The sequence below is a fragment of the Streptomyces sp. NPDC026673 genome (genome assembly GCF_040638135.1).
Classification (GTDB): domain Bacteria; phylum Actinomycetota; class Actinomycetes; order Streptomycetales; family Streptomycetaceae; genus Actinacidiphila.
This window is the reverse complement of record NZ_JBEZXR010000022.1, coordinates 1-110,934: the sequence shown is the minus strand read 5'-3', so window position 1 is coordinate 110,934 and position 110,934 is coordinate 1. Positions and strand designations below refer to the sequence as shown.

105 protein-coding genes and 3 tRNA genes are annotated in these 110,934 nt (G+C 73.1%); 57 read left to right on the top strand and 51 right to left on the bottom strand.

The window, feature by feature from the left end; translation table 11 throughout:
- Positions 1-515 (bottom strand): leucine zipper domain-containing protein (locus AB0F62_RS17800; RefSeq protein ID WP_361799107.1); only part of this gene is annotated, 515 nt, incomplete at its 3' end.
- 221 nt (positions 516-736) lie between these two features.
- Between AB0F62_RS17800 and AB0F62_RS17795 the strand changes: the two genes are divergently transcribed.
- Positions 737-1,525 carry a DUF4429 domain-containing protein gene (locus AB0F62_RS17795; RefSeq protein WP_361799105.1) on the top strand — a complete coding sequence of 263 codons (789 nt, stop codon included), beginning with the start codon at positions 737-739 and terminating at the stop codon, positions 1,523-1,525.
- On the opposite strand, the gene AB0F62_RS17790 is transcribed toward AB0F62_RS17795, so the two are convergent.
- Positions 1,486-2,505, bottom strand: a complete 1,020-nt coding sequence (locus AB0F62_RS17790; protein ID WP_361799131.1) for an aldo/keto reductase — start codon at positions 2,503-2,505, stop codon at positions 1,486-1,488. The genes AB0F62_RS17795 and AB0F62_RS17790 overlap by 40 nt on opposite strands.
- 5 nt (positions 2,506-2,510) lie before the next feature.
- Entirely contained in the window at positions 2,511-2,972 is a 462-nt protein-coding gene (locus AB0F62_RS17785; RefSeq protein WP_361799102.1) for a MerR family transcriptional regulator, read from the bottom strand.
- Between the two features lie 61 nt (positions 2,973-3,033).
- On the opposite strand from AB0F62_RS17785, the gene AB0F62_RS17780 reads away from it, so the two are divergent.
- Entirely contained in the window at positions 3,034-3,852 is an 819-nt protein-coding gene (locus AB0F62_RS17780; protein WP_361799099.1) for a serine hydrolase domain-containing protein, read from the top strand.
- On the opposite strand, the gene AB0F62_RS17775 is transcribed toward AB0F62_RS17780, so the two are convergent.
- Both AB0F62_RS17775 and AB0F62_RS17770 read right to left on the bottom strand, forming a co-directional pair.
- Positions 3,824-4,546, bottom strand: coding sequence for a cache domain-containing protein (locus AB0F62_RS17775; protein ID WP_361799096.1), 723 nt, complete (start codon positions 4,544-4,546; stop codon positions 3,824-3,826). The two genes, AB0F62_RS17780 and AB0F62_RS17775, sit on opposite strands and share 29 nt — an antisense overlap.
- 47 nt (positions 4,547-4,593) lie before the next feature.
- A complete protein-coding gene (locus AB0F62_RS17770; protein ID WP_361799093.1) occupies positions 4,594-5,340 on the bottom strand; it encodes a GntR family transcriptional regulator in 747 nt (248 codons plus the stop codon).
- Between the two features lie 106 nt (positions 5,341-5,446).
- On the opposite strand from AB0F62_RS17770, the gene AB0F62_RS17765 reads away from it, so the two are divergent.
- The 9 genes from AB0F62_RS17765 to fabF all read left to right on the top strand — a co-directional run bounded on the left by AB0F62_RS17765 (position 5,447) and on the right by fabF (position 14,450).
- On the top strand, positions 5,447-6,535 hold the full coding sequence (locus tag AB0F62_RS17765) for an ABC transporter ATP-binding protein (protein ID WP_361799090.1): 1,089 nt from the start codon (positions 5,447-5,449) through the stop codon (positions 6,533-6,535).
- Positions 6,526-7,725 (top strand): ABC transporter substrate-binding protein, encoded by a 1,200-nt coding sequence (locus AB0F62_RS17760; protein WP_361799087.1) that lies wholly within the window; start codon positions 6,526-6,528, stop codon positions 7,723-7,725. Before AB0F62_RS17765 ends, AB0F62_RS17760 begins: the two co-directional genes overlap by 10 nt.
- Before the next feature lie 7 nt (positions 7,726-7,732).
- Positions 7,733-8,632, top strand: a complete 900-nt coding sequence (locus AB0F62_RS17755) for an ABC transporter permease (RefSeq protein ID WP_361799085.1) — start codon at positions 7,733-7,735, stop codon at positions 8,630-8,632.
- Between the two features lie 11 nt (positions 8,633-8,643).
- Positions 8,644-9,459: an ABC transporter permease gene (locus AB0F62_RS17750; protein ID WP_361799128.1), complete on the top strand. Its 816-nt coding sequence runs from the start codon at positions 8,644-8,646 to the stop codon at positions 9,457-9,459.
- Between the two features lie 65 nt (positions 9,460-9,524).
- Entirely contained in the window at positions 9,525-10,724 is a 1,200-nt protein-coding gene (locus AB0F62_RS17745) for a helix-turn-helix domain-containing protein (protein ID WP_361799082.1), read from the top strand.
- A gap of 101 nt (positions 10,725-10,825) precedes the next feature.
- Positions 10,826-11,761 (top strand): ACP S-malonyltransferase, encoded by a 936-nt coding sequence (locus AB0F62_RS17740; RefSeq protein WP_361799079.1) that lies wholly within the window; start codon positions 10,826-10,828, stop codon positions 11,759-11,761.
- 14 nt (positions 11,762-11,775) lie between these two features.
- Entirely contained in the window at positions 11,776-12,807 is a 1,032-nt protein-coding gene (locus AB0F62_RS17735; RefSeq protein ID WP_361799076.1) for a ketoacyl-ACP synthase III, read from the top strand.
- 73 nt (positions 12,808-12,880) lie between these two features.
- Positions 12,881-13,126 carry an acyl carrier protein gene (locus AB0F62_RS17730; RefSeq protein WP_326576364.1) on the top strand — a complete coding sequence of 82 codons (246 nt, stop codon included), beginning with the start codon at positions 12,881-12,883 and terminating at the stop codon, positions 13,124-13,126.
- Positions 13,127-13,190: 64 nt separating this feature from the next.
- Positions 13,191-14,450 (top strand): beta-ketoacyl-ACP synthase II, encoded by a 1,260-nt coding sequence (gene fabF / locus AB0F62_RS17725; RefSeq protein WP_361799072.1) that lies wholly within the window; start codon positions 13,191-13,193, stop codon positions 14,448-14,450.
- 69 nt (positions 14,451-14,519) lie between these two features.
- On the opposite strand, the gene AB0F62_RS17720 is transcribed toward fabF, so the two are convergent.
- Entirely contained in the window at positions 14,520-15,476 is a 957-nt protein-coding gene (locus tag AB0F62_RS17720; protein WP_361799069.1) for a beta-ketoacyl-ACP synthase III, read from the bottom strand.
- A 63-nt stretch (positions 15,477-15,539) separates the two neighbouring features.
- Between AB0F62_RS17720 and AB0F62_RS17715 the strand changes: the two genes are divergently transcribed.
- From AB0F62_RS17715 to AB0F62_RS17705, 3 genes are all read left to right on the top strand, one after another.
- Positions 15,540-16,142: a TetR/AcrR family transcriptional regulator gene (locus AB0F62_RS17715; protein WP_361799066.1), complete on the top strand. Its 603-nt coding sequence runs from the start codon at positions 15,540-15,542 to the stop codon at positions 16,140-16,142.
- A gap of 72 nt (positions 16,143-16,214) precedes the next feature.
- The gene (locus tag AB0F62_RS17710) at positions 16,215-16,877 is read left to right on the top strand and encodes a hypothetical protein (RefSeq protein ID WP_361799063.1); all 663 of its coding nucleotides are present in this window, start codon (positions 16,215-16,217) and stop codon (positions 16,875-16,877) included.
- 3 nt (positions 16,878-16,880) lie between these two features.
- Entirely contained in the window at positions 16,881-17,642 is a 762-nt protein-coding gene (locus tag AB0F62_RS17705; protein WP_361799060.1) for a hypothetical protein, read from the top strand.
- A gap of 1 nt (position 17,643) precedes the next feature.
- Here AB0F62_RS17705 and AB0F62_RS17700 read toward each other — a convergent pair whose 3' ends face one another.
- Positions 17,644-18,519 carry an NAD(P)-dependent oxidoreductase gene (locus AB0F62_RS17700; RefSeq protein ID WP_361799057.1) on the bottom strand — a complete coding sequence of 292 codons (876 nt, stop codon included), beginning with the start codon at positions 18,517-18,519 and terminating at the stop codon, positions 17,644-17,646.
- 97 nt (positions 18,520-18,616) lie between these two features.
- Here AB0F62_RS17700 and AB0F62_RS17695 point away from each other — a divergent pair, with 97 nt between their 5' ends.
- The 3 genes from AB0F62_RS17695 (at position 18,617) to AB0F62_RS17685 (ending at position 21,996) form a co-directional block, all read left to right on the top strand.
- A complete protein-coding gene (locus AB0F62_RS17695; RefSeq protein WP_361799125.1) occupies positions 18,617-19,201 on the top strand; it encodes a sigma-70 family RNA polymerase sigma factor in 585 nt (194 codons plus the stop codon).
- Positions 19,198-19,980, top strand: a complete 783-nt coding sequence (locus tag AB0F62_RS17690) for an anti-sigma factor (RefSeq protein ID WP_361799054.1) — start codon at positions 19,198-19,200, stop codon at positions 19,978-19,980. The genes AB0F62_RS17695 and AB0F62_RS17690 overlap by 4 nt, the downstream gene beginning before the upstream one ends.
- Positions 19,981-20,637: 657 nt before the next feature.
- The gene (locus AB0F62_RS17685; protein ID WP_361799051.1) at positions 20,638-21,996 is read left to right on the top strand and encodes a deoxyribodipyrimidine photo-lyase; all 1,359 of its coding nucleotides are present in this window, start codon (positions 20,638-20,640) and stop codon (positions 21,994-21,996) included.
- Between the two features lie 512 nt (positions 21,997-22,508).
- On the opposite strand, the gene AB0F62_RS17680 is transcribed toward AB0F62_RS17685, so the two are convergent.
- Genes AB0F62_RS17680 through AB0F62_RS17660 form a run of 5 tightly spaced genes read right to left on the bottom strand, consistent with a single transcriptional unit; the run spans position 22,509 to position 27,921 of the window.
- Positions 22,509-23,330: a DUF1295 domain-containing protein gene (locus AB0F62_RS17680; protein ID WP_361799048.1), complete on the bottom strand. Its 822-nt coding sequence runs from the start codon at positions 23,328-23,330 to the stop codon at positions 22,509-22,511.
- A 4-nt stretch (positions 23,331-23,334) separates the two neighbouring features.
- Positions 23,335-24,621, bottom strand: coding sequence for a cyclopropane-fatty-acyl-phospholipid synthase family protein (locus AB0F62_RS17675; protein ID WP_361799045.1), 1,287 nt, complete (start codon positions 24,619-24,621; stop codon positions 23,335-23,337).
- Entirely contained in the window at positions 24,618-25,898 is a 1,281-nt protein-coding gene (locus AB0F62_RS17670) for a cyclopropane-fatty-acyl-phospholipid synthase family protein (RefSeq protein WP_361799042.1), read from the bottom strand. Before AB0F62_RS17670 ends, AB0F62_RS17675 begins: the two co-directional genes overlap by 4 nt.
- Positions 25,899-25,900: 2 nt before the next feature.
- Positions 25,901-26,656, bottom strand: a complete 756-nt coding sequence (locus AB0F62_RS17665; protein ID WP_361799039.1) for a DUF1365 domain-containing protein — start codon at positions 26,654-26,656, stop codon at positions 25,901-25,903.
- Positions 26,650-27,921: an FAD-dependent oxidoreductase gene (locus AB0F62_RS17660; protein ID WP_361799036.1), complete on the bottom strand. Its 1,272-nt coding sequence runs from the start codon at positions 27,919-27,921 to the stop codon at positions 26,650-26,652. Before AB0F62_RS17660 ends, AB0F62_RS17665 begins: the two co-directional genes overlap by 7 nt.
- 180 nt (positions 27,922-28,101) lie before the next feature.
- On the opposite strand from AB0F62_RS17660, the gene AB0F62_RS17655 reads away from it, so the two are divergent.
- The 3 genes from AB0F62_RS17655 to AB0F62_RS17645 are packed head-to-tail and all read left to right on the top strand — an operon-like array spanning position 28,102 to position 30,523.
- Positions 28,102-28,806 (top strand): alpha/beta hydrolase, encoded by a 705-nt coding sequence (locus AB0F62_RS17655; protein ID WP_361799033.1) that lies wholly within the window; start codon positions 28,102-28,104, stop codon positions 28,804-28,806.
- Positions 28,803-29,042, top strand: coding sequence for a hypothetical protein (locus AB0F62_RS17650; RefSeq protein ID WP_361799030.1), 240 nt, complete (start codon positions 28,803-28,805; stop codon positions 29,040-29,042). Before AB0F62_RS17655 ends, AB0F62_RS17650 begins: the two co-directional genes overlap by 4 nt.
- On the top strand, positions 29,039-30,523 hold the full coding sequence (locus tag AB0F62_RS17645; RefSeq protein ID WP_361799027.1) for an SDR family oxidoreductase: 1,485 nt from the start codon (positions 29,039-29,041) through the stop codon (positions 30,521-30,523). Before AB0F62_RS17650 ends, AB0F62_RS17645 begins: the two co-directional genes overlap by 4 nt.
- A gap of 36 nt (positions 30,524-30,559) precedes the next feature.
- Here the strand turns inward: AB0F62_RS17645 and AB0F62_RS17640 are convergent, their stop codons facing one another.
- Positions 30,560-30,976 carry a MarR family transcriptional regulator gene (locus AB0F62_RS17640; RefSeq protein WP_361799122.1) on the bottom strand — a complete coding sequence of 139 codons (417 nt, stop codon included), beginning with the start codon at positions 30,974-30,976 and terminating at the stop codon, positions 30,560-30,562.
- A 163-nt stretch (positions 30,977-31,139) separates the two neighbouring features.
- Here AB0F62_RS17640 and AB0F62_RS17635 point away from each other — a divergent pair, with 163 nt between their 5' ends.
- Complete coding sequence (locus AB0F62_RS17635; protein WP_361799024.1) at positions 31,140-33,275, top strand: MMPL family transporter; 2,136 nt, start codon at positions 31,140-31,142, stop codon at positions 33,273-33,275.
- On the opposite strand, the gene AB0F62_RS17630 is transcribed toward AB0F62_RS17635, so the two are convergent.
- The gene (locus tag AB0F62_RS17630) at positions 33,263-33,757 is read right to left on the bottom strand and encodes a DUF3145 domain-containing protein (protein WP_361799021.1); all 495 of its coding nucleotides are present in this window, start codon (positions 33,755-33,757) and stop codon (positions 33,263-33,265) included. The two genes, AB0F62_RS17635 and AB0F62_RS17630, sit on opposite strands and share 13 nt — an antisense overlap.
- 236 nt (positions 33,758-33,993) lie before the next feature.
- On the opposite strand from AB0F62_RS17630, the gene AB0F62_RS17625 reads away from it, so the two are divergent.
- The 9 genes from AB0F62_RS17625 to AB0F62_RS17585 all read left to right on the top strand — a co-directional run bounded on the left by AB0F62_RS17625 (position 33,994) and on the right by AB0F62_RS17585 (position 44,803).
- Complete coding sequence (locus AB0F62_RS17625; protein WP_361799018.1) at positions 33,994-34,902, top strand: SGNH/GDSL hydrolase family protein; 909 nt, start codon at positions 33,994-33,996, stop codon at positions 34,900-34,902.
- Positions 34,903-35,096: 194 nt separating this feature from the next.
- On the top strand, positions 35,097-36,257 hold the full coding sequence (locus tag AB0F62_RS17620) for a mandelate racemase/muconate lactonizing enzyme family protein (RefSeq protein WP_361799015.1): 1,161 nt from the start codon (positions 35,097-35,099) through the stop codon (positions 36,255-36,257).
- Between the two features lie 8 nt (positions 36,258-36,265).
- On the top strand, positions 36,266-37,279 hold the full coding sequence (locus AB0F62_RS17615; protein WP_361799119.1) for an alcohol dehydrogenase catalytic domain-containing protein: 1,014 nt from the start codon (positions 36,266-36,268) through the stop codon (positions 37,277-37,279).
- Positions 37,280-37,383: 104 nt separating this feature from the next.
- Positions 37,384-38,430, top strand: coding sequence for a hypothetical protein (locus AB0F62_RS17610; RefSeq protein WP_361799012.1), 1,047 nt, complete (start codon positions 37,384-37,386; stop codon positions 38,428-38,430).
- Between the two features lie 6 nt (positions 38,431-38,436).
- The gene (chvE, locus tag AB0F62_RS17605) at positions 38,437-39,561 is read left to right on the top strand and encodes a multiple monosaccharide ABC transporter substrate-binding protein (protein ID WP_361799009.1); all 1,125 of its coding nucleotides are present in this window, start codon (positions 38,437-38,439) and stop codon (positions 39,559-39,561) included.
- An 80-nt stretch (positions 39,562-39,641) separates the two neighbouring features.
- Positions 39,642-41,192 carry a multiple monosaccharide ABC transporter ATP-binding protein gene (gene mmsA, locus AB0F62_RS17600; protein ID WP_361799006.1) on the top strand — a complete coding sequence of 517 codons (1,551 nt, stop codon included), beginning with the start codon at positions 39,642-39,644 and terminating at the stop codon, positions 41,190-41,192.
- A gap of 1 nt (position 41,193) precedes the next feature.
- Positions 41,194-42,453, top strand: coding sequence for a multiple monosaccharide ABC transporter permease (gene mmsB, locus AB0F62_RS17595; protein WP_361799003.1), 1,260 nt, complete (start codon positions 41,194-41,196; stop codon positions 42,451-42,453).
- A gap of 27 nt (positions 42,454-42,480) precedes the next feature.
- Entirely contained in the window at positions 42,481-43,677 is a 1,197-nt protein-coding gene (locus tag AB0F62_RS17590; RefSeq protein WP_361799000.1) for an aldose epimerase family protein, read from the top strand.
- A 214-nt stretch (positions 43,678-43,891) separates the two neighbouring features.
- Positions 43,892-44,803, top strand: a complete 912-nt coding sequence (locus AB0F62_RS17585; protein WP_361798997.1) for a hypothetical protein — start codon at positions 43,892-43,894, stop codon at positions 44,801-44,803.
- Between the two features lie 52 nt (positions 44,804-44,855).
- Here AB0F62_RS17585 and AB0F62_RS17580 read toward each other — a convergent pair whose 3' ends face one another.
- The 5 genes from AB0F62_RS17580 to AB0F62_RS17560 form a co-directional block, all read right to left on the bottom strand.
- Entirely contained in the window at positions 44,856-46,376 is a 1,521-nt protein-coding gene (locus AB0F62_RS17580; RefSeq protein ID WP_361798994.1) for a histidinol-phosphate transaminase, read from the bottom strand.
- Between the two features lie 421 nt (positions 46,377-46,797).
- Complete coding sequence (locus tag AB0F62_RS17575; protein WP_361798991.1) at positions 46,798-47,553, bottom strand: class I SAM-dependent methyltransferase; 756 nt, start codon at positions 47,551-47,553, stop codon at positions 46,798-46,800.
- Positions 47,554-47,639: 86 nt separating this feature from the next.
- A complete protein-coding gene (locus AB0F62_RS17570) occupies positions 47,640-48,443 on the bottom strand; it encodes an EI24 domain-containing protein (protein ID WP_361798989.1) in 804 nt (267 codons plus the stop codon).
- Between the two features lie 102 nt (positions 48,444-48,545).
- Positions 48,546-49,169 carry a hypothetical protein gene (locus AB0F62_RS17565; RefSeq protein ID WP_361798986.1) on the bottom strand — a complete coding sequence of 208 codons (624 nt, stop codon included), beginning with the start codon at positions 49,167-49,169 and terminating at the stop codon, positions 48,546-48,548.
- Positions 49,170-49,405: 236 nt separating this feature from the next.
- Positions 49,406-51,919: a glycoside hydrolase family 3 C-terminal domain-containing protein gene (locus tag AB0F62_RS17560; protein WP_361798983.1), complete on the bottom strand. Its 2,514-nt coding sequence runs from the start codon at positions 51,917-51,919 to the stop codon at positions 49,406-49,408.
- A gap of 152 nt (positions 51,920-52,071) precedes the next feature.
- Between AB0F62_RS17560 and AB0F62_RS17555 the strand changes: the two genes are divergently transcribed.
- On the top strand, positions 52,072-52,671 hold the full coding sequence (locus AB0F62_RS17555; protein WP_361798980.1) for a TetR/AcrR family transcriptional regulator: 600 nt from the start codon (positions 52,072-52,074) through the stop codon (positions 52,669-52,671).
- Between the two features lie 94 nt (positions 52,672-52,765).
- Here AB0F62_RS17555 and AB0F62_RS17550 read toward each other — a convergent pair whose 3' ends face one another.
- The 4 genes from AB0F62_RS17550 to AB0F62_RS17535 all read right to left on the bottom strand — a co-directional run bounded on the left by AB0F62_RS17550 (position 52,766) and on the right by AB0F62_RS17535 (position 56,505).
- The gene (locus AB0F62_RS17550; RefSeq protein ID WP_361798977.1) at positions 52,766-53,773 is read right to left on the bottom strand and encodes an NADP-dependent oxidoreductase; all 1,008 of its coding nucleotides are present in this window, start codon (positions 53,771-53,773) and stop codon (positions 52,766-52,768) included.
- Between the two features lie 246 nt (positions 53,774-54,019).
- The gene (locus AB0F62_RS17545) at positions 54,020-54,646 is read right to left on the bottom strand and encodes a hypothetical protein (RefSeq protein ID WP_361798974.1); all 627 of its coding nucleotides are present in this window, start codon (positions 54,644-54,646) and stop codon (positions 54,020-54,022) included.
- A gap of 222 nt (positions 54,647-54,868) precedes the next feature.
- Positions 54,869-55,732 (bottom strand): SMP-30/gluconolactonase/LRE family protein, encoded by an 864-nt coding sequence (locus tag AB0F62_RS17540; RefSeq protein ID WP_361798971.1) that lies wholly within the window; start codon positions 55,730-55,732, stop codon positions 54,869-54,871.
- Entirely contained in the window at positions 55,729-56,505 is a 777-nt protein-coding gene (locus AB0F62_RS17535) for an IclR family transcriptional regulator (protein WP_361798968.1), read from the bottom strand. The genes AB0F62_RS17540 and AB0F62_RS17535 overlap by 4 nt, the downstream gene beginning before the upstream one ends.
- A 256-nt stretch (positions 56,506-56,761) precedes the next feature.
- Between AB0F62_RS17535 and AB0F62_RS17530 the strand changes: the two genes are divergently transcribed.
- Positions 56,762-58,651: a glycosyltransferase family 2 protein gene (locus tag AB0F62_RS17530; protein WP_361798966.1), complete on the top strand. Its 1,890-nt coding sequence runs from the start codon at positions 56,762-56,764 to the stop codon at positions 58,649-58,651.
- 65 nt (positions 58,652-58,716) lie between these two features.
- Here the strand turns inward: AB0F62_RS17530 and AB0F62_RS17525 are convergent, their stop codons facing one another.
- Positions 58,717-60,045, bottom strand: coding sequence for a glycoside hydrolase family 6 protein (locus AB0F62_RS17525; protein ID WP_361798963.1), 1,329 nt, complete (start codon positions 60,043-60,045; stop codon positions 58,717-58,719).
- 199 nt (positions 60,046-60,244) lie between these two features.
- On the opposite strand from AB0F62_RS17525, the gene AB0F62_RS17520 reads away from it, so the two are divergent.
- Positions 60,245-60,589 carry a chaplin gene (locus AB0F62_RS17520; RefSeq protein ID WP_361798960.1) on the top strand — a complete coding sequence of 115 codons (345 nt, stop codon included), beginning with the start codon at positions 60,245-60,247 and terminating at the stop codon, positions 60,587-60,589.
- Between the two features lie 60 nt (positions 60,590-60,649).
- On the opposite strand, the gene AB0F62_RS17515 is transcribed toward AB0F62_RS17520, so the two are convergent.
- Positions 60,650-62,386: a S8 family serine peptidase gene (locus tag AB0F62_RS17515; protein WP_361798957.1), complete on the bottom strand. Its 1,737-nt coding sequence runs from the start codon at positions 62,384-62,386 to the stop codon at positions 60,650-60,652.
- A 173-nt stretch (positions 62,387-62,559) separates the two neighbouring features.
- Here AB0F62_RS17515 and AB0F62_RS17510 point away from each other — a divergent pair, with 173 nt between their 5' ends.
- Together AB0F62_RS17510 and AB0F62_RS17505 are read left to right on the top strand one after the other, a co-directional pair.
- Positions 62,560-62,835, top strand: coding sequence for a chaplin (locus AB0F62_RS17510; RefSeq protein WP_361798954.1), 276 nt, complete (start codon positions 62,560-62,562; stop codon positions 62,833-62,835).
- 59 nt (positions 62,836-62,894) lie between these two features.
- Complete coding sequence (locus tag AB0F62_RS17505; protein WP_361798951.1) at positions 62,895-63,188, top strand: hypothetical protein; 294 nt, start codon at positions 62,895-62,897, stop codon at positions 63,186-63,188.
- Positions 63,189-63,342: 154 nt separating this feature from the next.
- On the opposite strand, the gene AB0F62_RS17500 is transcribed toward AB0F62_RS17505, so the two are convergent.
- From AB0F62_RS17500 to AB0F62_RS17465, 8 genes are all read right to left on the bottom strand, one after another.
- Positions 63,343-63,630 carry a hypothetical protein gene (locus AB0F62_RS17500; RefSeq protein WP_361798948.1) on the bottom strand — a complete coding sequence of 96 codons (288 nt, stop codon included), beginning with the start codon at positions 63,628-63,630 and terminating at the stop codon, positions 63,343-63,345.
- Positions 63,631-63,763: 133 nt separating this feature from the next.
- Positions 63,764-65,017, bottom strand: a complete 1,254-nt coding sequence (locus tag AB0F62_RS17495) for a beta-ketoacyl synthase N-terminal-like domain-containing protein (protein ID WP_361798945.1) — start codon at positions 65,015-65,017, stop codon at positions 63,764-63,766.
- Positions 65,014-66,312: a beta-ketoacyl-[acyl-carrier-protein] synthase family protein gene (locus AB0F62_RS17490; protein WP_361798942.1), complete on the bottom strand. Its 1,299-nt coding sequence runs from the start codon at positions 66,310-66,312 to the stop codon at positions 65,014-65,016. The genes AB0F62_RS17495 and AB0F62_RS17490 overlap by 4 nt, the downstream gene beginning before the upstream one ends.
- Positions 66,309-67,214: a cupin domain-containing protein gene (locus AB0F62_RS17485; RefSeq protein WP_361798939.1), complete on the bottom strand. Its 906-nt coding sequence runs from the start codon at positions 67,212-67,214 to the stop codon at positions 66,309-66,311. The genes AB0F62_RS17490 and AB0F62_RS17485 overlap by 4 nt, the downstream gene beginning before the upstream one ends.
- A 208-nt stretch (positions 67,215-67,422) precedes the next feature.
- Positions 67,423-67,941: a potassium channel family protein gene (locus tag AB0F62_RS17480; RefSeq protein ID WP_361798936.1), complete on the bottom strand. Its 519-nt coding sequence runs from the start codon at positions 67,939-67,941 to the stop codon at positions 67,423-67,425.
- An 89-nt stretch (positions 67,942-68,030) separates the two neighbouring features.
- A complete protein-coding gene (locus AB0F62_RS17475; protein WP_361798933.1) occupies positions 68,031-68,225 on the bottom strand; it encodes a hypothetical protein in 195 nt (64 codons plus the stop codon).
- 36 nt (positions 68,226-68,261) lie between these two features.
- The gene (locus AB0F62_RS17470) at positions 68,262-69,062 is read right to left on the bottom strand and encodes a family 1 encapsulin nanocompartment shell protein (protein WP_361798930.1); all 801 of its coding nucleotides are present in this window, start codon (positions 69,060-69,062) and stop codon (positions 68,262-68,264) included.
- On the bottom strand, positions 69,059-70,060 hold the full coding sequence (locus AB0F62_RS17465) for a Dyp-type peroxidase (protein ID WP_361798927.1): 1,002 nt from the start codon (positions 70,058-70,060) through the stop codon (positions 69,059-69,061). Before AB0F62_RS17465 ends, AB0F62_RS17470 begins: the two co-directional genes overlap by 4 nt.
- A gap of 125 nt (positions 70,061-70,185) precedes the next feature.
- Between AB0F62_RS17465 and AB0F62_RS17460 the strand changes: the two genes are divergently transcribed.
- Complete coding sequence (locus tag AB0F62_RS17460; protein WP_361798924.1) at positions 70,186-70,845, top strand: YoaK family protein; 660 nt, start codon at positions 70,186-70,188, stop codon at positions 70,843-70,845.
- A 38-nt stretch (positions 70,846-70,883) separates the two neighbouring features.
- On the opposite strand, the gene AB0F62_RS17455 is transcribed toward AB0F62_RS17460, so the two are convergent.
- The 3 genes from AB0F62_RS17455 to AB0F62_RS17445 all read right to left on the bottom strand — a co-directional run bounded on the left by AB0F62_RS17455 (position 70,884) and on the right by AB0F62_RS17445 (position 73,531).
- Positions 70,884-72,101 (bottom strand): cytochrome P450, encoded by a 1,218-nt coding sequence (locus AB0F62_RS17455; protein WP_361798921.1) that lies wholly within the window; start codon positions 72,099-72,101, stop codon positions 70,884-70,886.
- 134 nt (positions 72,102-72,235) lie between these two features.
- The gene (locus AB0F62_RS17450) at positions 72,236-73,150 is read right to left on the bottom strand and encodes an NAD(P)H-binding protein (protein ID WP_361798918.1); all 915 of its coding nucleotides are present in this window, start codon (positions 73,148-73,150) and stop codon (positions 72,236-72,238) included.
- A 15-nt stretch (positions 73,151-73,165) separates the two neighbouring features.
- Positions 73,166-73,531 (bottom strand): hypothetical protein, encoded by a 366-nt coding sequence (locus AB0F62_RS17445; protein WP_361798915.1) that lies wholly within the window; start codon positions 73,529-73,531, stop codon positions 73,166-73,168.
- A 543-nt stretch (positions 73,532-74,074) separates the two neighbouring features.
- On the opposite strand from AB0F62_RS17445, the gene AB0F62_RS17440 reads away from it, so the two are divergent.
- Complete coding sequence (locus AB0F62_RS17440; RefSeq protein WP_361798912.1) at positions 74,075-74,545, top strand: hypothetical protein; 471 nt, start codon at positions 74,075-74,077, stop codon at positions 74,543-74,545.
- A 260-nt stretch (positions 74,546-74,805) separates the two neighbouring features.
- Here the strand turns inward: AB0F62_RS17440 and AB0F62_RS17435 are convergent, their stop codons facing one another.
- From AB0F62_RS17435 to AB0F62_RS17425, 3 genes are all read right to left on the bottom strand, one after another.
- Complete coding sequence (locus AB0F62_RS17435; protein WP_361798905.1) at positions 74,806-75,417, bottom strand: FxLYD domain-containing protein; 612 nt, start codon at positions 75,415-75,417, stop codon at positions 74,806-74,808.
- A gap of 557 nt (positions 75,418-75,974) precedes the next feature.
- Positions 75,975-76,169 (bottom strand): hypothetical protein, encoded by a 195-nt coding sequence (locus AB0F62_RS17430; protein WP_361798902.1) that lies wholly within the window; start codon positions 76,167-76,169, stop codon positions 75,975-75,977.
- A gap of 43 nt (positions 76,170-76,212) precedes the next feature.
- Positions 76,213-76,455 carry a winged helix-turn-helix domain-containing protein gene (locus tag AB0F62_RS17425; protein WP_361798899.1) on the bottom strand — a complete coding sequence of 81 codons (243 nt, stop codon included), beginning with the start codon at positions 76,453-76,455 and terminating at the stop codon, positions 76,213-76,215.
- A gap of 157 nt (positions 76,456-76,612) precedes the next feature.
- Between AB0F62_RS17425 and AB0F62_RS17420 the strand changes: the two genes are divergently transcribed.
- Positions 76,613-76,804, top strand: a complete 192-nt coding sequence (locus tag AB0F62_RS17420; protein WP_361798896.1) for a hypothetical protein — start codon at positions 76,613-76,615, stop codon at positions 76,802-76,804.
- Entirely contained in the window at positions 76,801-76,983 is a 183-nt protein-coding gene (locus AB0F62_RS17415; RefSeq protein ID WP_361798893.1) for a hypothetical protein, read from the top strand. The genes AB0F62_RS17420 and AB0F62_RS17415 overlap by 4 nt, the downstream gene beginning before the upstream one ends.
- 217 nt (positions 76,984-77,200) lie before the next feature.
- On the opposite strand, the gene AB0F62_RS17410 is transcribed toward AB0F62_RS17415, so the two are convergent.
- The 3 genes from AB0F62_RS17410 to AB0F62_RS17400 all read right to left on the bottom strand — a co-directional run bounded on the left by AB0F62_RS17410 (position 77,201) and on the right by AB0F62_RS17400 (position 77,605).
- Positions 77,201-77,277 (bottom strand) — tRNA-Ile (locus tag AB0F62_RS17410).
- A 168-nt stretch (positions 77,278-77,445) separates the two neighbouring features.
- A tRNA-Asn gene (locus AB0F62_RS17405) sits at positions 77,446-77,518 on the bottom strand.
- Between the two features lie 14 nt (positions 77,519-77,532).
- Positions 77,533-77,605, bottom strand: a tRNA-Asn gene (locus tag AB0F62_RS17400).
- 177 nt (positions 77,606-77,782) lie between these two features.
- On the opposite strand from AB0F62_RS17400, the gene AB0F62_RS17395 reads away from it, so the two are divergent.
- The 4 genes from AB0F62_RS17395 (at position 77,783) to AB0F62_RS17380 (ending at position 83,408) form a co-directional block, all read left to right on the top strand.
- A complete protein-coding gene (locus AB0F62_RS17395) occupies positions 77,783-78,082 on the top strand; it encodes a YtxH domain-containing protein (RefSeq protein WP_361798890.1) in 300 nt (99 codons plus the stop codon).
- 81 nt (positions 78,083-78,163) lie between these two features.
- Complete coding sequence (locus AB0F62_RS17390; RefSeq protein ID WP_361798887.1) at positions 78,164-79,618, top strand: FGGY family carbohydrate kinase; 1,455 nt, start codon at positions 78,164-78,166, stop codon at positions 79,616-79,618.
- Positions 79,619-79,707: 89 nt separating this feature from the next.
- Positions 79,708-81,456: an ABC transporter ATP-binding protein gene (locus AB0F62_RS17385; RefSeq protein WP_361798884.1), complete on the top strand. Its 1,749-nt coding sequence runs from the start codon at positions 79,708-79,710 to the stop codon at positions 81,454-81,456.
- Complete coding sequence (locus AB0F62_RS17380; protein ID WP_361798881.1) at positions 81,453-83,408, top strand: ABC transporter ATP-binding protein; 1,956 nt, start codon at positions 81,453-81,455, stop codon at positions 83,406-83,408. The genes AB0F62_RS17385 and AB0F62_RS17380 overlap by 4 nt, the downstream gene beginning before the upstream one ends.
- Before the next feature lie 60 nt (positions 83,409-83,468).
- Here the strand turns inward: AB0F62_RS17380 and AB0F62_RS17375 are convergent, their stop codons facing one another.
- The 7 genes from AB0F62_RS17375 to AB0F62_RS17345 all read right to left on the bottom strand — a co-directional run bounded on the left by AB0F62_RS17375 (position 83,469) and on the right by AB0F62_RS17345 (position 91,490).
- Positions 83,469-84,761 (bottom strand): RNA polymerase sigma factor, encoded by a 1,293-nt coding sequence (locus tag AB0F62_RS17375; protein ID WP_361798878.1) that lies wholly within the window; start codon positions 84,759-84,761, stop codon positions 83,469-83,471.
- A gap of 141 nt (positions 84,762-84,902) precedes the next feature.
- Positions 84,903-86,810 (bottom strand): DNA primase, encoded by a 1,908-nt coding sequence (dnaG, locus tag AB0F62_RS17370; protein ID WP_361798875.1) that lies wholly within the window; start codon positions 86,808-86,810, stop codon positions 84,903-84,905.
- 31 nt (positions 86,811-86,841) lie between these two features.
- Positions 86,842-87,291, bottom strand: coding sequence for a GNAT family N-acetyltransferase (locus tag AB0F62_RS17365; protein ID WP_361798872.1), 450 nt, complete (start codon positions 87,289-87,291; stop codon positions 86,842-86,844).
- Positions 87,292-87,321: 30 nt separating this feature from the next.
- Positions 87,322-88,584 (bottom strand): FAD-dependent oxidoreductase, encoded by a 1,263-nt coding sequence (locus AB0F62_RS17360; protein ID WP_361798869.1) that lies wholly within the window; start codon positions 88,582-88,584, stop codon positions 87,322-87,324.
- A gap of 160 nt (positions 88,585-88,744) precedes the next feature.
- Positions 88,745-90,052, bottom strand: a complete 1,308-nt coding sequence (locus AB0F62_RS17355) for a deoxyguanosinetriphosphate triphosphohydrolase (protein WP_361798866.1) — start codon at positions 90,050-90,052, stop codon at positions 88,745-88,747.
- A 36-nt stretch (positions 90,053-90,088) separates the two neighbouring features.
- A complete protein-coding gene (locus AB0F62_RS17350; RefSeq protein WP_361798863.1) occupies positions 90,089-90,967 on the bottom strand; it encodes a sirohydrochlorin chelatase in 879 nt (292 codons plus the stop codon).
- Positions 90,968-91,067: 100 nt separating this feature from the next.
- Positions 91,068-91,490, bottom strand: coding sequence for a gamma-glutamylcyclotransferase family protein (locus AB0F62_RS17345; RefSeq protein ID WP_361798860.1), 423 nt, complete (start codon positions 91,488-91,490; stop codon positions 91,068-91,070).
- Between the two features lie 62 nt (positions 91,491-91,552).
- On the opposite strand from AB0F62_RS17345, the gene AB0F62_RS17340 reads away from it, so the two are divergent.
- The 11 genes from AB0F62_RS17340 (at position 91,553) to AB0F62_RS17290 (ending at position 103,776) form a co-directional block, all read left to right on the top strand.
- The gene (locus AB0F62_RS17340; protein WP_361799116.1) at positions 91,553-92,242 is read left to right on the top strand and encodes an ElyC/SanA/YdcF family protein; all 690 of its coding nucleotides are present in this window, start codon (positions 91,553-91,555) and stop codon (positions 92,240-92,242) included.
- A gap of 870 nt (positions 92,243-93,112) precedes the next feature.
- Positions 93,113-95,230 carry a molybdopterin oxidoreductase family protein gene (locus tag AB0F62_RS17335; RefSeq protein WP_361798857.1) on the top strand — a complete coding sequence of 706 codons (2,118 nt, stop codon included), beginning with the start codon at positions 93,113-93,115 and terminating at the stop codon, positions 95,228-95,230.
- 51 nt (positions 95,231-95,281) lie between these two features.
- Positions 95,282-95,500 carry a type II toxin-antitoxin system VapB family antitoxin gene (locus AB0F62_RS17330; protein ID WP_361798854.1) on the top strand — a complete coding sequence of 73 codons (219 nt, stop codon included), beginning with the start codon at positions 95,282-95,284 and terminating at the stop codon, positions 95,498-95,500.
- A 58-nt stretch (positions 95,501-95,558) separates the two neighbouring features.
- Entirely contained in the window at positions 95,559-95,900 is a 342-nt protein-coding gene (locus tag AB0F62_RS17325; RefSeq protein WP_361798851.1) for a PIN domain-containing protein, read from the top strand.
- A 118-nt stretch (positions 95,901-96,018) separates the two neighbouring features.
- Positions 96,019-97,338 (top strand): FAD-dependent oxidoreductase, encoded by a 1,320-nt coding sequence (locus AB0F62_RS17320; protein WP_361799113.1) that lies wholly within the window; start codon positions 96,019-96,021, stop codon positions 97,336-97,338.
- A 1-nt stretch (position 97,339) separates the two neighbouring features.
- Entirely contained in the window at positions 97,340-99,925 is a 2,586-nt protein-coding gene (nirB, locus tag AB0F62_RS17315; RefSeq protein WP_361798848.1) for a nitrite reductase large subunit NirB, read from the top strand.
- Positions 99,922-100,254: a nitrite reductase small subunit NirD gene (gene nirD / locus AB0F62_RS17310; RefSeq protein WP_361798845.1), complete on the top strand. Its 333-nt coding sequence runs from the start codon at positions 99,922-99,924 to the stop codon at positions 100,252-100,254. Before nirB ends, nirD begins: the two co-directional genes overlap by 4 nt.
- A 28-nt stretch (positions 100,255-100,282) precedes the next feature.
- On the top strand, positions 100,283-100,930 hold the full coding sequence (locus AB0F62_RS17305; protein WP_361798842.1) for a PhzF family phenazine biosynthesis protein: 648 nt from the start codon (positions 100,283-100,285) through the stop codon (positions 100,928-100,930).
- Between the two features lie 326 nt (positions 100,931-101,256).
- Entirely contained in the window at positions 101,257-101,454 is a 198-nt protein-coding gene (locus AB0F62_RS17300; RefSeq protein ID WP_361798839.1) for an antitoxin, read from the top strand.
- Between the two features lie 57 nt (positions 101,455-101,511).
- Positions 101,512-102,438 (top strand): oxidoreductase, encoded by a 927-nt coding sequence (locus tag AB0F62_RS17295; RefSeq protein ID WP_361798836.1) that lies wholly within the window; start codon positions 101,512-101,514, stop codon positions 102,436-102,438.
- Positions 102,439-102,618: 180 nt separating this feature from the next.
- Positions 102,619-103,776, top strand: coding sequence for an alkaline phosphatase PhoX (locus tag AB0F62_RS17290; RefSeq protein WP_361798833.1), 1,158 nt, complete (start codon positions 102,619-102,621; stop codon positions 103,774-103,776).
- Positions 103,777-103,920: 144 nt separating this feature from the next.
- Here the strand turns inward: AB0F62_RS17290 and ppdK are convergent, their stop codons facing one another.
- Entirely contained in the window at positions 103,921-106,617 is a 2,697-nt protein-coding gene (gene ppdK, locus AB0F62_RS17285; RefSeq protein ID WP_361799110.1) for a pyruvate, phosphate dikinase, read from the bottom strand.
- Between the two features lie 418 nt (positions 106,618-107,035).
- Complete coding sequence (gene dusB, locus AB0F62_RS17280) at positions 107,036-108,184, bottom strand: tRNA dihydrouridine synthase DusB (RefSeq protein WP_361798830.1); 1,149 nt, start codon at positions 108,182-108,184, stop codon at positions 107,036-107,038.
- A gap of 120 nt (positions 108,185-108,304) precedes the next feature.
- Here dusB and AB0F62_RS17275 point away from each other — a divergent pair, with 120 nt between their 5' ends.
- From AB0F62_RS17275 to AB0F62_RS17265, 3 genes are read left to right on the top strand one after another with little or no spacing between them, the layout of a single operon-like run.
- Positions 108,305-109,717, top strand: a complete 1,413-nt coding sequence (locus AB0F62_RS17275; protein WP_361798827.1) for an MFS transporter — start codon at positions 108,305-108,307, stop codon at positions 109,715-109,717.
- On the top strand, positions 109,714-110,136 hold the full coding sequence (locus AB0F62_RS17270) for a MarR family transcriptional regulator (RefSeq protein WP_361798824.1): 423 nt from the start codon (positions 109,714-109,716) through the stop codon (positions 110,134-110,136). Before AB0F62_RS17275 ends, AB0F62_RS17270 begins: the two co-directional genes overlap by 4 nt.
- A 50-nt stretch (positions 110,137-110,186) precedes the next feature.
- Positions 110,187-110,777, top strand: a complete 591-nt coding sequence (locus AB0F62_RS17265) for an NADAR family protein (protein ID WP_361798821.1) — start codon at positions 110,187-110,189, stop codon at positions 110,775-110,777.
- Positions 110,778-110,934: the final 157 nt, after the last annotated feature.

Here is a 110,934-nt window from a genome sequence, read left to right as displayed (position 1 = left end):
CTGTAACCGGCTGCGGAGCGGTTCTTGCGGCCGGTCTGCCGGCCGAGCATCTTGTGCCCGCCGCCGTCGGGGATGTTGCCGAGTTTCTTGATGTCGACGTGGACCAGCTCGCCGGGCTTGTCGCGTTCGTAGCGGCGGATCGGGTGGCCTGTGGCGCGGTCCAGGTGGGTCAGGCGGGCCAGGCCGAAGCGGGTCAGCACGCGGTGCACGGTGGAGGGCACCAGGTTCAACAGGTGTGCGATGCGGGCTGGTCCCCAGCGGCGGGCGAGGCGGACCTTGATGATCCGGCGTTCGGTGCGGGTCGGGGTCCGGCGCGGGCTGTGGTGCGGGCGTGAGGAGCGGTCGGTCATGCCCGCTTCGCCGAGCGTGCGATACCGGTCGGCCCAGCGTTGAGCCGTGGTCGGCGAGACCTGGAAGCGTTCGGCGGCCCGGCGCAGCGGCCAGCCGTCGTCCACGACGCAGCGCGCCAGGCGCAGCCGTCCGGTCTCGGTCAGGGGTGCATTACGGTGTGGCATGAGGGCCTTTCGGGCCGGTGGGACGTCGCAATCCACACCGAACCCGGAAGGCCCTCACCCGTTCAAGAGCCCCCAACGGTGATCGTCACCACTGTCCACAACCTCCCCGGACAGAACAGCTAGTCCCGGCCCCGCCCCGGCCCACTCCTCATCCCGTCCTGGCCTAGTCCGGTCGTTCCCGGCCGGTTCCAGAAACGGCCGGGCCGCCTACGATGACCCGTATGGGTGACGTATTGGCCGGATCCAACGCCGTATGGGAGTTCGACGCCGATGCGGTGCTCATCCGTTACGAGCGCGGGATGCGCAACTCGAAACTGCTGCAGGTCCTCGGGCAGCGGCGCGTCCCGTACGAGGCCCTCGCGGGCGTCGAGCTGGCCCCGGGGCGACGCGGCACGATCGTGCTGCGGGCGATCCCGAGGCGGGGCGCAGATCCGCTGATGGAGGCCGCGAAGGGCCAGCTCAAGGAGAGCGCGGACCCCTACCGGCTGGTCCTGCCGGCCGAACGCGAGCTGCTGGCCGAGTACTACGCCGAGGAGCTGCTGTCCGCCACCGGGGCGGCCGGCGGCGGCGCCGACGCCGATCCGGCCCCGCGCCACCTCGTGGACGTCCCCGACGCGCCGCTGTCCTTCAAGGCGTACGACGGCAAGGCGACCTTCGACGGCGACGCGGTGTCCTTCCGCTGGTTCTGGACGGGCGCCTCGACGGCCAAGTGGAAGGCCGGTGACCAGCACTTCCCGATCCGCGAGCTGACCGGGGTCGACTGGCGCTCCCCCGAGATGCTCGGCGGTCACCTCAGGCTGCTGCCGCGGGACGGCGACGGCCGCCGCCCCGGCAGCCCCGACGACGATCCGGCGACCGTGGTGTTCGGGCTGGGCTACGGCCTCGTCCACGAGTCGCTGCCGCTGGCGGCGGCGGTGCTGGCGGCGGTCCAGCGGGCCGCGCGGACGCGGCCCGCCCCGGACCGGGAGGACTACTCGCGCGCCGCCGACGTGGACGACATGTCCGGGTAGCGGTCGCCGGCCACCTGTCCGGCGATCGGTTCCAGCCACCCCAGCTCGGTCTCGTCCAGCACGATCCGGGTGGCGGCGGCGTTCTCCCGTACGCGCTCCGCCTTGCGGGTGCCGGGTATCGGCACGACGGTCAGCCCGTGCGCCTGCGCGCGCTGCTGCACCCAGGCCAGGGCGATCTGGCCGGGCGTCGCGCCGTGGGCCTCGGCGACCCTGCGGACCGGCTCCAGCAGATCCGCGTTGCGCTTGGCGTTCTCGCCGGTGAAGCGGGGCTGGTGCCGGCGGAAGTCGTCCGCGGACAGCTCGGAGGCGTTCTGGAAGGAGCCGGTCAGGAAGCCCCGCCCGAGCGGCGAGTACGGCACGACGGCCACGCCGAGCTCGGCGGCGGCGCCGGTCAGCGACGTCTCCACGTCCCGGCTGAACAGCGACCACTCGGACTGCACGGCCGTGATCGGGTGCACGGAGTGGGCCTCGCGCAGTTCGGCGCCGGTCACCTCGGACAGACCGAGGTACGCGACCTTGCCCGCCCGCACCAGCTCGGCCATCGCGCCGACGGACTCGGCCAGCGGCACGGCGGGGTCGCGGCGGTGCATGTAGTACAGGTCGATGACGTCCACGCCGAGGCGGCGCAGGCTGGCGTCGACGGCCCGGCGGATGTAGGCGGGGTCGTTGCCGACGGCGCGGTAGTGCGGGTCGTCGGCCTTGCGTACGATGCCGAACTTCGTGGCGAGGGTGATCTCGTCCCGGTGCGCCCGCACGAACGGGGCGAGGAACTCCTCGTTGGCGCCGAGGCCGTAGACGTCGGCGGTGTCGAAGAGCGTGACCCCCAGGTCCAGCGCCGCGTCGAGGGCGGCGTGCGCGGCGGCCTCGTCGGTGGGGCCGTAGAACTCGCTCATGCCCATGCAGCCCAGGCCCTGGACGCCGACCAGGGGGCCGCCGGTGCCCAGCGTGACCCGGGCGATCTGCTCGTTGCTGTCGCTCATGCGCTTCATGCCCTCTCCGACGCCCGGCGGGCGTCAGCGTAGGTGTCGATCTTGTGGTCGAGGACCGCGAGGGTGCCCTGCAGCTCGGCGATCCGCCGCAGCACGTCGCGCCGGGTCGACTCCAGCAGCTCCTGGCGCTCGGGGAAGGTGTGCTCGCCCAGCCGCACCAGCTCGGCGTAGCGGACCATGTCCGCGACCGGCATCCCGGTCAGCCGCAGCTTGCCGACGAAGGCCAGCCAGTCGAGATCACGGTTGGTGAAGCGGCGCTGCCCGGTGTGGGAGCGGTCGACGTGCGGCATCAGCCCGATCCGCTCGTACCAGCGCAGGGTGTGCGCGCTGAGGCCGCTGAAGGCCACCACCTCGCTGATCGTGTACCGGTCCCGGCCGTCCGGGAGGGGGTGCCGGGGCTGGTCGGAGCAGCTGAGGGCGCTGCCGGACTTGTTCTTGGCCACCTGCGTCACGGTCATGGGTTCCACGCTAAAACCCTGGAGTGCACTCCAGGCAAGGCCATTCGTTAGGCTCACGCTCATGCGGAGCCTGAGCAGCCTGAGCGCGATCGAGAACTGGCCTGTCCCGACGGCCGCGGCGGCGGTCGTCCGCCGTGACGGCACGGTCGCGGGAGCGTACGGGGAGACCGGCCGGCGCTTCCGCCTCGCGTCGGTGACCAAGCCGCTGACCGCCTACGCCGCGCTGGTCGCGATCGAGGAGGGCGCGGTCGAGCTGGACGAGCCGGCCGGGCCGGAGGGCTCGACCGTACGGCACCTGCTCGCGCACACCTCCGGGCTCGCCTTCGACGAGCACCGCGTGATGGCCGCCCCCGGCGCGCGGCGGATCTACTCCAACGCGGGCTTCGAGGTGCTCGCCGACCACATCGCCAAGGCGACCGAGATCCCCTTCGCCGAGTATCTGCGGCAGGCGGTGCTGGAGCCGCTCGGTATGCACGCCACCGACTGCCCGGGCTCGGCGGGCGCCGGCGCGGTCTCGACCGTCGACGACCTGGTGCGCTTCGCCGCCGAGCTGCAGGCACCGCGGCTGCTGGCCGCGGAGACCGTCACCGCGGCGACCTCGGTGGCCTTCCCCGGCCTCAAGGGCGTGCTGCCCGGCTACGGCGGCCAGAACCCCAACGACTGGGGCCTGGGCTTCGAGATCCGGGGCCACAAGTCCCCGCACTGGACGGGTGCTTCGTCGTCACCGCGCACCTTCGGGCACTTCGGCCAGTCCGGCACCTTCCTGTGGGTCGACCCGGACGCCGGGGCGGCCTGCGTCGTCCTGACGGACCGTGACTTCGGCGAGTGGGCGCTGCCGTTGTGGCCGGCGCTCACGGACGCGGTGCTGGCAGGCTTGTGACGAGGGTCAGCGGGATCGGGCCGCAGGGCTGACCGCCGAAGCTCCTCAGGAGCGAACCGGCCAGATGCCGCGGGTCCGTGGAGGCGGCGACCCGGCCGCGGGCGTTGACCAGGGCGGCCGGGGTCGGCAGGCGGCGCAGCAGCGGGAGCACGGCGGCCTCGAAGTGGCGCAGGTACACGTCGGCGGCTGCCACGCCGAGGAAGCGGCCGCCGTGCTGGACCGGCACCGACAGGGTGAGGCTGTACTCGTCGGAGCACAGGTAGTCCACGTACGGTCCGGCCACGGCGCGCTCGCCGGTGGCGCGGGGCAGGGCGAACCAGTCCCAGTGGGTGTAGTCGGAGTAGGCCGAGGTGCCCGGGTCGAGGTCGGGCAGGAGCGGTCGCAGCCCGTCCTCCCCGTGGTTCTGCCACCACTCCAGCCAGGCCGGTACGTCGCCGAGCAGCCCGGGTTCGGCGATGAAGCCGATGCCGGAGATCAGGTCCTGACGGCGCAGCAGCCGGTCGTGCAGCAGCGGCCGCAGCGCGGCGAGGTCGGCGGTGGTGGGGGCCCGGCCGGCGGCCCGCACGGCGGCGATGGCGGTGGTGCGCTCGGCCACCTGGGCGACGGCGGTGAAGACGTCCTCGAGGGTGGCGCGGACCCGGTCCACGACGCCGGCGGCGACGTCCTCGACGACGGGGGTTGAACGGACGGCCACGGCGGCTGCCTCCGGTGCGGGAGGGCGGGAGGTGCGGACGCCCGGGGTCAGCCGGCGACGGTCAGACGCAGTCCGATCAGGCGCTCCATCGCGTCCTGCACCCGTCGTTCGGCCAGGGACCGGGCCAGCTCCGCGTCGCCGTCGCGCACGGCGCGGAGCAGCGCGCGGTGCAGTCCGACGACCGCCGCGCGGGCGTCGTCCTCCCCGAGTGCGAGACAGATTAGCGCTCCGATCTCCGCCTGGATACGGATCTCCTCCTTGGTGAGACGGGCCGACTGGGCGGCCGCGGCGAGTTCCACATGCAGCCGGCCGTAGACCCGGCCCCGGGCGGCGAGGTCGTCCGCGGCCTCGAACTCCTCCAGGGAGCGTTCCAGCGGAGCGAGGTCCTCCGGCTCGGTGCGCTCGGCGGCGAGCCGGGCGGCGGCTCCCGCGACGGCGGACCAGTGGTCGGCCAGGTCGCGCAGTTCCTCGGTGCTCCAGTCGGCAAGCCGCAGGCCGAGGCGGGTGGTGCGTGGCTGGTCGGGGGCGGTGACGAAGCTGCCGCCGCCGCGGCCGCGGCGGGTGGTGACCAGTCCCTGCTGGCGCAGGGCCATGAGCGCCTCCCGCAGGGTCACGGTGGAGACGCCGAGCCGGGTGGCGAGTTCGGTCTCGCCGGGGAGCTGCTCTCCGTCGGCGAGCAGGCCCAGTTCGATGGCGTCCGCGAGGCGCCGCACGACCGCGTCGACCCGGGCGAGGTTGCCGACCGGTGCGAAGACGGCGTGCAGCGCGCCATTCGAAAGTTTGCTCACCCGCACACCTTCTCACTTGGGCAAAGTTTTACCCCGGCCGGGCCTTGTCCTCTGAAATATAACTTCATAGGTTTTCGGTCAACGACCCGGCGAAGAGAAAGGTTCCCCACCGATGGAGGGAACGGCCAAGGAAACGGACTCCGGGACCCCCGCCATACGCCTGCGGGGCCTGCGCAAGTCCTTCGGCCAGGTGCACGCGGTCGCCGGGGTCGATCTGGAGATCGGCGACGGGGAGTTCTTCTCGATGCTGGGCCCTTCCGGCTCCGGCAAGACCACGGTGCTGCGGATGATCGCGGGCTTCGAGGCCCCCACCACCGGCACCGTGGAGCTGGCCGGCCGGGACGTCACCCGGCTCGCCCCCTTCGAACGCGACGTCAACACCGTCTTCCAGGACTACGCGCTCTTCCCGCACATGACCGTGGAGCAGAACGTCGCGTACGGGCTGAAGATCCGCAAGGTGCCCAAGGCCGAGCGGATCGAGCGCGCCCGCGCCGCGCTCGACTCGGTACGGCTGGAGGGACTCGGCCGGCGCCGCCCGTCACAGCTCTCCGGCGGCCAGCGCCAGCGGGTCGCGCTGGCCCGCGCCCTGGTCAACCGGCCCAGGGTGCTGCTGCTCGACGAGCCGCTGGGGGCGCTCGACCTCAAGCTGCGCGAGCAGATGCAGGTCGAGCTCAAGGCGATCCAGCGCGAGGTCGGCATCACCTTCGTCTTCGTCACCCACGACCAGCAGGAGGCGCTGACCCTCAGCGACCGGATCGCGGTCTTCAACGGAGGCCGGATCGAGCAGGTCGGCACCCCCGCGCAGGTGTACGAGCGGCCGGCCACGCCCTTCGTCGCCGGCTTCGTGGGCACGTCCAACCTGTTCGGCGACGACACCGGGACCTACAGCGTCCGCCCGGAGAAGATCCGCCTGCTGGGCCCCGGCGATCCCGCGGGCGGTGCGGACGCCGAGGACGGCGCGGACGGCGAGCTGCGCACCGTCGCCGGCACCGTCGCGGAGGTCGTCTACCTCGGCGACACCACCCGCTTCCTGGTCGACCTCGACGAGGGCGGCCGGCTCACCGCCCTCCAGCAGAACCAGGAGACCTCCTCGGCCGACGTCGCCGCCTACCGGGGAGTCCGCGTCCGCCTCCAGTGGCACCGCCGACACAACGTCACCGTCCAGTCCGCCCACCCGGAAACGGAGTCCACGTGCGTCTGACCCGTACCCTCGCCGCCTGCACCCTCCTGGCCCTGGCCACCGCCTGCGGCGGGTCCCCCTCCTCAGGCAAGGGCTCCGGCGGCGGAGGCGGCGCCTTCACCCCGCCCAAGTTCAGCGCGCAGAAGACGCTGGGCAAGACCGAGGGCGCCGTCAACCTCATCGCCTGGGCCGGCTACGCGGAGGACGGCTCGAACGACAAGTCCGTCGACTGGGTCACCCCGTTCGAGAAGGAGACCGGCTGCCAGGTCAACACCAAGGTGGCGGGCACCTCCGACGAGATGGTCAGCCTGATGAAGACCGGCCAGTACGACGCCGTGTCGGCCTCCGGAGACGCCTCGCTGCGCCTCATCGCCTCGGGCGACGCGGCGCCGGTCAACACCGACCTGGTGCCCAACTACAAGGACGTCTTCGCCAGCCTGAAGATGCAGAAGTGGAACTCGGTGGACGGGGTCGCCTACGGCATCCCGCACGGCCGTGGCGCCAACCTGCTGATGTACCGCACCGACAAGGTCTCCCCGGCCCCCACCTCCTGGTCGGCGGTCTTCGACAAGGCCTCCGCCTACAAGGGCCACGTCACCGCCTACGACTCCGCCATCTACATCGCGGACGCCGCGCTCTACCTGATGAAGACCAAGCCCGAGCTGGGCATCAAGGACCCGTACGCGCTGGACCAGAAGCAGTTCGACGCCTCCGTGGCCCTGCTGAAGGAGCAGAACGCCGACGTCGGCGAGTACTGGAGCGACTACCTGAAGGAGATCTCCGCCTTCAAGAGCGGCGACTCGGTCATCGGCACCAGCTGGCAGGTCATCGCCAACCTCGCCAAGGCCGAGAAGGCACCGGTCGAGGCGGTCCTGCCGAGCGAGGGCGCCACCGGCTGGTCCGACACCTGGATGGTCTCCGCCAAGGCCGAGCACCCCAACTGCGCCTACAAGTGGCTGGACTGGATCGTCTCCCCCAAGGTCAACGCCCAGGTCGCCGAGTGGTTCGGCGAGGCCCCGGCGAACGAGAAGTCCTGCGCCCTGACCGCGGACAAGAACCACTGCACCGTCTTCCACGCGGCCGACGAGCCCTACTGGAAGCAGGTCCACTTCTGGAACACGCCCATCCCGCAGTGCCTGGACGGCCGCACCGACGTTCGTTGCGTGCCCTACGCCAAGTGGGTCCAGGCCTGGACCGAGATCAAGGGCTGAGCCGTCCGTGACCACCCCGTCCACCCCGTCCACCACGACGAGCGGCACCCTCGGGCGGCGGCTGGCAGGTTCCCTGCACCGCCGCCCGCGGCTGCGGCTGTCGCTGCTGCTGTCCGCCCCGCTGCTGTGGCTGGTGCTGGCCTACCTGGGCTCGCTCGCCGCGCTCTTCCTCTCCGCGTTCTGGACGACCGACCCCTTCACCTCCGACGTGGTCAAGGTCTGGAACACCGACAACTTCCGCACCGTCCTCACCACGGGCGTCTACCGGGACGTCGCCCTGCGCAGCCTCGGCGTCGCGGTCGCGGTGACGGCGATCGACGTCGTCATCGCCTTCCCGATCGCCTTCTACACCGCCCGGGTGGCCGCCCCGAGGTACCGGCACCTGCTGGTCGTCGCCGTGCTCACGCCGCTGTGGGCCAGCTATCTGGTCAAGGCGTACGCCTGGCGGATCATGCTCTCCGAGAACGGGCCGCTGGACTGGGCGCTGAGGCCGCTCGGGCTGGACGGCCCCGGCTACGGGCTGCCCGCGGCGATCATGGTGCTGGCCTATCTGTGGCTGCCGTACATGATCCTGCCGATCCACGCCGGGCTGGAGCAGCTGCCCGCCGGCCTGCTGGACGCCTCCGCGGACCTCGGCGCCCGCACCTGGCGCACCTTCCGGTCCGTGGTGGTGCCGATGGTGCTGCCCTCGGTCGCGGCCGGCTCGGTCTTCACCTTCTCGCTCAGCCTCGGCGACTACATCGCCGTCCAGATCGTCGGCGGCAAGACCCAGCTGATCGGCAACGTCGTGTACGCCAACATCACCCTCGACCCGCCGCTCGCCGCCGCGCTGGGCACGGCGCCGGTCGCGATCATCGTCGTCTACCTGCTGGCCATGCGGCGCACCGGCGCGCTCCGGAGTCTGTGAGGGCCGTGACCATGCAACTCTCCCGTACCGCCCGCATCGCGCTGCGCGTCGCCGCCGCGCTCGGCTTCGCCGTCATCTACGTACCGCTGCTGCTCGTCCTGCTCAACTCCTTCAACGCCGACCGCGGCTTCGGCTGGCCCCCCTCGGGCCTGACCCTGCGCTGGTGGGCCGACGCCTGGCACAGCTCCGGCGCCCGTTCCGCGCTGTGGACCTCGGTCAAGGCCGGTCTCGGCGCCACCGCGGTCTCCCTCGTCCTGGGCACGCTGATCGCCTTCGCGGTCTCCCGGTACCGCTTCTTCGGGCGGGAGGCGCTCTCCTTCGTGGTGGTGCTGCCGATCGCGCTGCCCGGCATCGTCACCGGGATCGCCCTCAACACCGCCTTCCGCACGGTGCTGGAACCGCTGGGCGTCGGGCTGGGCCTGTTCACGGTCGTCGTCGGCCACGCCACCTTCTGCATCGTGGTGGTCTTCAACAACGTCCTGGCCCGGCTGCGGCGCACCTCCGGCTCCTACGAGGAGGCGGCGATGGACCTGGGGGCCGACACCTTCCAGGTCTTCCGTGACATCACCTTCCCGCTGGTGCGCACCGCGCTGCTGGCCGGCGGGCTGCTCGCCTTCGCCCTCTCCTTCGACGAGATCGTCGTCACCACCTTCACCGCGGGGCCGGGCGTCCAGACCCTGCCCGTGTGGATCTTCGGCAACATGGCCCGCCCGCAGCAGGCGCCCGTGGTCAACGTCGTGGCGGCCGTCCTCGTCCTCCTCTCGGTGATCCCGATCTACCTCGCCCAGCGGCTGTCCGCCGACTCCGCGTCGGGAGGCCGCATCTGACCCAGGCGGGCGGGGAGGCCAGGGGTCCGTGCCATGCATCCGCCCGGATAAGGCAGGCTTGTACCGTGCCAGAACCCGCGCAGAACGCATTCGACCCCGCCCGCGAGCACTCCCACACCGCCACGCTGAAAAGGCTGGAGAAGTCCTCGGGGCGCCTGGCGGCAGCCGCGATCGCGCGGATGGACGCGCAGCTTCCCTGGTACCGGGCCATGCCGCCGGAGAACCGCTCCTGGATCGGGCTGGTGGCGCAGGCGGGCATCGCGGCCTTCACCGAGTGGTTCCGGCACCCGGAGACGCCGCAGGCGATCAGCACCGATGTCTTCGGCACCGCGCCCAGGGAGCTGACCCGGGCGATCTCGCTGCGCCAGACGGTGGAGATGGTGCGCACCACCATCGAGGTCATGGAGGCGGCGATCGACGAGGTCGCGGCCCCCGGCGACGAGTCGGTGCTGCGCGAGGCGCTGCTGGTGTACGCCCGGGAGATCGCCTTCGCCACGGCCCAGGTCTACGCGCAGGCCGCCGAGGCACGCGGCGCCTGGGACGCGCGGCTGGAGTCGCTGGTGGTCAACGCGGTGCTGTCCGGGGAGGCGGACGAGGGTGTGCTGTCGCGGGCGGCGGCGCTCGGCTGGAGTTCCCCGGACAAGATCGCGGTGGTGCTGGGCACGGCACCCAACGGAGACAGCGAGCTGACGGTCGAGGCGATCCGCCGGGCGGCGCGGCACGCGAAGCTGCAGGTGCTCACCGGAGTGCTGGGCGACCGGCTGATCGTCGTGGCGGGCGGCGACGACGAACCGCTGCGGGTGGCCAAGGCGCTGATCGGGCCGTTCGCCGCGGGACCGGTCGTGGCCGGGCCCGTGGTGGGCGACCTCCTGGCGGCGTCGAAGTCCGCGCAGGCGGCGGCCGCGGGCCTGCGGGCCTGCGCGGCCTGGCCGGACGCGCCCCGGCCGGTCCTCGCCGACGACCTGCTGCCGGAGCGGGCGATGGCGGGCGACCGACACGCCCGCGACCAGTTGGTGGAGGAGATCTACAGGCCACTGGAGGAAGCTGGTTCGGCACTGCTCGAGACTCTGTCCGTGTACCTGGAACAGGCATCGTCGCTGGAAGGGGCCGCCCGGATGTTGTTCGTTCACCCCAACACCGTTCGCTACCGCCTCCGACGTGTGACGGACGTCACCGGCTGGTCGCCGTCGGATGTGCGTTCCGCCTTCACCCTCCGCATCGCGCTCATCCTGGGCCGGCTCTCCGCGTCCGGCCAGACACCGTAGATGCGCTCAGGGCCTTTGTGGGACACCAACAAATCGCCCGTCGGTTCTTGGTCCCTGTCCCCACGGGCGGGGATCACCCCGCTCAAGAGAGAGTTGAAAGCGTGCTCGTACTCGTCGCTCCCGGCCAGGGTGCCCAGGCCCCCGGCTTTCTGAACCCCTGGCTCGAACTCCCCGGTGTCGCCGACCGCCTCGCCGGTCTGTCCTCGACCGCCGGGCTCGACCTCGCCCACTACGGCACCAAGGCGGAGGCGGAGGAGATCCGCGACACCGCCGTCGCCCAGCCGCTGCTGGTCGCCGCCGGTCTGGTCGCCGCGGAGCAGCTGTTCGCCGACCCGGCCGCCGCGCGTTCCGCGCTGGGCGCCGTGGCCGGTCACAGCGTCGGCGAGATCACGGCGGCGGCCGTCGGCGGCGTGCTGAGCCCCGACGCGGCGATGACCTTCGTCCGCACCCGCAGTACCGCGATGGCCCAGGCCGCGGCCGTCACCGAGACCGGCATGTCGGCCGTGCTCGGCGGCGACCCGGAGGTGGTCGTCGCCCACCTGGAGAACCTCGGCCTCACCCCGGCGAACATCAACGGCGCCGGTCAGATCGTGGCGGCCGGCACGGCGAAGCAGCTCGCGGAGCTGACCTCGGACAAGCCGGAGAAGGCACGGGTCATCCCGCTGAAGGTGGCGGGCGCGTTCCACACCCACCACATGTCCCCCGCCGTGGCCGTGCTGGACGAGCTGGCGCAGACGCTGCGGGTCTCCGACCCGGCGCTGCCGTACGTGTCCAACACCGACGGCGCGGTCGTGTCCTCCGGCGCCGAGATCGTCTCCCGTCTGGTGTCGCAGGTGTCCAACCCGGTGCGCTGGGACCTGTGCATGGAGACCTTCAAGGAACTCGGCGTCACCGCGATCATCGAGCTGGTTCCGGGTGGCACTCTGGTGGGCCTGGCCAAGCGCGCGCTGCCCGGCGTCGCGACCCTGGCCCTGAAGACCCCGGACGACCTCGACGCCGCCCGCGCGATCGTGGCCGAGCACGGCACCCAGGAATAGGAGTCCCCGCAGACATGGCGAAGATCAGGCCCAGCAAGGGCTCCCCGTACGCGCGCATCATGGGCGTCGGCGGCTACCGGCCGACCCGGGTGGTGCCCAACGATGTGATCCTGGAGAGCATCGACTCCAGCGACGAGTGGATCCGCTCGCGCTCCGGCATCGCCTCCCGGCACTGGGCCGGCCCGGACGAGACGGTCGCCGAGATGTCGGTCATCGCGGCGGGCAAGGCCATCGCCGACGCCGGGATCTCGGCCGAGGACATCGGGGGCGTCATCGTCGCCACCGTCTCCCACTTCAAGCAGACCCCGGCCGTCGCGACCGAGATCGCGCACCGGATCGGCGCGGGCAAGCCGGCCGCGTTCGACATCTCGGCGGGCTGCGCCGGCTTCACCTACGCCGTGACCCTCGCCAAGGGCATGGTCACCGAGGGCAGCGCCAAGCACGTCCTGGTGATCGGTGTCGAGCGGCTGAGCGACCTGACCGACAAGACGGACCGCGCCACCGCCTTCCTCTTCGGCGACGGCGCCGGCGCCGTGATCATCGGCCCGGCCGACGAGCCCGAGATCGGCCCGACCGTGTGGGGCTCGGAGGGCGACAAGTCCGCCATCATCACCCAGACCGTGGCGTGGGACCGCTTCCATGTGGGCGACGTCTCGCAGCTGCCGGTGGACGAGAACGGCGAGCTGAAGTTCCCCGCGATCACCCAGGAGGGCCAGACCGTCTTCCGCTGGGCGGTCTTCGAGATGGCCAAGGTGGCCCAGGAGGCGCTGGACGCCGCCGGGATCACCGCGGACGACCTGGACGTGTTCATCCCGCACCAGGCCAACATGCGGATCATCGACTCGATGATCAAGGCGCTCAAGCTGCCGGAGCACGTCGCGGTCGCCCGTGACATCGAGACCACCGGCAACACCTCCGCCGCGTCGATCCCGCTCGCGATGGAGCGCCTGCTCGCCACCGGACAGGCGAAGAGCGGCGACACGGCCCTGATCATCGGTTTCGGGGCGGGGCTGGTCTACGCCGCCACGGTCGTTACCCTCCCCTAGTCAACACCCACGCGGCGCGCACTCCCGCCCGCCGCAGCCCGTAGTAACCAGCACGAAGAAGGAGAGCGCCGCCATGGCCACCCAGGAAGAGATCGTCGAGGGTCTCGCCGAGATCGTGAACGAGATCGCCGGCATCCCGACCGAGGACGTCCAGCTGGACAAGTCCTTCACCGACGACCTGGACGTCGACTCGCTGTCCATGGTCGAGGTCGTCGTCGCCGCCGAGGAGCGCTTCGAGGTCAAGATCCCGGACGACGACGTCAAGCAGCTCAAGACCGTCGGCGACGCCGTCGACTACATCCTCAAGGCCCAGGGCTGATCCTGAGCCACCCCTGGACGACGTGTCTGTCGCCCGCCCTTCTAGACGTGGAGAGACAATCCCTGTGAGCCCGACCAATCACACCGTGGTCGTCACCGGTATCGGCGCAACCACTCCGCTGGGCGGGGACAGCGCGTCGACCTGGGAGGGACTGATCGCCGGACGTTCCGGCGTCACCCCCCTCAAGCAGGACTGGGCCGCCGAGCTGTCGGTGCGCATCGCGGCGCAGATCGCCGTGGAACCGCTGGAGGTCCTGCCCCGCCCGGTCGCCCGCAAGCTCGACCGCTCGGCCCAGTTCGCGCTGATCGCCACCCGCGAGGCGTGGGCCGACGCCGGCTTCACCACCAGGGCCGGCGAGGACAGCTCGGTCGACCCCGACCGCCTGGGCGCGGTCATCGCCTCCGGCATCGGCGGCGTCACCACGCTGCTCGACCAGTACGACAACCTCAAGACGTCCGGCCCGCGCAAGGTGTCCCCGCACACCGTGCCGATGCTGATGCCCAACAGCCCCTCGGCCAACGTCGGCCTGGAGGTCAACGCCCGCGCCGGTGTGCACACCCCGGTCAGCGCCTGCGCCTCCGGCGCCGAGGCCGTCGGCTACGCGTACGAGATGATCCGCTCCGGCCGTGCCGATGTGGTCATCGCCGGCGGCACGGAAGCGGCCATCCACCCGCTGCCGATCGCGGCCTTCGCCAACATGATGGCGATGTCGAAGAACAACGACGACCCGGAGGGCGCCTCCCGCCCGTACGACAAGGGCCGCGACGGCTTCGTCCTCGGCGAGGGCGCGGGTGTCGTCGTCCTGGAGTCGGCCGAGCACGCCGCCAAGCGCGGTGCCCGGGTCTACGCCGAGGTGCTGGGCCAGGGCCTGTCGGCCGACGCCCACCACATCGCGCAGCCGGAGCCCACCGGCCGCGGCATCGCCGCCGCGCTGGAGCAGCTGATCGCCGCTACCGGCCTGGACCTGGCGCAGATCGCCCACCTCAACGCGCACGCGACGTCCACCCCGCAGGGTGACGTCGCCGAGGTCAAGGCGCTCCGCAAGGTGCTCGGCGACCACCTCGACCACGTGGCCATCTCCGCCACCAAGTCGATGACCGGTCACCTGCTGGGCGGCGCGGGCGGCATCGAGACGGTCGCCACCGTCCTCGCCCTGCACCACCGGATCGCCCCGCCGACGATCAACATCACGGAGCTGGACGACGAGATCGACCCCGGTCTGGTCTCCGGCGAGGCGCGGAAGCTGCCGGACGGCCCGATCGTGGCCGTCAACAACTCCTTCGGCTTCGGCGGCCACAACGTCGTCCTGGCCCTCAAGGCCTGAGCCGTACCGCACCCCTGAGGGCCGGTCAGCCGCGCGAGCGGCGACCGGCCCTCGGTCGTTGTTCCCGGATCAGGGGCAGCCGACGACCTGCCCGGCCCAGGACAGGCCGCCGCCGAAGCCCAGCAGGAGCACCGGGGCGCCGGAGGCCACTTCGCCGCGCTCGACGAGCTTGGAGAAGGCGAGCGGCACGGAGGCCGCCGAGGTGTTGCCGGAGTCCACGACGTCGCGGGCCACCACCGCCTGCGGGGCGCCCAACTGGCGGACGACGGCCTCGATGATCCGCAGATTGGCCTGGTGGGTCACGATGCCGCCGAGGTCGCCGACGGCGACACCGGCGCGCCGGCAGGCCTCCTCGGCGATCGGGGCGAGGGTCGTGGTGGCCCAGCGGAAGACCGTCTGGCCGTCCTGGGCGAAGCGGGGCTGCCAGGCGCCGGCCAGCCGTACGGCGTCGGCGCGGGTGGGGTCGGAGCCCCACACGACCGGGCCGACGCCGGGGAGCGCCCCGGGGGCGCCGTCGGTGGCGCTGACGACGGCCGCACCGGCTCCGTCGCCGAGCAGCACGCAGGTGCTGCGGTCGGTCCAGTCGGTGAGGTCGGACATCTTCTCGGCGCCGATGACCAGGGCGTGCCGTGCGGCACCGGCGCGCACGGAGTGGTCGGCGGCGGCGAGCGCGGTGGTGAAGCCCGCGCAGGCGTTGTTGAGGTCGTAGGAGGCGGGGGCCGTCATGCCGAGCCGGGCGGCGACCTGGGCGGCGGTGCTCGGGGAGCGGTCGACGGCGCTGGAGGTGGCCACCACGACCAGGTCGACGTCGGCGGGGTCCAGGCCCGCGGCGGCGAGCGCCTTGCCCGCCGCGGCGCTCGCCATGTCGGCGACCGTCTCGTCCTCGGCGGCGATGTGCCGGGTCGCGATGCCGGTGCGCTGCCGGATCCAGGCGTCGCTGGTGTCGACCATGGCGGCCAAGTCGTCGTTGGTGAGGACGCGTTGCGGCTGATGGTGGCCGAGGGCGGCGATGCGGGATGCAGTCATGCTCGAAACTATAGCGACCGATCGGTCGGACTCTAAATGGCGAGGGGTGGCTACGATGGCCCCATGAGCCCACGCAAGTCCGCCGCCGAGGCACGCCACACCCGCGAGCGGATCATCGAGCGCAGCGTCGCGGTCGCCTCCGTGGAAGGTCTCGAGGGCCTCACGATCGGCCGGCTCGCGACCGATCTCGGGATCAGCAAGTCCGGGCTGCTGGGTCACTTCGGTACCAAGGAGGCCCTGCAGATCGCCGCCCTGCGGCGGGCCTCCGAGATCTTCACCCGCGCCGTGTGGGTGCCCGCCGCCGGAGCCGCTCCCGGGCTGACCCGGCTGACCGCGATCTGCGAGGCCTGGGTGACCTATCTGGACCGCGAGCGGGAGGCCTTCCCGGGCGGGTGCCTGTTCACCGCCTCCGCCGTGGAGTTCGACGGCCGCGAGGGGCCGGTGCGGGACGCGGTCGCGCGGCTGTACACCGTCTGGCGGCGCCGGCTGACCCGGGACATCAGGGCCGCCGTGGAACTCGGCGAACTGCCGCCCGGCACCGACCCCGAGCAACTGGTCTTCGAGCTGAACGGGATCTACTTCGCCCTCAACCACTCCGTCCAGCTCTTCGGGGACCGGACCGCCCCCGACCGCGCCCGGCGTGCGCTGCGGCGCGTGCTGCGCTGACGGATCAGCCCTTCGGGGGGATTGGCCCGGAGCCCCGGATGGGAGTGCGCGGGGCCGCGCACCATCTTGACCATGAGCATCTGGCTGAGGGGGGCCGGCCTGACGGCGGCCGCGGCGCTGGTGGTGCTGGGGCCGGGAGCGGCCGGGGGGACGGCGTACGCGCATGATCCACCGGGCCCGCCGGGCCCGCCCGTGATCCGGTTCCTGCCGGACGGCAGCGTGCGGGTCGAGACCGGCGGCGGTGCCGTGCGGGTGGAGACCGGCAACGGCGAGACCCGGGCCCGGGTCTCGCACGGCGGGGACACCGTGGACGCGCGTACCGGCGACGGCGGTTCGTCGGCGACCGTCCGGCGGCGGCACTGCCCCGCGTACGAGTCGACGGTGAACGCCCGGACCGGCAGCGGCGGTTCACGGGGCTCGGTGTCCTGGCGGCACCCGTGCGGAGCGCCGCCGCGGCCGACACCCGCCCCCGCCCGCCCGGTACGCCGCGCACCGGCCCCGGCGCCCACCCCCACCCCCACGCCGACTCCCACACCGACCCCGACACCGACTCCCACGCCGACCCCCACCCCGACGCATCGCGCGGAACTCCCGCCGGTCGCCTACCGCAAGGCGAGCCCGCCGCCCGCGCCCGAGGGACCGAGCCTGGTCCATCTCATGCTGCTGGTCACCGCGCCCGCGGTCCTGTCCGCCGCCGCGCTCAAGCCCCGCTCCCAAGCCCGCTCACAGAGGTGATCGATGTCGGACTGGCTCGTCCTGGCCATCGCGATGGCCGCGGCCTGCGCGGTCGTCCTGACCATCGTGGCCATCAACCACCGTCGCCTCGGAGACGACGACGACCCCTCGGAAACCCCCGACGTCATCGAGTACATGACGATGATGATCGGCGTGGTGTACGCCATCGTCCTCGGGCTGGCCATCGCCGGCGTGTGGGAGGCGCGCGGCGGCGCCGAGGACACCCTGCACCGCGAGACCCAGGCCCTGCACGAGGTGCGCCAGCGGGTCCAGGTCTACCCGGCCGACGTCCGCGACCAGGTGCGCGACGACGTGGACGCGTACGTCTCGTACGTCGCGCACACCGAGCTGCCGTACATGCTCGCGCACGGCGAGAACACCCGCCGCGGCTCCGAGCTGCTGGACAAGGTGCGCCGCGACGTGACCGGCTTCGAGCCGCGCACCCCGCTGGCCAACCAGGCGTACCAGCCGATCGTCGACCAGGTCGCGGCCGCCGACGACGCCCGCACCGCGCGCGGCGACAACGCCGGGCCGACCATGCCGGGCGTGGTCTGGTTCGGCCTGGTCGTCGGCGCCCTCGTCGCGGTGGGACTGATCTTCAGCCTGCAGATCCGGCGCTCCCGGCGCGAACTGCTCCTCGCCGGGCTCTACAGCGCCCTGATCGCCTTCCTGCTCTTCCTCATCTGGGACCTCGACGCGCCGTTCGGCCGGGACGCCGCCGAGGCGGCGGCGTCCTTCACCGGCCTCTTCCCGCACCTCGGGTGAGCTACGTGTCGAAGCTCGCGAAGTACGAGGCCGCCATGTCCTCCGCGCCGTGGCCCAGCTCGGACGCGCGGCGGAAGCGCTCGGCGCCGGCGGCGGCCACGTCGAGCCGGACCCCCACGGACTCCCCCGCCTCCACGATCAGGCGGGCGTCCTTCTCCGCGGTGTCCACGGCGAAGCTCGGGCTGAAGTCGCCGCGCAGGATCGCCGCGCCCTTCGCCTGCAGGTAGCCCATGTCCAGGGCGCCCCCGGACACCGCCTGGAGGAAGTCGGAGGCGTCCACGCCGAGGCCCTTGGCGAGCGCCAGGGCCTCGGCGGCGCCGTTGGTGACGGTCAGCACCCAGCTGTTGATCACCAGCTTCAGCCGGCTGGCCGCGCCCTCGGCGGCGTCCTCCCCGACCCACACGGTGCGGCTGCCGATGGCGTCGAAGACCGGCGCCACGGCCCCGCGGGCCTCCTGCGGCCCCGCGGAGAGCACCAGGAGCTGCCCGCTCTCGGCGGGCTGCCGGGTGCCCAGCACGGGCGCGTCGAGGAAGACGATCCCGTGCTCGCGCGCGAACCGTGCGAACGCCCCGAGGGCGCCCACGCCCGCGGTGGTGCACTGCGCCCACACCGCGCCCCGCCGCAGCGACGGCGCCGCCTGCCGCATGGTGTCGAGGACGGAGTCGCCGTCGTGGAGGATGGTCAGCACCACGTCGGCGCCGTCCACCGCCTCCCCGGGGGTGTCGGCGACGCGCGCGCCGTCCTCGCCGAGCGGCTCGGCCTTCTCCTTCGTGCGGTTCCACACGCGGACGTCGAGCCCTGCCCTGACGAGGTTGCGGGCCATCGCGGCACCCATGATCCCGGTGCCCAGAACTGCTGCTGAGGTGGTGTCGGACATGACGCCACCGTACGACGGACCAATCCGAATCGCTCGCGGCGCCGAATGCCGGACGGGACACTTGTCGCGACACACGGAATCGAACGCTGGAGGTGTGGTGAGGGAACCGCTGCGGTTCGGCAGGCCCGCACGGCAGGGGCCGGACCTCTCGGAGCTGCTGCTCGCCGTCGCGCGCGGCGACCAGGAGGCCTTCGCCCGGCTGTACGACGCCGTGAGCGGACCGGTGCTCGGCATGGTGCGCGGCGTGCTCAGGGACCCCGCCCAGTCCGAGGAGGTGACGCAGGAGGTGCTGGTGGAGGTGTGGCGCACCGCCGCCCGTTTCCGGCCGGAGAAGGGCAGCGCGATGACCTGGGTGATGACCCTGGCCCACCGCAGGGCGGTGGACCGCGTTCGGTCGGCCACCGCGGCCGCGGACCGTGAACACAAGGCGGCGCTGCTGGAACGCACCCCCGCCTACGACGACGTCACCGAGCAGGTCGAGGCACGGCTGGAGGCGGAGCAAGTGCGGCGCTGCATGCGCACCCTGACCGAGGTACAGCACCAGTCGGTGACGCTCGCCTACTACCGGGGACTGACGTACCGGGAGGTCGCCGAGCTGCTGTCGCTGCCGCTGGGCACCGTCAAGACGCGGCTCCGGGACGGCCTGATCCGGCTGCGCGACTGCCTGGGGGTGACCGCGTGAGCACCGAGGCCGAGCTGCACACCCTCACCGGCGCCTACTCCGTCGACGCGCTGACGCGGCACGAGCGCGCGGAGTTCGAACGCCACCTCGCGGAGTGCGAGGCCTGCGCGCTGGAAGTGCGCGAACTGGGAGCGACCGCCGCCCGCCTCGGGCTGGCCGCGGCCGAGCCCGTCCCGCCCCGTATGAAGGACGACGTCATGCGGCTCATCGCCAACGTGCGGCAGGAGCCGCCGTCGGTGCCCGAGCCGCCGCGCGCCACCGCCCGCGCGACGCGCCGCCGCGCCGGGCAGCCCGGGCGGCGCCGTGTGCGCTTCGCCCTCGCGGCCTGCCTCGCCGCGGCGGCTGCGCTGGGCGGGGTCACCGTCTGGCAGCAGCAACAACTCGGCGACCTGCGCGAGGAGAACCGGCAAACCCAGGCCCAGGCCGAGCAGATCTCGCGCGTACTGGCGGCTCCGGACGCCGTCACGACCTCCGCGAAACTCTCGGGGGACGCCAGCGGCACGGTCGTCGTCTCCCGCGGCCAGAACCGGGCGGTCTTCTTCGCCCACGGCATGCCGGCGCTCGGCGGGGGCCGGGTCTACCAGCTCTGGTACGCGGACGGCGGCAGGATGCGCTCCGCGGGCCTCATGCCGAAGCCGTCCGGCGGCGACACGACGCAGGCCGTCCTCCTGCAGGGCTCCGTCGACGGCGCCTCCGGCATGGGCATCACCGTCGAGCCGGCGGGCGGCTCCTCGCAGCCGACCTCCGACCCCCTGGCCCTGATGGACTTCCCGGCGTAGGCGCGGCGCGGGCGGCGCCCGAGGGAGTACGGGGGCGGTCGCGGCGGCATGGCACTCCACGCCCCGCACCGTCGCCCCCGCACCGTCGCCCCTGCCCGCGGCCGGGGCGGCACCGGGAGGAGGCATGCCGGCCGAAGCCGGGGAAGTCCGCCCTGGGCCGGGGAAGTCGGCCCCGGGCGGCACCGCGGCGCGCGAGGGCCCGGTGCCGCCACACACCGGCCGCCCGGGCGAACGCCCGACTCACACGGCCTCGCCTGCCACTGCCCTGCGGCAGGGCACCCCGGCCGGGCGCCCGGGTGGCTCACGCCGCAGGGGTCGGCGCTGCGGAAACACCCGGGGACCCGGCCCACCACTCGTATCGGCATCACCGCGCGGCAACACCGGGAGGAGGCTGCCCGGCCGAAAGCACGAGAAGCCCAGGGGCCCGGCCACCCGGAGCCTGCGGTGGCAACGCCGCCCCGAGGCGGCGATACCGCCACGTGGCCGCTCGGCGGCCATGGCTCCCGCCCGGGCAACGCCCGGCGGCACGGGCGCGTGTCCCGCGATCCGCGGACGCGGAACGCGGCGGGGCGCCTCCAGCGCCCGCGGGAGGCGGCGCCATAGGCTCGCCGGACGGGCCCGCCGCGGATGCCGGCCAGGAGGAGGGGAGCGCCGGACGTGACGACGACGTCGATCTGCCTGTTCACCGCGGATCTGCGGCTGCACGACAACCCGGTGCTGCGCGCCGCCCTCGACTCCGCCGAGCGGGTCGTCCCCCTGTTCGTGCTGGACGAGGCCATCGAGGCCGCGGGATTCGCCGCCCCGAACCGTGCCGCGTTCCTCGCCGGCTGCCTGGCCGACCTGGACTCCCGGCTGCGGAAGCGCGGCGGACGGCTGATCGTCCGCCGCGGGGACGTGGTCCGCGAGACGTGCCGGGTCGCGGAGGAGACCGGCGCCGGGCAGGTGCACATCGCCGCGGGGGTGAGCCGGTACGCCGCGCGGCGCGAGGAGCGGCTGCGCGAGGCGCTGGCCGGGGCGGGCCGCGAACTGCGGGTGCACGACGCCGTGCTGACCGCGGTGCCGCCCGGCGAGGTGACCCCGGCCGGCAAGGACAGCTTCGGGGTGTTCACGCCGTACTTCCGGCGCTGGGCGACCGCCGATCTGCGCGACCCGCTGGGCGCCCCGCGCACGGTCCGCGTACCGGACGGCGTGGCGTCCCGGCCGCTGCCGGAGGCGCCGAAGGGCACGTCCCCCGGGCTGCCCCGGGGCGGGGAGACCGCGGCCCGCGAACGCTGGCACGCCTGGCGGGCCTCCGGGCTCGCCGCGTACGAGGACCGCCACGACGACCTGGCGGGCGACGCCACCTCACGCCTGTCGCCGTATCTGCACTTCGGCTGCCTGTCGGCCACCGAGCTGGTCCGGCAGGCCCGCGAGGCCGGCGGGCCCGGCGCCGATGCCTTCGTACGCCAGGTCGCCTGGCGCGACTTCCACCACCAGGTGCTCGCCGCCCGCCCCGACGCCGCGTCCCGGGACCTGCGGCCGCGCGGCGACCGCTGGCGGGGGGACGGCCCGGAGGCCGCCGCCTGGCGGGAGGGCCGCACCGGCTACCCGGTGATCGACGCGGCGATGCGCCAGTTGCGGCACGAGGGCTGGATGCACAACCGGGCACGGCTGCTGGCCGCGAGCTTCCTGACCAAGACGCTGTACGTGGACTGGCGGATCGGCGCCGCCCACTTCCTGGAACTGCTGGTGGACGGCGACGTGGCCAACAACCAGCTGAACTGGCAGTGGGTGGCCGGCACCGGCACCGACACCCGCCCCAACCGGGTGCTCAACCCCCTGGTGCAGGCGCGCCGTTTCGACCCGGACGGCGCCTACGTGCGCCGCTGGGTGCCGGAACTGGCGGAGGTGGGGGGCGGCGCCGTGCACCGCCCCTGGCGCCTCCCCGAGCACGAGCGGGCCGCACTGGACTACCCCGCCCCGCTCGTCGACCTCGACGAGGCCCTCGCCCGCTTCCGCGCCGCCCGCGGGAAATAGCCCGCCCCGGGACGTCACCGCCCGCTCGGAGGGCATCGTCCGGGGCCTGCCCGGACACCCCCGAACGGCTCTCCACGGCAGGGGCCCGCCGCGCCCGGGCCGCCCACCCCGACGCGCGGTCGTCCCGCCTCCGCGGCAGGCGGCATCCATGCCCCACCCACAGGGAGGCTCCCCAACCGGCCACCTCTACGGTGTACTCCCGGCCGCCCCCGAACGGCTCTCCGCAGCTGGGGGCTCACCCGCTGCCGCGGCGGCCGCGGCACACCACCCGGTCCAACGGACGTCGCCCATGCCCGCCGGGACCGGCACTCGGCTCAGCGCCGCAGCCGCCCTCGCCCGCCCGCCGCCGTCGGCAACCGCTCACGCGCCGGCCCGCTGCCGCGGCGGCCGCGGCACACCACCCGGTCCAACGGACGTCGCCCACGCCCGCCCGGGACCGGCACTCGACTAAGCGCCGCAGCCACCCCCGCCCGCCCGGCCACCGCACACCGCCCGCCGCCGTCGGCAACCGCTCACCCCGGGGAGGCGCCGGCCCGCTTCCGCGGCGGCCGCGGGAGGAAACCGCTGGTCCGCGACGCGTAGTCGGCCCACCCCGGGCGGTCGGCCATGTGCCGTTCCAGCAGCGCCTTCCCGCTGCCCCGGGTCAGCAGGTACGACATCGCCAGCGGGGACACCACCGAGACCGCGGCGGCCTGCCAGGCGTCGCAGGCCACCGCGAACAGCCCCCACCAGACGCAGAAGTCGCCGAAGTAGTTGGGGTGCCGGGTCCAGCTCCACAGCCCGCGGTCCATGATGCGGCCCCGGTTCCGCGGATCGGCCTTGAACCGGGCCAGCTGGTGGTCGCCGACGGCCTCGAAGAGTACTCCGGTGACCCAGAGCAGGACGCCCACCGCGGCCGCCGGGCCGAGGGGGCCGGGGATGTACGAGGCGGCCTGCACGGGCAGCGAGACGATCAGGACGAGGGCGCCCTGCAGCAGGTACACGGCGCGGAGGGCGTAGGCGGCCCGGCTGCCCCGGGCCTTGGCCAGGTAGGCCTCGTAACGGGGATCCTCGCCGTGGCCGCGGCCGCGGCGGGCGATGTGGACGGCCAGCCGCAGGCCCCACACGGCGGTCAGCCCGAGCACCAGGCCGCGACGGGCCGGGTCGCCGTACCCGGCGGACATGCCGTACGCGGAGGCGGCGACCGCGGTGAAGGCCACGCCCCAGGCGACGTCGACGTACCGGTGCCTGCCGCGGGACACGGCGAAGACGAAGGTGGCGAGCATGACGGCGAGCGCGGCCCCGGCCGCCACCGCGGCGCCCGTCCCGAACGCGGCCCAGGGGAAGCCGCTCATCGCGTCACCATCCCTCGTACCAGGCGGCCTGCGTCCCGGCCGTGCCGCTGCCGCCGTCCGCCGAGGGCCGGACGGCGAGGATCTGGTCGACGCCCATGCGCCGCTCGGCGAAGGCCAGCGCCCCGCCCGCGAGGTACAGCCGCCACACGCGGGCGGTCTCCTCGCCCGCCAGGAGGACGACGTCGGACCAGCGCCGCTCCAGGGTGGCCGACCAGGCCCGCACGGTGCGGACGTAGTGCTCGCGCAGCGACTCCACGGCCCGCACCTCCAGCCCCGCGTTCTCCAGCAGCGCCACGGTGCGGCCGAGCGGGCGCATGTGCATGTCGGGGGCGATGTACGTCTCGATGAAGGCGCCGCCGCCGGGCGCCACCCGTCCGCGGGACATCTGCTGCACCAGCGCCCTGCCCTGCGGGCGCAGCATGCGGTGGATCGTGGCCGCGAACCGCGGGTAGTGCTCGTCGCCGACGTGCTCGCCCATCTCTATCGCGGTCACCGCCTCGTAGCCGCCGCTGCCGTCCAGGTCGCGGTAGTCGCGCAGTTCGACGGTGACGTACTCCTCCAGGCCGTGTTCGCGGATCCGGTCCCGTACGAAGTCCCGCTGGGCGGAGGAGAGCGTGACGGCGTGCACCTGCGCCCGGTGGGTCCGCGCGGCATACAGGGAGAGCGCGCCCCAGCCGCAGCCGATGTCGAGCAGCCGCGTGCCGGGGCGCAGACCGAGCTTGCGGCAGATGAGTTCGAGTTTGTCGCGCTGGGCCTCGGCGAGGCCGTAGGCCGGGTCGTCGTGGCGGGTCCAGTAGGCGCAGGAGTAGGCCATGGAGGGGTCGAGGAGGAGTTCGTAGAAGTCGTTGGACAGGTCGTAGTGATGGCTGATGGCGGCCCGGTCGCGGCCCTTGCTGTGGAGGGATCCGTTCAGCCTGGCCCGCCCGCGCGGGGCGGGCGGGCGGGGGCCGACGGCGCCGAGCCGCACCGCGGCGCCGGCGGCGCGCAGGCGGTCGCCGGCGGTGAGCCGGGGCGGGCGCAGCCGGTCCTCGCGCACCGCGTGCCACAGGGCGCGCAGGCCCTCGCCGAGATCGCCGCGCACATCGATGTCGCCGGTGATGTACGCCTCGGCCAGGCCGAGTTCGCCGGGCTGCCACAGGAGTCTTCGCAGCGCGCGACGGGAGCGCAGGACGACCACGGGGGCGTCGCGCGGCCCGGCGGTACTGCCGTCCCAGGCCCGCAGCCGTACCGGCAGCGGACCGCCGGTGAACTCCTCCAGCAGCGGGGCGAGGGTGTCCGCGACGCCCTTCACCGGGCGGTCTCCGGCCGGGTCAGCCGCAGTTGGCACACGTCGAGGTAGCCCGAGCGGAAGCCGGCCTCGGAGTAGGCGAGGTAGAGCGTCCACATCCGCCGGAAGGTCTCGTCGAACCCCAGGGCCGCGACCTCGTCGGCGCGTTCGGTGAAGCGCTCGCGCCAGAGCCGCAGCGTCTCGGCGTAGTGCGGGCCGAAGCCGTCGCAGGAGGTGACGCGGAGCGCCGTGTGCTCCTCCAGGGTCCGCTCGATCGCCTCCAGGGAGGGGATGAGGCCGCCGGGGAAGACGTACTTCTGGATCCAGGTGTGGGTGTCGCGGGTGGCGAGCATGCGCTCGTCCGGCATGGTGATCGCCTGGAGCGCGACCTTGCCGCCGGGTGCGAGCAGCCGGTCCAGCGCGGTGAAGTAGACCGGCCAGTACTCGGCGCCGACGGCCTCGATCATCTCGACGCTGACGATCGCGTCGTAACTCCCGGTGACCTGGCGGTAGTCGCGCAACTCCACGGTGGCCCGGTCCTGCTGCCCGGCTGCGGCGATGCGGGCCGTGGCGAGCCCGCGCTGCTCCTCGGAGAGGGTGACTGAGACGACCTCGGCGCCGCGGCGGGCGGCGCGTACGGCCAGCTCGCCCCAGCCGGTGCCGATCTCCAGCAGCCGGGTGCCCTCCCCGACGCCCGCCAGGTCGAGCAGCCGGTCGATCTTGCGGTGCTGGGCGGCGGCCAGTTGGGCCCGGCGCGCGGGGAAACCGCGGAAGACGGCCGAGGAGTAGGTCAGGGTCTCGTCGAGGAAGAGGGCGAAGAGCTCGTTGGACAGGTCGTAGTGGGCGTGGATGTTCCGGCGGGCACCGTCGAGGGTGTTGCGCCCTCCGCGGGGCTGCCGGTGCGCCCACAGGGCACGCAGCCGCTGCAGCGGCCGGGGCACCAGTTCGGTGACGTGCCCCGCCAGCACGGTCAGGACGGCCGTCGGGTCGGGCGCGTCCCATTCGCCGGCCATGTAGGACTCGCCGAAGCCGATGAGGCCGTGGACGCCGACGCGGCGGTGGAAGGCCTCCGGATCGGCGATCTCGATCAGGGGCCCGCCCGTGCCGAGGACCGGGCCGCCCTCGCCGAGGCGGCAGCGCAGCGGGAGCCCGCTCAGGGCGCGCCGCACGACGGCCCCGGCGACCGCCGCGCGCAGGCGTGAGCAGCGCGGTACGGCGGCGACGTCCGGCCAGCGGCGCGGGTCCACGCCGGCGGCGGGGGCGGGAGAGGGGGCGGAGAGGGGGACGGACGTGGTGGACATGGTCACTCGAAACCCTCCTGAGGCGCGTGGACGGGGCGGGGCTGCACGGGCAGTCCGCACAGCAGCAGCCGGATGCCGTGCCGGCGGATGCCGGCCGACACCGAGGCCGTGGACCAGGGGTGACGAACGGCGGCGCGCAGCAGGCCCGGTGCGGTGGCCGGGCGCCGCTCACCGCGAACGGTGGCGGTGAACGGGGTGCCGCCGCCGGGGCGTTCCAGGTGGACGGTGAGGTGGAGCCGGTCGTGCGGCTCGGGCAGCCGCATGCGGTAGGCGCCGTCGACGGGGAAGAACGGGGAGACGTAGAAGTCCTTGGCGGTGCGGGCGGTGTCGCCTTCGTCGGTACGCAGCAGATAGGCGTGCCGTTCCCCGTAGGTGTTGTGGACCTCGGCGACGACGCAGACGAGGGCGCCGTCGGGGTCGTGGCACCAGAACAGGGTCAGCGGGTTGAAGACATGGCCGAGGACCCGGGCGTGACCGAGCATCCGGACCGGGCCGCCGCGCAGGTCCACGCCCCGGGCCGCGAGATAGGCGTCGAGGCCGGCCCGTACGGTCGGGTGCCGCCCGCCGAAGTGGTCGCGGGGGTCGAACCGGGCGAGGGGGCGCAGCGGCGCGGGGAGCCGTGGCGGCCGGGCGGGGTCGGTCAGCCACAGGTAGGTGCGGTGGGTGAAGGCGTGCCGGACGGGGCGGGTGCGAACATGGGTGATCGTGCACTCGTACAGGGCGGGCACCTGGGGCGGAGCGCCGGCGGGGGTCACCATCGGGCCCCCAGGTGCCGGGCGGCCTCGGCGCCGGATCGGCAGCCGTCCTCGTGGAAGCCCCAGCCGTGGTAGGCCCCGGCGTAGGCGGTGACGGGCGTGGCGAGGGAGGGCAGCAGCCGCCGGGCGGCGAGCGACTCGGGGGTGTAGACGGGGTGTTCGTACACCATGCGGGCGAGCACCCGGTCCGGGTCGACGCGTTCCTCGTCGCCGAGGGTGACGACATAGCGCTCGGGCGTGTCCAGCCGCTGCAGCCGGTTCATGTCGTAGCTGACGCGGACCCCGCCGGGGTCGGGGGCGCAGCTGGGCATCAGGTAGTTCCAGGAGGCGCGGGCGCCGGGACTGCGGGGCAGCACCGAGGTGTCGGTGTGCAGCAGCGTCGGGTTGCGGGAGTACGGGATGGCCCCCAGCACCCGGCGCTCCGCCGCCGTGGGGTCGGCGAGCAGGGCCAGCGCCTGGTCGGGGTGGGTGGCGACGACCACCGCGTCGTACGCCTCGGTCTCCCCGTCGGCGGTGACGATCTCGGCGCCGTCGGCGTGCCGCCGCAGGGCTCGCACGGGGGTGGCGGTGCGGATCGCGGTCAGCCGCTTGACGATCCGCTCGACGTAGACGCGCGAGCCGCCGGTGACGGTCCTCCAGGTGGGCGAGCCGCTCACGGCGAGCATGCCGTGGTGGTCGAGGAACCGGAAGAGGTACACCGCCGGGTAGTGGGCCGCCGACCGCGGCGAGCAGGACCACACGCAGGCCACCAGCGGGGTCGTGAAGTGGGCGGTGAAGTACGCCGAGAACCCCGCCGCGCGGAGGAACTCCCCCAGCGTGGTGGTGTCGTCGGAACCGCCCTCGGCGAGCAGCCGCCGGGCCAGACGGTGGAAACGGGGCACTTCGGCCAGCATACGCAGATAGGCGGGGCGCAGCGCGTTGCGCGGCTGCGCGAAGATCCCGGCCGGGCCGCGCGCGCCCGCGTACTCCAGGCCGCAGCCTTCGCAGCGGACGGACATGCTCATCTCCGACTCCTGCGTGGGGACGCCGAGTTCGGCGAAGATCCGCAGCAGGGTGGGGTAGGTGCGCTCGTTGTGGACGATGAAGCCGCTGTCGACGCCGGTCACCCGGCCGTCGCGGGAGGGCATGTCGTGCGTGTGGGCGTGTCCGCCGAGCCGGTCGTCGGCCTCGAACAGCGCTACGTCGCAGTGGCGTTGCAGCAGGTAGGCGGCGGTGAGCCCGGCCACGCCGCTGCCCACGACGGCCACCCTTCGCCTTGCGTCGGTCACGTCCCGTCCTTTCGTCGAGGATCCTCTCCCTGCCGGTGATTCGGAGCCCTCCGCACGGCGGATTGGTCCCTCCGGCAATCCGCCGCGCGGGCGGCCGCGAATCATGGGTGGAGGCACGTGGCGGGCGTCGCCGCGAGGGGCGGTCGATAATGACGGAGAGCGCACGAGAGAGGCGGTCCGATGACGTACGGTGACGAGGTGGGCGGCGGGCCGCGTCCGGCGCTGGTCCCGTACACGCTGCCCGAGCGGCCCCGCGCCGCCGTCCTGGTGCTGCACGGCGGCCGCGCGGAGGGCCTGGAGCCGCCGCCGCGGTGGAATCTGCCGGGGGCCAGGATGCGTCCCTTCGTCCGCGCCATCGGCCGGGCCACCGCCGGGCACGGGGTGGCACTGGCCGGGGTCCGCTACCGGCACCGCGGCTGGAACGGCGACCGGGAGGACGCCGCGCGGGACGCCCTGCGCGCGCTGGACGCCCTGCGGCAGCGCGCCGGCGAGGTGCCCGTCGTGCTGGTCGGGCACTCGATGGGCGGTCGCGCCGCGCTGCGCGTGGCCGGGCATCCGCTGGTGGGCGCGGTCGTGGGCCTGGCGCCGTGGTGCCCGGCCGACGAGCCGGTGGGGCATCTCGTGGGCCGCCGCCTGGTGCTGCTGCACGGCGACCGGGACCGGGTCACCGACCCGGCGGGCTCGCTGACCCTGGCCGCCCGGGCGCGGGCGGCCGGTGCCCTGGCCTGCCATCTGGTCGTCCCGGGCGGCGACCACGCGATGCTGCGCGGGGCCGGGACCTGGCACGCCCTGACGGCACGTCTGGTGGCCGGACTGCTGCGGCTGGGGCCGCTGCCGCCGGAGGTCGCGGGGGCCCTGGCGGCCCCGGAAGCGGAGGAACCGTGATCAGCCCCACCCGCCCCACGACGGCGCCCGGCGGCCGCCTCGACCGCGCGGACGGGATCGCCCGCGTCCTGACGGCCACCCGGCCCGGCATCCCGCGCACCGCGCGGCGCGACCGGACCCCCGTCCCGCTCGGCATCACCCTGCCGACCCTGGCGGCCCTGGCGGGCCCGCCGCGCGCCCTGCCGCCGCAGCCGGCGTGCGGCCCCTCCACCCCCGGCACGGGGGGCCCGCGATGAGCCTCACCTGCCTGGTGACCGGCGCCACCGGGTACATCGGCGGCCGGCTCGTCCCCGAACTGCTCGAGGCCGGCCACCGGGTGCGCTGCCTGGCCCGTACGCCCGGCAAGCTGCGCGACCACCCGTGGGCGGGCGAGGTGGAGGTCGTCAGGGGAGACGTCACCGACCCGGAGTCGGTGGCGGCGGCGATGGAGGGCGTGGACGTCGCCTACTACCTCGTCCACGCCCTGGGGACCGGGCGGGACTTCGAGCGGACCGACCGGGAGGCCGCGGAGGTCTTCGGGTCCCGGGCGCGGGCCGCCGGCGTGGGGCGCATCGTGTACCTGGGCGGCCTGACCCCGGCCGGGGTGCCCGAGCGGGAGCTGTCGCCGCACCTGCGCTCGCGTGCCGAGGTGGGCCGGGTGCTGCTCGCCTCCGGCGTGCCGACTGCGGCGCTGCGGGCGGCGGTGATCATCGGCTCGGGTTCGGCCTCCTTCGAGATGCTGCGCTACCTCACCGAACGGCTGCCGGTGATGGTCACCCCGCGCTGGGTGGGCACCCGGATCCAGCCGATCGCCGTACGCGACGTGCTGCGCTACCTCGTCGGCTGCGCCGCGCTGCCGCCGGAGGTGAGCCGGCCCTTCGACATCGGCGGCCCGGACGTGCTCACGTACCGGGACATGATGCTGAAGTACGCCGAGGTGGCGGGGCTGCCGCACCGTCTGATCCTGCCGGTTCCGGTGCTGACGCCGCGGCTGTCGAGCCACTGGGTGGGGCTGGTGACCCCGGTGCCGGCGGGCATCGCGCGGCCGCTGACGGAGTCGCTGCGGCACGAGGTGGTCTGCCACGACCGCGACATCGCGCGGTGGGTGCCGGACCCGCCCGAGGGCATGATCGGCGTCGAGCGTGCCCTGCGGCTGGCGCTGCAGCGCATCCGGGACGCCAACGTGGCCACCCGCTGGTCCTCCGCCGCGCTGCCGGGGGCGCCCAGCGACCCGCTGCCCACCGACCCGGACTGGGCGGGCGGCAGCCTGTACACCGACCGCCGGGCGCGCGTCGTGGACGCTTCGCCCGAGGCGTTGTGGAAGGTCATCGAGGGCATCGGCGGAGACAACGGCTGGTACTCGTTCCCGCCGGCCTGGGCCGTGCGCGGCTGGCTGGACCGTTTCGTGGGCGGGGTGGGGCTGCGCCGCGGGCGGCGGGACGCGGCGCATCTGCGGGCGGGCGACTCGCTGGACTTCTGGCGGGTGGAGGAGATCGAGCCGGGCCGGCTGCTGCGGCTGCGCGCCGAGATGCGGCTGCCGGGCCTGGCCTGGCTGGAGCTGACGGCCGGGCGGGACGGGCAGGGGCGCACGGTCTACCGGCAGCGCGCGCTGTTCCACCCGCACGGCCTGGCCGGGCACGCGTACTGGTGGAGCGTCTCCCCGTTCCACTCCCTGGTCTTCGGCGGCATGGCGCGGAACATAGCCGCCGCGGCCGGGAAGGGCGCGGCGGGGCCGTAGCGGCCCGGCCCCGGGGCCCGGAGTTCCCGGGGGACCTCAGTCCGGGACGGTGCCGCGCAGGGCGGTCAGCTCGTCGTTCATCGCGGTCAGGAAGCGCATCACGACGGTCAGTTCGTCCTCGGTGAAACGGGAGCGCGCCGCGTCGGTGCTGTGCGCGAGCGGCCGGAAGAACTCCCGCGCCACCTCCTTCCCCCGTGGCGCGTAGTGCAGATGGACGACGCGGCGGTCGGCGGCGTCGCGGGTGCGGCGGATGTGGCCGGCGCGCTCCAGCCGGTCCAGGCAGGCGGTGACGGCACCGGAGGTCAGATTGAGGCGCTCGCGCAGCAGACCGGGAGTCATGGCGCCGCCGCGGCCGTCGCCGTCCAGGATCGCCACCAGCGCCTCCACGTCGGTGTGGTGCAGCTTCTGGCTCTGCGCGAAGTCCTGCGCGACGCGGTTGAACTCGCTGTTCATCCGGCGCAGCTGCACGGCGAAGGCCTGCAGCCCGGTCGGGGACTCGTCCTGGAGGTTGTCGGGCACTCTCCCATCCTAAATAATCTCGACCATTAAGATAATCAATCACTGAGATATCCCGGTCCGGGGACCGTCCCGGGACCGCATTCCGCAGGAGAGAGCGATGACATCCGTGCCGCGCGCCGTCCGATGGCTGCTGCCAGTGGTGATGCTGGTCGCCTGGCTGGGCGTCGGGGGGACCCTCGGCCCGTACGCGGGCAGGCTCGGCGAGGTCTCCACCAACGACCAGGCGGCGTTCCTGCCGCGCAGCGCCGAGTCGACCAAGGCCGTCGCCGAGCGGACGGCCTTCAGCCGGAACGGGACCGTACCGGCGATCGTCGTCTGGACCGCCGACCGCGGCCGCGTGACCGACGCCCAGCAGCAGGCCGCCACGGCCGCGCTGGCCTCCCTCTCCGGCACCGAGGGGGTGGCCGGGCGCCCCTCCCCCGCGGTGCGCTCCGAGGACGGCCGGGCCCTGCAGGGCGTCGTGCAACTCCGCCCCGACCTCGGCCGGGACGTCGGGGACGCCGTCGGCCGGATCGAGGACACCGCGGGCCGGGTCGGCGGCACGACCGCCCGGGTCGCCGGGCCCGCGGCCTCGCAGGCCGACCTGGGCGAGGCCTTCGCGGGCATCGACGGCCTGCTGCTGTTCACCGCGCTCGGCGTGGTGCTCGCGATCCTGCTGCTGGTCTACCGGGCCCTGCTGCTGCCCCTGGTCATCATCGTCGGCTCGGTCTTCTCGCTCGGCCTGGCCTGCGGCGTGGTGTACGTGCTGGCCGACCACGGCGTCGTGCGGGTGGACGGCCAGGTCCAGGGCATCCTGTCGATCCTGGTCATCGGCGCGGCCACCGACTACGCCCTGCTGCTCGCGGCCCGCTTCCGGGAGGAACTCGCGGTTCGCGGCGACCGGTTCGCGGCGATGCGCGCCGCGCTGCGCCGCTCGGCCGGGGCGATCGTGGCGAGCGCGGCCACCGTGGCCCTCGGCCTGCTCGCCCTGCTGGCCAGCGACCTCACCAACAACCGGGCCCTGGGCCCGGTCGGCGCCGTCGGGATCGTCTGCGCCGTCGCGAGCAGTCTGACCTTCCTGCCCGCGGCGCTGCTGCTGCTCGGCAGGTCCGCCTACTGGCCCGCCCGGCCGCGGGAGAAGCGCCCGGAGGGGGAGGGCGTGTGGCGGCGGATCGCGGCTCTCGTGGACCGCGCGCCGCGCCGCGTCTGGGCCGCCGGCCTGGCGCTGCTGGCGGCCTGTGCCGCCTTCTCCCCCACGCTGACCGCCCGGGGTGTGCCGCTGGACGAGATCTTCGTCCACGAGGCCCCCTCGGTGGCCGCGCAGCGCGTCCTCGGCGAGCACTTCCCCGGCGGTTCGGGGAACCCCGCGGTGGTCATCGCGGCGGCCGAGCGGCTCGACCCGGTCACCCGGGCCGCGGCCGGCACCGCCGGCGTCGACTCCGTCGCCCCGCTCACCGCATCCGGCCGGCCCGGCGGGGGCGAGCCGCTCGTCGCCGGCGGCCGGGTCCTGCTGGAGGTGACGCTGAAGGATGCCGCCGACAGCGACGCCGCGAAGGGGACGGTGCAGCGGCTGCGCACGGCCGTGCACGCGGTGCCCGGCGCGGAGGCGGTGGTCGGCGGCTACACGGCCCAGCAGGTGGACACCCAGCGGACCGCGGAGCGCGACCGGACCCTCGTCGTCCCGGTCGTCCTCGCGATCATCCTGGTGATCCTGGCGGCCCTGCTGCGCAGCCTGCTGCTGCCACTGCTCATGGTCGCCACCGTGGCGCTCAACTTCGCCGCCACCCTGGGCGTGTCGGCACTGGTCTTCCGCCATGCGTTCGGGTTCTCGGCGACGGACGCCTCGGTGCCGCTCTACGGCTTCGTGTTCCTGGTCGCCCTGGGGGTGGACTACAACATCTTCCTGATGACGCGGGTCCGGGAGGAGACACTGCGGCACGGCACACGGCAGGGCGTGCTGCGGGGGCTGACCGCCACCGGAGGGGTGATCACCTCGGCGGGCGTGGTGCTCGCCGCGACCTTCGCGGCGCTCGGCGTGATCCCGCTGGCCTTCCTGGTGCAGATCGCCTTCATCGTCGCCTTCGGGGTGCTGCTGGACACCCTGCTGGTGCGCTCGTTCCTGCTGCCCGCGCTGGTGCGGGACATCGGCCCGCGGGTGTGGTGGCCGGGCGCCGCGGCACGCGCGGCCGACGAGCCGTCACCGCCGCACGGCGCGGTGGAGCCGGGGCGGGTGGCGGAGCGTCAGACGACCTGATGCAGCCAGCGGACGGGGGCGCCCTCACCCGCGTAGCGGAAGGGCTCCAGCTCGTCGTCCCAGGGCTTGCCGAGCAGCTTGGCGACTTCCGTCTCCAGGTCGGCCTCGCCCTTGCGGGCGCGGGCGAGCGCGGCGCGCAGCCGGTCCTCGGGGATCAGGATGTCCCCGTGGATGCCCGTGACGGCATGGAAGATGCCGAGTTCGGGGGTGCTGCTGTAACGCTCCCCCTCGGCGGTCGAGCAGGGCTCCGCCGTCACCTCGAAGCGCAGCAGGTGCCAGCCGCGCAGCGCGGACGCCAGCTTGGAGGCGGTGCCGGGTTCTCCCTGCCAGGAGAATTCGGCCCGCCAGGTGCCCGGAGAGGCGGGCTGGCGGATCCAGTCCAGGTTCACGCGCACGCCGAGCACGCCCGCGACGGCCCACTCAACGTGCGGGCAGAGCGCGCGCGGCGCGGAGTGCACATACAGAACTCCACGTGTCGTCACCGGAACCTCCAGTGTGGGACGAGGTACGCCTTCCCCAGCGGCCTCATGCCCATAACCGAGCCATCCGGGACAGCAGTGGACATTCTGCACTAATCATAACGAATGAGACAAGATCTGACTTCTGCTCACCTCTTTCGCACCAGGCGTCAGGGAAAAAGCTACCGTGCGGCGTCAGCCGAGGAGTGACGTACTGTCGGGATCAGCGAGAAGTCACCCACTCGTCCGAGGGAGAACGCATGCGCCAGTCGCTCCCGCGCGGGGTCCACGGCGCCCTGATCGCGCTGATCACCCTGCTCACGACGGCACTCGCGGCCGGCTGCTCACTCGCGGGGGACGACCCGGGCAGGACCGAGGCCGGGACGGCCGGGCGCCAGGGTACGGTCAAGCGCCCCGCGCCCGCGTGGGACACCAGGCCCGCCTCGCTGGCCGCACTCGGCGACTCCATCACCCGCGGCTTCGACGCCTGCGGGATCCTGACGGACTGTCCGGACGTGTCGTGGGCGACCGGGAGCCGCCGCTCGGTGGAGAGCATCGCCACCCGGGTGCTGGACCGGCCGGCCGCCCACAGCTGGAACCTGGCGTCCAGCGGCGCCCGGATGCGGGACCTCCCGGCGCAGGCGCAGAAGGCCGTCGACCTGCGGCCGGAGCAGGTGACGATCCTCATGGGCGCCAACGACGCCTGCACCCGCAGCACCGACCTCATGACCCCGGTGGCCGAATACCGAAAGGATTTCTCCACCGCGCTGAGCACCCTCACCCGCGCGCTGCCGAAGACCCAGGTGTTCGTCGCGAGCGTGCCCGACCTGATGCGCCTGTGGGACGTCGGCAGGCAGAACGTGCTGGGCCGGCAGATCTGGAAGCTGGGGCTGTGCCCGTCGATGCTGTCCGACGCCCAGTCGATGAGCACGGCCGCCCGCGAACGGCGGCTGAACGTACGCGAAAGGGTGATGGCGTACAACGACGCGCTGCGGCAGGAGTGCGCGCGCCACGCGCGCTGCCGCTACGACGGCGGCATGGTCTTCGACTACCGGTTCACCCAGAAGGAGCTGAGTCCCTGGGACTGGTTCCATCCCAGCGCCGAGGGACAGGCCAAGCTCGCCGGGCTGGTCTACGCGGCGGCGTTCGGACCCGGCGCCACCGGGTAACCGCCAACTCGGCCTCTCGTTCGGGGTTTCGGACGCGGGCCCGCGCGCGCCGCGGGCGTACGGACTCACTTCGGCAACATCGCCGACACCTGCCCGGCACACCCATTGACACCGCCGGGAGCCCCTAACTACGTTCCCTTCAACATTTCGAACGTGTGACGAAATCTCGAACGAACCTGTAAGAGGCGGCTTCCGTGCGCATCACCGGCATCAGCACTCATGTGGTCGGCACACCCTGGCGGAATCTCACCTATGTGCTCGTCCACACCGACGAGGGACTCACCGGCGTCGGCGAGACCCGCATGCTCGGCCACACCGACGCGCTGCTCGGCTACCTCCGCGAGGCGGAGGCCAATCACATCACCGGTTCCGATCCCTTCGCGGTGGAGGACCTGGTCCGCCGGATGAAGTACGGCGACTACGGCCGGGCCGGCGAGATCGTCATGTCCGGCATCGCGTTGATCGAGATGGCCTGCTGGGACATCAAGGGCAAGGCCCTCGGCGTCCCCGTCTGGCAGCTCCTCGGCGGCAAGGTGAACGAGAAGGTCAAGGCGTACGCGAACGGCTGGTACACCACCGAGCGCACCCCGGAGGCCTACCACAAGGCCGCCCGCGCCGTGGTGGACCGCGGCTACCGCGCGCTGAAGATCGACCCCTTCGGCACCGGCCACTTCGAGCTGGACCACGCGGCCACCACCTACTCCATCTCCCTCATCGAGGCCGTGCGCGACGCGATCGGCCCCGAGACCGAGCTGCTGGTCGAGATGCACGGGCGGTTCAGCCCGGCGACCGCGATCCGCGTCGCGGGCGAGCTGGCGCCCTTCAAGCCGAGCTGGATCGAGGAGCCGGTGCCGCCGGAGAACCTCAAGGCCCTGGCGAAGGTGGCCGCCCACACCGATCTGCCGATCGCGACCGGCGAGCGCATCCACGACCGCTACGAGTTCCGCGAGCTGTTCGAGCTCCAGGCCGCCGACATCATCCAGCCCGACCTGGGGCACATCGGCGGCATCAACGAGGTCCGCAAGCTGGCCGCCACCGCCGAGACCCACTACGTGCTGGTCGCCCCGCACAACGTCGGCGGCTCCGTGCTCACCGCCGCGAGCCTCCAACTCGCCGGGTGCACCCCCAACTTCAAGATCCTCGAGCACTTCAACGACTTCGCGGACTCCGAGATCAAGAAGGTCGTCAAGGGCGCCCCCGTGGTCGGCGAGGACGGGTACTTCACCCTCTCGGACGCGCCGGGCCTCGGTGTCGAGCTCGATGTCGACGCCGCCGCCGAATTCCCCCAGCAGCAGGCCCGCTTCGACCTGTGGGCCGAGGGCTGGGAGCGCCGCAAGCCGAAGGGCTCGAAGTGACCGTCCCGATCCCCCGCGCCGTCGTCCTCGACGGACCCGGCCGGCACCGGATCGCACCGGCCGAGCCGGTCGCGCCCGGACCCGGCGAGGCGCTGGTCCGCGTGCACGCCGCGGGCATCTGCGGCAGCGACCGGGAGATGTACGCCGGCACCCGCCCCGAGGGATACGTCCGCTACCCCGTCACCCCCGGCCACGAGTGGTCCGGCACGGTGGAGGCGGTCGGCGCCGGAGTGACCTCCGCGCTGGTGGGCAGGAAGGTCGTCGGCGAGGGCTTCCGCAACTGCCAGGTCTGCGAGCGCTGCCACGCCGACGAGACGACGCTGTGCAGCGCGCCCTACGAGGAGACCGGCTTCACCCGGCCCGGCGCCATGGCGGACACCCTGACGCTGCCCGCCCGGCTGCTGCACGTCCTGGACGACGCGGCCGACCTGAGCGCCGCCGCGCTCCTGGAGCCGGCCGCGTGCGTGGCGGCGGCCCTGCTCAAGGCCCCGGCCGCGCCGGGCGAGCGGGTCGCGGTCGTGGGCACCGGCACGCTCGGCATGCTCGCGACGCAGTTCCTCGCCGCGGTGTCGCCGGCGGAGCTGCTGGTGGTGGGCACCGGCCGGAACCGGGAGGAGACGGCGGCCGCCTTCGGCGCCACCCGGTTCCGTACCGCGGACGAACTGCCGGACCCGGCCGAGGCGGGGTACGACCTGGTGGTCGAGGCCGCCGGGTCCGCCTCCGCGGCCCGCCTCGCGGCCGGACTGCTGCGCCGCGGCGGCCGGCTGGCCCTGACCGGCATCCCCGCGCCGGGGGCGGAGGGGCTGGACCCCACCGACCTCGTGGTGCGCCAGCTGACCGTGCACACGGTGTTCGGGGCGGCGTCCGCCGCCTGGGCGCACACCGTGCGGGCCTTCGACGCCGGGATCCTGACCCCGGCGCCCCTTGTCACGCACGAACTGCCGCTGGAGGAGTACGCCGACGCGCTCGCCCTGCTGGAGAGCCGGGATCCGAAGGTGGGGAAGGTGTTGCTGCGTCCGTGACCGCTCCGCGCGCGGCGGGCATCGCGGTGTCCGATCCGCGCCCACTCACACCCAATGAACCGAACGTCGTCCGAGATACCGAACGGCGAGAACGAAGGAGCACCGTGTCCGACGCACCCACTCCGAGCCCCGGCACAGCCGGCACCGCCTCCGGCCCCCGCCGCCCGGGCCAGTACGCGCTCGCCCTCCTCGGTCACGGCGCGCCCGCGGACGATCCGGCCGACGCCTCCCCGCACTCCTTCCCCGACGGCGGCACCTGGCGCACCGAGATCCCCTCCGTGGAGGGTCCCGAGGCGCTGGCCACGGTGCTGGAGGAGGCCGAGCGGCTGGAGGTGCCGGTCCACCGGATCAGCCAGGGCAGCGGCATCTGGATGCTGACGGACGCGGAGATCACCGAGATGGTGACCGCCTGCGCCGAACGGAACGTCGAGCTCTGCCTGTTCACCGGTCCTCGCGGCACCTGGGACATCGGCGCCGCCACCCGCACCGACTCCGGCGGCGGGGGCCTGCGCGCCCGCGGCCACGACCAGGTGGCCGGCTGCGTCGAGGACGCGTTGCGCGCGGCCGCCCTGGGCGTGCGCTGCCTGCTCGTCGCCGACGAGGGCGTGCTGTGGCTGCTGCACCAACTGCGCGAGCAGGGCCTGCTGCCGGCCGACACCACCTTCAAGGTCTCCGCACTGGTCGGCCCGGTCAACCCGGCGGCCTTCGCGGTGTGGGAGCGCCTCGGCGCCGACTCCGTGAACATCCCCTCCGACCTGACCCTGCAGCAGATCACCGAGATCCGCCGGGTCAGCCGGGCGCCGATGGACTTCTACATCGAGGCCCCCGACGACCTCGGCGGCTTCGTCCGGCTCTACGACGCGGCGGAGCTGATCCGCCGCGGCGCGCCGATCTACCTCAAGTTCGGACTGAGCAAGGCCCCCGGCATCTACCCGTACGGACGACAGTTGCGGGAGGTCGCCCTGGCGACCGCCCGCGAGCGGGTCCGCCGCGGCCGCCTCGTGCTCGATCTGCTCTCCCGGCTGGGCGCGGACGGCGGGCACTCCCCGCTGGGCGCGCGGCTGCCGGGCCCGCTCCACCGCTTCCCCCTCGACATCGCGACCGACCCGGACCAGGCAACCGACCCCCGCCTGGCCGCCGAAAGGATCTGATCAGCCATGCGCATCGCCAGAGCCGCACATCTGCGCACCACCGCCGCGCTGATAGCCACCCTCGCCCTCGGGGCCACCGCGACCGCCTGCGGGCAGAGCGACAACACCGGCGGCGGCGGCGACAAGGACGGTGGGAAGGGCGGCACCATCGGCATCGCCATGCCCACCAAGTCGTCGGAGCGCTGGATCGCCGACGGCGACAACATGGTCAAGCAGTTCCAGGCCCAGGGCTACAAGACCGACCTGCAGTACGGCGACGACAAGGTCGAGAACCAGGTCGCCCAGATCCAGAACATGATCACCAAGGGCGACAAGCTGCTGGTCGTCGCCGCCATCGACGGCTCGGCCCTCAGCGACGTGCTGCAGCAGGCCCACGACGCCGGCATCAAGGTGATCTCCTACGACCGCCTCATCCTGGGCTCGGGGAACGTCGACTACTACGCCACCTTCGACAACTACAAGGTCGGCCAGCTCCAGGCCGGTTACATCCTCGACAAGCTGGGCCTGAAGGACGGCAGCAAGAAGGGCCCCTTCAACATCGAGCTCTTCGCCGGCTCGCCCGACGACAACAACACCAAGTACTTCTTCAACGGCGCGATGGACACCCTCAAGCCGTACATCGACAAGAAGCAGCTGGTGGTCAAGAGCGGCCAGACCCAGCTCAACCAGGTCACCACCCTGCGCTGGGACGGCGCCACCGCCCAGGCCCGCATGGACGACCTGCTCAGCAAGTCGTACACCTCCGCCGACGTGGACGCGGTGCTCTCCCCGTACGACGGCATCTCGCGCGGCATCATCTCGGCGCTGAAGAGCGTCAGCTACGGGACCGCCAAGAAGCCGCTGCCGATCGTCACCGGCCAGGACGCCGAGGTCGCCTCGATCAAGTCGATCATCGCCGGCGAGCAGGCGCAGACCGTGTACAAGGACACCCGCGAACTCGCCAAGGTCGCCGTCCAGATGGGCAACGCGATCCTGACCGGCGGCAAGCCCGAGATCAACGACACCAAGACCTACGACAACGGCACCAAGGTCGTCCCGACCTACCTGCTGCCGCCGGTGAGCGTCGACAAGTCCAACTACAAGGAGATCGTCGTCGACTCGGGCTACATCAAGGAGTCCGAGCTCCAGTAGCACCGGAGACCGGACCCCGTACCCCCGAACCGTCGATGATCCATCGCTTTTCCACAGCCTGAGGAGAACGGAAAGCAGGAATGGCCGGACCCGTCCTCGAAATGCGCTCCATCACCAAGACCTTCCCAGGGGTCAAGGCGCTCTCCGACGTCACCCTGACAGTCGCCGAGGGCGAGGTCCACGCCATCTGCGGTGAGAACGGTGCGGGCAAGTCGACCCTGATGAAGGTGCTCAGCGGGGTCTATCCGCACGGCAGTTACGAAGGAGAGATCCTCTTCCAGGGCGAGCCCTGCGCGTTCCGCGACATCCGCGCGAGCGAGCAGCGCGGCATCGTGATCATCCACCAGGAGCTCGCCCTGGTGCCCTATCTGTCCATCGCCGAGAACATCTTCCTCGGCAACGAGCACTCCACCCGCGGTGTCATCAGCTGGAACGAGACGCTGCGGCACGCGAGCCGGCTGCTCAAGCGGGTCGGGCTCACCGACGGCCCGACCACTCGCGTGGCGGACATCGGCGTCGGCAAGCAGCAGCTCGTCGAGATCGCCAAGGCGCTGTCCAAGGAGGTCAAGCTCCTCATCCTGGACGAGCCGACCGCCGCCCTCAACGACGAGGACAGCCGCAAACTCCTGGAGCTGATCATGGAGTTCAAGGAGCACGGCATCTCCTGCATCATCATCTCGCACAAGCTCAACGAGATCGCCCGGGTCGCCGACTCCATCACGATCCTGCGGGACGGCCGGACCATCGAGACGCTCGACATGAAGGCCACCGGCGAGGACGGCCGCCCGGCCGTCACCGAGGAGCGGATCATCCGCGGCATGGTCGGCCGCGACCTCGACCACCGCTTCCCCGAGCGGGAGCCGGAGATCGGCGAGGTCGCCTTCGCCGTCGAGGACTGGACCGTGCACCACCCGATCGACCAGCAGCGCAAGGTCGTCGACGGGGTCTCCCTGAACGTCCGGCGCGGCGAGATCGTCGGCATCGCGGGGCTGATGGGCGCCGGCCGCACCGAACTGGCCATGAGCGTCTTCGGCCGCTCCTACGGCCGCGGCATCAGCGGCCGGGTCTACCTCCACGGCAAGGAGATCCGCACCCGCACGGTCCCCGAGGCGGTGGGCCACGGCATCGCCTACGTCACGGAGGACCGCAAGCACTACGGGCTGAACCTCATCGACGACATCAGCCGAAACATCTCGCTGAGCGCCCTGTCCAAGGTCGCCCGGCGCGGTGTCGTCAACCAGCACGAGGAGGCCCGGGTCGCCGAGTCCTTCCGGTCGACGATGAACATCAAGACCCCGACGGTCTTCGAGACCACGGGCAAGCTGAGCGGCGGCAACCAGCAGAAGGTCGTCCTGAGCAAGTGGATCTTCGCCGGGCCGGAGATCCTCATCCTCGACGAACCCACCCGGGGCATCGACGTCGGGGCCAAGTACGAGATCTACACGGTCATCAACGACCTGGCGGCCCAGGGCAAGGCCGTCGTCTTCATCTCCTCCGAACTGCCGGAGCTGCTCGGCATGTGCGACCGCATCTACACGATGTCGGCGGGCTGGCTGACCGGGGAGATCCCGCGCGAGAGCGCGACGCAGGAAGTGCTGATGCGCCACATGACCATGGACCGAGGTAACTGAGATGGGCAGCCCGGTGAAGACCGACAAGACTCCTCCGCCGCCCGCCGGGGGCGCGGCCGCGACCGCCGAGGGCGGTGGCGCCCTGACCGGTGCCGCCGGCCTCCTGCTGCAGGCGGCACGGCGCAACATGCGCCAGTACGGCATGATCATCGCGCTGGTGCTGATCGCCGCACTGTTCCAGATCTGGTCCGGTGGCATCCTGCTCAAACCGCAGAACGTCACCAACCTCATCGGCCAGAACAGCTACATCCTGATCATGGCCATCGGCATGATGGTCGTGATCATCGCCGGGCACATCGACCTGTCGGTGGGCTCGCTGGCGGCGTTCGTCAGCGCCGCCGCCGCGGTGATGATCGTCCAGAACCACTGGTCGTGGCCGCTGGCCCTGGTCGCCTGCCTGGTGCTGGGCGCGCTCGCCGGCGCCTGGCAGGGCTTCTTCATCGCCTACGCCGGCATGCCCTCGTTCATCGTCACCCTCGCCGGGATGCTGGTCTTCCGCGGGCTCACCCAGATCCTGCTGAAGGGCCAGTCCATCTCGCCCTTCCCGAGTGGCTTCCAGAAGATCGGCAACGGCTTCCTGCCCGAGGTCGGCCCGCACACCAACTACCACAACCTCACGCTGCTCATCGGCCTGGTGGTGATCGCCATCGCGGTCACGCAGGAACTCCGCGACCGGCGCGCCCAGCTCGCGTACGACCTGGACGTGCTGCCCCGCAACCTGTTCCTGCTCAAGCTGCTCGCCATCGTCGCCTGTGTGGTCGCCTTCACCATGACCCTGGCCAGCTACCACGGCGTGCCCATCGTGCTGCTCATCCTCGCCGGGCTGCTCATCGTCTTCGGCTTCGTGATGCGCAACGCGGTGATCGGACGCCATGTGTACGCGCTCGGCGGCAACCAGGCGGCGGCGAAGCTGTCCGGCGTCAAGGACAAGCGGGTCGTCTTCCTGGTCTTCGTGAACATGGGCGTGCTCGCCGCGCTCGCCGGCGTCGTCTACGCGGCCCGGCTCAACGCCGGCGTGCCGCAGGCCGGCATCAACTTCGAGCTCGAGGCCATCGCGGCCGCCTTCATCGGCGGCGCCTCCGCCACCGGCGGCGTCGGCACGGTGCTGGGCGCCATCATCGGCGGCCTGGTGCTCGGGGTGCTCAACAACGGGATGTCGCTCGTCGGCATCGGCACGGACTACCAGCAGGTCATCAAGGGTCTGGTGCTCCTGGCCGCGGTCGGCTTCGACGTCTGGAACAAGCGCAAGGTCGGTTCGTAAAGCAGCTACCTATCGAAGGAGCCGCAAGTGAACAGACGTACATTGATCGCGGGCGCGGCGCTCGGGGCGGTCGCGCCCGCGATCGGCGGGACGAACGCCTGGGCGGCCGGGGAGGCCGCCACGGCGCGGCAGACCGCCGACGCCAGGCACAGGCCCGCGGGCAGGAGCAAGGTGAGCAAGGAACACTTCGGGACCCTGGAGGACGGCACCAAGGTCGACATCTGGACCGTGAGCAACGGCGGGATCACCCTCAAGGTGCTCTCGTACGGCGGCATCGTCCAGACCCTGGAGCTGCCGGACCGGCGCGGCCGCCGCGTCAACGTGTCCCTCGGATTCGACGACATCGCCGACTACGTGGCGAACAGCCCGTACTTCGGCGCGCTGATCGGCCGCTACGGCAACCGCATCGCGGGCGGGAAGTTCACCCTGGACGGGCACACCTACCAGCTGCCCGTCAACGACGGCCCGAACAGCCTGCACGGCGGCGACCGGGGCTTCGACAAGCGCGTGTGGGCGGTCGAGGGCTTCAAGGCGGGCTCCGACGCCGGTCTCGTGCTGCGCTACACCAGCGCGGACGGCGAGATGGGCTATCCGGGCACGCTGAAGGTCAAGGTCGTCTACACCCTGACCGCGGACGCGCGGTGGCGGATCGACTACACCGCCACCACCGACAAGGCGACGGTCGTCAACCTCACCAACCACACGTACTACAACCTGCGCGGCGAAGGCGACGGCGGCATCTACGACCACGAGGTCCAGATCGCCGCCCGCCGCTACACCCCGGTCGGCGCCACCCTCATCCCCACCGGCGAGCTGGCCCCCGTCGCGGGCACCCCGTTCGACTTCCGCGCCCCGAAGACGATCGGCCGCGACATCCGCTCCGCGCACCAGCAGATCCTGTACGGGAAGGGCATCGACCACAACCTCGTGCTCGACAAGGGCCGCACGGCCGCGCCCGAGCACATCGCGACGGTCACCGAGCCCGTGTCCGGCCGGGTCATGCGGATCGCCACCACCGAGCCCGGTGTGCAGTTCTACACGGGCAACTTCCTGACCGGCGCGTTCGCCGGCACCTCGGGCCGGGTGTACCGGCAGGGCGACGGCTTCTGCCTGGAGACCCAGCACTTCCCGGACTCCCCCAACCAGCCGTCGTTCCCGTCGACGGTCCTGCGGCCGGGGCAGACCTACCGTTCCACCACGGTGCACTCCTTCGGCACCCGCTGAGCCGCACCACCCTCCCCGCGGGCGGGGGCGGCCGGGATTCTCACCCGGCCGCCCCCGCCTGTCGACTTCGGGGCCGACTCCGGGTGAACGCCCCCTCGTCCGTACGGGAATGTTCTGGGCCACCGGAATGACTCCGGCGGAGAGTCCGCGCGGAGAGGGTACGCATCCCGTCGATCAAGCCCTGCGGCTTTCGCCTTCGACGAGGGAGTCCCGAATGAGTCCTGACGGCACGTCCCGTTCGCCGCGCAGGTACCGGCGGTACGCACGGCTGGCCGGCGTGGCCGTGCCGCTCGCCGTCGCCGCGGCGGCGGTGTCGGTGCCCGTGCTCGCCACGACCCCCGGTGCCGTGACCCCCGCGGCCGGCACAGCGGCGCCCTGGGACGACCCGCGACCCGCCGGCACACGCAGCGTCGCCGACCACGAGGACGACGACGAGGACGACGAGGGCGGCCGCGACGACAACGGACGTGACGAGGGCGGCCGCGAGGACGGCGGGGACCGCGGGGACCAGCGGGGCGGCCGGGAGACCGACCGGGGGGACGACCGCGAGGGCGGCCGGGACGAGGGCGACGACGAACGCGGGGACGAGCGCCGGGAGCAGCGCCGCGACGACCAGGACGGCGACCGCGAGGAACAGCGCCGCGACGACCGGGGCGAGGACCGCGGGGACGACCGCGGGGACCAGCGCCGCGACGACCAGGACGGCGACCGGGGCGACGGACGCCGGGACAACCGCCGGGACGACCGCGAGGGCGGCCGGGGCGGCGACAACCGGGACGACCGCCGTGACGGACGGGACGGGTCCTGCGTCAGCATCGACTCCGCGATCCGCAAGGGCGACCAGGAGATCTCCGTCGCGGTGTTCGAGGGCCGGACCTACATCGGCGGCCGTTCCCTCCCCCGGGGGCGGTTCGTCTGGCACTCCCTCAGCGACAACCGGGGCTATGTGCGCGGAGTCTGCGGCGCCACGGTGACCACCGTGGGATCCGGCGTGTGGGTCAAGGCCGTCACCAGGGACGGCCGGGTGATCGAGACGCACTGCATGCTGCGCGAGGGCCCCGGCAAGCGGAGCACCTGCGGGGAGTGGAAGTCCCTGGGCAACCGGTTGTTCCGGTCCTCCAGGTGACCCTGGCGCCCGCGCGGGCCGGTGAGGGACCGGTCCGCGCGGGCGCGGCCCGTCAGGAGGCGTCCTGCCAGTACAGCGCCGGGCGCGGCGTGCCGGGCGGCACCGCCGCGAAGGCGGGCGGGACCTCGGCGGTCAGGGCGGCGTAGGGCTCCGGAGCCGGTGCCGGCTGCTGCGGCACCGGCACCGGCTGCGGCTGCGGTTCGGGTCTGACCTCGTAGACCGGCTGGGGCGGGGCCGGGGGCGGCATCACGGGCTGTTCGTAGAGGGGTTGGGGCGGCGGCGGGGCCTGCTGGATCTGCGGGAGCGGCTGCACCGGCGGCGCCGCCTGGATCTGCGGCAACTGCTGCGGCATCGGCTGGGGGGCCTGCTCCTGCACGGGGGCGCTCGGGGCCGCCGGGGCGGGCGCGGGGGCGGCGTACCAGGTACTGCCGTACAGCACCGTGCTCAGACCGGTCAGCAGCCGCTGGACGTCGGCCTGGGGGCGTACCACCAGCCGCATGAAACGGCTGCTGCTGCCCAGCTTGTTGCCGCACTCGCGGACCAGCACCCCGTGCTCGGCCAGCAGTCGGTCGCGCAGGACGGTGCCGTCGACGCCGTCGGGGAGCTTGACGAAGACGAAGTTGCCCTGGGAGGGGTAGACGGTGAGCCCCGGGAGCGCCGCGAGCTGCCAGGTCATCTCCTGGCGGTCGCGGGAGACCAGACGCAGGCTCTGCGCGTACTCCTCGCGGTGGTCCTTGAGCATGAAGACCACGGCCTCGGCGAAGGAGTTGAGGTTCCACTTCGGCAGCATGCGGCGGACCTTCCCGGCCAGCGCCGGGTTGGCGACCAGGTAGCCGAAGCGGATGCCGTGCAGGCCGAAGTTCTTGCCGAGGCTGCGCAGGACGATCACGTTGGGCCGCAGGATGGCCTCGTTGGCGACGCTCGGCCAGGCCTCGGCGTCGGTGAAGTCGAGGAAGGACTCGTCGATGACGACGAGGTCGAGGTCGGCCAGGGCGTCCATGAGCGCGACGACGGCGTGCTTGGGCAGAAAGCCGCCGTCGGGGTTGTTCGGATTGCAGATCACGGCCGTGCGGGAGCCCCGCGCGCGGACGAACGCGACGAAGGCCGCCGGATCGAGCGCGAATCCGGCGGCCTCCGGGAGGAGGAACATGTCGACGCGCTTGCCGGTCTCCATCGGCTGATCGGTCCAGCGGCCGAAGGTGGGTATCGGGATCGCCAGGCTCTCCCGGACGAGGAGGTGGTCGATCCAGGTGATCAGTTCGGTGGAGCCGTTGCCCATGGCCACGGTCTGCGGGTTCAGCCCGAGCAGCGAGCACAGCTCGTTGGTGATGACGTCCGTGCTGCTCGGGTAGTACGTGAGGATGTCCCGCATCGACTCCTGGAGCCTGTCGTACATGGCCGGGCTCGGGAAGTACGGGTTGCACGGGATGCAGAAGTCGACGATGTCGCGCCCTCCCTCGGAGGACGACAGGCCGCCGGCGGCGCGGCGCAACGCGAAGTACGAGGGACTGTGCGCGGTGTTGGCGCGGAACAACTCGGTGGCATTACCGGTGACGCCGACAGCGACGGTCACGGCAGAACCTCCCTCGATCACGGGGGCCGCGCCGCGGCGGCCCGCTTCCCCTTGCCTGCACAACTCTGTCGCACATTCCTCACATCTGGTGCATGTGAGGCGTTTGTGGGACAAGAGGTGCGCGGTTCGGCTATCTTGCGGCCGTCCCGGGTCTCATACGGGCGCGCTCCGGCTTCCGTTCAGCCGCTCCTCGCCTCGTTGCGCGGGACGTCCTCAGCGGCGCGCGCCGGCGCGAACGCGGAGCCGGCGACCGGGCTGGTGGTGCGATCGGTGCCACGGGGGCCGAAGGGGAGCCCGGGGGTGCGCGAACGGCCGCCCGGCAGCCCGGCCGGGCTGCCCAGCCGGGCCGCCCGGCCGGTCGGTCCGGAGCATGCCGCGCCGGACCGCGGCCTCGCGGGGCCGGCAGCCCGGCGCGCCCCGGCTATGCCGGCTTGCGGGCCAGGAAGAAGATGCTCGGCCCGAACCCCACCCGGGCCAGCGGGGACTGCAGCGCCTCCTCGGCGCGCAGCATCGCGGAGTGCGGGACCACCCGCTTCAGCCGCGTGCTGCGCAGATTCGACACGGACAGCCGGCGCTCCACACGCAGTCCCGCGGCCTCCAGTTGCGCGGCGACGGTGCGCGGGTGGTGGTTGACGAACGGGATGCTGTCGCGCTCGCGGTTCTCCGCGGAGCGGATGTCGACCGGGGCCAGCGGCACCCGCCGGCGATGGGCCGCGTAGCGCAGCCGGTTCGCGGCGTGGGCGAGGTTGGCGGTCTCGACGACGGCGGTGCCGCCCGGGCGCAGCACCCGGGTGATCTCCGCCAGCGCCGGCCGCGGGTCGGGGAGGTGGTGCATGACCCGGATCAGCGTGACCAGGTCCACGCTCGCGGAGTGCAGACCGAGGCCGTCCGCGCTCATCAGCCGCATGCTCACCCCGGCGAGCCCCCTGAGGAACTCCTCCGCGTCGTCCAGCTGCCTGCGGCTGGCGTCCACCAGGGTGACCCGGTCGGCGAACTCCCGCAGCACCGGCACGAGCCGGCCGTAGCCGCCGCCGACGTCCGCCGCGTGGCCGAAGTGCCGCCCGTCGAGCAGCCGGCGCACCGCGGCGACCTCGGCGTCGTGTTCGTAGCCCCGGCCCTCCCAGTAGGTGCGGTAGCTCCGCGGGTCGTCGTCGTACTGGTTGGTGCGCTGCGCCATGGCGCGCCTCCCCCTCGCGTGCTCGTCCTCCGGACATAGGTCACGCGACAGGTGCGGAACGGTTCCCTCCGGATCGCTCCGGCCGGCTACGGCTTGCGGAAGCCCAGCGGCCCCACGGGCGTGCCGGATTCCGGTCGCGGCTCCGCGTCCTCCCGCTGCGGCATGAGGGTGCGCGCGAGGAGGGTGGCGCCGGCCACCGCGCCGGGCATCAGCAGGACGGAGACGAGCGGCACCAGGAAGCACAGGATCAGCGGCACGCCGAAGCCGAGAGTCAGTGCCATCCTGCCGCGGAGCAGGCGCATCCGCTCCCGCAGCGGGACGTCGCGGCGCTGGAAGGCCACGCCGCTGAGCTCGAGGGCGAGGAAGTAGCCGGAGACGCAGAACCCGATCGCGGGGACGACGGTCTGGCCCACGACGGGGATGAAGCCCGCGGCGAAGAGCAGGACGCCCCAGGCCGCCACCCGGAGCAGCACGCGCAGGCTGTCCCGGGCGGAGCGCAGCAGATCCCGCCACAGCGGCACGTCGGGGGCGTCGGGCGCACCGCCCTCGGAGTCGTCGACCCGCTCGGCGAGGGACTCGTAGAAGGGCTGGCCGACCAGGAGGGTCACCGCGGTGAAGGAGATCACCGCGAGCAGCAGACCCCCACCGAAGGCGACCGCGGTGAGCAGTCCGCGGAACAGGCCGCGCCAGGGGGATTCCCAGTCGTCGGCGAAGGGCGTGGCCCAGGCGGTCGCGTCGTCGGCCCAGAAGGCGAGGACGACCAGGGCCGCCACATAGCCGACGAGGGTGATCAGCGCGGGCAGCAGCCCGAAGCCGAACCAGCGGCCGTGCCGGAGCACCCAGCGCTGGCCGTCCACGAAGAGCCGTATCCCGACGGCGAGATCTCGCATGCGCGACAGGGTATGCGAACCCGGCGCGTGCGCGGATCCGCGTGCCGCACGGGACCGGTCCGGTACGGGACCGATACGCCCACGGTACGGAACCGGCACGGATCAGACGACGACCTCGCAGTCCGGGGTGCCCGAGGGGTCCGGGTCGAAGAGGCAGACGTCGGAGCCCTCGCCACCGGTGACGGTTCCGGTGCCCGCGATGTCCTCGGCCCGCAGGAACACGACGTCGTCGCCGGGTCCGCCGCTGACGCCGCCGGAGTTCGCGGTGGCGTCGCCGATGAGGTCGACGAGGTCACCGCCGTCGCCCCCGGTGACCTGCCCGGAGTTCTCGCCGTCGATCTCGATCATGTCGGCGCCGCCGCCGCCGTCCACGGTGCCCGCGTTGCCGCCCTTGACGGTGATGACGTCCAGGCCGCCCCTCCCGGCCACCACCACCCCGGCGGGGACGCCGCGGGCGCAGTCGATCTCGTCGAAGCCCTCCGTCCCCGTGATGCTCGCGCCGGTGACCACCCGCCCGTTCACCGTGCAGACGGCGACCGCGGGCGCGGGGAGGAGAAGGACCTCGGGCGCGGGACCCGCGGGCGCGGCACCGACCGGAGCGGCTGCGGGCGCCGGGGCGGGGGGCGGCCCGTCGGCCTTCGCGGACCCGGTCAGCAGCGCGGACGCGCCCGCCAGGACGAGCGCCGCGCCGGTCAGGACCGGACGGGTACGCATTCGTGCCGTCATCGCAGTTCCTCGGAAGGACGTCCGGAGTGGGGCGCGCATGCCACGAGCGTCACGTCGCGGGAGGCGGCCCGCAATCGGGCGGGGGCCGGCCGGGGGACCTCGGGCGGCCCGTAACTGATACTCCGTCACCTCACAGGGCGCGCTCCCGGCACCGGCACCCGAACGCGCGGGCCGACGGGAGCGGAGACGGCCCGCACCCCGGGGAGGGTGTCAGGGACCTCCCCGGGGTGTTTGGGTCAGCCGCCCACGGCCACCGGCACCGTGAGACGGCGGTCGGCGACGCTGCGCGCGACCTCGGCGGTGTACCTACCCGGAAGAGTGCGCCAGCCACCCTCCGAGGCGTCCCAGATCTGCGCGGCGCGACGGCGCAGCGGGATCCGTGCCTGTGTCACGGCGCCGGCGGGGAGTTCGACCGGGAGGAAGCCGGCGAGGACGCGGACCGGGCGCCCGGCCTCCGCGGCGTCGTCCGGGGGAGCCGCCAGATAGACCTGCACGACCTCCCGCCCGGGCCGGTCTCCGGTGTTGCGCAGCCGTACGGTGACCGTGCCCAGGATGTCCGGGCCGCCGTCCGCCAGGTCCTCCGCCGCCGTGAAGTACGCGCCCTCGTAGGCCCAGTCGGTGTAGCCGAGCCCATGGCCGAACGGGTAGGCGGGCCGCGCCCCGGACCGCTCCCAGGCGCGGTAGCCGATGAAGACGCCCTCGTCGTACCGGAGCGTCCCGGCCTGCGGAACGACCTCGCCGACCGGGGCGTCGGCAAGCCGCGCCGGCCAGGTGGTGGGCAGCCGGCCGCCCGGCTCCGCGGCACCGAGGAGCACGTCCGCGAGCGCCGCCCCGGCCTCCTGCCCGGGGAACCAGCCGATCAGCACCGCGGCGACCTCCTCGCGCCACGGCATCTCCACCGGAGAACCGGCGTTCACCACGACCACCGTCCGCGGGTTCACCGCCGCCACCGCGCGCACGAGATCGTCCTGACGGCCCGGCAGGCGGAGGTCCGCACGGTCGAAGCCCTCGCTCTCGACCCGCTCGGTGGTCGCGACGACGACCAGAGCGGCCTCCGCGTCCCGTGCGGCCGCTACCGCCTCCGCGATCAACTCGTCCTCGTCCCGTTCGGGTTCGCCGTGGACGAGGGAGAAGACGACCGCCCTGACCGGCGCGTCCCGGGTCCCGGGGACGAGATGGGTGAGCGAGACCGGGACGGGCACGCCCGCCGTCAGCTCCACCCTGCCGCGCTCGACGGGAGCCCCGAACATCCCCTCGAAGGGGCCGGACTCCGGACCGGCGGTCTGGACGCCGTCGAAGACCACCGCACCGTCCACGACCAGCCGGAAGCCGCCCAGCCCCCGGGTGCCGAAGTGGTGCGGGCCGCTCTCGCGGGGGGTGAAGGTTCCGGTGACCTCGACGGAGTGCAGCGCCTCGTGGGTCACGCCGTCCGGAAGGTCGCCGCCCATCCACTGCACATGGCCGCCGGGCAGCGCACACCTGCCGAGGACCGCGCCCGCGGCGTCCCGGCAGATCGCGCGCAGGGCGAACCCCGCGCCGGCGGGGGCGAGTTCCCCGTTGGGGTCGGCGCCCACCGCGTACGTCAGGGCGGTGCCCTCCGGGAGCGCGGCGCGCAGGCCGTCCAGGGGGGAGACCACCCTGGCGGGGAAGACCTGGGCGGAGCCGCCGCCGAGCACCCGGGCGTCACGCGCGGCCGCGCCGAGAAGCGCCAGCCGGCGCACCGCGGCGGGGTCGAGCGGGAGCACGGGACGACCGTCGAACGGCTCGTTCCGCACCAGCACGAAGGAGCGGCGGGCGATCTCGCGGGCGAGCGCGGGGCCGTCCACGGCGGCGGGGAGCAGTTCGGCGGGCACCGCCGCGGGGGTGCCCGCCAGCAGGCCCACCCTGGCGGCGAGCCGCAGCACGTTGCGCACCGCCGTGTCCACGGCGGACTCCTCGACGCGCCCGTCGCGCACCGCGCGGGCCAGCGCCTCGCCGTAGACGGTGCGCGGGCCGGGCATGGCCACGTCGAGACCGCCGGTGAGGGCGCCGACGGTGTCCCGGGCGGCCGTCCAGTCGGAGACGACGAAGCCGTCGAAACCCCACTCCTCCCGCAGCACCTCGTTCTGGAGGCGGTGGTGCTCGGTCATGGTGGTGCCGTTGACGGAGTTGTAGGCGGCCATGACACCCCAGGGACGGGCGTTCCTGACGATGGCCTCGAAGGGCGCCAGGTAGAGCTCGCGCAGGGCGCGCTCGCCGATCACGTTGTCGACGGTGAAGCGGTCGGTCTCGGCGTCGTTGGCGACGAAGTGCTTGACGGTCGTGCCGACTCCGCCGTCCTGGACGCCCGCGACATAGCCGGTGCCGATCTCACCGGTGAGGTACGGGTCCTCGGAGTACGCCTCGAAGTGCCGTCCGCCCAGCGGTGAGCGGTGCAGGTTGACGGTGGGGGCGAGCAGGACGTGCACACCCTTGCGGCGGGCCTCCTGCGCGAGGAGCCGACCGGTGCGGCGGGCGAGGGCGGGGTCCCAGGTGGCGGCGAGCGCGGTGGGGCTGGGCAGCGCGACCGAGGGGTCGTCCGCCGTCCAGCGCACGCCGCGCACACCGATGGGACCGTCCGACATGACCAGGGAGCCCAGCCCGATCTCGGGCAGGGCGGGCAGCGACCACATGTCCTGCCCGGCGAGCAGCCGCGTCTTCGCGTCGAGGTCGAGCTTGCCCAGCGCGCGCTCCACCGCCTCGTCGAGCGGGGTTCCGGAGATGTCGCTCATGGGGTGGACTCCTTCGTGAGGACCGAACAACCCGTCGCCTGCCGTCCCGGCTGGTGACATCCTCCGACCGGCGCCCTGCTGATCGGTAGGTGCCGTCATCGTTTCGTTATCTCCCTGCCACGCGCGCGGCGCCGGGGGTTAGGCTCACGCTTGTGACCCCCAACGACCGCGGCCGGGGACTCGGCCGCGCGGTCCGCAACGAGGACCGCAAGGCGGAGATCATCCAGGCCGCCCTCGAAGTGATCGCCGAGCGCGGCTACCGGGGCGCTTCGCTGGCCGCCGTCGCAGAGCGGGTCGGCCTCACGCAGCAGGGACTGCTGCACTACTTCCCGACGAAGGAGGCCCTGCTCATCGCGGTGCTGGAGGTCCGCGACCGGTGGGACATGGCCTCGGCGGCGCTGCACGGCACGGCCTGGCCGATGGAGATGGTGGCCAACCTCGTCGAATACAACGCCACCCGGCCGGGCGTCGTCCAGGTCTTCACCGTGCTCGCCGGCGACAGCGTCACCGAGGACCACCCGGCGCGGGAGTACTTCAAGGACCGCTACACCAGGGTGCGCCGGTGGGCCGCCGACTCGCTGCGCAGCGAGTACGGGGAGACGCTGCCCGGCGGTCTCACGCCCGAGCAGGCCGCCCCGCTGCTCGTGGCCGTCATGGACGGCCTGCAGCTGCAGTGGCTGCACGACCCCGAATCGGTCGACATGCCGGCGGTCTTCCGGCACTTCGTCACCCTGCTGACCCCGAAGGCGTGAGGGGCGCGCCCGTGCGGGCGCGCCCCTCGTCCTCGTCGCCGCCGCGAGGCGGTCCGCCCGGCTCCGCCCGGGAAGCCCGCGCGGACCCCGCGGGCTACTCCGGGAGTTCGATCAGCATCTTGCCGACGTTCTCACCGCGGAGCATGCCGAGGAAGGCGTCCACCGCGGTCTCGATGCCCTCGGTCTTTGTCTCGTGGTACTTCAGCTCGCCCGAGCGCACCCACGCCGAGACCTCCTCCACGAACTTCGGCTGGAGGTCGTAGTGGTCGCCGACGAGCAGCCCCTCCATGCGGAAGCGCTTGGCGATGATCTGCGCCAGGTTGCGCGGCGCGGGCGTCGGCTCGGTGGCGTTGTACTGCGAGATCATGCCGCAGACGGCGATACGGCCGTGGAGCCTCATCGCGTCGATGGCGGCTTCGAGGTGCTCGCCGCCGACGTTGTCGAAGTAGACGTCGATGCCGTCGGGCGCGGCCTCCGCCAGCTGCTCGGCCACGGGGCCGTTCTTGTAGTTGAAGGCGGCGTCGAAGCCGAACTCCTCGGTCAGCAGCTTGACCTTCTCGTCCGAGCCGGCACTGCCGATCACCCGGGAGGCACCCTTGAGCCGGGCGATCTGGCCGACCTCGCTGCCCACGGCACCCGCCGCACCGGACACGAACACCGCGTCGCCGGCCTTGAACCCGGCGACGCGCGTCAGACCGGCGTACGCGGTCAGACCGGGCATCCCCAGGACGCCCAGATACGTGGAGAGAGGCGCCAGGCCGGGATCGACCTTGACCGCGGACCCGGCGTCGAGGACCGCGTACTCACGCCAGCCCAACTGGTGGAGGACGTGGTCCCCTTCGGCGAACCCCTCCGCGCCGGAGGCGACGACACGGCCGACCGCGCCCCCGTGCATCGGCTTGTCCAGCGCGTACGGCTCGGCGTACGACTTCCTCGACGACATCCGGCCGCGCATGTAGGGGTCGACCGACACGTACAGGTTGCGCACGAGGATCCGGCCGGGTCCCGGCTCCGCGACCTCGGCCTCGCGCAGCGCGAAGTCCTCGGGCTTCGGCCACCCGTGGGGACGGGAGACCAGATGCCATTCACGGCTCTTCGGCATGGGGGAACGCCTCCAAAGCTTTAGGTTCTTAACTAACCATGAGCCTTGATGTTTGAAGAAGTCAAATAAATCGGCACGGGCGTGTCCCGTCGCACACCGGCACGAGCGGACACCCGGCGCGGCACGGCGAGAACGCCGGCGCGCGACGGCGCGACGGCGCGACGGATCAGGCGTGCGGGATCCAGGCGTACGGGAATCGGGCGTACGGAGATGATCGGGCGTGCGGGAGGACGGGCCCGGGACCCGTCAGGTGCACCACCACAGGAAACGGGTGCAGGTCGGCGTGGGCCGCGGCGTCTGCGTGGGCGGCGGGGGCGCCGAGGTCGTGGGGTCCGGGGCCGAGGTGGTGGGGCCACCGCCGGCGGGCGCCGTGGCCCCGGAGCTGGCGGGGGCTTGACTGGCCGGTCGGGAGTCGGAGGCCGAGGGCGACGGCGACTTCTTGTCGCTCGCCGAGGCGCTGGGCGACGCGGAGGCACTGGCGCTCGCCGACGCCGAAGCGTCGGACGTGGGTTCGGCCGCGCCCGAGGCTTTGGTGCCGGACGAGGAGCTCGCGCTCGGGGAGGCGCCGCCGGTCCCGGTGTGGTCCGAGGCGGCCGACTCCGTACCGGATCCCGTCACATAGCCGGCGAGCGGGAGCTCGGCGACGCTCCAGCCGACGAGCACGATCGCCGCGCCCACCAGGGTGCCGACCAGCAGCCGGGAACGGCGGCGGGTGCGGATACGGCGGGTGCGGGCCCGGCTGCCGGAGCGGCGCGTGGCGCCCTCCTCGGAGCCGCGGGCGGCCGCCTTGCGGCGTTCCGCGCGACCCCCCTCGGAGGCCTCGGTACCGCCGGTCGCGGGCTCCTGCGCGGACGCGTCGGCAGGCCCCTTCACACCGAGCTGGTGAGCGGGCGTTCCGCACCCCGGGCAAGACAGGGCGCCGTTGATGTGCCGTCGGCAGGCTGCGCAGTAGTCCATCGCCCCGGCAGCGTATGTGACGCGACGATACGACGTACATATGAGTCGGCCGTCGATCCCGTGAAACCTCTGTGAAACCCGGGACATGCGGGTTTAGGCCGCCGATCAGCCCCGAATCAACCCCTAATCACCACGGAATCAGCCACCGAACGGCACATCGGGCATCCCCTGCCCGGCTCCCGGCAGCACGAGGAGCGAGCCCGCGAGCGGCTGCGCCGCCAGCTCCCGCCCGTCAAGGCCCGTGGTCGCGGAGGTGATGTAGAGATCCGTCAGCCCCGGACCGCCGAAGGCGCAGGCGGTGGGCCGCCGCACGGGCACCTCGACGATCCGGTCCAGGTCGCCGCGCGGGGTGTAGCGGCGCACGGCCGCCCCGTCCCACAGCGCCACCCAGACGCAGCCGTCGGCGTCCACGGTGAGGCCGTCCGGGAGACCCGCGGACTCCTCGATCACCGCCAACGGCCGCCGCCCGCGCACGAGTCCGGTGTCCCGGTCGACGTCGAAGACGTCGACGCGCCGGGTCGGGCTGTCCACGTAGTACATGAGGGAGCCGTCGGGGCTCCAGTCGGTGCCGTTGCTGACGGTCACGTCGTCCAGCACCGGCAGGACGGTGCCGTCCGGGGCCACCCGGGTCAGGGTGCCGCCGCCGGGCGCCTCGTCGTAGCGCATGGTGCCGGCCCAGAGGGTGCCCGCGGCGTCCACCGCCGCGTCGTTGGCGCGGCGGCCGGGGACGGGATCCCGGTACAGCCAGCGGAAGGCGCCGTCCGCGTCGTACAGCCCCACCCCGTCACGCAGGTTGACCACGATGCCGCCGGCCGCGCGCGGTTTGGCCGCGCCGACGTGCTGCCCGGTCGCCATCACCGATTCACCGCCGCCTGCCGGGTCGTACCAGTGCACCCGGGACGCGAGGATGTCCACCCACAGCAACCGCGCGGCGGCCGGGTCCCAGGTGGGGCCCTCGCCGAGCCGCGCCCCCGCCTTCAGGGCGAGTTCGACCGCGCTCACCGCACGCCGCCACGGTGGCCCAGGCGCTCCGACAGCTCGGCGGCCCCCTTGACGGCCAGTTCCTCCAGCTCGGCCCGGCGCTCCTCGCTCCAGCGGATCATCGGTATCGAGATGCTGAGCGCGGCCACCACCCGTCCCGCCGAGTCGCGGACCGGGGCGGCGACGCAGGAGACGTCCGGGTTGGACTCACGCCGCTCGACGGCGACGCCCCGCTCGCGCACCGCGTCGAGCTGGCGCCGCAGTTCTCCGGTCGTGGTGATGCTGTGCTCGGTCATCGCGGCCAGCGAACCGTCCGCGGGCAGGCGCGCGTCGAGGTCGTCCGGGGACAGCGAGGCGAGCAGCATCTTGCCGACGGAGGTGCAGTGCGCGGGGAGCCGGCGGCCGGCCGCCGACACCATCCGCACCGCGTGCGTGCTGTCCACCTTGGCGATGTAGATGACGTCCGTGCCCTCCAGGATGGCCACGTGCACCGTCTCGTCGCAGGTCTCGGCGACGGACCTGGCCACCTGCTGCCCCTCCGCGGCGAGGTCCAGCTGCTCGGCGTAGCGGCTGCCGAGCTGGTACGTGCGCACGCCGAGCCGGTAGCGGCCGGTCTGACCGGGCTGCGCCACCAGGTAGTTGCGCGCGGCGAGGGTGGTCACCAGCTCGTGCACGGTGGTGCGCGGCAGACCGAGCCTGCGGGTGATCTCCGGCGCGGACATCGTGCCGTCGCCTTCGAGGAAGAGCTCCAGGATGTCCAGGGCTCTGGTCACGGCGGGTACGAGACGTCCCATCTCTGCTCGCTCTCTCCGGCGCCTGTTCGATATTCCGTATAGCGATCGGTATCGCGAACGCAGCGTATCCGTGCCGGGGCGTAACGGGCAATGGCCGCGCAGCACGCCACGCCGATTGTCGGCTTGTCGGACAACTCTAGGGCCGTTTGCTAGTTTCTCAGTGCTCATCAGGCGCTTTGCACCGTTTTCCCACCTTCCGGTGATTCCTTCACCTCTCTCTTCCTCCGGGGTCGCCGTGACGATCACGCCCAGCAGCATGCGCAAGACGCCCGCCTCGTCCGGCGGGCTCGTCCCGTCGCCGGCCACCGGCGACGGGGACCGGTCCGATCCGGGCCCGGGCCCGGGCCCGGCACTCCGCCACGACCACGCGCGCTTCGGCACGCTCGCCGGACCGCTCAACGACCCCCCGCGGCCGGGGGTGCTGTACCGGGTGAGGTACCGCAGCACGCTCTCCCGCGAGGGGCACCGGGTCCGCACCGGGCTGCTGCTCGCCGCCGCGCCCCTGGCCTCGCTCGCACTGCTGGTCTGGCTGGTGCAGCCGCGCCACTGGGCGCACCGCGAGGCCGTGCCGCCCTGGGCGCAGGTCACGGACACCGCGCTGCTGGTCTCGCTCGGCCTGATCGAGCTCATCCGTCTGATCGCCGTCGTCTCGCACGCCCATGCCACCCTGGTCGCCCGCGACCCCGTCCCGGTGGCCCCGGTCCCGGGCACCCGGGTCGCCTTCCTCACCCCCTTCGTCCCGGGCCGCGACTCCCTGGAGGCGGTACGGGCGACGCTGGAGGGCGCCGTGCGCGTCCGGCACGACGGCCCCCTCGACGTGTGGCTGCTGGACGAGGGCGACGACCCGGAGGCCCGGCTGCTCTGCGAGCGACTGGGCGTGCGCCACTTCACCCGCAAGGGCGTCGAACGCTGGAACCGGCCCAAGGGCGCCTTCCGTGTCGGCACCGGCCACGGCAATCACAACGCGTGGCTCGACGCCCACGGCGCCGACTACGCCTTCACGGCCCGCGTCGACCCCGGCCACGTCCCGCTTCCCAACTTCCTCGAGCGGATGCTCGGTTACTTCCGCGACCCGGACATCGCCTTCGTCGTCGGGCCGCGGGTCCAGGGCAACCACGACACCGCCGTGGCCAGGGCCGCCGAGGGCCACCGCTTCCTCTTCCACGCGCTCACCCAGCGGGCCGCCAACCGCTACGGCTCCGCCCAGTTCGTCGGCAGCGGGCACGTGATCCGCGTCTCGGCGCTGCGGGAGGCCGGCGGGCTGTACGCCCCCGTCACCGGGGACCTGGCCACCGGCCTGGACATCCACGGCCGCCGCAACCCCGCCACCGGCCGCCCGTGGCGCTCGGTCCACACCCCGGACGTCCTGGCCGTCGGCGGGGGACCGTCCTCCTGGACCGGCTTCTTCGCCGAGCAGCTGCACCGCAGCCGCGACGCCTACGGGACCATCGTGCGGCACTCCTGGAAGGCCCCGTGGAAGCTGCGCCGCCCCGGCCGCCTGTTCAACCACGCGCTGACCGTGGCCCATTACCCCATGGCCGCGGCCGGCTGGATCCTCGGCGGGCTGTCCTGTGTCCTCTTCCTCGGGCTGGGCGCCTCCGGCTCCGCCATCGATCCCTCGGTGTGGCTGACGCTCTACGCCAACGCCGCCGCCTTCCGGATCGCCCTCTGCCTGGCGAACCGCCCGCGCAACGTCAGCCCCCGCAGGCCGAAGGGCTCCCTCGGCCTCGCCGGCATGGTGATGTCCGCGCTGTCCGCCCCGGTCTACGTGCTCTCCCTGCTGCGGGCGGTGCTGCGGCGCGCGCCGGGCTCCCCCGCCATGCCCGAGGGCGACCCCGCCCGCCCCGACCGGCTCGCGGCCTTCCGTGTCCACCTGCTGTGGGCGGCCGTGTTCGCCGGTTCGCTGCTCGCCTCGGTCCCCCTGGGCCACACCCACGCGGCGATGCGCGCCTGGGCCTCGATCGCCCTGCTGATCACCTTGGCGCCGCTGCTGGCCTGGCGGTGCAGTGTGCTGCGGCGGCGCGTGGTGGTGGGCCTCCGTGCCGTGCGGCGGGCCCGTCGTACGGCACCCGGCCGGCACCGCGCGCCCAGGCGGCGCACCTCCGCCCGGGTGGCGGCGGCACGGCGCCACCTGGTGAGGCGCTGAGCAACGCGACGGAAGGAACACGGGAGCGGGTGCCGGGCCCTCGGGGATCCGGCACCCGCTCCTTGTCATCGCCCGCCGCGCGGCGGCACCCCGGGCGACGCGGAGCCGGACGGCCCGGCTCCGGGGACGGCGGAGGGAGCGGCCGTGAAAGCCGGGGCGGAGGCGGAAGCCGGGGCGTTCACGGAAACGGGGGCGGAAGCGGAAGCCGGGGCGGAGGTCAGGGCGTTCACGGAAGCCGGGGCGGAGGCGGAAGCCGGGGCGGAGGCGGAAGCGCGTGGCGACGCCGAAGTGGGCACCGCGGGGGTCCACGTGGGCACGGCGGGCGCGGGCCGCGACGCGCGCGCCGACGTCCGACGCCCCGCCTCCCGGGCCAGTTCCAGTGCGTACCGCGACCACCAGTGCCCCGCGGCCGGTGCCCCCCGGCAGGCGCCGTCGGACTCGCCGGGGCGTTTCACCCACAGATAAGCGTCCACCAGCGGGCTGCCGGTGCGGACGGTGGGCACGGGGCCGAGCGCGCGGTCCGGCGGATTGCACCAGGACCCCGCGTCCCTGCGTACGGCCGCCCAGGGGCCCTTGCCGTTGCGGCCGGTGTCGATGACGTAGTGGACGCCGCCGAGCAGCCCGGACAGCCGGTCGCCGTACTCCTTGCTGACCTCCGTGGTGTGGAAGCTGCCGACGTTCAGCGAGAAGCCGTCGGCCCGGCCGATCCCGGCGCGCCGCAGCGCCGCGGCGAGCCCGCGCGGGTCCGGGATCCAGCCGGGGTTCCCCGCGTCGAGGTAGACACGTGTGCCGGGGCGCGCCTTCAGCACCCGTACGGCCTCGGCGAGCAGCGCCGCCCGGCCCGGGCCCGGCGCGGGGCCGGCCCCGCCGCAGCCCGTCACCAGCCTGGGGACGGCGTCCGGTTCGAGGATCACCACGGCCGGACGGTCGCCGATGCCGTCGGCGAGACGGGCGATCCAGCGGCGGTAGGCCGCCGCGTCGGCGGCACCGCCGGCCGGCGGGCTGCCGCAATCGCGCTGGGGGATGTTGTGGGCGACCAGCACCGGGATCCGGTGGGCGCGTTCGGCGGCGACGGTGATCCGGCGGGCCTCGCCCCCGGCGTCCGGGGTCCGGTCGCCGAGCCAGACGGCCAGCGGCTGTTCGGCGATCCGCCGCAGCAGCGCGGACTCCCCCAGCCGCCCACGCGCCTCCCAGGCGTCGGCCTGCCGGGCCGCCCGGCTGTCCGGGTCCACCCAGAACGGGGAGGCTCCGCCGGCCGCCGGCGGGGCCTCGGCCAGGGCCGGGCCCGCGGCCCACCCGGGGGACAGCAGCACCGCCGTGCCGGTCAGCCCGGCGAGGACGCGTGCCGCGCCCGCGGTGAGTCGTCGGGTACGCGGAGCGGCGGCGAGCGTCATGTGACCCACCGTCACATCGATGGCCGGATCCCGCCGCTCCTGGTACGCCGAACGGCCGTCCGGAAGCCGAAGAACTGACGATTCGTCATCCGGAATCCGAATCCGGTACGACTATTCGGGTGATCATGCGCATCCATGGACAAATGGGATCGTTGGTCAGATCACGACCTTTGGTCCCTCCAGTCCGAAAGGAACAGAAGTGAAGCGTTTCTCCAAGGCTGTCGCCCTGACCGTCGCCACCGGTGCCCTCGTCCTCGGCTCGGCCACCACCGCTCTCGCGGACGGCTACGGCGGGGGCTACGGCAAGGGCGGCGGGCACGGCTACGGAAAGGGCTACGGCAAGGGCTACGGCTTCGACGGTTACGGCTACGGCAACCGCCGCAGCGGTGCCAACGCCCGCGCCATCGCCGTCGGCTCCCCCGGCATCCTGAGCGGCAACGTCATCCAGGTGCCGATCAACGTCCCGATCAACGTCTGCGGCAACGGCCTGAACGCGCTCGGGCTGCTCAACCCCGTCGCGGGCAACGTCTGCATCAACGGCTGACGCTCACCGCGCCACCTCCCGGGGCCGCCGGAGGAGAATTCCTCCGGCGGCCCCGCCATGTCACAGGTTGTTGGTGAACGCGGTCAGCCGCGCAGTGCCGTACCCGCCGTCGATGGGCACATTGCGGACCGCGTGACCGGTGAGCCACTCACTCAGCGCCGCGAAGGACGCGTCACCGTGGGTGTCCTTGTAGAGGGCCGCGATCCCCGTGACGTGCGGGGCGGCCATCGACGTGCCGTCCATGTCACGGAACGTCCCGTTGAGATAAGCGGACAGGATGCCCCTGCCCGGGGCGTGGATGTCGACGCACGTGCCCCAGTTGCTGAACCAGGCCCTGCGGTCCTCCTGGTCGATCGCGCCGACGGTGAACGCCGCGTGCGAGCTCGCCGGCGAGACGAAGCACGCGTTGAGGTTGTCGTTCCCGGCCGCGGCCACCGGGAACACCCCGGCCTTGGCCAGGCCCTCCACGGCCCGGTTGACGGCCAGGGACCAGCGTCCGGCGAGCGACAGGTTCGCCACGGCGGGCTTCTTCGCGTTCCCGGCGACCCAGTCGATGCCGGCGACGACCGCGGAGTTCGACGTACGTCCGACGCAGGGGAAGACCCGCACCGACACCAGCGTCGTCTTGCGCGCGACACCCGTGTAGCTGCCGCCGACGGTGCCCGCCACATGGGTGCCGTGGCCGTTGCAGTCCCCGCCGTCCAGGCCGTCGCCGATCGCGTCGAAGCCGGGCACGGCCCGCCCGCCGAAGTCCGGGTGGGAGAACTCGATGCCGCTGTCGACGATGTACGAGGTGACCTTGGCGCCGGTGGCCCGCACGGAGAAACCGGAGCCCCCGAGAGCCCGGTTGTTGATCCGCGTCAGGCCCCAGGGCGTGAAGCCGCCCAGCCCGCGCACCGCCTTCGCCCGCGTGGGTCCGGAGGAGTCCGGCACCGGGGCGGAGGGCGAGGCGGGGCTGTAGAGCTCCTGCGGGAGCACCGGCTTGGTCCCAGGCCTCGGCGAGGCGGACGCCCCCGGCGGCGCGGGATCGGTCACCTGCTCAGGTCCGAGCTCCTCCGTTCCGGGCTGCTCGGTTCCGGGCTCCTCGGGGCCGGACTCCTCCGGGCCGGCCTGGTCCGGTTCGGCCTCCTCCGGTTGGGCCTGCCCCGGCACCGCTTGGTCCGGTTCCGCCGGTCCAGGCATCGCCTGCTCCGGTTCAGGCTGCCCCGGCATCGCCTGGTCCGGCAACGCCTGCTCGGGAGGCTGCTGCTCGTCCGGTCCCGCCGGTCCGGGGCCCTCCTCCCCGCCGGGTGCCGGCTGCGGTGCCCCCTGATCCGGGGCGACCCCGCCCGCGGAACCCCGGTCCGGGCCGGGGTCCGTTGCCGGGGCGCCGGGTGCGGCGGGGTCCTGCGGGAAGTCGACGGGGCCGGTCGGCTCGCCCGGGACCTCGCCCGGATAGGGAGGCTCCAGATCACTGTCGGCGGGGGCGTCCTCGCCGAGCGGGATGGCCACCACCGCGTCCTGCTCCACCTCGTCGACGCCGGGCGCGGCACGCACCCGCCGCAGTTGTTCGGGGGTGAGCCGGGCGGCGAAGCCGGGCAGCGCGTGGCGGTAGGTGAACAGCGGCCGGACGCCGAGCCCGTCCAGAACGGCACCCGGCGCGGTGCCGGGGTCCAGGGTGACGATGTACTGCCCGGGGATCGCTCCCGCGGGCCCGGGGCGCGGTTCCGCCGCGCTCGGGAGGGGTGCCGCCAGCGCGAGGGCGGGAAGGGCCGTTATCAGGGCGGCGGAAGCGGTCCGCCGGAGGGAACGTCGCATCTGCAGATCTCCTCGACCGGTGATGACATCTGACGACCCCCCAGGTTTCTGGTTATCAGCTGACCATCCCGGCCGCCCGGTTCCGGCGGCTGTTCGGGTGACGCTCCGCATCCGCCCCGCCTTGCGCGTCGTTGACCAGACCGCACGTCAGTGACCAAGGAAAGGAAAAGCTCGTGAAGCGTCTCTCGAAGGCCGCAGTGCTGACCGTCGCGGCCGGTGTCGCGGTTGTGGGCAGTGCGGGCGGCGCCCTCGCAAGCGACGGCGGCAAGGGCCGCCACTACGACCGCGGCGGCGCCTCCGCCGAGGCTGCGGCCATCGGCTCCCCGGGTGTGCTCAGCGGCAACGTCATCCAGCTGCCGATCAACATCCCGGTCAACGTCTGCGGCAACGGCCTCAACATCGGCGCGCTGCTGAACTCCACGGCCGGCAACGTCTGCGTCAACTCCTGACGGCGGCGCCTCCGGGCGCCCCCGCCATCCGTCCGCACCTCATTCCGGAGCTTCGCAACATGCTGAAGAAGGCACTCGCCTGTGCCACTCTCGCGGTGGCCGCCGCGGGCAGCGCCACGGCCCTCGCGCCGACTGCCCAGGCCTCCGACGTCCACGGCGGGAACTACTCGCAGAACGTCAACGTCCTGCCGCACCTCTGCCTGGACGTGAAGCGCATCAACGCCGTCACCCCTGTCGCGCTCGATGCGCTGACCGAGACCAGCGGCCAGCAGTGCAACGAGAAGTCCCATGTGGTGGACGCGCACAAGTCGGCGCTGTCCGATCTCGCCGACGTCGGCGCGTACCAGAACTGATTCCGGGCGGGATCCACGGCGGCCGTCCCCGTAACACACGGGGGCGGCCGCCGCTTGTGCGTGCGCCGTGGATCCACGGCGGAGACGTACGCCGGAAAAGGGCCCGGCCCCGCGGAGTTCCGCGGGGCCGGGCCCTTGATGCGCTTCCAGGCCGTCAGTTCTGGTAGGCCCCGGCGTCGATCAGGTCGGACAGCGCCGACTTGTGCGCGTCGACGACCTTCGACTTCTCGTTGCACTGCTGGCCGCTGGTCTCGGTCAGCAGGTCGACCGGGAGCAGCGGGGTGACGGCGTTGATGCGCTTCACGTCGATGCAGGGGTGCGGGATCAGGTTGACGTTCTGCGAGTAGTTCCCGCCCGAGGTGTCGGAGGCCACGGCGGCGGGGGCTACGGCGCCGGCGGCCGCGACGGCGAGAGAAGCGCAGGCGAGAGCCTTCTTCAGCATGGGGAGTTTCTCCTCTGGGAGTTCAACGACGTCCTCCGGACGCCGACACCAGGAGCAACGCCCCCACCGTGCGGACGTGACGGGCATTGCTCCAGGTTTTCCCTCTTTCACTCCCAGGCCGTAGGGCACACCGCTAATACGAGGAGTCTCCGTCCAACGACCCCAGGACGACGGCGCTGTTGAACCCGCCGGTCCCGCGGGCGATCACCACGGCCGTCGTGAGCCGTTCCGGCCGTGTCCAGCGGGTGACCAGCCGGATGCCGTACCGCTCCCGGGCGGCCCGCGCGTCGCCGCCGCGGGTGGGCGGGATGACCCCGGTGCGCAGGGCGAGGGCGGCGGCCACCGCGTCCAGTGCGCCGGCACCGGAGGTGAGCCGGCCGACGGCCGCCTTGGGCACCGTCACCGGCACGTGTGCCAGCCGGTCGCCGAAGACCCGGTGGAGCGCCGCCGCCTCGGCCGCGTCCCCGGCCGGGTCCCCGGCGCCGTCGGCGAAGACCACGTCCACGTCCTCGGGAGCGCGTCCGGCCCGCTCCAGTGCCGTGCCGACGGCCCGGGCCAGTTGGCGGCCGTCGGGTGCGGGGGCCGTGTGGTGGTGCGCGTCGTGCGTGGCGGCGTGGCCCAGCAGTTCGGCGTAGGCGCGCGCGCCGCGCTCCGCGGCGTGCGCCTTCTCCTCCAGGACCATCAGGGCACCGCCCTCGCCGGGGACGAATCCCGAGGCGTACGGGCTGAAGGGCAGATAGGCACGCTCGGGGTCGCTGCCGCGGTGCACGGTGGGCAGGGTGGACTGGCAGGCGAGGGCGAACGGCGACAGCGGCGCCTCGGTGCCGCCGACGATCACGGCCTTGCCGCCGCGCCGCAGCAGCCGCCAGGCGTGCTTCAGCGCGTCCAGTCCGCCCGCCCCGTCGGCGGCGACGACACCGCAGCCGCCGGTCAGTCCGTGCCGGATCGAGATCTGGGCGGCACCGGCCGCGTGGAACCAGGCGATGGACTGGTGGGCGTTCGCCCCACCGGGGTGCCGTGCCCACAGGGCGTGGGTCTCCCGCTGACCGGACTCGTTGCCGCCGGAGCCGCTGGAGGTGACCACCGACAGGTGGAACGGCGGATGGTCGGCTGGCCGGAGCGCGGCGTCGGCCAGCGCCATCTCCGCCGCGGCCAGGGCGAACCAGGTCCAGCGGTCGGTCTCGGCGCGCAGCTCGTCGTCGATCCAGCGGGCGGCGTCGAACCCGGTGACCTCGCCCGCCAGCACGACCGGGGAGCGGCTCGCGTCGGGCCTGCCGATCGGCCGGATGCCGTTGCGGCCGGCGACGGTGGCCCGCCAGTAGGGGCGGCTGCCGACACCGGTGGGGGCGACGACCCCGAGCCCGCTGAGGACCGCGCGTGTGGTCATGTCCGGGTCTCCCGTTCCGGGTCCGGTTCCAGGGCCGAGAAGACCATCGCCGACTGGAACCCGCCGAGCCCGCAGGCCACCGACAGCGCGTGCCGCACCCGCCGTTCGCGGGCGAGCACCGGTGTGTAGTCCAGGTCGCACGACGGGTCGGGCCGCAGGAGGTTGGCGGTCGGCGGGATCACGCCGCGCCGTACGGCCAGCGCGCAGGCGGCCATCTCCAGTGCGCCCGCCGCGCCGAGGCAGTGGCCGATCACGGACTTGATGGAGCTGACCGGCACCTTGTGCGCGTGCTCGCCGAGGGCGCGCTTGTACGCGGCGGTCTCGTAGCGGTCGTTCTGCACCGTGCCGGAGCCGTGGGCGCTGATCCAGTCGAGCTGCTCGGGGGCGATGCCGGCCTCCGACATGGCGGAGATGATCGCCTCGCTGAGGTCGTAGCCGTCGGGTCGCAGTCCGGTCATGTGATAGGCGCCGGTCCGGTTGTCCCAGCCGCGCACCTCGCAGTAGACCGGCGCGCCCCGGGCGAGGGCGTGCCGCAGCTCCTCCAGGACGAGCACGGCGCCGCCCTCGCCGAGGACGAATCCGTCGCGCCGGGCGTCGAAGGGTGCCGGGGCCTGCTCGGGGTCGCCCGCGAACGCGGTGGTGGCGCGGATCGCGTCGAAACAGGCCACGGTGACCGGGGAGATGGGCGCCTCGCCCGCGCCCGCAAGCATGACGTCGGCCTCGCCGTCGCGCAGCGTCTGGAAGGCGCAGCCGATCGCGTCGATCCCGGAGGTGCAGCCGGTGGAGACGACCGACGACGGCCCGTGCAGGCCGTGCCGCAGCGAGAGTTCGGCCGCGGCGGAGGAGGGGTGCATCGCCCGGTGGAGGAAGGGCATGCCGTGGTCGGGGCTGACCTCCCAGTGCCGGCCGCCGTCGCTGGCGACGACGTACTCGTCCTCCAGCGTGACGGTGGCGCCGACGGCGGTGCCGAGGCAGACCCCGATGCGGTCGGTGTCCTGGCATTCCGGGCGCAGCCCGCTGTCGGCGAGCGCCTCCGCGGCGGCGGCGAGCGCGAACTGGGCGAAGCGGCCGTTGCGGCGTATCTCCTGGGGGGTGAGCCCGGCCGTGACCGGGTCGAAGTCCGCCTCGGCGGCGATTCGCGAGCGGTACGGGGAGGGATCGAAGCGGCTGATCCGGCGGATCGCCGGCGTGCCGCCGACGATCCGCTCCCAGAACGCCTCCCGTCCGACGCCGCCGGCGGCGACGGCTCCGACGCCCGTCACCACGACTCTGCGCGCGGTGCGGCCTCCGGTCACCGGTCGACCAGTTCGCGGCCCGGTGCCGGGCCCTCCGTCGCCGGTCCCGCCCCGGTGGCGGCGCGGGCGATGGCGGCGGCCTGCTCGCGGCTCTCGGTGTCCACGTGGCCCAGCTCGGGCCGCGGTGCGAGCGGCGCGAGGAAGAACACGGCGCGGGCCACCGCGTCGGACGTGTTCACCACCCGGTGCCGGACCCCGCGCGGGATGAGCAGCGCCTCGTTGGCGGCGACGCTGCGCGGCGACCCGTCCAGGTCGACCCGCACCTCGCCCTCGACGACCACCAACTGCTCCTGCGAGTAAGGGTGGTAGTGCTCGGCCACCGCCTCGCCCGGGCCGACCGTGACCATGCCGCAGAAGCCGTCCGTCGTCCCCACCGAGGCGGTGGTCAGCAGGGTGCGGATGTCGCCGCCGCGGCGGGTGTCGGCGTGCGTGTCCAGGGTGCCGACGGGGCGGATCCTGCGGGACTCCAGCCGGTCCTTGATCAGCTGCATCTGCACCCGGGAGTTGCTGTTGATCCGCTGCCGCATGCCCTCGTCGTCGACGGGCGCGTCCACCTTCATGCGGAAGTCCTGCAGCCAGCGCATACGGGTGCTCTCCGGCCCGAGCTCCTCGTACTGCCAGTAGATGTTCATGAACTCGAACGGCCCGGTCTCCACCCGCCGGGCCCGCACGGTGCGGGTGGCGGGGTCGGCGGTGCGCTCCGAGATCCAGGACCAGACCCGGCCCTTCTCGTCGGGGTGCATGGTGAGGCGGAAGCGGGTGGTGTCGCCCTCCTGGGCGATGATCTCGGCCTCGGCGTACTCGCTGAACAGGGTGGGCCACCCGGCGACGTCGTTGGTCCGCAGCCACACGTACCGCAGGGGCGCGTCGATGACGATCTCGTTCTCGGTGTGCATCGTCATCGGGTCCGCACCTCCGCCACAAGGTGGCCGGACTGACATTCCGTCACTGACGTCATGGGGTACTACCTCCAACCAGGCGGGCCGAATAATCACACAATCGGTCCCCGCCGTGACGGAGCGTGTCACGCCCTCCGGTACCGCTCCACCCGTACGGGGGCACACTTCGTGAGGGTCCGTCAGCAGGCCGCGCGGCCGTCCCGCCCGGGGCTCACCCGTCGGCGTCGCCGCCCGCCCCGCGGGCCGGCCCGCCGCCCGCCGCGATCATCCGCTCCAGCCGGTCGAAGCGGGCGTGCACCGCCTCCGCCTCCTCCCCCACCCAGCGCTCGCCGCGTGCCGCCCCCGCGCGCAGCGCCTGCCCGAGGCGGTGCTGCCGCTGCTGCTCCCGGCTGACGAACCAGGTGGCGATGGCCGCCGTGACCATCCCGTACGTCGTGATGCCGACGAACATCAGCACGCACGCGACAAGCCGCCCGCCCAGCGTCACCGGGTAGAAGTCCCCGTAGCCGACGGTCGTCGCGGTCTCCACCGACCACCACAGCGCCCGTGGATACGTCGTCAGGTTCGCCGAGGCGGCGCCGCGCTCGGCCGCGACGACCGCGTACGAGCCGAGCAGCATGGCGACGCCGAGGACAAGCGTCGCCCAGCCCACCGCCCTGACGTGCAGCGAGCGGCCCTCGCGGGCGAACAGCGCCTGCATCACCCTGGTGACGACGGCGGGCACGAACATGCTCCCCATGCTGCGGGGCCGTCCGGGACACGGGCGCGGGCTCGTCCGCCGAACGGGTGCCCGCCGCCGGCGGGCGACGGGCGGGCCGCTCAGGCGCGGTGGTGTGGCGCCTCCGTGCCGTCGACGTGGGTGCCGGGGACCACCGGCGCGTGGGCCGGCGGAAGGTCCTCCGGGATCTGCTCGCGGCGCTCGTCGTCCTGCGGGGCGGCATGGCGGGCCGGCCCGCCGGTCCTGCCCTGGGTGCGATGCGGCCAGAGGGATGTCTTCCTGTGCTTTCCGCTCATAACGGGCGAATACCCACACCGGGTGCCTGTCACCCGTCACGCGGCCGTGAGCGCGACCGCCGCCTCCGCCGTGTGCACCAGGAAGGTGAGGGTCTCCTGGAAGTACAGCCGCACGCTCGTGTCGTCGTGCGACAGATACCCGATGGACACGTCCTGGCCGATGAGCAGCTCGAAGTCGCCGCCCCGGGTGGAGAGCAGAAAGGCCCCGTCGATCGCGGGCGCCCAGACGATCTCGCCGTCGAGGAGGCGGGCCAGGTGTGCGTGGATCGGGTAGCCGTAGTGGGAGGTCTCGTTGACGGCGGTGTACGCGTCGGCACTGAGCGCGAGGGTGTAGGGACCGCCGACGCCCGCGAGGCGGAGCGCGGAGATGGCCTGGCTGACGACGTTGGGGTAGTCGCGCACGTCCTCGGGAAGGGTCAGCGGCGGATTCGACGCGCTCGCGCGGATGCCCGTGATGCCGGCCGCCGCGTACCCCTCGAAGACCGCCCGGTCCTCGGTGAACGCGATGCGCCGGGCGGCGTCCTTCACCGGCTGCCAGTCCGCGTCCTTGGCGCCGCGCTCCACCAGGTCGACCTCACCGCGGTCCACCGTGAAGGGCACACGCAACTCGACGACCGGCTGCGAGCGTCGCACGCGGGCCACGACGTCCTCGCCGGGGGCGGCTATCGGGTCCAGATGGCCCGTGTTCACCCCGGCCAGCCCGGAACCGCCGGCCTCGGGCACGTCGACGATCCTGCGGGCGGCGACGTGGCGCTTGAAGGTGCGCCGCGCCTCCTCCTCCAGGTCGTCCCAGGCGGCTTCGGAGATGGGGGCGAGTTCGCGGTGCAGGTTGTTCATGAGGGGACCGTCTTCCTCAGGTCGCCGATCCCCAGCGACTCGCCGGCCGGGGCGGCCGCGGCGGCGGGGGGATCGGGAAGGTCGTCCAGGAAGTCGGCGGACGGCACGAAGAACAGCGTGCCGGTCACGGCCCGGGAGAAGTCCAGGATCCGGTCGTGGCTCGCCTGCCCGTCGCCGAGGAACATGTTGCGCAGCATCTGCTCGGTGACCTCGGGGGTCCGGGCGTAGCCGATGAAGTACGTCCCGAACTCGCCGTTCCCGACCCGGCCGAAGGGCATGTTGTCGCGGAGGATCTGCCGCTCCGTGCCGTCCGGATCGGTGATCGTGGTCAGGGCGACGTGGGAGTCGACGGGCTTGACCTCGTCGGCCATCTCCACGTTGCCCAGCTTGCTGCGGCCGATCACCCGCTCCTGCGCCTCGACGGGCAGGGCGTTCCAGCTGTCGAGGTCGTGGAGGTACTTCTGCACGATCACATAGCTGCCGCCCGCGAAGTCCGGGTCCTCGGCGCCGATCACGACCGCCTCGGTCGCCTCGGGCCCCACCGGGTTCTCGGTGCCGTCGACGAAGCCCAGCAGATCGCGGATGTCGTGGTACTTGAAGCCGTGCACCTCGTCACGGACCGTGACGTGGCCCCGCAGCCGGTCCATGATCAGGGCGGCCAGCCCGAAGCAGAGGTCCAGCCGGGCGGCCCGGATGTGGAAGAGCAGGTCGCCGGGGGTGGCGGGGGCCTGGTGCCGGGCCCCGGTCAGCTCGACGAAGGGGTGCAGCTCGGCGGGGCGCGGCCCGGCGAAGAGCCGTCCCCACACCTGCGACCCCACCCCGGCCACGCAGCTCAGCCGGCCGTCCGGCGTCCCGAAGCCGACCGACCGCTGCAGGCCCGACAGGTCCCCCAGCAGATCACGGGTGGCGGATTCGCCGCCGGGGTCGACCGTCGCGACCAGGAAGATCGCGGACGTGGTGAGAGGGCTGAGCACCGGCTGCGGCAGCGGTTCCGCCATCACCACGCTCCTTCTTCTCGGGGGCGCACCCTGGTCCGGGCGGACACGCTCAAGTCTGCTCCGGGCCCCGGCCCGGTGCATCCTGACCGGGATGGGCACCGAACCCCTGCGAAAGGCGGCCGGACATGAGCGGTGGCCCGGACGGGGACCGGCGGCGGCTGCTGACCTTCCTGCTGCTGGTCCTCACCGTGCTCAGCGGGCTGATCGACGCCGTGAGCATCCTCAGCCTGGGCCATGTCTTCGTGGCGAACATGACCGGCAACCTGGTCTTCGTCAGCCTGGGCCTGGCCGGGGCGCCCCAGTTCTCCGTCGCCACCTCACTCGTGGCCCTCGGCGGTTTCGCGGTGGGCATCCTCTTCTCCCGGACGGCCCTGACCCGGTTCGGCCCTCCGATCGTGCTGATGAGCGCCGCTGCGGGGTGCCAGACCGCACTGCTCGCGGCGGCCACCGCGCTGCACGCGCTGGCCGGGCCGCGACACGTGCTGGTGCTGATCTGCGCGGTGGCGATGGGCATCCAGAACGCCACGGCCGGGCGCGTGGGCATCGGCGGCCTGACCACGACGGTGATGACCCGCACCCTGGTCGGGCTGATCGGCGACATCGGCGCCCCGACGCGCAACCGGGGCGTGGCACTGCGCCAGGCGCTGAGCGTCGCCGCCCTGGTGGCCGGAGCGCTGGTCGGCGGTCTCCTGGTCCTCCTCGTGACACCGCCCGCCGCCCTGGGCGCGGCGACGGGGTGCGCCCTGCTGGTCGCCGGGACGGCGACCGTCGCCGCCCGGCGGTGAACCGCGCCCGGCGCCGGAGAACCGCGCCGGGCGGCGAGTCAGAAGCGGACCGGGAGGGCGATCAGGCCACGGGTGCGCATCGAGGAACGCCACCGCAGTCGCGCCGGGTCCGCGTCCAGGGCGAGCCCCGGGAAGCGGGCCAGCAGCTCGGCGAGGGCGACCTCGGTCTCCATCCGGGCCAGGGGCGCGCCGAGGCAGTAGTGGATGCCGTGCCCCAGGCCGAGGTGCGCGGTGTCGGCGCGGGCGAAGTCGAGCCGGTCGGCGTCGGGGAAGCGGGCGGGGTCGCGGTTGGCCGCGGCCAGCGACAGCAGCACGGTCTCCCCGGCGGGGACCGTGACGCCGCCGATGGTGACGTCCTCCAGCGGGAAGCGCCGGATGGCCAGCGGTGCCGGGCCGTCCCAGCGGGTCAGCTCCTCCACCGCCGCCGCGGTCCGCCCGGGCTCGGCGCGCAGCGCCGCCAGCTCCGCCGGATGGGTCAGCAGCGCCAGGACGGCGTTGCCGATGAGCTGAACGGTGTTCTCGTACCCGGCGAAGAGGACGAGGAAGGTCAGCGACATCAGCTCGTCCTCGCTGAGCCGGTCGCCGTCGTCACGGGCGGCGATCATCGCGGAGAGCAGGTCGTCGTCCGGGTGGGCTCGCTTGCGCGCGATCAACTGCCCGAAGTACGCGAGCATGGCGGCGATCGCGGCCTTCGCGGCGGCCGGACGCGACGGATCCGGGGCGACCAGGGCATCCGTCCAGCCCCGGAAGTCGCGGCGGTCGCCGGGGGCGACGCCGAGCAGGTCGCAGATCACCCGGATCGGCAGCGGCGCGGCGTAGGCGGCGATCAGGTCGGCGCGGCCGTAGGGGGCGACGGCGTCCAGCAGCTCGGCGGCCGTACGGCGGACCGGCTCGCGCAGCTCCGCGACCCGGCGCGGGGTGAAGGCCTGCGCCACCAGGCGCCGGATGCGGGTGTGGTCCGGCGGATCCATGTTCAGCAGGTTGGCGTCGAGGGCGGGCGGCAGGGCGAAGCCGGAGTAGTTGCCGGGCAGGGCGTTCCGCTTGTCCAGGGACAACCGCGGGTCGCCGAGGGCCTGGCGCACGTCCTCGTACCGGGTGACGACCCACGCGGGCCGCCCGTCGGTACCGGTGACGCGGTGGACGGGACCGGCCTCCCGGAGTCTGCCGTACGCCCCGTAGGGATCGGCGATCAGCTCGGCCGGGTCAACGGGGACCCGTCCGGGCGGCGCGGCGTTCGGCGGGGTCGGAGAGGACATGCCCCCACCCTATGAGCCGGACCGGAACGCCCCGGCGGTCCGCCCCGCCGGTCCGGACGCCCCGCGACGGGTGTTCGGGCCGATCAGGCCGTCGCGGCGTGGGTGCCGCCCGGCGCGTGGCCCGAAGCCGGGGGTCAGCCGAACAGCTGGGGGTGTTCCTTGACCAACTCGGGTATGCCCGAGGCCGGTCTGCCCAGGATCCGGCGGATGTCGTCCGTCGCGCGGTCGTACCGGTTCGCCGCGTGGAGCCGGGCCATGGTGGCGATGTGCTGGCGTACGTGGTCCGGGAGCCCCAGCGCGTCCAGTTCCTGCTCGGCCCACGGCTCGTAGGGGACGTCCACATACGAGACCGGCCGCCCCAGCACCTCCGAGAACTCGGCGGCGATCGCCGTCATGTCGCGGGACTCCACCCCGGTCAGCTCGTGGATCCGCCCGATGTGCGGCTCCGGATCCGCGAGGACCGCCGCGACCACCTCGGCGACATCCCGGGCCGCGACGGGCGAGGTCCGCCCGTCGCCGAAGGGCAGGCGGATCGTGCCGTCCCGGGCGATCCAGCGGAAACCGAGGTCGAGGAAGAGCGGGTTCTCCATGAAGACGGTCGGCCGGATGTGGGCGACCGGCACCCCGGACCAGTTCATCACCTGCTCCGCCAGCCACTGCTGCCACTGCTGCTTCGACTCCGACGTGCTGGTCAGGTCCATCTGCGAGACCGTCATCTGCGACATGTTCACCAGGACGTCGAGCCGGCCGTGGGCCCGCGCCACCGCCGCCGTCGTCGCCGCGGCCTGCAGATACTGCGCCGAGACCCCCATCCCGAAGTACACGCGGCCACAGCCCTCGGCCGCCCGCGCCACGTCCGCGGCCCGGGTCAGGTCGCCGACGAACACCTCGGCGCCGGTGGCCCGCAGATCCGCCGCCCGCTCGTCGTCCCGGTGGACGAAGGCCCGCACGGGGAAGCCGCGTTCCCGCAGCAGCCCGGCGGTGGTACGGCCGACCGCCCCCACGCTTCCCGCGGCGCCGGTCACCAGGATCCTCGGGCTGTCGGACATCGGTCGTCCGTTCCGTCAGGACGGCGACGCCGCACAGGACTCGAAGCCGCCGCCCGCCTCCAGGCAGGAGACCATCGAATCCAGCATGTCCATCAGCCGGTCGTGCGTCATCCCTGGATGCGCCTCCCACCACTCCGTGACGAGGGTGACGAGGGACTGCACATGGGGATCGGCGGCGATGTCCGGGTGCGCCTCCAGGAAGGACTGCAGGGCCTCCTGGAGCTCCGCCGCGGACCATCCCGTGCCGTCCTGCAGGCACTGCGACCAGTCGCCTTCGTGGCAGGCGTCGTCGGCGAGAGCCGTACCGGTGCCGCCGAGGACCAGGGCCCCCGTCGCGAGTGCGGCGATCGTTCCTGCTGCGAGCTTCTTCGGAAGAGCCATGGGATCCACCTCGGATCGGGGGACCGGGGTCGGCCGGTGCCGGCGCTCCCGAGGCACCGGGCACACGACGGTGCCTGCGAGGGAGCGCGGATCACCGGCCCCTTGGAAGGGGCGGGATGGCCGGGGCCCGGACCGCCGGGTCGGCGCCGGGCCGCGATCGACAGTCCCAGCACACCACAGTCACCCGGATGGCGCATCCGGGGGGAATCCCCGGGCGTCCGGACCCGCGGTCGGAGCCCGGCGGACCCGCGGCGCCGGTTCGCCCCGTTCGGCCGGTGAGGCCGTCCCGTCCCTCCGGCACGCCGCCCGGAGGCGTCGGCCGGGAACCCCGTCCCGGCCCGGCCTACGCGCACGACGAGGTCGAACCGCGCCGTGCCCAACTCCTATCGCCGGCGGGAGGACTTCAAAGGGCCCCAGCGCTCCAGGACGTGAGCGCAAGCGACCGGGCAGCGGTCCCCCATGTCACGGAACCGTCGTACAGCAGACACCTGTTGTCGAAACCGGACATGATGCCCCCTCAGCCACAACGCCGCTGGGGGAACCATGCGCACGCGCACCGCCGTACTCGCCGTCCTGCTGCTCGCAGCGCCCATCACCGCCTGCGGCGGCAGCGAACCCGACACGGCCGCCTGCGAGGCCGCCCTCGTCCGGCAGGTCGAGGACGCCACCGCCGAAGACGGCAAGGGCACCCGCCCCGAAGCCTGCGCGGGCGTGGACGACAAGACCCTGGAGCACCTGGCCGGTGAGGCCACCACGGAGCGGCCGGAGGATCCCGAGGCCGCCAGGGCCGCCGAGGAGGCGTTCGAGAGCGCGCTGCCCACCCCCAGCGTGGCGGCGAGCATCACTCCCGAGTGCCGGAAGTGGATCGAGAAGGAACTGCGCAGCCCCTCCGACATCGTCGATGCCGCACCCGGCTACGCGGCCTGCGGCTACCTGTCCAAGGAACAGCTCGACGAAGCCATCGATGACGCCATCGAGGAACTCATCGAGGAGGGTGCGGGGGCGTCGTCCTGAAGGCGACGGGAACCCGCACCGCCGCCTCGGCGACCGGCGCCCGCCCGGCACACGCGATGACCGGACGAGCCGGCACCGGCCGGTCGCGCGTCGGCCTCAAGGCCGTTCCGCGTGCCGCCCGCCGCCCGCCGCCTGCCGTTCACGGCGGGGGCCGGGGCCAGTGCGGTCCGCAGGAAGGTCAACGTCGACCGACGCCTCCTGGAAAGCGCCCCCGCTGCCCTTCGGGACGGCGGGGGCGCTTTCGTCATGTCTGCGGACGGTCAGGATGCGTAGCGCGTGACCTCGGTGACCCGGCACGTGATCTTCCCCGTGGCCTTCTTCAGGCCCTGCGCCGTCTCCTTGGCCTTCCGGCCCGGTTCAAGGTTGTTCGTAGCGGCGAGGCCCTCGCTGATGCGTGTGCCGCTGGAGTCCACGAACTCGACCTGGACCACGTAATTCGACGTCTTCGAGCTGCGGTTGGTGATGGTGAGCTCGGCCGACGGCCACTTGATGAGGTCGTCGACGGTGCACGCGTCGATCTTCACGTCGCCGGTCGGCCCGGCCTCCTCCTGCTCCTTGTCGTCGCCGCTGCCCTTCGACTTCGACGGGGCAGTCGGGGGCCGGCCGGAGTCCTTCGAGGCCCCGGGCTTCGGGTCGCTGCCGCCGCCGTTGCCGACCAGGACGCCGACGACGCCGCTGAAAACGACGAGGACGGCGAGGACGAAAACGCCGAGACACCCGAACCCGATGATCTTCCCGACGTTGGACTTCCGCGGCTGCGGCGGCGGACCTGCCCATCCCGGTTGCTGCCATCCGGGTTGCTGCCACCCGGGCGGCGGCTGCGGCGGGCCCGCGGGTGGTCCCGGCGGCGGCGGGTACTGAGGCGTAGACATGGCGTCCCCCTGAGTCGGTACATGTGCGGGACACCGTGTCAGATGAGTACGACAAGCGCGTTGTTGCAGGCGTGACGTGACAGGTCCGTGATCAATCACCAGCGCCACCGCACTACGGGACGACGACCACCTTGCGCTCTCGGTCACCGCGAACGCCTTGTACGCCATGGACCCCTATCTCGACGCGGACACCGACCTCAACGCGGACATCACCCTGGGTGGGTCCGCCCCGGCCGCCGCCACCACGTCGTGGACCGAAGGCGGCATCAGCGCGGGCAACGGCAACGACATCGGCTCCATCAAGCTGTCCCGACTGGACGCGGCCACCTCGAGCGGCATCGGACTCCTGGCCACCGGCGCCGCGGCAATGCCCCGCGGCGTCGTCCGTACCGGCGGCACGGCCGGAACGCTCCGACTCCGCTGGGCCCGGACCGTCCCGTCGGGCACCCCGACCATCCTGCGGGCCGGCTCCTGGCTGCGCCTGCATCGCCTGAGCCCCCACCACGACGCGCCCCCGCTGCCCTTCGGGACTGCGGGGCGCTTTCGTGCGTTCAGGCTCAGGCCTTCTCGCGCCGCACGGATATGGAGCGGAGAGCGGGTCGTCCGATCGCCCAGGCGGCGTAGAACACGCAGACACCGATTGCGATGCGGACGAAGCCGATGCCGTCAGGATCCGTGGTCGCCGCGACGATGAACCTGACCCCGGTCACGGTGAAAGCCAGGGCGAGGATGGCCCGCAGGATGATCTTCATGGGTGAGCACGATAAGCGCCTGGCCGCCCGGCTGGGGAGGGGCTCAGGCCTCCGGCTTGGGTAGCGGCGTGACGGACGTGCCGATGCCGGGCTCCATGTACGCCAGGCCCGCACCGCGCAGCTCCTGCAGGACGCGGCGCGCGGTCATCTGGGCAACGCCGAACTCGGCACACAGGTCGACGACGGACGGCAGACGCCCGCCGGGCGCGTAGGTGCCATCGGCGATGCGCTCCTCGATCACCTCGTACATCTGCTTCCAGCGCGGGATGTCCGCCTTCCACTCCATGATCGAGACGCTAGGCGCGCCCGGCTCACGTGGCGATACGAGTGGGCCTGTCTCACCTAGCGCACCTAGCCCACCCGGCATAGTGTTGAGAACACGAAAAGCCCCCGGCGGCCGCGTCAACGGCCCCGAGGGCGTGGCCGACCGAGAAGGGGTCGACATGGCTCACGGTACCGCCCAGCACGCCCCGCGCGTAGCCGCCCAACTGCAACGGCTTGAAGGGGTTGTCCACACCGCTCACCGCGCCTACCTGGACCACCTCAAGGAGTGCCAGCCGTGCGACTCCCGGCAGACCCGCTGCGCCGACGCCCTGTGGGCCGCGTACACCACCGCCCGGGCCGGCAAGCGATGAGCGCCGCCGAGGAGCGCGTCACGGGCACCTGCGCCCGCTGCCAGAAGCAGACCACCGACGGCGTCTCCTACATGGTCGAGACCGGCTCCGGGCCGGGCGCCATCCTCGTCGTGTGTGCCGACACCAGGGCGTGCCGGCGCCGGGAGGGACCGGCCCGGCCGCGCATGTACTCCCTGTAGAGCTGCCGCCGGTCTCCGACGGCGAGCAACACGGGAGGCCGCACCGCACCCCCGGGGCCACGTCACGTTCGAAGCCAGGCGGGTGAGTCGGGCGCGATCGTTGACAACTCGGGCCGGCGGTGGGCCGGCTAACGATCGGAAAAGCCCCTCCGGGTGACCCGGAGGGGCTTCGCTCGTTATCTCGCTGCAGGTCCCGAACCTGCGGGCCCACGGCCCTTGGTGGGGCGGGTGGGACTCGAACCCACGACCGACGGATTATGAGTCCGCTGCTCTAACCGGCTGAGCTACCGCCCCGTACGGCGTGCCGTCACCATCCCGTGCACGCCGTCTGCCGCAGCATAGCTGCTCATACGATCTGTCGCCCTCGCGGGTCACAGACGCACCACCTCATGGACTGAGATCGCCGGGTGATCGGTTCCCGGGGGCACGAAAAAGGACCCCCGAGGGGGTCCTTGAGCGCTGCTCCCCCGACTGGACTCGAACCAGTAACCTGCCGGTTAACAGCCGGCTGCTCTGCCAATTGAGCTACAGGGGATAGAGGAGCGCGAGCTCCCCCGACTGGACTCGAACCAGTAACCTGCCGGTTAACAGCCGGCTGCTCTGCCAATTGAGCTACAGGGGATCGCTCCGCTTGCACCGAATGCACCCGTTTCCGGCATCCCGGACGGCGTGCGCTCGCTGCGACACATACATTAGCGCAAGGTGGGGGGTGCTCCGCCAACCGGTATCTCCGTGGTTGTCCGCAGGCCACGACGGGTAGGCGCGAAGCACAGCCCCGAGACGAGGAGAGGGTGGAGCCATGCGCTACCGGCTGACGTTCATCAGCGGGGTCGCCGTCGGGTACGTGCTCGGGGCGCGGGCCGGCCGCGACCGCTACGAGCAGCTGCGCAAGAGCGCCCAGCGGATCGCCCAGAACCCGGCGGTGCGGAACACCGTGGAGAGCGCGGGACAGGCCGGGCGCGGCGCGGCCGTGAAGGCCGTGGACGCGGTGACCGCGAAGGTCGGGGACCGGTTGCCGCCGGCGGTCGCGGAGCGGCTGCGCCGGGTGCGCGGCAACGGCTCGGCGGTCGAGGACGACTGGGGCACGAGCAACACCTGACGGTGCCGGTCCGGCGCGTGCGGACGCGGGCGAGGGTGACCGGTTTTCCGCCGTACGCGCCGGGTACGGCATGATGCGCCCATGGGGATTGTGGCGGGGATCGACAGCTCGGGCACCGGCACGACGGTGGTCGTGTGCGACACGGACAGCGGAGCCGTACTCCGGCAGGCGCACGCCCCTCACCCCCTGCCGGGCGGCGAGGGCTCCGCGGCGCTGACCGAGATCGACCCCGAGGCATGGCTGCTGTCACTGGGCGAGGCGGCCAAGAGCGGGATGCTCGAGGGCGTGGAGGCCATCGGGGTCTCCGGGCAGCAGCACGGGATGCTGGCCCTGGACGCGGGCGGGGCGCTGGTGCGGCCCGCGCTGCTGTGGAACGACAAGCGGGCGCAGATACAGGCCGCCGATCTCACCGAGGAGCTGGGCGGACCCGGCGGCTGGGCCGAGGCCGTCGGCGCGGTGCCGCAGGCCGCGTACCCGGTGGCGAAGCTGCGCTGGATGGCCCGGCACGAACCGGCCTCCGCACAGCGCACCGCCGCGGTCCTGCTGCCGCACGACTGGCTGGTGTGGCAGCTCATGGGCCGCCCCCAGCGGCGCACCACGGACCGGGGCGACGCCTCGGGGACGGGCTACTGGTCGGCGGCGACCGGCCGCTACCGCACGGACATCGTGGAGCTGGCGCTCGGCCACCCGGTGGCGCTGCCCGAGGTGCTGGCCCCCGCCGAGCCGGCCGGCCGGACTCCGGAGGGCTTGCTGATCTCGGCCGGCACCGGGGACAACATGGCGGCGGCGCTCGGACTGGGCGTCGGCCCGGGGGACGCGGTGGTGTCCCTCGGCGCGGCCGGAACGGTCTTCGCGGTGCACCACCACGCGCTGAGCGACCCGACGGGCATGATCACCTCCTTCGCGGACGCGACCGGCCGCCATCTGCCCGTGGTGCACACCCGCAACGCGGTACGCGTGCTGCGCGGCACCGCCGAACTCCTCGGCACGGACCTGAAGGGGCTGTCGGAGCTGGCGATGCGCTCGACGCCGGGCGCGTACGGGCTGGTGCTGCTGCCGTATCTGGAGGGCGAGCGCACCCCCGACCTGCCGCACACCGCCGGGACGCTGACCGGACTGCGCCGCGAGAGCATGAAGCCCGAGCATCTGGCGCGGGCGGCCTTCGAGGGGATGCTCTGCGGGCTGGCGGACGCGCTGGACGTGCTGCGGGCACGCGGGGTGGAGGTGCGACGGATCTTCCTGCTGGGCCCGGCGGGCGATCTGCCCGCCGTGCGGTCGATGGCCCCGGCGCTGCTGGGTGCGCAGATCGTGGTGCCGCCGCCGGGCGAGTACGCGGCGCTGGGCGCGGCCCGGCAGGCGGCGTGGTCGCTGGGCGTGGTGAACGGCACGGCCTCTCCGGAGGAGCCGCCGTACTGGCACCCCGCGGACTACGCCGTCGTCGAACCGGGCCCGGACGACGGGCCGATCGGGCACTCGGTGCGGCAGCAGTACGTGACGGTGCGTGAGCAGACGCATCCGGGGGCGTTCCCGGGCTGATCCGGGTGTCCCCGGGTTGGTCCCGGTGTCGGCCATGACCCGGTAAACCGTGTGCCTACGGCAACCATCGGACTATAGGGTCGTCCGTCGTGCTGATCCGACTCCTCCGGTCCCATCTCCGGCCCTACCGGCGCGCCGTCTCCGTGCTCGTGGTGCTGCAGTTCGTGGCGACCCTCGCCATGCTCTATCTGCCCACCCTCAACGCCGACATCATCGACAACGGTGTCGTGAAGGGGGACACGGGCTACATCCTCGAGATCGGCGGCATCATGCTCGCCGTCACCCTGGTCCAGCTCGCCTGCTCGGTGGGCGCCGTCTACCACGGGGCCCGCACCTCGATGGCGGTCGGCCGGGACATCCGCGCCTCGGTCTTCGACCGGGTGCAGCGCTTCTCCTCGCGCGAGGTCGGACAGTTCGGCGCCCCGTCGCTGATCACCCGTACGACCAATGACGTCCAGCAGGTGCAGATGCTGGTGCTGATGACCTTCACGCTGATGGTCTCGGCGCCGATCATGTGCTTCGGCGGGATCGTCATGGCGCTCGGCCAGGACGTGCCGCTCTCCTCGCTGCTGCTGGCGGTGGTGCCGGTGCTGGGTGTGCTGGTGCTGCTGCTGGTGCGCACGCTGCGCCCGTTGTTCCGGTCGATGCAGGAGCGGCTGGACACGGTGAACCGGGTGCTGCGCGAGCAGATCACCGGCATCCGGGTCATCCGCGCCTTCGTCAAGGACGACTTCGAGCAGGCGCGGTTCCGCAAGGCCAACGACGACCTGACGGACGTCGCACTGCGCGCGGGCCGGATGATGACCCTGATGTTCCCGGTGGCGATGGCCGTCGTGAACGTCACGAGCGTGGCCGTGCTGTGGTTCGGCGCCCACCGGATCGACAGCGGCGGCATGCGGATCGGCGCGCTGACCGCCTTCATCAGCTATCTGATGCAGATCCTGATGTCGATCATGATGGCGACCTTCATGGTGATGATGGTGCCGCGCGCCGAGGTGTGCGCCGAGCGCATCGAGGACGTGCTCGGCACCGCGCCCAGCGTCGTCCCGCCCGCCGAGCCGGTGCGGCTGCCGGTGCGACGCGGCGAGCTGGAGCTGCGGGCCGCGGACTTCGCGTACCCGGGTGCCGAGGCCGAGGTGCTGCGGGGCATCGACCTGATCGCCCGGCCCGGTGAGACCACGGCGGTGATCGGCTCGACCGGCAGCGGCAAGACCACCCTGCTCGGGCTCGTGCCGCGGCTCTTCGACGCCACGGGCGGCCAGGTCCTCATCGACGGCACCGACGTCCGAGACCTCGACGCGGCCCAGCTGGCCGAGATCGTCGCCCTGGTCCCGCAGAAGCCGTACCTCTTCACCGGTACGGTCGCCTCCAACCTGCGCTACGGCAACCCGGAGGCCACCGACGAGGAGCTGTGGCACGCCCTGGAGATCGCGCAGGCCCGGGACTTCGTGGAGCGGCTCGCGGAGGAGGGCTCCGGCTCCGGGCTGGACGCCCCGATCGCCCAGGGCGGCACCAATGTCTCCGGCGGCCAGCGCCAGCGCCTCGCCATCGCGCGGGCCCTGGTGCGCAAGCCGAGCGTCTACCTCTTCGACGACTCCTTCTCCGCGCTGGACTACGCGACCGACGCCGCGCTGCGCCGGGCGCTGGCGCGGGAGACGGCGGAAGCGACGGTCGTCATCGTCGCGCAGCGGGTCAGCACCATCCGCGACGCCGACCGGATCGTGGTCCTCGACGAGGGCCATGTGGTGGGCACCGGCACCCACCACGAACTGATGGACGGCAATCCCACGTACCGGGAGATCGTGCTCTCCCAGCTCACCGAGCAGGAGGCGGCATGAGCGTCCCCGCGCCCCGGAGGGGGCCCGCGCCCGCGGCGGGACCGATGCGGTTCATGGGCGGCCAGCCCACCGAGCGGTCCATGGACTTCAAGGGTTCCGGCAAGCGGCTGCTGGGCCTGATGCGTCCCGAACGCACGCTGGTGTACGCCATCCTGGCGTGCACGGTGCTGGGCGTCGCCCTCAACGTCATCGGACCGAGGATCCTGGGCCGGGCCACCGACCTGATCTTCGCCGGCGTGCTCGGCCGCTCGCTGCCCGCGGGCAGCGACAAGGCCGGGGCGATCGAGCACCTGCGGGAGCAGGGCAGCGACACGCTGGCCGACATGCTGCAGTCCACGGACTTCACCCCGGGCGCCGGCATCGACTTCGACGCCGTCGGCCACGTGCTGCTCACCGCCCTGGCGATCTACGCGGCCGCGGCGGTCTTCGCCGTCGTCCAGGGCCGGCTGGCCACGACGGTCATCCAGCGCACGGTGTTCCGGCTGCGCCAGGACGTCGAGGCGAAGCTGGCCCGGCTGCCGCTGTCGTACTTCGACCGGCAGGCGCGCGGCGAGGTGCTGAGCCGGGCCACCAACGACATCGACAACATCGGCCAGACGCTGCAGCAGACGATGGGGCAGATCATCTTCGCGCTGCTGTCGATCGTGGGCGTGCTGGTGATGATGTTCTCGATCTCCTGGCTGCTGGCGCTGGTCGCCCTGGTCACCGTTCCGCTGTCGGTGTTCGTCGCCACGGCGGTGGGCAAGCGGGCCCAGCCGCAGTTCGTCCAGCAGTGGCGGACCACCGGCAAACTCAACGCCCACATCGAGGAGATGTACACCGGGCACACCCTGGTGAAGGTCTTCGGCCGCCAGGAGGAGTCCGCGGAGGCCTTCCGCGAGCAGAACGAGGCGCTCTACGAGTCGGGCTTCCGGGCCCAGTTCATCTCGGGCGTCATCCAGCCCGCCATGATGTTCATCGGCAACATCAACTACATCCTGGTCGCGGTCGTGGGCGGCCTGCGGGTCGCGAGCGGCGCGCTGTCGATCGGCGACGTCCAGGCCTTCATCCAGTACACCCGGCAGTTCAGCCAGCCGCTGACCCAGGTGGCGAGCATGTCCAACCTGGTGCAGTCCGGGGTCGCATCCGCCGAGCGGGTCTTCGAGCTCCTCGACGCGGAGGAGCAGAGCCCCGAGCCGAAGACGCTCGGGCTGAGCAAGGACCGGCGCGGCGAGGTCCGCTTCGAGGACGTGGCGTTCCGCTACGACCCCGACAAGCCCCTCATCGAGGACCTGTCGCTCACCGTCGAGCCGGGCCACACCGTGGCCATCGTCGGCCCGACCGGCGCGGGCAAGACCACGCTGGTCAATCTGCTCATGCGGTTCTACGAGGTCACCGGCGGGCGGATCACCCTCGACGGGGCCGACATCGCCGCCATGCCCCGCCAGGAGCTGCGCTCCGGCATCGGCATGGTGCTGCAGGACACCTGGCTGTTCGGCGGCACCATCGCGGAGAACATCGCGTACGGCACCGAGGGAGCCACCCGCGAGCAGATCGAGGAAGCCGCGCGCGCCGCGCACGCGGACCGCTTCATCCGCACCCTCCCGGACGGGTACGACACCGTCATCGACGACGAGGGCACGGGTGTCAGCGCCGGCGAGAAGCAGCTGATCACCATCGCGCGGGCGTTCCTGTCCGACCCGGTGATCCTCGTCCTCGACGAGGCCACCAGCTCGGTCGACACCCGTACCGAGGTGCTGATCCAGCGGGCCATGGCGCAGCTCAGCCACGGGCGGACCAGCTTCGTGATCGCGCACCGGCTGTCCACGATCCGCGACGCGGACGTCATCCTGGTGATGGAGAGCGGTGACATCGTCGAACAGGGCACCCACGGGGAGCTGCTGGCCAAGGACGGCGCCTACGCCCGGCTGTACGCGGCGCAGTTCGCGGAGGCCGTGGCCGAGGTCGACTGATCGCCCGTGCCACCGCCGCACCAGCCCCCGCCGGCCCGGCCGGCGGGGGCTCGCGCGTCCTCAGTCCAGGTAGCCGCGCAACTGGTCGGCGAAGGCGTGGTCGCGCAGCTTGTTGAGGGTCTTGGACTCGATCTGCCGGATGCGCTCGCGGGTGACGCCGAAGATCCGGCCGATCTCCTCCAGGGTGCGCGGACGGCCGTCGACCAGGCCGTACCGCAGCTGGACGACCTTGCGCTCCCGCTCGCCGAGGGTGGAGAGCACGGCCTCCAGGTGCTCGCGCAGCAGCAGGAAGGCGGCGGACTCCACCGGCGAGGCGGCGTCGCCGTCCTCGATGAGGTCGCCGAGGGCGACGTCCTCCTCCTCGCCCACCGGGGCGTGCAGGCTGACCGGTTCCTGGGCCAGTCGCAGCACCTCGCTCACCCGCTCCGGGGGGATCTCCAGGTGGGCGGCGACCTCCTCGGTGGTGGGCTCGTAGCCGCGTTCCTGCAGCAGCCGGCGCTGGACGCGGACGACCCGGTTGATCAGCTCCACGACGTGGACCGGGACCCTGATGGTGCGGGCCTGGTCGGCCAGCGCCCGGCTCATGGCCTGGCGGATCCACCAGGTCGCGTAGGTGGAGAACTTGTAGCCGCGGGCGTAGTCGAACTTCTCCACGGCGCGGATCAGCCCGAGGTTGCCCTCCTGGACCAGGTCGAGCATGGTCAGGCCGCGGCCCACGTAGCGCTTGGCGACCGAGACCACGAGGCGCAGATTGGCCTCGATCAGGCGGCGCTTGGCCACCCGGCCGAGGACGACCAGCCGGTCGAGGTCGACGGCCAGCTGCGAGTCCGGGTCCGGGGCGCTGTTGAGCTTCTCCTCGGCGAAGAGGCCGGCCTCGACCCGGCGGGCGAGATCGACCTCCTCCACGGCGGTCAGCAGCGGGATCCGGCCGATCTCGCGCAGATACTGGCGGAACAGGTCTGCGGAGGGGCCGGCGACCTCGTCGCTCAACTGCCGTACGGGGCCGGGTTCGGCGTCGGCCTCGGCGTCGGGATCCGGCTCCGCCTCGGCGGCGGCCTCCGCCTGGGCCCGCGCCTCCGCCTCGCCGGGGTCGGCCGCCGGCTCCTCGGGGTGCACGGCGGTGTGGTTCTGCGCCGGCACGCGCTCCAGCAGGTCGGCGGCCGGGGGCGTCAGGGTCCGGATGTGCACGGGAGCGACCTCCACGGTGAGCGCAGCCACGGACTCGGAGACACGCGTGAGCGGAACGGTCGCGGCGTCCTCGCCGCGGCCCGTCCGGGAGTTCGCCGTCAGCGGTACTCCGGTGGCGTCACCTTCGACACCGCTCGGCAGTCCGCGCTCCGAGGACTCTTGCACCGCCCCCAGTGTGGCGTACGGCACACCGTGCCCACGAGGGTCGTGCGCCGCTTTTTTGTGACGGAGGGCAACCCCCTCGTCACGCCCGCCGCCGGGGCCGTTACGGCTGCGGAACGGGGCGGGACGACGCCCGCGGCCGGCTCACAGCGCGGCGGCGCCCTGTTCGCGCAGGTGCTGGCCGTACTGCTGGAGCGCCCACAGCTCGCCCTGGACGGCGGCGAGTTGGGCCTCGTCGGCGCGCGGACCGAGGCGGGCGAGGGAGGCCCGGACCTCCGCGACGCGGCGGTCGACCGCCAGCAGCCGGACGCGGACGAGGACCTCGCCCGCGTAGATGTCGGGGGCCTTGTGCATCACCGCCTCGACGGCGAGTTCCGTGACCATGCCCCGGACCGTGTCGTCCGGCGCGACGTCGCGGACGCGGGCGAGGTACTCCGCGTCCGCGCCCTCCGCGCCGCCCGCCTCGGCGATGGCGCGGCGCACCGCCACGTACGGCGGAGCGGTGAACTCGTCCTCCCCGTAGGCGTCGAAGGCAGGGGAGACCAGCGCGGGGTACTGGAGGGCGAGCTTGAGCAGCTCGCGCTCGACGCGGTGCGCCGGGCTGCGCAGGTCCAGCCGGGGGCCGCTCGGCGCGGGCGGGCCGGCGGGGGCCGCCTGATGCCCCGGCGGCGGGCCGTTGCGGGGCCCCGGGCCCGCCGGTCCGCCGGACTGGCGGCGCTCGCGCTGCCAGCGGGCGAGCTGGCCGACCCGGCGCACCACGAACTGCGAGTCGAGGATGCCCAGCATGCCCGCGAGCTGCACGGCGTACTCGTGCTGGATGGCGGCGTTCTTGATGCCCGCGACGATGGGCGCGCCCGCCTCCAGCGCGGAGGCGCGGCCCTCGGCGGTGTCGAGGTTGTAGCGGGCGACGACCGACCGGAGCGCGAAGGCGAACAGGGGTGTACGGGTGTCGACCAGCCGCTGCACGGCGGCGTCGCCCTCGGCGAGGCGCAGATCGCAGGGGTCCATGCCGCCGGGCGTGATGGCGATGGAGGTCTCGGCGGCGAACTTCTGGTCGTCCTCGAAGGCGCGCAGCGCCGCCTTCTGGCCGGCCTCGTCGCCGTCGAAGGTGAAGACGACCTCGGCGTTGGAGTTGTCCATCAGCAGCCGGCGGAGGATCTTGATGTGATCGCCGCCGAAGGCGGTGCCGCAGGTCGCGATGGCGGTGGTCACGCCCGCGAGGTGGCAGGCCATGACGTCGGTGTAGCCCTCGACGACGACGGCCCGGCTGGTGCGGGCGATCTCCTTCTTCGCCAGGTCGATGCCGTACAGGACCTGGGACTTCTTGTAGATCGGCGTCTCGGGGGTGTTGAGGTACTTCGGCCCCTGGTCGTCCTCGCGCAGCTTGCGCGCGCCGAAGCCGATCACCTCGCCGGTGATGTCGCGGATGGGCCAGATCAGCCGGCCGCGGAAGCGGTCGATGGCACCGCCGCGACGGCTCTCGCTGGCCAGTCCGGAAACGATCAGCTCGCGGTCGGTGAAGCCCTTGCCGCGCAGGAAGCGGACGAGGTGGTCCCAGCCGGCCGGGGCGTAGCCGACGCCGAAGTGCTCGGCGGCGGCCTGGTCGAAGCCGCGCTCGGCGAGGAACTTCCGGCCGATCTCGGCCTCGGCGCCGCCCAGCTGCTCGACGTAGAACTGCGCCGCCACCTTGTGCGCCTCGATCAGGCGGATGCGCTCGCCCTGCTGGCGGCCGGGGGTGTAGCCGCCCTCCTCGTACCGCAGTGTGATGCCCGCCACGGCGGCGAGCCGTTCGACCGCCTCGGAGAACGACAGATGGTCGACCTTCATCACGAAGTCGAGGGTGTCGCCGCCCTCCTGGCAGCCGAAGCAGTGGTAGAGCCCCTTGCTCGGGCTCACGTGGAAGGAGGGGGACTTCTCGTCGTGGAAGGGGCACAGGCCCTTCAGATTGCCGCCGCCCGCATTCCTGAGCTGCAGGTACTCCGAGACGACGGCGTCGATCGGGACCGCGTCCCGCACCGCCTTGACGTCCTCGTCCCTGATCCGCCCTGCCACGGAAGGATTCTACGGCGCGGGCCGCGGAAGGTCAGACCAGCTTCGCGACGAAGAGGAAGTGCGGCCCGGCCGGCTCCAGCACGAACTCCTCCCCCACCGGCGTGAAGCCCTGCGCCTCCCAGAAGCCGCGCGCCGAGGTGCGGCCGTTGCACCACACCAGCTCGGCCCCGCGCTGCCGGGCCTGCTCCAGGGCGGCGTGCAGCAGCGCCGAGCCGTAGCCGCGGCCGCGGACCTCGGGGGCGCTGGCCATGCCGCGGATCCGGTAGGCGATCGCGGCATCGCCGGGCAGCTGCTCGGGGAAGAGTGTGACGCACGCCACGACCTCGTCGCCGCCGTCGCCGTCGTAGGCCGCCATGTGGAAGGCGAGCGGGTGACCGTCCTCGAGGAAGATCGCCGACTCCCGCGGGAGCCCGGGGCGCAGCACCCTCCAGCGCAGTTCGAAGATCTCCTCGACGGGTACGACGGCGGTCCTGGGCTCCATGACAGCCATGCTAGGTGACCGCCCGCGGGCTCACTCCAGGAGGGAGGCCAGGGGCACCGTGGGGTCGGCCAGCGCGTCGGTGTCGACCCGGCGGCCGGACCGGATCAGCTTCTGGACGGTGTCGGTGACGTCCCAGACGTTGACGTTCATCCCGGCCAGCACCCTGCCCTCGCGCAGCCAGAAGGCGATGAACTGCCGCTTGCCCATGTCCCCCCGGGCCAGCACCTGGTCGTAGGTGCCGGGGGCGGCGTGCCCGGAGAACTCCATGCCGAGGTCGTACTGGTCGGTGAAGAAGTACGGGACGCGGTCGTACACGACGTCATTGCCGAGCATCGCCCGCGCCGCCACGGGACCGCTGTTGAGGGCGTTGGCCCAGTGCTCGACCCGCAACCTGCCGCCCAGCAGGGGATGTTCGGCGTTGGCGACGTCGCCGGCGGCGAAGATGTCGGGGTCGGAGGTGCGCAGCGAGGCGTCCACGGCGATGCCGCCGCCCGCGGCGCCGTCGGCGAGGGTGAGACCGGAGGCCTCGGCCAGCGCCGTGCGCGGGGCCGCGCCGATCGCGGCGAGCACATGGTGGGCGGGGTGCTCCTCGCCGTCGTCGGTGAGCACCGACATCACCATGCCGTCCTGCCCGGTGATCTCGGTGAGCCGCGCGCCGAAGTGGAACCGCACCCCCTGCTCGCGGTGCAGGTCGGCGAAGACCTCGCCGAGCTCCGGGCCGAGGACGGAGTGCAGCGGGCAGGGCTGCGGCTCGACGACCGTGACCTCGACGCCGTAACCGCGGGCGGCGGCCGCGACCTCCAGGCCGATCCAGCCCGCGCCGGCGATGACCAGGTGGCCGTTCTCGCGGCCGAGCGAGGTCAGCACGTTCTTCAGCCGCTCGGCGTGCGCGAGGCGGCGAAGGTGGTGCACCCCGGCCAGGTCGGTGCCGGGGATGTCCAGCCGGCGCGGCTCGGCACCGGTGGCCAGCAGGAGCCTGTCGTACGGGATGGAGGTCCCGTCGCCCAGCGTGATCCGCTTCCCCGCCCGGTCCAGGCCGGTGACCGGCTGGCCGAGGTGCAGCTCCACGTCGTGCTCGGCGTACCAGGAGGCGGGGTGGACGAAGACCGAGTCGCGCTCCTCGTTGCCGAGCAGGAAGCCCTTGGACAGCGGGGGTCGCTCGTAGGGGTGGTCGCGTTCGTCCCCGATCAGTATCACGCGGCCCGTGAAGCCCTCGGAGCGCAGCGTCTCCGCCGCTTTCGCCCCGGCGAGTCCGGCCCCGACGATGACGAATGTGTGGTCTGCGTCCACCACTGTGCGCCTCCCTGGTCTCCTCGGGTGCCCCGCGGCCCTCCCTCTGGCAATTGCCAGTCATGTGAGCGTCCCGCACGGCAGGGCCGACGTGAAGAGTGCCGCGCCGACCGCGGCGCGTCCCGGCGCGGCGCGCGGGGGCGGGCGGGGGCCCGCCGGGGGCTCACCGACGGGCGGTGAGCCGGGCGTGCAGGACGGTCGCGGCGGCGTCGGTGAGCGAGGCGATCTGGTCGACGACGGCCCGCTGCCGCGCCCGGTCGTCCTTCGCCGCGTCGAAGATCCCCCGGAACTGCGGGTCGAGCCCCTCCGGCGCCCGGGTCAGCAGCGCCTCGGCGAGCTCCCCGATGACCACGCGCTGCTGGGCGCGGCGCCGCTCCTGCGCCTCGCGCTGCATGACGTACCGGTCGGCGACCGCCTTGAGGACGGCGCATTCCAGCCGCTGGTCGCGCGGGACGACCAGCTCGGCACGGTAGCGGGTGAGCCGGCCGGTGCCGTACGCGTCCCGGGTGGCGCGCTCGGCGGCGAGGCAGAAGCGGCCGATGAGCTGCGAGGTGGCGTCCTTCAGCCGGGCCTGGGCGATGGCCGAGCCGTCGAAGCCGTGCGGCCACCATTCCATGTCGAGCAGCCGGTCCAGCGCCTCGGCGAGCTCGTCCTCGGTCGCCCCGGGTGCGTAGCGGGCCGCGGCGACCGCGAAGATCTCGCGCCGCTCGGGCTCGGCGAGCAGCACGGCCGGGTCCAGGTGCCCGGCGTGCAGTCCGTCCTCCACGTCGTGGACGGAGTAGGCCACGTCGTCGGCCCAGTCCATGACCTGCGCCTCGAAGCACTGCACGTACGGACGGTCGGCGGGGGCGGTGCGGCGCAGCCACTCGAAGACCGGCAGGTCGTCCTCGTACACGCCGAACTTGGGGCTGGTGGGATCGGTGGGGTGCCCGCCGCGCGGCCACGGGTACTTCGTCGCCGCGTCCAGGGCCGCCCGGGTGAGGTTGAGACCGACGCTGACGAGGGCGCCGTCGTCGGCGTGGGCGAAACGCTTCGGCTCCAGCCGGGTCAGGATGCGCAGGCTCTGCGCGTTGCCCTCGAAGCCCCCGCAGCCGGCCGCGACCTCGGCGAGCACCATCTCGCCGTTGTGGCCGAAGGGCGGATGGCCGATGTCGTGGGCCAGGCAGGCGGTCTCCACCAGGTCCGGGTCGCAGCCGAGCGCCGCGCCGAGCTCCCGGCCGACCTGGGCGCACTCCAGGCTGTGCGTCAGCCGGGTCCGCGGACTGCTGTTGATCGCCCGGGCGTCGTCGACCGGATCCACCACCTGCGTCTTCCCGGCCAGCCTGCGCAGCCCCGCGGAGTGCAGCATGCGGGCGCGGTCCCGCTGGAACGACGTGCGGCCGGGCCGCTTGTCGGGCTCGGACACATAGCGTTCGGTGTCGGCTTCGCTGTAGGGGGCGTAGTCGGCCGCAGCCGGGTGGTTCACGTCCATACCGCGACGGTATCGGGCACGGCCGGATACCGGTGGCTACGCGGTGGCCAGCTCCGTCGCGGCGCCGGAAGCCGGCGCGGCGGCCCACGCCCGGTCGTAGCGTTCCAGCACCAGCGCCGCCATCGCCGGGTGCGCGCCGAGCGGGGCGGCGGCGACCCACGGCGCGGCGGCGGCCGTCGCGGCGGCGAAGCGGCCGGGCGCGGCGAAGCAGGACGCGACCGCGACCCGGTGCCGGCCGCGGGCCGCCAGCCGCCGCACCGCCTCGGCGACGTCCGGGCCGCCCGAGGCGTACGCGGGCACCACGGGCACGCCGCCGCCCAGCCGGGCCCGCAGCAGCGCCGCCGTGGCCTCGGTGTCCCGGGCCGACTGCGGGTCGCGCGAGCCCGCGGCCGCCAGCACGATCCCGGAGCCGCGGGCGACGCGCGGGGACCCCGCGCGCCAGCCTGCCTCGGCCAGACGGGCGTGCAGCGCCTCCGCGAGCAGCGGGTGCGGGCCCAGCGGCGCCGCGATCCGCGCGCGCAGGTGCGGGGCTCGGGCCAGGGCCCGCGGGATGTCCTGCTTGACGTGGTAACCGCGGGTCAGCATCAGGGGTACCAGGACGGCGTCCCCGCGCAGCGCGGCGAGGGTGTCGTCCAGCAGGGGCTCGTTGAGCTCGATGTGGCCGAGCCGCACGGACAGTCCCGGACGCAGGTCCCCGATCAGATCCAGCAGGGCGTGCGCGGTGCGCAGCGCCTCCGGGTCGCGGCTGCCGTGCGCGACGGCGACCAGGACCGGCGGGCGGCGGGCCGCGGAGCGCAGTGCCACCCGGGAGAGCTGGCTGCTGAGCTGCGCGGTGATCCGGGACATGAGCTGCGCCGTGCTGTCGAAGTGGTCCGGTCCGGGCACGCCGTGGGGCGCGGGTTCCTTGGCCGTCATGGACCGAGTGTGGCGAGCGGGGGTTGCCGGGCCGTTGCACGGACATGACGACTGGTTTCCGCCGTTTCACACGCCGTGCGCGCAGGTGTGAGGAGCGGCGTCAGCGGTGTTTCCAGTCGCCGCCCGCGATGGGGCGGCCCTTCTCGCGCAGCTCCCGCTCGTGGTCCGCCGCGGCCAGGTACACCCAGGCGGGCAGCGTCCTCCCGGAATAGGTCCGCACGTCGCGGACCACGCGCACGTACAGGTTCCCCGCGGCGCCCGGGCTGTACTCCTCCAGGCGGTCCAGGTCCGCGAGCACCTCCTGGTACAGGTCCTCGACCGGATGGATCACATCGCCGTGGACCCGGCCCCGCTCGTCGGCCACGGCATACGGATAGCCCGGGCCGTCGAAGAGCAGCGCGCCGTGCAGCACCGCGGGCGTCTCGGACGTCGTCCGGCCGCGCAGCAGCCAGGAGTGGTTGATCTCGCCGGGCCGCAGGGTCCCGTACACGAAGAACGGGAGGCGGGAGTGGTCGTCTCGCATCACCATCATGGAACCGCAGACACGTGCGCGACGTCGACTCGGACGTGGAACGGGTCGGGAAGATGTCGAGGGCGGGGCACCTGGCGCGGGCGGCCGTGAAGCGGCTCCCGCGGTCACGGCACGGCAGGCGCCGCCTGCTGTGGGCGGGCGTGGCGGCGTGCGTGCTGGCGCTGCTGCCCGCGACGTGGCTCCAGGTGAGCGCGAACGGACGGATACGGACGGTGGCGGACGCCCCCGCCGAGCCGGTGGCGGTCGTCTTCGGCGCGGGCCTGTGGAACGGCGAGCCCTCGCCCTACCTCGCCCACCGCCTCGACGCGGCCGCCGACCTGTGGACGGCGGGCAAGGTGCGGGCGGTCCTCGTCACGGGCGACAACAGCCGCACCGACTACGACGAGCCGACCGCGATGCGCGACTACCTCGCCGCGCACGGGGTGCCCCCGGACAAGGTCGTCCTCGACTACGCCGGCTTCGACACGTGGGACTCCTGCGCCCGCGCCAAGCGGATCTTCGGCGTGGACCGGGCACTGCTGGTGAGCCAGGGCTTCCACATACGGCGCGCGCTGGCGCTGTGCGGGGCGGCGGGGATCGAGGCGTACGGGATCGGGGTCGACGAGCGGCACGACGCGACCTGGTACTACGGGGGGACCCGGGAGGTCGCGGGCGCGGTGAAGGCCGCGTTCGACGCCGCGTTCACCCCGGATCCGCGGTTTCTGGGGCCTCACGAGCCCGGCGTCCAACGCGCCCTGGGCTGACCCTCGCCGGGGTGCGGTTTGCTGGTGCCCGGTTGTCGTGTGCGGGTGCGTCTTGGTTGATGTGGGGGGTCCCCCGCCCTCCCGCCCTCCCCCAGCCTTCGGCCGGGGGGACCCCCATCCGGCGCGGTCGGTGCGGGCCGCGCACCGTGTGCCTGGGGTCGGTGCCGCGCCGGCGCACTCCCCCAGCCTCCGGCCGGGGGGACCCCCACCAACGCTCGCGGTTTACGCCAACGTCATTCCGCGCCGGGTCCGCCGCTCGTCTCCCCCAACCTTCGGCCGGGGGGACCCCCACGGGAGCACCCCGCCACACCCCCTCCGGTCGTGTGGGCGCACGACGGCCGGAGGAGGGTCAGCAAGGCACCTGCGCCGACCCCGAACCGCTTCCTCACCCCGCCCTTCCCCAGCTACCGCTGGAGGGGGTGCCCGCATGGGGCACCCGACCCGGTGGGGGTGAGGTGGGTGCTTGCGGCGCCCCCGGACCGGCTTCTGAACCCCCCTCCGGGGATCAGGCGCGCTACGAGAGGGAGGGGGCGGGGTCGGAGGGGTGGGCGTTCTGGACACTGGGCGTATTTGTGTGCGGCACAGACGGCACTGACTTGGACCGCCCGCCATGCACGTAAATATGCGTCCAGAATGGCCAGCCCCGGAGGCCCCGCACCCGGCCCACCCACACACGCGCGAGGCGGTGCCTGACCGCGCCGGGCAATCGGGCGGGAGGGCGGGGAAACCCCCAACATCAACCACAACGCACCCGCACACAACACCGGGCCGCACCCTCACACCCCGCCGAGCCCCGCAGGGAGCGCACCGTACGCCCCGCGTAACCCCCGCGGGCCCGGCACGAAACACCGCCCCCGCATCGTGAACGGCATGAGCGCCAGCGGAACCGTCGACACGCACTGCCCCTACTGCGCCCTGCAGTGCGGAATGGGCCTCCGCCGCACCGCCGGGGGCAGCCGCATCCCGGACGTGGTGGAGCGCGACTTCCCCGTGAACGGCGGCGCCCTGTGCGGCAAGGGCCGCACCGCCCCCGCCGTGCTCGCGCCCGCGGCGCGGCTGACCGGGCCCCTGGTCAGGAACCGCGCGTCGGGGCGGCTGGAGCCGGCCCCCTGGGAGGACGCCCTGGACCGGATCGCGGAGGGCCTGCTCCGGGTGCGGGCCGCCCACGGCCCGGACGCCGTCGGCGTCTTCGGCGGCGGTGGCCTGACCAACGAGAAGGCGTACGCCCTCGGCAAGTTCGCCCGGGTCGTGCTGCGGACGTCCCAGATCGACTACAACGGCCGCTTCTGCATGTCCTCCGCCGCGGCCGCCCACAACAAGGCCTTCGGCCTGGACCGCGGGCTGCCGTTCCCGCTGGCGGACATCCCCCGGACCGGCTGCGTGATCCTGGTCGGCTCGAACCTGGCCGAGACGATGCCGCCCGCACTGCGCTACTTCACCGAGCTGAGGGAGAACGGGGGCCGCCTGATCGTCGTGGACCCGCGCCGTACACGCACCGCCGAACACGCCGACCTGCACCTGCAGCCGCGGCCCGGCACCGACCTCGCCCTCGCGCTGGGCCTGCTGCACCTCGTGGTCGCGGAGGGCCGGGTGGACGAGGACTTCGTCGCGGAGCGGACGACCGGCTGGCCGGAGGCGCGCGCCGCGGCGATGGCGCACTGGCCGGAACTGGTCGAGCGGATCACCGGCGTTCCGGTGCCGAGGCTCCGCGAGGCGGTGGAGATGTTCTGCGGCGTCCCGGACGCCATGGTGCTGACCGCCCGCGGCCCGGAGCAGCAGTCGAAGGGCACGGACACGGTCGGCGCGTGGATCAACCTGTGCCTGGCGACCGGCCGCGCGGGGCGGCCGCTGTCGGGGTACGGCTGCCTGACGGGGCAGGGCAACGGCCAGGGCGGCCGGGAGCACGGGCAGAAGGCCGACCAGCTGCCCGGGTACCGCAGGCTCGACGACCCGGCGGCGCGCGCGCATGTGGCCGGGGTGTGGGGCGTCGACCCGGACGATCTGCCGGCGCCGGGGCGCAGCGCCTACGAACTGCTGGACGCGCTGGGCCGAGACGTGAAGGGCCTGCTGCTGATGGGCTCCAACCCGGTGGTCTCCGCACCGCGGGCGGCGCACGTCACGGAGCGCATCGCCGCCCTGGACTTCCTCGCCGTGTGCGACGTGGTGCTCTCGGAGACGGCGGAGATGGCGGACGTGGTGCTGCCGGTCACCCAGTGGGCCGAGGAGACCGGGACGACGACGAACCTGGAGGGCAGGGTCCTGCTGCGGCGCAAGGCCCTGGACGCGCCGGAGGGCGTGCGCAGCGACCTGTACGTGCTGAACCGGCTCGCCTCGCGGCTGGGCTGGGAGAAGGGCTTCCCCGCCGACCCGGAGGAGGTCTTCGGCGAACTGCGCCGCGCTTCGGCGGGCGGACCCGCGGACTACTCGGGGATCACCTACCGTCGCATCGAGGCGGAGGACGGGGTGTTCTGGCCGTGCCCGGACGTCCCGGCCGCGGACGCGACCCCGCACCCGGGCACACCCCGGCTGTTCCTCGACCGGTTCGCGACACCGGACGGCCGGGCCCGGTTCGTGCCGGTGCTGCACCGGCCAGCGGCCGAGGAACCGGACGGGGAGTTCCCGCTGTACCTGACGACCGGCCGCGTGCTGGCGCAGTACCAGTCGGGCGCCCAGACGCGGCGGGTGGCGGAGCTGAACGCCGCCGCGCCCGGACCCTTCGTACAGCTCCACCCTCGACTGGCCGAGCGCATCGGCGTCGCGGAGGGCGACCCCGTCGCGGTGACGTCCCGCCGCGGCCGGGCGGTGGCCCCGGCCCGGGTGGACCGCGCGATCCGCATGGACACGGTCTTCATGCCCTTCCACTGGGCGGGCGAGGGCCGCGCGAACACCCTCACCAACCCGGCGCTCGACCCGACCTCCCGGATGCCCGAGTTCAAGGTGTGCGCGGTCCGCGTCGAGCGGGCGGAGCCGCAGACGGGCGACACCTGATATCGCACTTGAGATACTCGCATCCTGGCTGATGTCGACCGGGAGGCGATCATGGCACGCACGGTCGTCGATCTGGACGACGCGATGCTCGCCTTCGCCCAGCGGCAACTCGGCACCAAGACGAAGCGCGAGACGATCAACCTGGCCCTGTCGACAGCGGCCGGGACAAGCGCCGATGACCGTGCGCGCGGTCTCGCCTGGCTCCAGGAGCACGCCGAGGACGTCCTGGACTTCGACTACCTGGCGGAGCAGGAGCGCGGCGGCCGATGAGCTACCTCGCCGACACGTCGGCGGTGTGGCGCCTGCTGCGGCGGCGGGTCCCCGAGCCGTGGCCCACGCATGTGGCCGCGGGCTGGTCGCCATGTGCCCGCCGGTCGAAGCGGAGTTGATGACCGGTGTGCGCTCCGATCGCGAGTACGAGCCGTTTCTCGCCGTACCGCGCCGGACGTTCGGCTGGTGCCCGGCGCTCGACGATCCCTGGCGCCGGATCCACGCCGTGCAGCGTGACCTGATCTCCGTCGGGCACCACAGGGGACCTTCCCCCACGGACATCCTCATCGCGCTGACCGCCGAGGCCCATGGCCTGACCCTGATCCACGCCGATCAGGACTTCGCCTCGGTGGCCAAGGTCCGGCCCGGGATCGCGATGATCAGGGTCGGCCGGCCGTAGCCGCAGGCCGCATCGGGGCTCACAGCGGGGCCCGGCCGGCGCTGAGGGCACTGTTCCCCGGGGGAAACGACGGGGATGCCACCGGGTAACAGCGGCACCCCACCCTCATGGCATGAGGATGGTGGTGATCGGCGGCGGAATGGCGGGGGCGCGCCTCGCGCAGCGCCTGGCGCCGTCCGGCGCGGACGTCACGGTGATCGGCGAGGAGCGGCACGCCCCGTACAACCGGGTGCTGCTCGCGGAGGTCCTGGCCGGCCGGTACGCGCCCGACGTGGTGGCCCTGCCGGGCGTGCCCGGCGCGGTGGTGCGCCGCGGTGTCCGGGTGGTGCGGATCGACCGCGACGAGCGGGCCGTGGTCTGCGACGACGGCGGCGTGGTCCGGTACGACCGGCTGGTGCTGGCGACCGGCTCCAACCCGGTACTGCCGCCGCTGCGCGGGCTGTTCGCGCGGGGCGGCGGCACGTTCCCCGAGGGTGTGCACGCCTTCCGCACGATGGACGACTGCCTGGCGCTCTCGGCGGCGGTGCGCCCCGGGGCCCGCGCGGTCGTCGTCGGCGGCGGACTGCTCGGGGTGTCGGCGGCGCGGGCGCTGGCGGCGCGTGGGGCGCAGGTCGTGATCGCCACCCAGGCCGAGCACCTGATGGAGCGCCATCTGGACGAGGGCGCCTCGGAGTTGCTCCGCGTCCATCTGGAGGGGCTGGGGATCGAGGTGCACACCCAGTGCCGGGTGCGCGGTCTGCTCTCCCGCGGGGAGGACGGGGTGCCCTCGCGGCGGCCGCGGCCGGCCGTGACGGCGGGTGCGGGGAGCGCGGCCGGCCCGCGGCCGCTGACCCTGCCCCGCGCGGCCGCCGGGGACCGCCGCGCGGCACCGCCCGTCGTCACCGCCGTCGAACTCGCCGACGGCTACCGCCTCGGCACCGACCTGGTCGTCCTGGCCTGCGGCGTCCGGCCGCGCGTCGGGCTCGCCCAGGCGGCGGGCCTGGCGGTCGCCAAGGGCGTGGTCGTGGACGACGCCCTGCGCACCTCGGATCCGTCCGTGCACGCCATCGGCGACTGCGCCCAGCACGACGGCGTCGTCTACGGCCTCGCGGGCCCGGCGACCGAGCAGGCGGACGCGCTGGCGGACGTCCTGACCGCCGGCTCCGCACCGCGCTACGGCGGCACCCGCTCGCTGACCCGGCTCACCCTCAACGGCCCGGCGGCACTGGACATCGCCGCCTTCGGCGAGACCACCCCCGCACCCGGCGACGACGTGCTCCGCCTCACCGACGCCACGCGCGGCGCGTACCGGAAGGTCGTCCTGCGCGGTGACCGCCTGATCGGCGGCATCCTGCTCGGCGATCTCAGCGCCGTGGGTGCCCTCGCCCGCACCTGGGAGGGCGACGAGCCGCTGCCCTCTTCCCCGTTCCACCTGCTCACCGACAACGGAGGGTCCTGATATGACCACGCCCACCATCGTGCTCGTCGGCCACGGGATGGTCGGACAGCGGTTCCTGGAGGCGCTGGCCGACCGGGGCCTGACCTCCCGCGCCCGGGTGGTGGTGCTCTGCGAGGAGCCTCGCCCGGCGTACGACCGCGTCCACCTCACCTCGTACTTCGCGGGCACCAGCCCCGAGGGGCTGTCCCTGGTGGAGGCCGGCTTCATGGCGGAGCACGGCATCGAACTGCGCCTGGGCGACCCGGCGGTCGCCGTGGACCGGCGGGCGCGGACCGTCACCGCCCGCTCGGGGCTGACGGTCGGCTACGACACGCTGGTGCTGGCCACCGGCTCGTACCCCTTCGTGCCGCCGGTCCCCGGCAAGGACGCGGGCGGCTGCTTCGTCTACCGCACCATCGAGGACCTGCTGGCCATCGAGGAGTACGCGATGACCTCGCGCACCGGCGCGGTGGTCGGCGGGGGGCTGCTCGGTCTGGAGGCCGCGGGCGCCCTCAAGGGGCTCGGGCTGGACACGCACGTCGTGGAGTTCGCGCCGCGGCTGATGCCGGTGCAGGTCGACGACGGCGGCGGCGAGGCGCTGCGGCGCACCATCGAGGACATGGGCGTGGCGGTCCACACCGGCGTGGGCACGCAGGAGATCGTCACGGCCGCGGACGGCTCGGTCAGGGCGATGGCGCTGTCGGACGGCTCGTCGCTCGACGTCGACCTGGTGGTCTTCTCGGCGGGTGTGCGGCCCCGGGACCAGCTGGCCCGCGAGTGCGGTCTGCCGGTCGGCGAGCGCGGCGGCATCGTCGTCGACGCGGCCTGCCGCACCGAGGACCCGAGCGTCTACGCGATCGGCGAGTGCGCCCTGGCCGCCGACGGCCGGGTGTACGGCCTGGTGGCGCCGGGCTACGACATGGCGGAGACCGCCGCGAAGGCGATCGCCGGCGAGGAGGGTTCCTTCACCGGCGCCGACACCTCCACCAAGCTGAAGCTGCTCGGCGTGGACGTGGCCTCCTTCGGCGACGCGCACGGCGCGACCGCGGGCTGCCTGGACGTCGTCTACTCCGACTCCCGCTCCGGCGTCTACAAGAAGCTGGTCGTCTCGCCGGAGGGCGTGCTGCTGGGCGGCATCCTGGTCGGCGACGCGGAGCAGTACGGCATGCTGCGCCCGCTCACCGGCTCGGTGCCGCCGGTCTCCCCCGAGCAGCTGGTGCTCCCGGCGGGGGCGGGCGCCCCGGTGACGCTGGGCCCGTCCGCGCTGCCGGACGAGGCGGTGATCTGCTCCTGCCACAACGTCACCAAGGGAGCCATCCGGGGCGCGGTCACCGAGCACGCCTGCGCGACGGTCCCCGAGGTGAAGAAGTGCACCAAGGCCGGCACCGGCTGCGGCAGTTGTGTGAAGGTGCTGGGTCAGCTGGTCACCGCCGAGCTGGAGGCGTCGGGCGTCGAGGTCGACAAGGGCCTGTGCGGCTGCTTCGCCCATACCCGGCAGGAGCTGTACGAGATCGTGCGCGCCCTGCGGATCACGACCTTCCGCGAGCTGCTCGACGGCCACGGCCGGGACGGCGCGCGCGGCGGCGACGGCTGCGAGGTCTGCAAGCCCGCCGTCGGCTCGATCATCGCCTCGCTGGCCCCGACGATCGGCGCCTCCGGCTACGTCCTGGACGGCGAGCAGGCGGCGCTGCAGGACACCAACGACCACTTCCTGGCCAATCTGCAGCGGAACGGCTCGTACTCGATCGTGCCGCGCATCCCGGGCGGTGAGATCACCCCGGAGAAGCTGATCGTGATCGGCGAGGTGGCCCGTGACTTCGGGCTCTACACCAAGATCACCGGCGGTCAGCGCATCGACCTCTTCGGCGCCCGGGTCGAGCAGCTCCCGATGATCTGGGCCCGGCTGGTGGACGCCGGCTTCGAGTCCGGGCACGCGTACGGCAAGGCGCTGCGCACCGTGAAGTCCTGCGTGGGGCGGACCTGGTGCCGCTACGGCGTCCAGGACAGCGTCCGCATGGCGATCGACCTTGAGCTGCGCTACCGGGGCCTGCGCTCCCCGCACAAGCTCAAGTCGGCCGTCTCCGGCTGCCAGCGCGAGTGCGCGGAGGCGCAGAGCAAGGACTTCGGCGTCATCGCCACCGCCACCGGCTGGAACCTGTACGTCGGCGGCAACGGCGGTGCCACCCCGCGCCACGCGGACCTGCTCGCCCAGGACCTGAGCGACGCCGGGCTGATCCGGCTCATCGACCGCTTCCTGATGTTCTACATCCGCACCGCCGACCGGCTGGAGCGCACCTCGAGCTGGCTGGAGCGCATCGAGGGCGGGCTCGGCCACGTGCGCGACGTCGTCGTCCACGACTCGCTCGGCATCTGCGAGGAGCTGGAGCAGCTGATGGACGAGCACGTCGCCAACTACCGGGACGAATGGGCCGAGACCCTGGGCGACCCGGAGAAGCTGCGGCGCTTCGTCTCCTTCGTCAACGCGCCCGGCGTCCCGGACCCCTCGGTCCGGTTCGTCCCCGAACGGGACCAGGTCAAGCCCGACCTCGACCTGCTCGCCGGTCCCGTGCTCGCCGTCCGCACCCTCGAAGGGAGCACCACCGCATGACCGTCGAAGTCCTCCTCCCCGGCACCGCCGACTGGTTCGCCGTCTGCGATCAGGACGCCCTCACCCCCGGCCGCGGCGTCGCCGCCCTCCTCCCCGACGGCCGCCAGGCCGCCCTCTTCACCGACCGGCACGGGCGCCTCTACGCCATCGACAACCGCGACCCCTTCACCGGCGCCTACGTCCTGTCCCGCGGCCTGCTCGGCTCCACCGCCGAGGGGCGGGCCTTCGTCGCGTCCCCCCTGCTCAAGCAGCGCTTCGACCTCGAGGACGGCCGGTGCCTGGACGACGAGGCGGTCTCCGTCCCCGCCTTCGCGGTGCGGACCCGGTGACCGGCGCGGCGCCTGCTTGAATCGGCCCATGGTCGATCTTCAGGTGCTGCGGGTGTTCATCGGTCCCGACGGACGGGGCGGGAACCTGCTCGGGGTCGTGCGGGACGGCGGGTCGGTGCCCGGAACGGCGGCGCGGCAGCGCCTGGCCGCCGAACTCGGCTACAGCGAGACCGTGTTCGTGGACGACGCCGGGCGGGGTGTGGTGGACATCTGGACGCCGAGCGTACGGCTGCCGTTCGCGGGACATCCCACGGTGGGGGTGGCGTGGCTGCTGGGGGCCGGGGTGCTGCGGCCGCCGGCCGGCGAGGTGAAGGCGTGGAGCGAGGGCGAGTTCACCTGGGTCCGCGGGCGGGCCGCGTGGGCGTCCGGACGCCGCACGGAGCGCTTCGGCTCGCCCGCGGAGGTGGACGCGCTGCCGGCACCGCCGCCCGGGGAGGGCTGGCTGTACGCCTGGGCCTGGGCGGACGAGGCGGCCGGACGGGTCCGGGCGCGCGCCTTCCCGCGACGGGGGGACGGCATCGTCGAGGACGAGGCGACGGGGGCGGCCGCCCTGGTGCTCACCGCCGAGCTGGCGCGGCCGCTGGACGTACGGCAGGGCGTGGGCTCGCAGATCCTGACCCGGGTCCATCCGGACGGCACCGCCGACATCGGCGGCCGGGTGGCCCTCGCCTCCTGACCGGCCGCCGGTCCGGCACAGGCGCAGGGGGTACCGGGCATGGGCCGCGGTCGCGCACCGCGGCCCCGGGACGTGCGCCCCGTCCCAGCGGTGACGGCATGTCGCACCGGACCCGGACGCGGGTCCGGCGCGGCCGCCGCCGCGCGGGGTGCCCCGGGGTTCGCGTACCCGGCCCGACGGCCGGCCGCGATGCGGGCGAGCGCCATCGGCCGACCCTCTTGCCACCCACCTGACCTGCGGTTTCGGCACCCCACGGGCTCCGGATGCGGATCTTCGGTGGGGCGGTGATGCTGAGAGGAGTGCCACTTACGGCGAGGAGGACAGCGATGTCCATGTTCGACAAGATCAAGGCCAAGCTGAAGGGCCACGAGAGCCAGGCCCAGAAGGGCATCGACAAGGGCGGCGACATGCTGGACGAGAAGACCGGCGGGAAGTACCAGCGCCAGGTCGACACCGCCCAGGAGAAGATGGGCGACGAGTTCGGTACGGGCAGCACCGGCCAGGACCGCCCCCCGCACTCCTGACGCCGAAGGGCCGCCGCGCGCCCGTGGGGGCGGCGCGGCGGCCCTACGCTGGCCGGCATGGCTTGGAGCGCGAACGACATCCCCGACCAGAGCGGCCGCACCGCCGTCGTCACCGGCGCGAACAGCGGCCTCGGCTACTGCACGGCACGCGAACTCGCCCGCAAGGGCGCCCGTGTCCTGCTCGCCTGCCGCAGCGAGACACGCGGCAAGGAGGCCGTCCTGCGCCTGAAGTCTGAGGTGCCCGGCGCCCGCGCCGGCTACCGCCACCTCGATCTCGGCGACCTCTCCTCCGTACGCGGCTTCGCCGCGGAGTACGACGGGACCGGCCTCGACCTTCTCGTCAACAACGCCGGTGTGATGGCCCTGCCGTACGGCACCACGGCCGACGGCTTCGAGACGCAGATCGGCGTCAACCACCTCGGCCACTTCGCCCTCACCGGACTGCTGTTGCCGCGCCTGCTGGCCACCCCGGGCGCCCGCGTCGTCACCGTCTCCAGCGGCATGCACGCCGTCGCCACCATCGACCCCGGCGACCTCAACAGCGAACGCCGCTACCGCCGCTGGATCGCGTACGGCCGCTCCAAGAGCGCCAACCTGCTCTTCGTCCACGAGCTGTCCCGGCGGCTGGCGGCGGCCGGCGCCGACACCGTCGTCGCGGCGGCGCACCCCGGCTACGCCGACACCGCTCTGCAGACCCGGGCCGCGCGCATGGAGAACCGCCGGACCGTCGAGCGCCTGGTGAACCTCGGCAACCGCGTGATCGCGCAGTCGGCCGACTCCGGCGCGCTTCCGCTGCTCTACGCCGCCACCGCCCCCGGCGTCCTCCCCGACTCCTTCACCGGCCCCCGCTTCCAGGGCTGGCGCGGCTCCCCCGCCCCCTCCTGGCGTGCCCCGTGGACCCGCGACGACCGCGCCGGCGAGCTGCTGTGGGCGGCCTCGGAGCAGCTGACGGGCGTCCGCTACGCGTTCCCCGCGGCGGGCTGAGGGGCAGGCCGGCCGCGTCGTTCGCCCTTCCTCAGCCATGCCGGTGAATCCGACGGACCGTGGGCAAGCGTTCACGCTGTGTTGGCATCCGCGTCGGGGGACGCACCCTAGCCTTCCGGTGCGCGACCCGCCCGCGGCAATGGGTCCCGGGCGGGCCACCCCGTCGTCCCTGGAGTGATCGTGGAACGTCGAACCTTCTTGCGCGGAGCGGTGGTCGGCAGCTCGGCGGCCGCCTTCGGCGGCACCCTGATGCGCGGCGCGGCCTATGCCGCGCCCGCCCAGCCCGGCACCGGCCCCTACGGAGCACTGCTGGCGGCCGACGCCAACGGCATCGCGCTGCCGAGCGGTTTCACCAGCCGCGTCATCGCCCGCTCCGGCCAGACCGTCCCGGGCACGTCCTACACCTGGCACAGCGCGCCCGACGGCGGCGCGTGCTTCGCCGACGGCACCGGCTGGATCTACGTCTCCAACTCGGAGATCAACCCCAATGGCGGCGCGAGCGCGGTCAGGTTCGACTCCTCGGGAAGCGTCACGGGCGCCTACCGCGTCCTCTCCGGCACGCGGCAGAACTGCGCGGGCGGCAGAACCCCCTGGAACACCTGGCTGTCGTGCGAGGAGGTCAGCCTCGGCCATGTCTACGAGACCGACCCGCGGGGCGTGACCGCGGCCGTCCGCCGCGGTGCCATGGGCAGGTTCAAGCACGAGGCGGCCGCCGCCGACCCCGTGCGCAAGGTGGTCTACCTGACCGAGGACGAGACCAACGGCTGCTTCTACCGGTTCATCCCGTCCTCCTGGGGCGACCTGTCGGCCGGAACCCTCCAGGTGCTGGTCGCCGGCACCGCCGCCTCGGGCTCCTTCACCTGGGCGAACGTGCCCGACCCCGACGGCTCCCCGACGGCGACCCGGAGCCAGGTGTCCGGCGCCAAGAAGTTCAACGGCGGCGAGGGCTGCCACTACGCCGACGACAGCGTCTGGTTCACCACCAAGGGCGACAACCGCGTCTGGCGGCTCGACCTGGCCGCCGGCACCTACGCGCTGGCGTACGACGACTCCCTCGTCTCGGGCAGCGCCCCGCTGACGGGGGTGGACAACATCACGGGAACGTCCTCCGGCGACCTCTACGTCGCCGAGGACGGCGGCACCATGGAGATCTGCCTGATCACCCCCGACGACGTCGTCTCCCCGTTCCTGCGGGTCAACGGCCAGTCCGCCTCGGAGATCACCGGTCCCGCCTTCTCCCCCGACGGCACCCGGCTGTACTTCTCCTCCCAGCGCGGCACGAGCGGCAGTTCCACCGGCGGCATCACCTACGAGGTGCGCGGCCCGTTCCGGTCGTAGCCGGGGCCGCTCCGGTCGTAGCCGGGGCCGCTCCGGTCGTAGCCGGGGCCGTTCCGGTCGTAGCCGGGCGAGGAAGCGGGGGCGGCACCTTCGCACAAAGGTGCCGCCCCCGGTGAGGGTTGGAGATGGTCTTCCGTGCCGGGGCTACCGGCTGTCGCCGCCCTTGCGCTGCGCCGCGGCCCGGCCCGCCTCCAGGCGGGCGACGGGGATGCGGAACGGGGAGCAGGAGACGTAGTCCAGGCCCACCTCGTGGAAGAAGTGGACGGACTCGGGGTCGCCGCCGTGCTCGCCGCAGACGCCGAGCTTGAGGTCGGGCCGGGTGGCGCGGCCGGCCGCGGCGGCGGACCGGACGAGGGCGCCGACGCCGTCCTTGTCGATGGTCTCGAACGGCGAGACCCCGAAGATGCCCTTCTCCAGGTAGGCGGTGAAGAAGCTGGCCTCGACGTCGTCGCGGCTGAAGCCCCAGACCGTCTGCGTCAGGTCGTTGGTGCCGAAGGAGAAGAACTCGGCGGCCTCCGCGATCTGAGCGGCGGTCAGGGCGGCGCGGGGCAGCTCGATCATCGTGCCGAGGGTGAGCCGCAGCTCGGTGCCGGTGGCGGCCTCGACCTCGGCGATCACGGCCCCGGCCTCCTCCCGCACGATCTCCAGCTCCTGGACGGTGCCCACCAGCGGGATCATGATCTCGGCACGCGGGTCGCCCTTGGCGTTCTTGCGCTCCGCGGCGGCCTCGGCGATGGCCCGTACCTGCATGGCGAACAGGCCGGGGATGACCAGGCCGAGGCGCACGCCGCGCAGGCCCAGCATCGGGTTCTGCTCGTGCAGCTTGTGGACGGCCTGGAGCAGGCGCAGGTCGTTCTCGTTGGCGTCCTTGCGGGACTCGGCGAGCGCGACCCGCACCGACAGCTCGGTGATGTCGGGCAGGAACTCGTGCAGCGGCGGGTCGAGCAGGCGCACGGTCACCGGCAGCCCGTCCATCGCCTCAAGGAGTTCGACGAAGTCGGACCTCTGCAGCGGCAGCAGCGCGGAGAGCGCCTTGTCGCGCTCGGAGTCGGTGTCGGCGAGGATCAGCCGCTCCACCAGCTCGCGGCGCTCGCCGAGGAACATGTGCTCGGTACGGCACAGGCCGATGCCCTGGGCGCCGAAGCGGCGGGCGCGCGAGGCGTCCTCGGCGTTGTCGGCGTTGGCGCGCACCCGCAGGCGGCGGACCCGGTCGGCGTACGCCATGATCCGGTGCACGGCCCGCACCAGTTCGTCGGCGTCGTCGGCCCCGGCGTGCATACGGCCCTCGAAGTACTCCACGACCGGGGACGGGACGACCGGCACCGTGCCGAGGTAGACCTTGCCGGAGGAGCCGTCGATGGAGACGACGTCGCCCTCCTCGATGACGACCCCGCCGGGCGCGGTCATCCGGCGCCGCTTGGTGTCGACCTCGAGCTCCTCGGCGCCGCAGACACAGGTCTTGCCCATGCCGCGGGCGACGACGGCCGCGTGCGAGGTCTTGCCGCCGCGCGAGGTGAGGATGCCCTCGGCGGCGATCATGCCGTTGAGGTCGTCGGGGTTGGTCTCGCGGCGGATGAGGATGACCTTCTCGCCCGAGCGCGACCACTTGACGGCGGTGTACGAGTCGAAGACGGCCTTGCCGACGGCCGCGCCCGGAGAGGCGGCGATGCCCCAGCCGATCCGCTCGGCCTTCGCCTTCTCGTCGAAGCGGGGGAACATCAGCTGCGCCAGTTGCGCGCCGTTGACCCGCTGCAGCGCCTCGGCCTCGTCGATCAGGCCCTGGTCGACCAGCTGGGTGGCGATGCGGAAGGCGGCGGCCGCGGTGCGCTTGCCGACCCGGGTCTGCAGCATCCACAGCTTGCCGCGCTCGATGGTGAACTCGATGTCGCACAGGTCCTTGTAGTGCGTCTCGAGGGTCTCCATGATCCGCATCAGCTGGTCGTAGGACGTCTTGTCCAGCTGCTCCAGCTCGGCGAGCGGCACGGTGTTGCGGATGCCCGCCACGACGTCCTCGCCCTGCGCGTTGCTCAGGTAGTCGCCGTAGACGCCCTGGTGGCCGGTGGCCGGGTCGCGGGTGAACGCCACGCCGGTGCCGGAGTCGGCGCCGAGGTTGCCGAAGACCATGGAGCAGACGTTGACGGCCGTGCCGAGGTCGCCGGGGATCCGCTCCTGGCGGCGGTAGAGCTTGGCGCGCTCGCCGTTCCAGGAGTCGAAGACGGCCCGGACCGCGAGGTCCATCTGCTCGCGCGGTTCCTGGGGGAAGTCGCGGCCGGTCTCCTTGGCGACGATCGCCTTGAACACCTCGACCAGGCCCTGCAGGTCGCCGGCGTCCAGGTCGAGGTCGTCGTGGGTGTTCTTGGCCCGCTTGGCCTCCTCCAGCGCCTCCTCGAAGAGTTCGCCGTCGACGCCCAGCACGGTCTTGCCGAACATCTGGATGAGGCGGCGGTAGGAGTCCCAGGCGAAGCGCTCGTTGCCGGCCTGCGCCGCCAGGCCCGTGACCGAGGCGTCGGACAGGCCGATGTTGAGGACGGTGTCCATCATGCCCGGCATGCTGAATTTCGCCCCGGACCGGACCGACACGAGCAGCGGGTCGTCCGCCTGCCCGAGCTTCTTGCCCATCTTCCGCTCGAGCGCCTCGAGGTGCGCACTCACCTCGTCGCGCAGCGCCGGGGGTTCGGCGCCCGACTCCAGGTAGACCTTGCACGCCTCGGTGGTGATCGTGAAACCCGGAGGGACGGGCAGGCCGAGGTTGGTCATCTCGGCGAGGTTCGCGCCCTTGCCGCCGAGCAGGTCCTTGAGGTCTTTGTTGCCCTCAGTGAAGTCGTAGACGAACTTCTGGATTACTTGTTCTTCCGACACGGGACTCGCTCCTCGCGGCCGGGATGCCCTGACGGCGGGGAGCGTACCCATCTCGAAGGCGCCGCAGTACGTCAATCACCAGGTCACACGGGCGTAACCACCCATCCGCCGAGAGATCGAAAGTCATGGCGCCCTTCCGGGTGAGCATCCGATGCGTTCAACCGTCGAACACATGCTCTCTCCACGTGATCGGCACACTCGGAGCCGGTCACTCCACGTGAGGGATGACTTGACCATCTGGCCGCGACAACGATGGCACCCAGTGCCAGTCATTGGAGAGGTGTGGTGACACTCAGGCCGCTCATCTGAGCGATACCCCTATCAGGCGTGGCGAGAATCACTCGCCCGCCGCGCCCTCCGTCTTACTCCCCGGACGCCCGTGACGGCAGTGGAAACATCCTCAGCCGCCCGAAGTGTCCAACTCGGCGTCGGCGCCGACGACCACCGAGCAGTCGTAGGGGTCCTTCAGCCAGCCGTCGGGGAGCACCACGCGCTTGGTCCCGGCCGTCCGGCCGCGCGGCCCTTCGGCGCCATCCGGCCATTTCTGGTCCAGGTCGAGATCGGCGAGGTGGGCCTCGAGTTCGGCGAGGGAGGAGGTCATCGCCAGCTTGCGGCGCATCTCCGAGCCGACGGAGAAGCCCTTGGTGTACCAGGCGACGTGCTTGCGGAAGTCGATGACGCCGCGCTCCTCGTCACCCAGCCACTCCCCCAGCAGCTCGGCGTGGCGCCGCATCACGCCGGCGACCTCGCGCAGCGTCGGGGCGGCGGGGGCGCCGCCGCCCTCGAAGGCGGCCACGAGGTCGCCGAAGAGCCAGGGCCGGCCGAGGCAGCCGCGGCCGACGACGACGCCGTCGCAGCCGGTCTCCCGCATCATCCGGACCGCGTCCTCGGCGCTCCAGATGTCGCCGTTGCCGAGCACGGGGATCTCCGGGACGTGCTCCTTGAGCCGGGCGATCGCCTCCCAGTCGGCCGTGCCCCCGTAGTGCTCGGCCGCGGTCCTGCCGTGCAGCGCCACGGCGGTGACACCCTCCTCGACCGCGATCCGGCCGGCGTCCAGGTAGGTGATGTGGTCGTCGTCGATGCCCTTGCGCATCTTGATGGTGACCGGCAGGTCGCCGGCGTTGCCGACCGCCTCGCGCAGGATCGAGCGGAGCAGGTTGCGCTTGAAGGGCAGCGCCGACCCGCCGCCCCGGCGGGTCACCTTCGGGACCGGGCAGCCGAAGTTCAGGTCGATGTGGTCGGCGAGGTCCTCGTCGACGATCATCCGGACCGCCTTGCCGACGGTGACCGGGTCGACCCCGTACAGCTGGATGGAGCGCGGCTTCTCGCCCGCGTCGAAGTGGATCAGCTGCATGGTCTTGTCGTTGCGCTCGACGAGGGCCCGGGTGGTGATCATCTCCGAGACGAAGAGCCCCTTGCCGCCCGAGAACTCCCGGCAGAGCGTGCGGAACGGCGCGTTGGTGATCCCGGCCATCGGCGCCAGCTCCACCGGCGGCCACACGGTGTGCGGGCCGATGCGGAGTGCGGGAGCGGTGGCGTCAGCAGTCATGCCGACCATTCTCCCGTATCACCGGGCCGGGTTTGGTGTAGCGTGAAATGGTTACACACATACAATCAATCCACCGGTGCGGTCCACCGACCGCACCGACCGCGGAGACGGGAACGGCCGATGCCCGAGCTGAGCCGGCGCAGACGACTGCTGGTGCTGGCCATCTGCTGCATGAGCCTGCTGATCGTCAGTCTCGACAACACCATCCTCAATGTCGCGCTGCCGGCCATGCGCCGGGACCTGGACACCTCGATCTCCGGCCTGCAGTGGACCATCGACGCCTACACGCTCGTGCTGGCCTCGCTGCTCATGCTCTCCGGCTCGACCGCCGACCGCATCGGCCGGCGGCGGATCTTCCGCACCGGCCTGGTGATCTTCACCGTCGCCTCCGGGCTGTGCAGCATCGCGCCCAGCCTGGAGTGGCTGGTGGTCTTCCGCATGCTGCAGGCGATCGGCGGCTCGATGCTCAACCCCGTCGCGATGTCGATCATCACCAATGTCTTCACCGATCCGCGCGAGCGCGCGCGGGCGATCGGGGCCTGGGGCGGCGTCGTCGGCATCAGCATGGCGGCCGGCCCGATCATCGGCGGCGCCCTCGTGGAGTCGGTCGGCTGGCGCTCGGTCTTCTGGATCAACCTGCCCATCGGCCTGCTCGCCCTGGTGCTCACCGCGCTGTACGTCCCCGAGTCCCGCGCCCCCCGGGCGCGCCGGATCGACCCGATCGGGCAGCTGCTGGTCATCGCGCTGCTCGGCTCGGTGACGTACGCGATCATCGAGGCCCCCGCGGCGGGCTGGGGCTCCCCGATCATCGTGGGCTGCCTCGTGCTCGCGCTCTGCTCGGCCGTGGGCCTGATCGCGTACGAGCGGCGGCGCAAGGAACCGCTGATCGACCCCCGCTTCTTCCGCAGCGCGCCCTTCAGCGGGGCGACCGTGATAGCGGTGAGCGCCTTCGCGGCCCTCGCCGGCTTCCTCTTCCTGAACACCCTGTACCTGCAGGACCAGCGCGGCATGTCCGCCCTGGACGCCGGCCTGCACCTGCTGCCGATGGCCGCCATGGCCCTGGTCTGCGCCCCGCTGTCCGGGCGCATCGTCGGAAGCCACGGGCCGCGGCTGCCGCTGCTGCTGGCGGGCGCGGCCACCACCGCGAGCGGCGTGATGTTCGCCGCGCTGGACGCGACGTCCTCGGACGCGAAGCTGTTCACCGCGTACGTCCTGTTCGGCATCGGCTTCGGCTTCGTCAACGCGCCGATCACCAACACCGCCGTCTCCGGCATGCCGCGCTCCCAGGCCGGGGTCGCCGCGGCGGTGGCCTCGACCAGCCGGCAGGTCGGCCAGTCGCTGGGGGTCGCCGTCATCGGCGCCGCGCTCGCCGCCGGGCTCGACCTCACGGCGTGGTGGATCATCACGGGCTGCGGTGCGGCGATCCTGGCGCTGGGGTGGCTGACCTCGGGCCGGTGGGCGGCGGGCACGGCCCTGCGTGCCGCCGAGCGGCTCAGCGCGGACGCGGGCCGGGAACCGGTGGGGGCCCGGTGAACGAGGCCGCGGCCACCCGTGTGTGGCGCAACCTGCGCACGCTCGTCCTCGAACGCAACGAACGCCGCCGCGAGGTCGCCGAGGCCCTCGGCATGAGCTTCTTCCGGGTCAAGGCGCTGCGCCGGATCGCGCTGGCCCCCGTGACCCCGGGCGACCTCGCCGCCGACCTCATGACGGACCGCCCGTACGTCACCCTGGTCGTCGACGACCTCGCCCGCCGGGGGCTGGTGGACCGTACGCCGCACCCGCGGGACCGGCGGCGCAAGCTCGTGAGCGTCACGCCCGCCGGTGCCGCCGCGGCGGCGGAGGCCGACCGCATCCTGGGCACTCCCCCGCCGGGCCTGCTGGAACTGGACGCGGAGGAACTCGCGGCGCTGGACCGGGTCGTGACGAAGCTGCTGAGTACGGCGCGAGGGTGAACGGGGAACGCCGCGGCGCGTTGTCGGACCCGGGCGCTACCGTCGGTGACATGAGCCAGACGCAGATCACCGAACCCCGCGACGCGCGTTCGCGCGTGGCGCTGACGCAGTTGACCGCGCGCGGCGTCCGGCCCAAGTACCTCTTCTTCTGGGGCCATCAGCCGCAGCGCGACGGCAGCGTCGGCGCGGGCTGCCTGAGCCAGTGGTGGCCCTCGGAGTTCACCGTCGACGGCATCGGCTACGCCACGGCGGAGCACTGGATGATGGCGGGCAAGGCCCGGCTCTTCGACGACGAGCGGGCCCTCGCGGCGATCCTCGCCGCTCCGCATCCGCACGCCGCGAAGAAGCTCGGGCGCCAGGTGCGCGGCTTCGACAACGAGACCTGGGAGCGCGGGCGCGAGGAACTGGTCGTGGCGGGCAACGTCGCCAAGTTCGGCCAGGACCCGGCGCTGCGCGACTATCTGCTGGGCACGGGCTCGCGCGTGCTGGTGGAGGCCAGCCCGGTCGACCGCATATGGGGCATCGGCCTGGCCGCCGACGACGAGCGCGCGGCCGACCCCGCGCAGTGGCGCGGCCTGAACCTGCTGGGCTTCGCCCTCATGGAGGCGCGGCAGCGGCTGCTCACACGGGCATCGGCATGACGGCCCGCCGGGACCCCGGGTGCGGCGGGCCGCGGGGGGGTCAGCCCTCCGGGCGCAGCGCGGACGGATCAGCCGAGGGCGGGGGATCGGGAGAGCACCCGTCTGAACTCCAATCACCTATTATTGGTTGGGGGGTGGCGGGGTGTGATGGGGATGT

Excerpts from the sequence above, each read along its gene's own strand:
- AB0F62_RS17795 (WP_361799105.1), top strand. The coding sequence starts at position 737 with ATGGGTGACGTATTGGCCGGATCCAACGCCGTATGGGAGTTCGACGCC.
- AB0F62_RS17790 (WP_361799131.1), bottom strand. The coding sequence starts at position 2,505 with ATGAGCGACAGCAACGAGCAGATCGCCCGGGTCACGCTGGGCACCGGC.
- AB0F62_RS17785 (WP_361799102.1), bottom strand. The coding sequence starts at position 2,972 with ATGACCGTGACGCAGGTGGCCAAGAACAAGTCCGGCAGCGCCCTCAGC.
- AB0F62_RS17780 (WP_361799099.1), top strand. The coding sequence starts at position 3,034 with ATGCGGAGCCTGAGCAGCCTGAGCGCGATCGAGAACTGGCCTGTCCCG.
- AB0F62_RS17765 (WP_361799090.1), top strand. The coding sequence starts at position 5,447 with ATGGAGGGAACGGCCAAGGAAACGGACTCCGGGACCCCCGCCATACGC.
- AB0F62_RS17750 (WP_361799128.1), top strand. The coding sequence starts at position 8,644 with ATGCAACTCTCCCGTACCGCCCGCATCGCGCTGCGCGTCGCCGCCGCG.
- AB0F62_RS17735 (WP_361799076.1), top strand. The coding sequence starts at position 11,776 with ATGGCGAAGATCAGGCCCAGCAAGGGCTCCCCGTACGCGCGCATCATG.
- AB0F62_RS17730 (WP_326576364.1), top strand. The coding sequence starts at position 12,881 with ATGGCCACCCAGGAAGAGATCGTCGAGGGTCTCGCCGAGATCGTGAAC.
- AB0F62_RS17720 (WP_361799069.1), bottom strand. The coding sequence starts at position 15,476 with ATGACTGCATCCCGCATCGCCGCCCTCGGCCACCATCAGCCGCAACGC.
- AB0F62_RS17715 (WP_361799066.1), top strand. The coding sequence starts at position 15,540 with ATGAGCCCACGCAAGTCCGCCGCCGAGGCACGCCACACCCGCGAGCGG.
- AB0F62_RS17710 (WP_361799063.1), top strand. The coding sequence starts at position 16,215 with ATGAGCATCTGGCTGAGGGGGGCCGGCCTGACGGCGGCCGCGGCGCTG.
- AB0F62_RS17705 (WP_361799060.1), top strand. The coding sequence starts at position 16,881 with ATGTCGGACTGGCTCGTCCTGGCCATCGCGATGGCCGCGGCCTGCGCG.
- AB0F62_RS17700 (WP_361799057.1), bottom strand. The coding sequence starts at position 18,519 with ATGTCCGACACCACCTCAGCAGCAGTTCTGGGCACCGGGATCATGGGT.
- AB0F62_RS17680 (WP_361799048.1), bottom strand. The coding sequence starts at position 23,330 with ATGAGCGGCTTCCCCTGGGCCGCGTTCGGGACGGGCGCCGCGGTGGCG.
- AB0F62_RS17670 (WP_361799042.1), bottom strand. The coding sequence starts at position 25,898 with ATGTCCACCACGTCCGTCCCCCTCTCCGCCCCCTCTCCCGCCCCCGCC.
- AB0F62_RS17665 (WP_361799039.1), bottom strand. The coding sequence starts at position 26,656 with ATGGTGACCCCCGCCGGCGCTCCGCCCCAGGTGCCCGCCCTGTACGAG.
- AB0F62_RS17655 (WP_361799033.1), top strand. The coding sequence starts at position 28,102 with ATGACGTACGGTGACGAGGTGGGCGGCGGGCCGCGTCCGGCGCTGGTC.
- AB0F62_RS17645 (WP_361799027.1), top strand. The coding sequence starts at position 29,039 with ATGAGCCTCACCTGCCTGGTGACCGGCGCCACCGGGTACATCGGCGGC.
- AB0F62_RS17640 (WP_361799122.1), bottom strand. The coding sequence starts at position 30,976 with ATGAACAGCGAGTTCAACCGCGTCGCGCAGGACTTCGCGCAGAGCCAG.
- AB0F62_RS17635 (WP_361799024.1), top strand. The coding sequence starts at position 31,140 with ATGACATCCGTGCCGCGCGCCGTCCGATGGCTGCTGCCAGTGGTGATG.
- AB0F62_RS17625 (WP_361799018.1), top strand. The coding sequence starts at position 33,994 with ATGCGCCAGTCGCTCCCGCGCGGGGTCCACGGCGCCCTGATCGCGCTG.
- chvE (WP_361799009.1), top strand. The coding sequence starts at position 38,437 with ATGCGCATCGCCAGAGCCGCACATCTGCGCACCACCGCCGCGCTGATA.
- mmsA (WP_361799006.1), top strand. The coding sequence starts at position 39,642 with ATGGCCGGACCCGTCCTCGAAATGCGCTCCATCACCAAGACCTTCCCA.
- mmsB (WP_361799003.1), top strand. The coding sequence starts at position 41,194 with ATGGGCAGCCCGGTGAAGACCGACAAGACTCCTCCGCCGCCCGCCGGG.
- AB0F62_RS17585 (WP_361798997.1), top strand. The coding sequence starts at position 43,892 with ATGAGTCCTGACGGCACGTCCCGTTCGCCGCGCAGGTACCGGCGGTAC.
- AB0F62_RS17575 (WP_361798991.1), bottom strand. The coding sequence starts at position 47,553 with ATGGCGCAGCGCACCAACCAGTACGACGACGACCCGCGGAGCTACCGC.
- AB0F62_RS17570 (WP_361798989.1), bottom strand. The coding sequence starts at position 48,443 with ATGCGAGATCTCGCCGTCGGGATACGGCTCTTCGTGGACGGCCAGCGC.
- AB0F62_RS17565 (WP_361798986.1), bottom strand. The coding sequence starts at position 49,169 with ATGACGGCACGAATGCGTACCCGTCCGGTCCTGACCGGCGCGGCGCTC.
- AB0F62_RS17560 (WP_361798983.1), bottom strand. The coding sequence starts at position 51,919 with ATGAGCGACATCTCCGGAACCCCGCTCGACGAGGCGGTGGAGCGCGCG.
- AB0F62_RS17550 (WP_361798977.1), bottom strand. The coding sequence starts at position 53,773 with ATGCCGAAGAGCCGTGAATGGCATCTGGTCTCCCGTCCCCACGGGTGG.
- AB0F62_RS17535 (WP_361798968.1), bottom strand. The coding sequence starts at position 56,505 with ATGGGACGTCTCGTACCCGCCGTGACCAGAGCCCTGGACATCCTGGAG.
- AB0F62_RS17530 (WP_361798966.1), top strand. The coding sequence starts at position 56,762 with ATGCGCAAGACGCCCGCCTCGTCCGGCGGGCTCGTCCCGTCGCCGGCC.
- AB0F62_RS17525 (WP_361798963.1), bottom strand. The coding sequence starts at position 60,045 with ATGACGCTCGCCGCCGCTCCGCGTACCCGACGACTCACCGCGGGCGCG.
- AB0F62_RS17515 (WP_361798957.1), bottom strand. The coding sequence starts at position 62,386 with ATGCGACGTTCCCTCCGGCGGACCGCTTCCGCCGCCCTGATAACGGCC.
- AB0F62_RS17505 (WP_361798951.1), top strand. The coding sequence starts at position 62,895 with ATGCTGAAGAAGGCACTCGCCTGTGCCACTCTCGCGGTGGCCGCCGCG.
- AB0F62_RS17500 (WP_361798948.1), bottom strand. The coding sequence starts at position 63,630 with ATGCTGAAGAAGGCTCTCGCCTGCGCTTCTCTCGCCGTCGCGGCCGCC.
- AB0F62_RS17495 (WP_361798945.1), bottom strand. The coding sequence starts at position 65,017 with ATGACCACACGCGCGGTCCTCAGCGGGCTCGGGGTCGTCGCCCCCACC.
- AB0F62_RS17485 (WP_361798939.1), bottom strand. The coding sequence starts at position 67,214 with ATGACGATGCACACCGAGAACGAGATCGTCATCGACGCGCCCCTGCGG.
- AB0F62_RS17480 (WP_361798936.1), bottom strand. The coding sequence starts at position 67,941 with ATGTTCGTGCCCGCCGTCGTCACCAGGGTGATGCAGGCGCTGTTCGCC.
- AB0F62_RS17475 (WP_361798933.1), bottom strand. The coding sequence starts at position 68,225 with ATGAGCGGAAAGCACAGGAAGACATCCCTCTGGCCGCATCGCACCCAG.
- AB0F62_RS17470 (WP_361798930.1), bottom strand. The coding sequence starts at position 69,062 with ATGAACAACCTGCACCGCGAACTCGCCCCCATCTCCGAAGCCGCCTGG.
- AB0F62_RS17465 (WP_361798927.1), bottom strand. The coding sequence starts at position 70,060 with ATGGCGGAACCGCTGCCGCAGCCGGTGCTCAGCCCTCTCACCACGTCC.
- AB0F62_RS17460 (WP_361798924.1), top strand. The coding sequence starts at position 70,186 with ATGAGCGGTGGCCCGGACGGGGACCGGCGGCGGCTGCTGACCTTCCTG.
- AB0F62_RS17455 (WP_361798921.1), bottom strand. The coding sequence starts at position 72,101 with ATGTCCTCTCCGACCCCGCCGAACGCCGCGCCGCCCGGACGGGTCCCC.
- AB0F62_RS17450 (WP_361798918.1), bottom strand. The coding sequence starts at position 73,150 with ATGTCCGACAGCCCGAGGATCCTGGTGACCGGCGCCGCGGGAAGCGTG.
- AB0F62_RS17445 (WP_361798915.1), bottom strand. The coding sequence starts at position 73,531 with ATGGCTCTTCCGAAGAAGCTCGCAGCAGGAACGATCGCCGCACTCGCG.
- AB0F62_RS17440 (WP_361798912.1), top strand. The coding sequence starts at position 74,075 with ATGCGCACGCGCACCGCCGTACTCGCCGTCCTGCTGCTCGCAGCGCCC.
- AB0F62_RS17435 (WP_361798905.1), bottom strand. The coding sequence starts at position 75,417 with ATGTCTACGCCTCAGTACCCGCCGCCGCCGGGACCACCCGCGGGCCCG.
- AB0F62_RS17430 (WP_361798902.1), bottom strand. The coding sequence starts at position 76,169 with ATGAAGATCATCCTGCGGGCCATCCTCGCCCTGGCTTTCACCGTGACC.
- AB0F62_RS17425 (WP_361798899.1), bottom strand. The coding sequence starts at position 76,455 with ATGGAGTGGAAGGCGGACATCCCGCGCTGGAAGCAGATGTACGAGGTG.
- AB0F62_RS17420 (WP_361798896.1), top strand. The coding sequence starts at position 76,613 with ATGGCTCACGGTACCGCCCAGCACGCCCCGCGCGTAGCCGCCCAACTG.
- AB0F62_RS17415 (WP_361798893.1), top strand. The coding sequence starts at position 76,801 with ATGAGCGCCGCCGAGGAGCGCGTCACGGGCACCTGCGCCCGCTGCCAG.
- AB0F62_RS17395 (WP_361798890.1), top strand. The coding sequence starts at position 77,783 with ATGCGCTACCGGCTGACGTTCATCAGCGGGGTCGCCGTCGGGTACGTG.
- AB0F62_RS17390 (WP_361798887.1), top strand. The coding sequence starts at position 78,164 with ATGGGGATTGTGGCGGGGATCGACAGCTCGGGCACCGGCACGACGGTG.
- AB0F62_RS17380 (WP_361798881.1), top strand. The coding sequence starts at position 81,453 with ATGAGCGTCCCCGCGCCCCGGAGGGGGCCCGCGCCCGCGGCGGGACCG.
- AB0F62_RS17365 (WP_361798872.1), bottom strand. The coding sequence starts at position 87,291 with ATGGAGCCCAGGACCGCCGTCGTACCCGTCGAGGAGATCTTCGAACTG.
- AB0F62_RS17355 (WP_361798866.1), bottom strand. The coding sequence starts at position 90,052 with ATGGACGTGAACCACCCGGCTGCGGCCGACTACGCCCCCTACAGCGAA.
- AB0F62_RS17350 (WP_361798863.1), bottom strand. The coding sequence starts at position 90,967 with ATGACGGCCAAGGAACCCGCGCCCCACGGCGTGCCCGGACCGGACCAC.
- AB0F62_RS17345 (WP_361798860.1), bottom strand. The coding sequence starts at position 91,490 with ATGCGAGACGACCACTCCCGCCTCCCGTTCTTCGTGTACGGGACCCTG.
- AB0F62_RS17340 (WP_361799116.1), top strand. The coding sequence starts at position 91,553 with ATGTCGAGGGCGGGGCACCTGGCGCGGGCGGCCGTGAAGCGGCTCCCG.
- AB0F62_RS17335 (WP_361798857.1), top strand. The coding sequence starts at position 93,113 with ATGAGCGCCAGCGGAACCGTCGACACGCACTGCCCCTACTGCGCCCTG.
- AB0F62_RS17330 (WP_361798854.1), top strand. The coding sequence starts at position 95,282 with ATGGCACGCACGGTCGTCGATCTGGACGACGCGATGCTCGCCTTCGCC.
- AB0F62_RS17320 (WP_361799113.1), top strand. The coding sequence starts at position 96,019 with ATGGTGGTGATCGGCGGCGGAATGGCGGGGGCGCGCCTCGCGCAGCGC.
- nirB (WP_361798848.1), top strand. The coding sequence starts at position 97,340 with ATGACCACGCCCACCATCGTGCTCGTCGGCCACGGGATGGTCGGACAG.
- nirD (WP_361798845.1), top strand. The coding sequence starts at position 99,922 with ATGACCGTCGAAGTCCTCCTCCCCGGCACCGCCGACTGGTTCGCCGTC.
- AB0F62_RS17305 (WP_361798842.1), top strand. The coding sequence starts at position 100,283 with ATGGTCGATCTTCAGGTGCTGCGGGTGTTCATCGGTCCCGACGGACGG.
- AB0F62_RS17300 (WP_361798839.1), top strand. The coding sequence starts at position 101,257 with ATGTCCATGTTCGACAAGATCAAGGCCAAGCTGAAGGGCCACGAGAGC.
- AB0F62_RS17295 (WP_361798836.1), top strand. The coding sequence starts at position 101,512 with ATGGCTTGGAGCGCGAACGACATCCCCGACCAGAGCGGCCGCACCGCC.
- dusB (WP_361798830.1), bottom strand. The coding sequence starts at position 108,184 with ATGACTGCTGACGCCACCGCTCCCGCACTCCGCATCGGCCCGCACACC.
- AB0F62_RS17275 (WP_361798827.1), top strand. The coding sequence starts at position 108,305 with ATGCCCGAGCTGAGCCGGCGCAGACGACTGCTGGTGCTGGCCATCTGC.
- AB0F62_RS17265 (WP_361798821.1), top strand. The coding sequence starts at position 110,187 with ATGAGCCAGACGCAGATCACCGAACCCCGCGACGCGCGTTCGCGCGTG.